Annotated in this window: 106 protein-coding genes, 2 tRNA genes, 1 other RNA gene and 1 riboswitch (2 of these 110 cut by a window edge); of the genes, 52 read left to right on the forward strand and 57 right to left on the reverse strand. The window is 63.7% G+C overall.

What is annotated here, in order from left to right; all coding sequences use genetic code 11:
- Positions 1-819, forward strand: partial view of a sensor histidine kinase KdpD gene (locus KQ296_RS02640; RefSeq protein ID WP_011932218.1) — the 3' portion only. The gene continues 327 nt to the left of window position 1, outside the view; only the last 819 of its 1146 coding nucleotides appear in the window; its start codon lies beyond the left edge, outside the window; the stop codon is at positions 817-819.
- On the opposite strand, the gene KQ296_RS02645 is transcribed toward KQ296_RS02640, so the two are convergent.
- Positions 767-1546, reverse strand: a complete 780-nt coding sequence (locus KQ296_RS02645; protein WP_041428335.1) for an adenosylcobinamide-GDP ribazoletransferase — start codon at positions 1544-1546, stop codon at positions 767-769. The two genes, KQ296_RS02640 and KQ296_RS02645, sit on opposite strands and share 53 nt — an antisense overlap.
- A 63-nt stretch (positions 1547-1609) precedes the next feature.
- On the opposite strand from KQ296_RS02645, the gene tgt reads away from it, so the two are divergent.
- Together tgt and KQ296_RS02655 are read left to right on the forward strand one after the other, a co-directional pair.
- Positions 1610-2728, forward strand: a complete 1119-nt coding sequence (gene tgt / locus KQ296_RS02650; RefSeq protein WP_041428742.1) for a tRNA guanosine(34) transglycosylase Tgt — start codon at positions 1610-1612, stop codon at positions 2726-2728.
- Positions 2729-2759: 31 nt separating this feature from the next.
- The gene (locus tag KQ296_RS02655) at positions 2760-2903 is read left to right on the forward strand and encodes a photosystem II reaction center protein K (protein ID WP_006042358.1); all 144 of its coding nucleotides are present in this window, start codon (positions 2760-2762) and stop codon (positions 2901-2903) included.
- Positions 2904-2908: 5 nt separating this feature from the next.
- Here the strand turns inward: KQ296_RS02655 and KQ296_RS02660 are convergent, their stop codons facing one another.
- Positions 2909-3655 (reverse strand): WecB/TagA/CpsF family glycosyltransferase, encoded by a 747-nt coding sequence (locus KQ296_RS02660; RefSeq protein WP_011932215.1) that lies wholly within the window; start codon positions 3653-3655, stop codon positions 2909-2911.
- A gap of 49 nt (positions 3656-3704) precedes the next feature.
- Here KQ296_RS02660 and KQ296_RS02665 point away from each other — a divergent pair, with 49 nt between their 5' ends.
- A complete protein-coding gene (locus tag KQ296_RS02665; RefSeq protein WP_011932214.1) occupies positions 3705-6893 on the forward strand; it encodes a glycoside hydrolase family 15 protein in 3189 nt (1062 codons plus the stop codon).
- Between the two features lie 25 nt (positions 6894-6918).
- Here KQ296_RS02665 and KQ296_RS02670 read toward each other — a convergent pair whose 3' ends face one another.
- The 4 genes from KQ296_RS02670 to KQ296_RS02685 form a co-directional block, all read right to left on the reverse strand.
- A complete protein-coding gene (locus KQ296_RS02670) occupies positions 6919-7923 on the reverse strand; it encodes a Gfo/Idh/MocA family protein (RefSeq protein ID WP_011932213.1) in 1005 nt (334 codons plus the stop codon).
- Positions 7924-7983: 60 nt separating this feature from the next.
- Positions 7984-9291: a hemolysin family protein gene (locus tag KQ296_RS02675; RefSeq protein ID WP_011932212.1), complete on the reverse strand. Its 1308-nt coding sequence runs from the start codon at positions 9289-9291 to the stop codon at positions 7984-7986.
- Positions 9292-9304: 13 nt separating this feature from the next.
- Positions 9305-9377, reverse strand: a tRNA-Ile gene (locus tag KQ296_RS02680).
- Between the two features lie 12 nt (positions 9378-9389).
- A complete protein-coding gene (locus KQ296_RS02685) occupies positions 9390-9971 on the reverse strand; it encodes a hypothetical protein (protein ID WP_011932211.1) in 582 nt (193 codons plus the stop codon).
- On the opposite strand from KQ296_RS02685, the gene pyrE reads away from it, so the two are divergent.
- Both pyrE and KQ296_RS02695 read left to right on the forward strand, forming a co-directional pair.
- Positions 9970-10551, forward strand: coding sequence for an orotate phosphoribosyltransferase (pyrE, locus tag KQ296_RS02690; RefSeq protein WP_011932210.1), 582 nt, complete (start codon positions 9970-9972; stop codon positions 10549-10551). The two genes, KQ296_RS02685 and pyrE, sit on opposite strands and share 2 nt — an antisense overlap.
- Positions 10548-11420 (forward strand): folate-binding protein YgfZ, encoded by an 873-nt coding sequence (locus tag KQ296_RS02695; protein ID WP_011932209.1) that lies wholly within the window; start codon positions 10548-10550, stop codon positions 11418-11420. The genes pyrE and KQ296_RS02695 overlap by 4 nt, the downstream gene beginning before the upstream one ends.
- Here the strand turns inward: KQ296_RS02695 and KQ296_RS02700 are convergent.
- Positions 11417-12895 carry a TM0106 family RecB-like putative nuclease gene (locus tag KQ296_RS02700; protein ID WP_011932208.1) on the reverse strand — a complete coding sequence of 493 codons (1479 nt, stop codon included), beginning with the start codon at positions 12893-12895 and terminating at the stop codon, positions 11417-11419. The two genes, KQ296_RS02695 and KQ296_RS02700, sit on opposite strands and share 4 nt — an antisense overlap.
- Positions 12896-12947: 52 nt before the next feature.
- Here KQ296_RS02700 and KQ296_RS02705 point away from each other — a divergent pair, with 52 nt between their 5' ends.
- From KQ296_RS02705 to KQ296_RS02730, 6 genes are all read left to right on the forward strand, one after another.
- Positions 12948-14411, forward strand: coding sequence for a phosphoglucomutase/phosphomannomutase family protein (locus KQ296_RS02705; protein ID WP_011932207.1), 1464 nt, complete (start codon positions 12948-12950; stop codon positions 14409-14411).
- Positions 14408-15001, forward strand: coding sequence for an RdgB/HAM1 family non-canonical purine NTP pyrophosphatase (rdgB, locus tag KQ296_RS02710; protein ID WP_011932206.1), 594 nt, complete (start codon positions 14408-14410; stop codon positions 14999-15001). Before KQ296_RS02705 ends, rdgB begins: the two co-directional genes overlap by 4 nt.
- Before the next feature lie 76 nt (positions 15002-15077).
- Positions 15078-16115 (forward strand): SAM dependent carboxyl methyltransferase, encoded by a 1038-nt coding sequence (locus KQ296_RS02715; protein WP_011932205.1) that lies wholly within the window; start codon positions 15078-15080, stop codon positions 16113-16115.
- Positions 16115-17170, forward strand: coding sequence for a Glu/Leu/Phe/Val dehydrogenase dimerization domain-containing protein (locus KQ296_RS02720; RefSeq protein ID WP_011932204.1), 1056 nt, complete (start codon positions 16115-16117; stop codon positions 17168-17170). Before KQ296_RS02715 ends, KQ296_RS02720 begins: the two co-directional genes overlap by 1 nt.
- Positions 17167-18354 (forward strand): FAD-dependent oxidoreductase, encoded by a 1188-nt coding sequence (locus KQ296_RS02725; RefSeq protein WP_041428334.1) that lies wholly within the window; start codon positions 17167-17169, stop codon positions 18352-18354. The genes KQ296_RS02720 and KQ296_RS02725 overlap by 4 nt, the downstream gene beginning before the upstream one ends.
- 35 nt (positions 18355-18389) lie before the next feature.
- The gene (locus KQ296_RS02730) at positions 18390-19970 is read left to right on the forward strand and encodes a BCCT family transporter (RefSeq protein WP_011932202.1); all 1581 of its coding nucleotides are present in this window, start codon (positions 18390-18392) and stop codon (positions 19968-19970) included.
- Here the strand turns inward: KQ296_RS02730 and KQ296_RS02735 are convergent.
- The 5 genes from KQ296_RS02735 to fabI all read right to left on the reverse strand — a co-directional run bounded on the left by KQ296_RS02735 (position 19897) and on the right by fabI (position 24972).
- Complete coding sequence (locus KQ296_RS02735) at positions 19897-21129, reverse strand: MFS transporter (protein ID WP_011932201.1); 1233 nt, start codon at positions 21127-21129, stop codon at positions 19897-19899. The genes KQ296_RS02730 and KQ296_RS02735 overlap by 74 nt on opposite strands.
- 57 nt (positions 21130-21186) lie before the next feature.
- On the reverse strand, positions 21187-21909 hold the full coding sequence (locus tag KQ296_RS02740) for an SIMPL domain-containing protein (RefSeq protein WP_259726325.1): 723 nt from the start codon (positions 21907-21909) through the stop codon (positions 21187-21189).
- Positions 21910-21997: 88 nt separating this feature from the next.
- Positions 21998-23485, reverse strand: coding sequence for a carotenoid oxygenase family protein (locus KQ296_RS02745; RefSeq protein ID WP_011932199.1), 1488 nt, complete (start codon positions 23483-23485; stop codon positions 21998-22000).
- A 55-nt stretch (positions 23486-23540) separates the two neighbouring features.
- Positions 23541-24149: an imidazoleglycerol-phosphate dehydratase HisB gene (gene hisB, locus KQ296_RS02750; protein WP_011932198.1), complete on the reverse strand. Its 609-nt coding sequence runs from the start codon at positions 24147-24149 to the stop codon at positions 23541-23543.
- A 40-nt stretch (positions 24150-24189) separates the two neighbouring features.
- Positions 24190-24972 carry an enoyl-ACP reductase FabI gene (fabI, locus tag KQ296_RS02755; RefSeq protein WP_011932197.1) on the reverse strand — a complete coding sequence of 261 codons (783 nt, stop codon included), beginning with the start codon at positions 24970-24972 and terminating at the stop codon, positions 24190-24192.
- A 119-nt stretch (positions 24973-25091) separates the two neighbouring features.
- Between fabI and KQ296_RS02760 the strand changes: the two genes are divergently transcribed.
- The gene (locus KQ296_RS02760) at positions 25092-26018 is read left to right on the forward strand and encodes an FAD-binding domain-containing protein (RefSeq protein WP_399240198.1); all 927 of its coding nucleotides are present in this window, start codon (positions 25092-25094) and stop codon (positions 26016-26018) included.
- 27 nt (positions 26019-26045) lie between these two features.
- On the forward strand, positions 26046-26474 hold the full coding sequence (locus KQ296_RS02765) for a hypothetical protein (protein ID WP_011932195.1): 429 nt from the start codon (positions 26046-26048) through the stop codon (positions 26472-26474).
- On the opposite strand, the gene KQ296_RS02770 is transcribed toward KQ296_RS02765, so the two are convergent.
- Complete coding sequence (locus tag KQ296_RS02770; RefSeq protein WP_011932194.1) at positions 26471-27001, reverse strand: hypothetical protein; 531 nt, start codon at positions 26999-27001, stop codon at positions 26471-26473. The two genes, KQ296_RS02765 and KQ296_RS02770, sit on opposite strands and share 4 nt — an antisense overlap.
- A gap of 66 nt (positions 27002-27067) precedes the next feature.
- Here KQ296_RS02770 and KQ296_RS02775 point away from each other — a divergent pair, with 66 nt between their 5' ends.
- Both KQ296_RS02775 and KQ296_RS02780 read left to right on the forward strand, forming a co-directional pair.
- On the forward strand, positions 27068-27700 hold the full coding sequence (locus KQ296_RS02775; RefSeq protein ID WP_011932193.1) for a thioredoxin family protein: 633 nt from the start codon (positions 27068-27070) through the stop codon (positions 27698-27700).
- 10 nt (positions 27701-27710) lie between these two features.
- Positions 27711-28934 carry a DegT/DnrJ/EryC1/StrS aminotransferase family protein gene (locus KQ296_RS02780; RefSeq protein ID WP_011932192.1) on the forward strand — a complete coding sequence of 408 codons (1224 nt, stop codon included), beginning with the start codon at positions 27711-27713 and terminating at the stop codon, positions 28932-28934.
- 15 nt (positions 28935-28949) lie between these two features.
- On the opposite strand, the gene KQ296_RS02785 is transcribed toward KQ296_RS02780, so the two are convergent.
- Together KQ296_RS02785 and KQ296_RS02790 are read right to left on the reverse strand one after the other, a co-directional pair.
- Complete coding sequence (locus KQ296_RS02785; RefSeq protein WP_011932191.1) at positions 28950-30428, reverse strand: FAD-binding domain-containing protein; 1479 nt, start codon at positions 30426-30428, stop codon at positions 28950-28952.
- Between the two features lie 14 nt (positions 30429-30442).
- On the reverse strand, positions 30443-31003 hold the full coding sequence (locus KQ296_RS02790; protein ID WP_011932190.1) for an NUDIX hydrolase: 561 nt from the start codon (positions 31001-31003) through the stop codon (positions 30443-30445).
- A gap of 66 nt (positions 31004-31069) precedes the next feature.
- Between KQ296_RS02790 and KQ296_RS02795 the strand changes: the two genes are divergently transcribed.
- A complete protein-coding gene (locus KQ296_RS02795) occupies positions 31070-32818 on the forward strand; it encodes an ABC transporter ATP-binding protein (RefSeq protein ID WP_011932189.1) in 1749 nt (582 codons plus the stop codon).
- Between the two features lies 1 nt (position 32819).
- Here KQ296_RS02795 and folK read toward each other — a convergent pair whose 3' ends face one another.
- On the reverse strand, positions 32820-33329 hold the full coding sequence (gene folK / locus KQ296_RS02800; RefSeq protein WP_011932188.1) for a 2-amino-4-hydroxy-6-hydroxymethyldihydropteridine diphosphokinase: 510 nt from the start codon (positions 33327-33329) through the stop codon (positions 32820-32822).
- 3 nt (positions 33330-33332) lie between these two features.
- Between folK and KQ296_RS02805 the strand changes: the two genes are divergently transcribed.
- The gene (locus KQ296_RS02805; protein ID WP_011932187.1) at positions 33333-35519 is read left to right on the forward strand and encodes a magnesium chelatase subunit D family protein; all 2187 of its coding nucleotides are present in this window, start codon (positions 33333-33335) and stop codon (positions 35517-35519) included.
- A gap of 7 nt (positions 35520-35526) precedes the next feature.
- On the opposite strand, the gene KQ296_RS02810 is transcribed toward KQ296_RS02805, so the two are convergent.
- Together KQ296_RS02810 and KQ296_RS02815 are read right to left on the reverse strand one after the other, a co-directional pair.
- A complete protein-coding gene (locus tag KQ296_RS02810; RefSeq protein ID WP_011932186.1) occupies positions 35527-36459 on the reverse strand; it encodes an MlaD family protein in 933 nt (310 codons plus the stop codon).
- A 3-nt stretch (positions 36460-36462) separates the two neighbouring features.
- Positions 36463-37272 carry an ABC transporter ATP-binding protein gene (locus KQ296_RS02815; protein WP_011932185.1) on the reverse strand — a complete coding sequence of 270 codons (810 nt, stop codon included), beginning with the start codon at positions 37270-37272 and terminating at the stop codon, positions 36463-36465.
- A gap of 167 nt (positions 37273-37439) precedes the next feature.
- Between KQ296_RS02815 and yvcK the strand changes: the two genes are divergently transcribed.
- Positions 37440-38819, forward strand: a complete 1380-nt coding sequence (gene yvcK / locus KQ296_RS02820; protein WP_041428737.1) for a gluconeogenesis factor YvcK family protein — start codon at positions 37440-37442, stop codon at positions 38817-38819.
- On the opposite strand, the gene KQ296_RS02825 is transcribed toward yvcK, so the two are convergent.
- Genes KQ296_RS02825 through ndhC form a run of 3 tightly spaced genes read right to left on the reverse strand, consistent with a single transcriptional unit; the run spans position 38813 to position 40498 of the window.
- Complete coding sequence (locus KQ296_RS02825) at positions 38813-39361, reverse strand: NAD(P)H-quinone oxidoreductase subunit J (RefSeq protein WP_011932183.1); 549 nt, start codon at positions 39359-39361, stop codon at positions 38813-38815. The two genes, yvcK and KQ296_RS02825, sit on opposite strands and share 7 nt — an antisense overlap.
- Positions 39358-40104, reverse strand: a complete 747-nt coding sequence (gene nuoB, locus KQ296_RS02830) for an NADH-quinone oxidoreductase subunit NuoB (RefSeq protein ID WP_011932182.1) — start codon at positions 40102-40104, stop codon at positions 39358-39360. The genes KQ296_RS02825 and nuoB overlap by 4 nt, the downstream gene beginning before the upstream one ends.
- A gap of 31 nt (positions 40105-40135) precedes the next feature.
- Entirely contained in the window at positions 40136-40498 is a 363-nt protein-coding gene (gene ndhC, locus KQ296_RS02835) for a photosynthetic/respiratory NAD(P)H-quinone oxidoreductase subunit C (protein ID WP_011932181.1), read from the reverse strand.
- A 100-nt stretch (positions 40499-40598) separates the two neighbouring features.
- Between ndhC and KQ296_RS02840 the strand changes: the two genes are divergently transcribed.
- From KQ296_RS02840 to KQ296_RS02865, 6 genes are all read left to right on the forward strand, one after another.
- Positions 40599-41027 (forward strand): rubredoxin, encoded by a 429-nt coding sequence (locus KQ296_RS02840; RefSeq protein WP_011932180.1) that lies wholly within the window; start codon positions 40599-40601, stop codon positions 41025-41027.
- Positions 41028-41058: 31 nt separating this feature from the next.
- Positions 41059-42069: a photosynthesis system II assembly factor Ycf48 gene (locus tag KQ296_RS02845; protein WP_041428332.1), complete on the forward strand. Its 1011-nt coding sequence runs from the start codon at positions 41059-41061 to the stop codon at positions 42067-42069.
- 87 nt (positions 42070-42156) lie between these two features.
- A complete protein-coding gene (gene psbE / locus KQ296_RS02850; protein WP_011932178.1) occupies positions 42157-42405 on the forward strand; it encodes a cytochrome b559 subunit alpha in 249 nt (82 codons plus the stop codon).
- Between the two features lie 9 nt (positions 42406-42414).
- Complete coding sequence (gene psbF, locus KQ296_RS02855) at positions 42415-42552, forward strand: cytochrome b559 subunit beta (protein ID WP_011932177.1); 138 nt, start codon at positions 42415-42417, stop codon at positions 42550-42552.
- Between the two features lie 18 nt (positions 42553-42570).
- Positions 42571-42690 carry a photosystem II reaction center protein L gene (locus KQ296_RS02860; RefSeq protein ID WP_006042407.1) on the forward strand — a complete coding sequence of 40 codons (120 nt, stop codon included), beginning with the start codon at positions 42571-42573 and terminating at the stop codon, positions 42688-42690.
- Between the two features lie 11 nt (positions 42691-42701).
- The gene (locus KQ296_RS02865; protein WP_011932176.1) at positions 42702-42902 is read left to right on the forward strand and encodes a photosystem II reaction center protein J; all 201 of its coding nucleotides are present in this window, start codon (positions 42702-42704) and stop codon (positions 42900-42902) included.
- Positions 42903-42954: 52 nt separating this feature from the next.
- Here KQ296_RS02865 and KQ296_RS02870 read toward each other — a convergent pair whose 3' ends face one another.
- From KQ296_RS02870 to hisS, 3 genes are read right to left on the reverse strand one after another with little or no spacing between them, the layout of a single operon-like run.
- On the reverse strand, positions 42955-43986 hold the full coding sequence (locus tag KQ296_RS02870; protein WP_011932175.1) for an NAD-dependent epimerase: 1032 nt from the start codon (positions 43984-43986) through the stop codon (positions 42955-42957).
- Positions 43983-45425, reverse strand: coding sequence for a nucleotide sugar dehydrogenase (locus KQ296_RS02875; protein ID WP_011932174.1), 1443 nt, complete (start codon positions 45423-45425; stop codon positions 43983-43985). Before KQ296_RS02875 ends, KQ296_RS02870 begins: the two co-directional genes overlap by 4 nt.
- Before the next feature lie 35 nt (positions 45426-45460).
- Positions 45461-46786, reverse strand: coding sequence for a histidine--tRNA ligase (gene hisS / locus KQ296_RS02880; RefSeq protein WP_011932173.1), 1326 nt, complete (start codon positions 46784-46786; stop codon positions 45461-45463).
- 73 nt (positions 46787-46859) lie between these two features.
- Between hisS and galE the strand changes: the two genes are divergently transcribed.
- A complete protein-coding gene (gene galE, locus KQ296_RS02885; RefSeq protein WP_011932172.1) occupies positions 46860-47936 on the forward strand; it encodes a UDP-glucose 4-epimerase GalE in 1077 nt (358 codons plus the stop codon).
- On the forward strand, positions 47933-50086 hold the full coding sequence (selD, locus tag KQ296_RS02890; protein WP_011932171.1) for a selenide, water dikinase SelD: 2154 nt from the start codon (positions 47933-47935) through the stop codon (positions 50084-50086). The genes galE and selD overlap by 4 nt, the downstream gene beginning before the upstream one ends.
- A gap of 4 nt (positions 50087-50090) precedes the next feature.
- Here selD and KQ296_RS02895 read toward each other — a convergent pair whose 3' ends face one another.
- Together KQ296_RS02895 and KQ296_RS02900 are read right to left on the reverse strand one after the other, a co-directional pair.
- Positions 50091-52478, reverse strand: a complete 2388-nt coding sequence (locus tag KQ296_RS02895; RefSeq protein ID WP_011932170.1) for a UvrD-helicase domain-containing protein — start codon at positions 52476-52478, stop codon at positions 50091-50093.
- Positions 52475-53689, reverse strand: coding sequence for an O-antigen ligase (locus tag KQ296_RS02900; protein WP_041428331.1), 1215 nt, complete (start codon positions 53687-53689; stop codon positions 52475-52477). Before KQ296_RS02900 ends, KQ296_RS02895 begins: the two co-directional genes overlap by 4 nt.
- 35 nt (positions 53690-53724) lie before the next feature.
- Here KQ296_RS02900 and KQ296_RS02905 point away from each other — a divergent pair, with 35 nt between their 5' ends.
- Genes KQ296_RS02905 through KQ296_RS02915 form a run of 3 tightly spaced genes read left to right on the forward strand, consistent with a single transcriptional unit; the run spans position 53725 to position 56178 of the window.
- Positions 53725-54768 (forward strand): SIS domain-containing protein, encoded by a 1044-nt coding sequence (locus KQ296_RS02905; protein ID WP_259726326.1) that lies wholly within the window; start codon positions 53725-53727, stop codon positions 54766-54768.
- Entirely contained in the window at positions 54768-55331 is a 564-nt protein-coding gene (locus KQ296_RS02910; RefSeq protein ID WP_011932167.1) for an HAD family hydrolase, read from the forward strand. Before KQ296_RS02905 ends, KQ296_RS02910 begins: the two co-directional genes overlap by 1 nt.
- Entirely contained in the window at positions 55324-56178 is an 855-nt protein-coding gene (locus KQ296_RS02915) for a sulfotransferase family protein (RefSeq protein WP_011932166.1), read from the forward strand. The genes KQ296_RS02910 and KQ296_RS02915 overlap by 8 nt, the downstream gene beginning before the upstream one ends.
- Here the strand turns inward: KQ296_RS02915 and KQ296_RS02920 are convergent.
- The 4 genes from KQ296_RS02920 to KQ296_RS02935 are packed head-to-tail and all read right to left on the reverse strand — an operon-like array spanning position 56102 to position 60376.
- Entirely contained in the window at positions 56102-57595 is a 1494-nt protein-coding gene (locus KQ296_RS02920; protein ID WP_011932165.1) for a hypothetical protein, read from the reverse strand. The two genes, KQ296_RS02915 and KQ296_RS02920, sit on opposite strands and share 77 nt — an antisense overlap.
- On the reverse strand, positions 57592-58839 hold the full coding sequence (locus tag KQ296_RS02925; RefSeq protein ID WP_011932164.1) for a CCA tRNA nucleotidyltransferase: 1248 nt from the start codon (positions 58837-58839) through the stop codon (positions 57592-57594). Before KQ296_RS02925 ends, KQ296_RS02920 begins: the two co-directional genes overlap by 4 nt.
- A 2-nt stretch (positions 58840-58841) precedes the next feature.
- A complete protein-coding gene (kdsB, locus tag KQ296_RS02930) occupies positions 58842-59654 on the reverse strand; it encodes a 3-deoxy-manno-octulosonate cytidylyltransferase (RefSeq protein WP_011932163.1) in 813 nt (270 codons plus the stop codon).
- Between the two features lie 5 nt (positions 59655-59659).
- Positions 59660-60376 carry a hypothetical protein gene (locus tag KQ296_RS02935; RefSeq protein ID WP_011932162.1) on the reverse strand — a complete coding sequence of 239 codons (717 nt, stop codon included), beginning with the start codon at positions 60374-60376 and terminating at the stop codon, positions 59660-59662.
- 76 nt (positions 60377-60452) lie between these two features.
- On the opposite strand from KQ296_RS02935, the gene kdsA reads away from it, so the two are divergent.
- The 3 genes from kdsA to KQ296_RS02950 are packed head-to-tail and all read left to right on the forward strand — an operon-like array spanning position 60453 to position 64768.
- Complete coding sequence (gene kdsA, locus KQ296_RS02940) at positions 60453-61304, forward strand: 3-deoxy-8-phosphooctulonate synthase (protein ID WP_011932161.1); 852 nt, start codon at positions 60453-60455, stop codon at positions 61302-61304.
- Positions 61304-62914 carry a hypothetical protein gene (locus KQ296_RS02945; protein WP_011932160.1) on the forward strand — a complete coding sequence of 537 codons (1611 nt, stop codon included), beginning with the start codon at positions 61304-61306 and terminating at the stop codon, positions 62912-62914. Before kdsA ends, KQ296_RS02945 begins: the two co-directional genes overlap by 1 nt.
- Before the next feature lie 12 nt (positions 62915-62926).
- Positions 62927-64768 (forward strand): hypothetical protein, encoded by a 1842-nt coding sequence (locus KQ296_RS02950; protein WP_011932159.1) that lies wholly within the window; start codon positions 62927-62929, stop codon positions 64766-64768.
- Here the strand turns inward: KQ296_RS02950 and KQ296_RS02955 are convergent.
- The 9 genes from KQ296_RS02955 to KQ296_RS02995 form a co-directional block, all read right to left on the reverse strand.
- On the reverse strand, positions 64735-65601 hold the full coding sequence (locus tag KQ296_RS02955; RefSeq protein ID WP_011932158.1) for a sulfotransferase: 867 nt from the start codon (positions 65599-65601) through the stop codon (positions 64735-64737). The two genes, KQ296_RS02950 and KQ296_RS02955, sit on opposite strands and share 34 nt — an antisense overlap.
- Positions 65598-66746 (reverse strand): glycosyltransferase, encoded by a 1149-nt coding sequence (locus KQ296_RS02960; RefSeq protein WP_011932157.1) that lies wholly within the window; start codon positions 66744-66746, stop codon positions 65598-65600. Before KQ296_RS02960 ends, KQ296_RS02955 begins: the two co-directional genes overlap by 4 nt.
- Positions 66743-68026: a glycosyltransferase gene (locus tag KQ296_RS02965; RefSeq protein WP_011932156.1), complete on the reverse strand. Its 1284-nt coding sequence runs from the start codon at positions 68024-68026 to the stop codon at positions 66743-66745. Before KQ296_RS02965 ends, KQ296_RS02960 begins: the two co-directional genes overlap by 4 nt.
- Positions 68019-69167, reverse strand: coding sequence for a glycosyltransferase (locus tag KQ296_RS02970; protein WP_011932155.1), 1149 nt, complete (start codon positions 69165-69167; stop codon positions 68019-68021). The genes KQ296_RS02965 and KQ296_RS02970 overlap by 8 nt, the downstream gene beginning before the upstream one ends.
- Positions 69167-71380: a glycosyltransferase gene (locus KQ296_RS02975; RefSeq protein ID WP_259726327.1), complete on the reverse strand. Its 2214-nt coding sequence runs from the start codon at positions 71378-71380 to the stop codon at positions 69167-69169. The genes KQ296_RS02970 and KQ296_RS02975 overlap by 1 nt, the downstream gene beginning before the upstream one ends.
- A gap of 4 nt (positions 71381-71384) precedes the next feature.
- A complete protein-coding gene (locus KQ296_RS02980; RefSeq protein ID WP_011932153.1) occupies positions 71385-73208 on the reverse strand; it encodes an ABC transporter ATP-binding protein in 1824 nt (607 codons plus the stop codon).
- Between the two features lie 79 nt (positions 73209-73287).
- Positions 73288-74355 carry a glycosyltransferase gene (locus tag KQ296_RS02985; protein WP_011932152.1) on the reverse strand — a complete coding sequence of 356 codons (1068 nt, stop codon included), beginning with the start codon at positions 74353-74355 and terminating at the stop codon, positions 73288-73290.
- Positions 74352-75065 carry a heme oxygenase (biliverdin-producing) gene (locus tag KQ296_RS02990; protein ID WP_011932151.1) on the reverse strand — a complete coding sequence of 238 codons (714 nt, stop codon included), beginning with the start codon at positions 75063-75065 and terminating at the stop codon, positions 74352-74354. Before KQ296_RS02990 ends, KQ296_RS02985 begins: the two co-directional genes overlap by 4 nt.
- A 75-nt stretch (positions 75066-75140) precedes the next feature.
- On the reverse strand, positions 75141-75593 hold the full coding sequence (locus KQ296_RS02995) for a hypothetical protein (protein WP_041428330.1): 453 nt from the start codon (positions 75591-75593) through the stop codon (positions 75141-75143).
- 71 nt (positions 75594-75664) lie between these two features.
- On the opposite strand from KQ296_RS02995, the gene KQ296_RS03000 reads away from it, so the two are divergent.
- A complete protein-coding gene (locus tag KQ296_RS03000) occupies positions 75665-76969 on the forward strand; it encodes a ChbG/HpnK family deacetylase (RefSeq protein WP_011932149.1) in 1305 nt (434 codons plus the stop codon).
- Here the strand turns inward: KQ296_RS03000 and KQ296_RS03005 are convergent.
- Entirely contained in the window at positions 76938-77894 is a 957-nt protein-coding gene (locus tag KQ296_RS03005; RefSeq protein ID WP_011932148.1) for a glycosyltransferase family 2 protein, read from the reverse strand. The genes KQ296_RS03000 and KQ296_RS03005 overlap by 32 nt on opposite strands.
- A 91-nt stretch (positions 77895-77985) precedes the next feature.
- Between KQ296_RS03005 and KQ296_RS03010 the strand changes: the two genes are divergently transcribed.
- Together KQ296_RS03010 and KQ296_RS03015 are read left to right on the forward strand one after the other, a co-directional pair.
- Positions 77986-79410: an NADP-dependent isocitrate dehydrogenase gene (locus KQ296_RS03010; RefSeq protein ID WP_011932147.1), complete on the forward strand. Its 1425-nt coding sequence runs from the start codon at positions 77986-77988 to the stop codon at positions 79408-79410.
- A 33-nt stretch (positions 79411-79443) separates the two neighbouring features.
- The gene (locus KQ296_RS03015) at positions 79444-80784 is read left to right on the forward strand and encodes a (Fe-S)-binding protein (RefSeq protein WP_011932146.1); all 1341 of its coding nucleotides are present in this window, start codon (positions 79444-79446) and stop codon (positions 80782-80784) included.
- Here KQ296_RS03015 and KQ296_RS03020 read toward each other — a convergent pair.
- Positions 80767-82185 (reverse strand): four-carbon acid sugar kinase family protein, encoded by a 1419-nt coding sequence (locus KQ296_RS03020; protein ID WP_011932145.1) that lies wholly within the window; start codon positions 82183-82185, stop codon positions 80767-80769. The genes KQ296_RS03015 and KQ296_RS03020 overlap by 18 nt on opposite strands.
- Positions 82186-82234: 49 nt before the next feature.
- On the opposite strand from KQ296_RS03020, the gene KQ296_RS03025 reads away from it, so the two are divergent.
- The gene (locus tag KQ296_RS03025) at positions 82235-83440 is read left to right on the forward strand and encodes an FAD-binding oxidoreductase (RefSeq protein ID WP_011932144.1); all 1206 of its coding nucleotides are present in this window, start codon (positions 82235-82237) and stop codon (positions 83438-83440) included.
- Between the two features lie 7 nt (positions 83441-83447).
- On the opposite strand, the gene KQ296_RS03030 is transcribed toward KQ296_RS03025, so the two are convergent.
- Positions 83448-84305 carry a galactose mutarotase gene (locus KQ296_RS03030; protein WP_041428329.1) on the reverse strand — a complete coding sequence of 286 codons (858 nt, stop codon included), beginning with the start codon at positions 84303-84305 and terminating at the stop codon, positions 83448-83450.
- A 36-nt stretch (positions 84306-84341) separates the two neighbouring features.
- Positions 84342-85274, reverse strand: coding sequence for an alpha/beta fold hydrolase (locus tag KQ296_RS03035; protein ID WP_011932142.1), 933 nt, complete (start codon positions 85272-85274; stop codon positions 84342-84344).
- Between the two features lie 70 nt (positions 85275-85344).
- Between KQ296_RS03035 and KQ296_RS03040 the strand changes: the two genes are divergently transcribed.
- Positions 85345-85650: a hypothetical protein gene (locus KQ296_RS03040; protein ID WP_011932141.1), complete on the forward strand. Its 306-nt coding sequence runs from the start codon at positions 85345-85347 to the stop codon at positions 85648-85650.
- On the opposite strand, the gene KQ296_RS03045 is transcribed toward KQ296_RS03040, so the two are convergent.
- Positions 85647-87041 (reverse strand): cation:proton antiporter, encoded by a 1395-nt coding sequence (locus tag KQ296_RS03045; protein WP_011932140.1) that lies wholly within the window; start codon positions 87039-87041, stop codon positions 85647-85649. The two genes, KQ296_RS03040 and KQ296_RS03045, sit on opposite strands and share 4 nt — an antisense overlap.
- 174 nt (positions 87042-87215) lie before the next feature.
- On the opposite strand from KQ296_RS03045, the gene KQ296_RS03050 reads away from it, so the two are divergent.
- Genes KQ296_RS03050 through KQ296_RS03060 form a run of 3 tightly spaced genes read left to right on the forward strand, consistent with a single transcriptional unit; the run spans position 87216 to position 93299 of the window.
- Positions 87216-89651 (forward strand): phosphoketolase, encoded by a 2436-nt coding sequence (locus tag KQ296_RS03050; protein ID WP_011932139.1) that lies wholly within the window; start codon positions 87216-87218, stop codon positions 89649-89651.
- Positions 89652-89707: 56 nt separating this feature from the next.
- Entirely contained in the window at positions 89708-92230 is a 2523-nt protein-coding gene (locus tag KQ296_RS03055; protein WP_011932138.1) for a glycogen/starch/alpha-glucan phosphorylase, read from the forward strand.
- Positions 92231-92240: 10 nt separating this feature from the next.
- Positions 92241-93299: an acetate/propionate family kinase gene (locus KQ296_RS03060; RefSeq protein ID WP_011932137.1), complete on the forward strand. Its 1059-nt coding sequence runs from the start codon at positions 92241-92243 to the stop codon at positions 93297-93299.
- Here the strand turns inward: KQ296_RS03060 and KQ296_RS03065 are convergent.
- The 3 genes from KQ296_RS03065 to KQ296_RS03075 all read right to left on the reverse strand — a co-directional run bounded on the left by KQ296_RS03065 (position 93282) and on the right by KQ296_RS03075 (position 94297).
- On the reverse strand, positions 93282-93737 hold the full coding sequence (locus tag KQ296_RS03065; protein ID WP_011932136.1) for a hypothetical protein: 456 nt from the start codon (positions 93735-93737) through the stop codon (positions 93282-93284). The genes KQ296_RS03060 and KQ296_RS03065 overlap by 18 nt on opposite strands.
- Before the next feature lie 37 nt (positions 93738-93774).
- The gene (locus KQ296_RS03070) at positions 93775-94128 is read right to left on the reverse strand and encodes a hypothetical protein (RefSeq protein ID WP_011932135.1); all 354 of its coding nucleotides are present in this window, start codon (positions 94126-94128) and stop codon (positions 93775-93777) included.
- Positions 94129-94223: 95 nt separating this feature from the next.
- Positions 94224-94297: transfer RNA gene (locus tag KQ296_RS03075), tRNA-Arg, on the reverse strand.
- A 22-nt stretch (positions 94298-94319) separates the two neighbouring features.
- Here KQ296_RS03075 and rnpB point away from each other — a divergent pair.
- Positions 94320-94717: RNase P RNA component class A (gene rnpB, locus KQ296_RS03080), an RNA gene on the forward strand.
- A 27-nt stretch (positions 94718-94744) separates the two neighbouring features.
- The gene (locus KQ296_RS03085; RefSeq protein WP_011932134.1) at positions 94745-95467 is read left to right on the forward strand and encodes a ribonuclease III family protein; all 723 of its coding nucleotides are present in this window, start codon (positions 94745-94747) and stop codon (positions 95465-95467) included.
- On the opposite strand, the gene KQ296_RS03090 is transcribed toward KQ296_RS03085, so the two are convergent.
- On the reverse strand, positions 95464-96285 hold the full coding sequence (locus KQ296_RS03090; protein WP_011932133.1) for an ion transporter: 822 nt from the start codon (positions 96283-96285) through the stop codon (positions 95464-95466). The two genes, KQ296_RS03085 and KQ296_RS03090, sit on opposite strands and share 4 nt — an antisense overlap.
- Before the next feature lie 5 nt (positions 96286-96290).
- On the reverse strand, positions 96291-96473 hold the full coding sequence (locus tag KQ296_RS03095) for an NAD(P)H dehydrogenase subunit NdhS (protein WP_011932132.1): 183 nt from the start codon (positions 96471-96473) through the stop codon (positions 96291-96293).
- Positions 96474-96541: 68 nt separating this feature from the next.
- On the opposite strand from KQ296_RS03095, the gene rimM reads away from it, so the two are divergent.
- Entirely contained in the window at positions 96542-97069 is a 528-nt protein-coding gene (gene rimM / locus KQ296_RS03100) for a ribosome maturation factor RimM (RefSeq protein ID WP_011932131.1), read from the forward strand.
- Positions 97070-97147: 78 nt separating this feature from the next.
- Complete coding sequence (locus KQ296_RS03105; protein ID WP_011932130.1) at positions 97148-98614, forward strand: mannose-1-phosphate guanylyltransferase/mannose-6-phosphate isomerase; 1467 nt, start codon at positions 97148-97150, stop codon at positions 98612-98614.
- On the opposite strand, the gene glmS is transcribed toward KQ296_RS03105, so the two are convergent.
- Together glmS and psaC are read right to left on the reverse strand one after the other, a co-directional pair.
- Positions 98601-100487, reverse strand: a complete 1887-nt coding sequence (gene glmS / locus KQ296_RS03110; RefSeq protein ID WP_011932129.1) for a glutamine--fructose-6-phosphate transaminase (isomerizing) — start codon at positions 100485-100487, stop codon at positions 98601-98603. The genes KQ296_RS03105 and glmS overlap by 14 nt on opposite strands.
- 82 nt (positions 100488-100569) lie before the next feature.
- The gene (gene psaC / locus KQ296_RS03115) at positions 100570-100815 is read right to left on the reverse strand and encodes a photosystem I iron-sulfur center protein PsaC (protein ID WP_006042515.1); all 246 of its coding nucleotides are present in this window, start codon (positions 100813-100815) and stop codon (positions 100570-100572) included.
- 151 nt (positions 100816-100966) lie between these two features.
- Here psaC and acpP point away from each other — a divergent pair, with 151 nt between their 5' ends.
- From acpP to KQ296_RS03150, 7 genes are read left to right on the forward strand one after another with little or no spacing between them, the layout of a single operon-like run.
- On the forward strand, positions 100967-101209 hold the full coding sequence (gene acpP, locus KQ296_RS03120; RefSeq protein ID WP_007099572.1) for an acyl carrier protein: 243 nt from the start codon (positions 100967-100969) through the stop codon (positions 101207-101209).
- 11 nt (positions 101210-101220) lie between these two features.
- Positions 101221-102468 (forward strand): beta-ketoacyl-ACP synthase II, encoded by a 1248-nt coding sequence (gene fabF, locus KQ296_RS03125; RefSeq protein WP_011932128.1) that lies wholly within the window; start codon positions 101221-101223, stop codon positions 102466-102468.
- A gap of 50 nt (positions 102469-102518) precedes the next feature.
- Positions 102519-104528, forward strand: coding sequence for a transketolase (gene tkt, locus KQ296_RS03130; RefSeq protein ID WP_011932127.1), 2010 nt, complete (start codon positions 102519-102521; stop codon positions 104526-104528).
- A gap of 4 nt (positions 104529-104532) precedes the next feature.
- A complete protein-coding gene (locus tag KQ296_RS03135) occupies positions 104533-105030 on the forward strand; it encodes a GtrA family protein (RefSeq protein ID WP_259726328.1) in 498 nt (165 codons plus the stop codon).
- The gene (locus KQ296_RS03140) at positions 105030-105722 is read left to right on the forward strand and encodes a glycosyltransferase family 2 protein (RefSeq protein ID WP_011932125.1); all 693 of its coding nucleotides are present in this window, start codon (positions 105030-105032) and stop codon (positions 105720-105722) included. Before KQ296_RS03135 ends, KQ296_RS03140 begins: the two co-directional genes overlap by 1 nt.
- 6 nt (positions 105723-105728) lie before the next feature.
- A complete protein-coding gene (locus KQ296_RS03145) occupies positions 105729-106670 on the forward strand; it encodes a UDP-glucuronic acid decarboxylase family protein (protein WP_011932124.1) in 942 nt (313 codons plus the stop codon).
- Between the two features lie 4 nt (positions 106671-106674).
- The gene (locus KQ296_RS03150) at positions 106675-108666 is read left to right on the forward strand and encodes a hypothetical protein (RefSeq protein ID WP_011932123.1); all 1992 of its coding nucleotides are present in this window, start codon (positions 106675-106677) and stop codon (positions 108664-108666) included.
- A 26-nt stretch (positions 108667-108692) separates the two neighbouring features.
- On the opposite strand, the gene thiC is transcribed toward KQ296_RS03150, so the two are convergent.
- From thiC to ruvB, 6 genes are all read right to left on the reverse strand, one after another.
- The gene (gene thiC / locus KQ296_RS03155; RefSeq protein WP_011932122.1) at positions 108693-110096 is read right to left on the reverse strand and encodes a phosphomethylpyrimidine synthase ThiC; all 1404 of its coding nucleotides are present in this window, start codon (positions 110094-110096) and stop codon (positions 108693-108695) included.
- Between the two features lie 46 nt (positions 110097-110142).
- Positions 110143-110254: riboswitch (TPP riboswitch) on the reverse strand.
- A 31-nt stretch (positions 110255-110285) separates the two neighbouring features.
- A complete protein-coding gene (locus tag KQ296_RS03160; protein WP_011932121.1) occupies positions 110286-110912 on the reverse strand; it encodes a HEAT repeat domain-containing protein in 627 nt (208 codons plus the stop codon).
- 4 nt (positions 110913-110916) lie between these two features.
- Positions 110917-111147, reverse strand: a complete 231-nt coding sequence (locus KQ296_RS03165; RefSeq protein WP_011932120.1) for a DUF3188 domain-containing protein — start codon at positions 111145-111147, stop codon at positions 110917-110919.
- A complete protein-coding gene (locus KQ296_RS03170; protein ID WP_011932119.1) occupies positions 111144-112316 on the reverse strand; it encodes an amidohydrolase in 1173 nt (390 codons plus the stop codon). Before KQ296_RS03170 ends, KQ296_RS03165 begins: the two co-directional genes overlap by 4 nt.
- Positions 112313-113113: a tetratricopeptide repeat protein gene (locus KQ296_RS03175; protein ID WP_011932118.1), complete on the reverse strand. Its 801-nt coding sequence runs from the start codon at positions 113111-113113 to the stop codon at positions 112313-112315. The genes KQ296_RS03170 and KQ296_RS03175 overlap by 4 nt, the downstream gene beginning before the upstream one ends.
- Positions 113110-113368: the 3' end of a Holliday junction branch migration DNA helicase RuvB gene (gene ruvB / locus KQ296_RS03180; RefSeq protein ID WP_011932117.1), read on the reverse strand. 839 nt of this gene lie beyond the right edge of the window; 259 of the gene's 1098 nt are visible here — the last part of the coding sequence; its start codon lies off the right edge, out of view — the gene reads right to left on this strand; it ends in the stop codon at positions 113110-113112. The genes KQ296_RS03175 and ruvB overlap by 4 nt, the downstream gene beginning before the upstream one ends.

Genomic DNA, 113368 nt, shown 5'->3' on the forward strand with positions numbered 1-113368 from the left:
ACCCTCGCCTGCATTCGCGGACTGGAACTTGAGCAAAACCGCCTGAACGGTCAACTGGATGCCCAGCGTCAGCAGTTGTCGGTGATGGTGCACCAACTCCGTAATCCGCTGACAGCCCTGAGAACCTACGCCCAGCTGCTGCTCCGGCGCCTCGGTCCCGATGACCAGCAGCGGCCACTGGTGGAGAACCTGATCCGGGAACAGGTTGAGCTCGATCGTTATGTGACCTCTCTCGACAGGATCGGCAGGGAGGAGCTGCGGCTTGAGCCGGAGAACGCCACCCCACTGCTTCTGCCACCGGTGCCTGCCGATGCCCCCGATCTCACGATCGCCGATCTGTTGCGCCCTCTGATTGATCGCGCCGCTGCGACGGCCGCCCTGCAGGGACGGCTGTGGCGAGCACCGCAGCAATGGCCGCGCTGGACACAGACACCGCGTCCTGCCGCCGACGCAGTGACGGCGGAGATCGTGGCCAACCTGCTGGAGAATGCCTTCCGCTATAGCCCCAATGGCTGTGACCTGGGCCTGTACCTGCACGATCACGGAGTGTGCGTGTGGGATGCAGGGCCTCCCATTCCCGACAGCGAACGAGAACAGATTTTTTTGAAAGGGGTTCGCGGCAGCAGCAGCAGCGAGCGCGCAGGTTCAGGCCTCGGTCTCGCCCTGGCTCAAACGTTGGCCCGGCAACGGGGAGGGCAGCTCGAACTCTTGCGTACACCTGCAGACCTTGATCACAGCCTGCCGAATCAGGGCAATGCCTTTCTGCTCAGCCTGCCCCCAACACCGCAGGAAACACCAGCGCTGAACCCACCAGCGTGACGGTTTCCCCCCACACCAAACAGGCCCCGTAGGTGTCGCCGGTATGACCACCGAGGCGCCTCCCCAGACACCCCACGATCAACCAAGCCGCTCCCAGGCCCACCACCAGCACAAGGGACACGGATGGAGCCAAACCGCCCCCCATCAAGGCCGCGCCGATCAGGAGCAGTAGGAGCAGAGCAACAGATGGAACCCACTCCTGCGCGCCATGCCAATGCCGGCGATGAAACCCCGCCGTCCCCCCTTGGCGGAGATAAGGAAACCGTGCCATCGCGCTCAGAGGAGCAACCCTGCCGATCACCGCAGCCATCACCAGCGCCAGCGGCGCCCATGGGCCAAGCCTGATCAACGCCCCTGCCTGCAGCAGCAGCACCAGCAGCAAAGCCTGCACTCCACTGGCTCCAACCCGACTGTCGTCCATGGCTTCAAGACATCGCTCTTGCCCAGCAGCCAGACCATCAGCCGTGTCCATCAAGCCGTCGAGATGCAATCCACCTGTGAGCCAGGCCCCCAGAGCCATCGCCAAGAGAGCACAACTCTCAACCGACCAGTTCATGGCACTGAGCAGAAGCCAGAGCAACGCCTGAAGGCCACCGATCACCAGACCGATCCAAGGAGCAAAGCGGGCAATGCGCTCGAACCGTGGTGAAGGCCAGGGCCAGGCAGGCAGGACGGAGTAGAAAATCCAGGCACCGGCAAGATCCCGAAGCCAGGGCAGAGCAGCGATCCTCAGAGGGCAGCATCGGCGAACTCACCTCACCGTAGGGTCAAGACCTGGGCGGAGATGCGGGTGTTCGACTTCCAGATCAACGCAACATGCCGGCACACCGCTGCCCGCTGCGGTTGTTTTCAGACTCCCCATGGGCCGGTGACCACACCGCGCTTCATGCCCGTGGGAACGCTGGCCACCGTGAAGGGGGTCACGGCCGATCAACTCGCGACCACCGGAGCACAGATGGTGCTCTCGAACACTTATCACCTGCACCTCCAACCCGGTGAAGCCGTCGTGGAGGCCGCAGGTGGGCTCCATCGGTTCATGGGCTGGCAGGGCCCGATGCTCACCGATTCAGGGGGATTTCAGGTGTTCAGCCTGGGGGACCTCAATCGCATCGATGACCACGGCGTTGATTTCCGCAATCCGAGGGACGGCAGCCGCATCCTGCTGACGCCGGAACGGTCGATGGAGATTCAGATGGCGCTGGGTGCGGATGTGGCCATGGCCTTTGACCAATGCCCCCCTTACCCCGCCACTGAGAATGATGTGGAGGAAGCCAGTCGGCGCACCCATGCCTGGCTCGAGCGCTGCGTCACCGCCCACACCCGCACCGACCAGGCCCTGTTCGGGATCGTGCAAGGGGGGTGCTTCCCTCACCTACGCGAAGCCAGCGCGAAAGCCGTCGCCGGCTTCAACCTCCCGGGCATCGCCATTGGCGGCGTCAGCGTGGGAGAGCCGGTGGAGGAGATGCACCGCATCGTTCGGCAGGTCACGCCTCTCCTGCCGGAGGATCGTCCCCGCTACCTCATGGGCATCGGCACACTCCGGGAAATGGCTGTTGCTGTCGCCAACGGAATCGATCTGTTCGACTGCGTGCTCCCCACCCGTCTGGGGCGGCACGGCACGGCGATGGTGGCCGGGGAGCGCTGGAACCTGCGCAACGCCCGCTTCCGGCATGACCACACACCGCTTGACCCCACATGCCCGTGCATCGCCTGCAAGCAGCACACCCGGTCCTATCTGCACCATCTGATCCGCAGTGAAGAGTTGCTCGGATTAACTCTGCTGAGCCTGCACAACCTCACCCATCTGATCCGCTTCACCAGTGCGATGGAACGCGCCATTCGCGAAGGCTGTTTTGCAGAGGATTTCCGTCCCTGGGACGACGACTCACCCGCCCATCACACGTGGTAGCGTCCGCTCACTGACCGAACTGTTCGCCGGGATGGCTGCCTTCTCCCTTGACCTGCTGGCCCAACTTCCCGAGGCCTATCAGGCATTCGGCCCACTGATCGACATCCTGCCGATCATCCCAGTGTTTTTCCTGCTTCTGGCCTTCGTCTGGCAAGCCTCCGTCGGCTTCCGCTGAACGCCTTAACGCCGCCTTGCGCCCGCTCGGAGCACCGCCCAAGCGAATTGAGGCAGCACCAGATAACGCCGCCAGCGTGACGGGTCCTGGAGCAGCCTGAAAAGCCACTCCAGTTGCAGTCGGCTGGTCCATTCCGGTGCTCGCTGCTTGACACCGGACCAGACATCGAAACTGCCGCCGACGCCCATCCACACGCCGGGGAGGGAGTGGCGCATGCTCTGCGCCCAGAGTTCTTGACGGGGCACACCCAGAGCGACCAGCACAAGATCAGCCCGAAGACTGCGTAATCGGGCCTCCAAAGCCGGCCATGCCTCCGGCGCTTGAAATCCGTGCTCTGCCATCTGCAACCGCAGCTTGGGATGGCTGTGGGCCAGTTTGGTTTTCAGGCGCGCCATCACCTCGGGTGAACCACCCACCAGGGCGACAGACCAGTTGTGGGCCTCGGCGTAACGCAGCAGAGACCAGGCCAGCTCGATACCAGGACTGCGCCTCACCCTGACCCCCTGGCGACCGAGAGCCCACACCACACCTGCTCCATCCGGAACCACGAGGTCTGCGTGGGCAATCACGGCACCAAGATCCGCGTCCTGACGCGCTCGCATCGTCATTTCGGCATTGAGCGTCACGATCTGACCTCCGCCGTCACCATGCAAGCCGATTGCAGAAGCCACCACATCGCGGCAAGCGTCAACAGGAACCCCAAGAACGTGGCAGCGACGACGATCGCGCGGGCCAGTACTGATTGTTTCCATCTCCGAAACGGCTCCGAGGGAGAATCTAGGTCCGGTCGAACGCGAGGCCATGGTTCTGTCCCATCCGGTTGCCAGCAATGACCAGGAGAAGCTGGACCAGTTGCAGCAACTCGACAGCGCCATCGAAGCCGTGGTCTTGCAGCGGCAAAATCCGCTGAGCGGACTGCTTCCGGCGAGCACGGCCCATACCGTTCACGGCAACTACGGCGATGCCTGGGTTCGCGACTGCGTGTACTCGATTCAGTGCGTTTGGGGCTTGGCCATTGCCCACCGCAAACTCCTCGGCCCATGCCAACGCAGCTGGGAACTGGAGCAGCGGGTGGTCGACCTCATGCGCGGACTGCTCAGCGCCATGCTGCGTCAGTCGGAGAAGGTCGAACGCTTCAAGCACAGCCTGGATCCACTGGACGCGCTCCATGCCAAGTACAACAGCCGGACTGGGGAACCGGTGGTGCCTGACGACGGATGGGGGCACCTCCAGCTCGATGCCACATCACTGTTTCTGCTTCAACTGGCCCAGCTCAGTCGCAGCGGTCTGGCTGTGATCCACAACCGCCATGAGGCGGCCTTCATTCAGAACCTCGTGTACTACGTCGCCCGGGCTTACCAGACCCCGGACTACGGCATCTGGGAGAGGGGAGACAAAGGCAACCATGGACTGCCGGAACGCAATGCCAGCTCGATCGGCATGGCCAAGGCTGCCCTGGAGGCTCTCGACGGTGTGGATCTCTTCGCCGCCCATGGCGATGGCAGCGTGACCGTGCTGATCCCTCCCGGAGCCGTGGTGCGTTTAAGGCGAGCGCTGCAGGGGCTTCTCCCACGTGAATCCGCCAGCAAAGAGGTGGACAGCGCCTGTTTGTCGGTGATCGGCTATCCCGCCTGGGCGATCGAGGATCCTGAGCTTGTTGAACGCACCGCCCGACGCATCCGCCGGGAACTGGGCGGCCTCTACGGATACAAGCGCTTCAGGCGCGATGGCCACCAAACCGTGGTGGAAGACATCACGCGCCTGCACTACGAATGCGATGAACTCGCCACGTTTGAGGGAGTGGAATCGGAATGGCCCCTGTTCCTGGCTTATGAATTGATCACCGCCTGTTTTGAAGAGCGCTGGGACGACGCCAGACAGTGGCGCCATCGCCTGGAAGCCGTTCGGGTGGAACGCAACGGCCAGATGCTCTACCCAGAGCTTTACCTCGTTCCCGCAGAAGCCGTGGAACGCGAACGCCAGCGCCCCGGGAGCCAGAAACGCGTCGCCAATGACAATGTCCCCCTGCTCTGGACCCAGAGCCTGGCCTGGCTCGGGGAGATGCTGATGGACGGGCTGATCGAGGCCGCAGACCTCGATCCCTGTGGCCGGCGTCTGCCGTCTGTTCTAGGCGCGCAGTCAGTCCTGGTCTGCTTGGCGCCCGACGACCCCAGCGTGGCCTCGCGCCTGAAGGAGCTCGGGCTTCCGGTTAGCGATTTAGACACTGCAGGGATCGAAATCCTGAGCTCCGATGCCCTGCGTCAACACCTGAGCGCCGTCGGCGTTGACGAGGCGCTTGGCCTGAGCGGTTGTCCACCTTTAAGGCCTGAGACTGCCGCCAGTGCCAGGCTTTATCGGTTGGGTGAACGGCAGCTGGCCTTTCTTCCCGCCGTTCTTGAAGAGGGAACGTTTTATCTCAGCCACGACCCCAGACATCTGGTGGACAGCGTGGTGAACGAGCTGCATCTGCTGCAGAGGCACTGGCAAGGACCTGGTTCACCCCTGCTCTTGATTCCAGTGCAGGCCTCCTTGCTGGAGCGAGGAGACACCCATCTGCTCGCCCTCACAGAGCGTCTTTGCAGTGGTTGCGTGGAAGACGTGCATGTGGAGTTCGCAACCCTGGAAACGCTGGCAGCCCGAGCCCAGTGGCATGAACTGCCTCATCACGCACTGGCGACCTCTGAACTGCCCCCCACGGCCAATGCCAGGCAACTGCTCAAGGCTTCGACCGATCTGAGTGATCTCACCGCTGCTCAGGAACAGGAGCTGGACGACACATCGTTGGAGGAGCTGCGACGGCGTCTCTGGTCGAGCAACTCCCTGCGCGAGCAGGCCGAAGTGCTGGAACTGCTCACGCGCAAGCTGGGAAGCTCGGCGATCCTGAGCGGCCCTAACGGAGCTCCGGTAGAAATCAAAACGCTGCTGGAGGAGATCTACCGACGCGGGTTGCAGCAGGAGGACTGGAACGTGGCCCGTCGCTGCGCCGGCGCCATGGGACTCATTCACCCGCAGCTGGACGACGCACTGATCGACCTGCTCAGCCGGCAGAAGCAGGTGGTGGTTGGACGCAATTACACCAAGGCCTCACGACTGAGCACCCCCGTGTCCAGCCAGGCGATTGCAGCTCTGATCGAGCAAACCTGCGGCAGTGATGGTCGCGAGTGGATGCTGCAGCAGGAACTCCTGCTGGCCCTCGACGGGATCGCCAGGCGCGAACCCGACATGATCCGCGGTTCTCTGACCTTCCAGCTCGGACAGTTGATGCTTTTGCTCACGTCTGAGCTTGCTGCTGAACGACAACTCAGCCAGGACGAAGCCTTTGAGGCCGTGTGTGACGAGCCGCCGCACCGCCTTGGCCAACGGCTGCGCACGGTGCTGGCGGATGTCGATCATGCCCGCGACGCCTTGCAGCGAAGGGAGTTGCTGCACGTGCGCGGTCAGGTGCAATGGACGGTGCCCGAACCGCTTGAAACCGGTCCCGGTGGCAGCGACTGGCTCCAACATCGCATCCGTCTTGGCTCACTCCAGCAGGTGCCCAAGGAGTTCTACGCAGGCATCTGGTCGCTTCTGCACCACTGTCGGGGACTGGTGATTGGCGACAAACTCGAACGCCGCAATCGCCTGACCAGCGCCCTCCTGCTGGAGAAAACCCCCGGTGAGCGCAACTTTGCGATCCAGGTTGAACATCTCCTCAGCCGCATCACCGCACCCGAATACCGGCAACTGTGCACGGAAAGCCTGCTCTCACTGATGGCTTTTGCCACCGCCAACCCCCAGATCCAGATTGAGGACGACATCGCTCTGGATGTGGTGATCGGCCATGCCGTTCGCGTGGGCTGGCATGCCACGCATCCTGACCTGAAGGAGGCCGATTACGCCCAGCACAAAGCCAGTGCGTGGGATCAGTTCTACCGCTCATCCCCTGCCCTCTGCCGTCACTGGCAGATCGCAGCTCTGCGTCAGCTCGCCGATCGGGACACTCTGAACTGAATCACAGAAGGACGGGAGCGCCGACTCAGATCGGCGCCTCGAGCGGAATGCCAACGCCAGGTTGTTCCACCGCCTGCTCAATCAGATCCGCCAACCGCAACGCCCTGGAGGCCTGCTGCCCATCCACCGCTGGGGTCTCCTGGCCTCGCACACACTGCAAGAAGTGCTCGAGCTCGGCGTAGAGGGGCTCAATCGACGTGGTGCTCACCTCCTCAATGAACCCGTCGTTTCTGTAGAGCAGTTCTCCGTGATCAGCCGAATACCACTCATGGGCGCGGCGGTGGATGTGCAGGTTGTGATTGAGAAAGTCTGTCTCCACCAGGCTCGAGCGGCAGTGAGCGCTGAGACTTCTGATCTTGCGATGACTCATCTTGCTGGCCGTGAGACTGGCCACCACACCATTCTCAAACCCGAGCGTGGCATTCACGTAATCGATCGGGCCCGACGAACTGCGGCCACCGGCCGCAGCCAGATGCACCACCGATGAGCCGGCGAGCTCAAGCACAAGATCGAGATCGTGAATCATCAGATCCAGAACCACCGACACATCGTTGGCGCGGTCGGCATGGGGGCTGTGACGACGGGCTTCGAGCACCACAACCTCCTCGTTGGCCACCACTTTGGTGAGCTCCCTGAAGGCGGGGTTGAAGCGCTCGATGTGGCCGACCTGAAGCAAGCGGCCGCCTCTGCTGGCGGCATCAATCAGGGCAGCGGCCTCCTCCTGGCTTGCCGCGATGGGCTTTTCAATCAAGACGTGCACACCGGCTTCCAGGCAAGCCAGACCCACGGGGTGGTGGAGCAGGGTCGGAACAGCAATACAAACGGCCTCGACCTCAGCGAGCATGTCGCGGTAATCAGCGAACCAGCGACATCCGAACTGCTCTTTGGCCAGAGCGCCTCGGGCGGAATCCGGATCGGCCACACCAATTAGATCAGCGTCTTTCAGCAGGCTGAGAACGCGGGCATGGTGCCAGCCCATGTTGCCGATGCCAATCACGCCGACCTTCACCGGAACCATGGTGTCGGTCATCAGCGGGCCTGCGCGAACGCGCTGATTATCGGTGATCGACGCGGCGGTTAGCGAAACGAACTAAGGCTCTTCTGGCTTGGACGAGTCCTGGGTTGAGACCTCCTGGTCGGGCAGCACCAGACGCACCCTCACGATGCGAGGTCCCGCCATGGCGAAGATCTCGAACTGAACACCGTCATGGCGAAGCGCTTCTCCTGGGGAGGGGATGTGCTGCAGTTTTTCCAGCAGGAAACCGGCCAGGGTGTGATGGTCGCTGGCCTCTGGCAGATCCAACCCGAGCTGGCGGTTGAGCTCGAAGATCTCCAGATCACCCGCAACGAGCCAGGCTCCCGGCTGGCCTTCCACCGCCTGGAGATCAGGCTCATCGCTCTCCTCGGCAGGTTCATCACCGACGATTTCGCCGTTGAGATCGGCAGCGGTGACCAGCCCCTCAGTCCCGCCGTGTTCATCCACCACCAGAAGCAGGGGATGCCCTGAACGGATGATCGCCAGGAGATCCGCAAGGTTGCTGGTTTCCAGAACGGTCTCAGCAGGCATCAGGTAAGGCTCGAGCGACGAGTCTTCCTTCAGTTCCCCCCGGGCGATCGGTTCGGCCAGGCGCCTGAGATCGAGCACACCACGCACGTCGTCAAGCGATTGCCCGATCACCGGAAAACGGGCATGGCGGGTGCGATGCACCGCCTCCATCAACCCAGCGAAGCGCACCTCAACTGGCAGGGTCACCATCCCGGAGCGGGGCACCATCACCTCGCGCACCTGGGTGTCGCGCAACGCGAACACACCCTCGAGGATGTTGCGTTCATCGGGCTTCAGACCGGTCACGCCACCGCTTTCGATCAGGGTCTCCAGCTCACTGGCCGACAGCACCGAGACGGTGGCACCCCAGCGTTGGCTGAGGCCGGCGACGCGCAGAAGAACAGCCGCCAGAGCATTGAGGACCGCGAGCAGGGGCTGGAGTGCCCGGATGGCACCCTCCAGCACCGGCCCCAGCTGCAGCGCCGCGCGCTCGGGGCCACTCAACACCCAGGCTCGCGGCAACAGCCCGGCAATCAGGGTGGCCAGCACCACCAGCACCAGGAACCAGGCCAGATCCCACCAACGACCGGAGGCCATGTCCAGCGGCCACCAGCGCTGACCAAAGCCGCGGCCCGTCCAGCCGAGCGCCACGAGCGAGAGCGACGTCCCGAACTGGGTCATGAGCAGCGCTGTCGGGAAACGCCGCTGCAACCTCAGCAACGCCTGGGCGCCAGGCCGGTCTTGCTCGTTGAACTCCTGCACCTGACTGGGTCTGAGCCTCAGCAGGGCCACCTCGGCGGCTGAAAACAGAGCCGGCAGAACCAGCAGCGCGATCAGCAGGAGTGGGCGCATTCGGGAGAGGGGATGGGGGTCGCGAGGATCGAACTCGCCTTAGGCGAATTATGAGTTCGCTGCATTCACCAGATTGCTAGACCCCCGCAACCGAGGTCTTACCACAAAGCACGAACAGCGGGAAAGGGGTCGGGCGATGGCTGCACCACGGGCTCGGGCTGCTGCATCTCCTCCGCCAGGCTGCTGCCGAATCCATTGGATAAATCAACCGTGCGCCAGGGAATGGGTGCACTCTGCTCTTCGAGCAGAACCCGGGTGGTGTTCTGAAGAGCGGATCCGTCCCAGATGATGGTTTGGTCGGGGAATCCCAGACCCATCAAGCGCTGACCATCGGGCCCAGCCAGCGCGATACCAAACAGATCAGTCACCTGGTGCAGAAGGTCGACCCCTCGGGCATAGGACGACGTCCAGGTGTAGAAGCGACGCTCCACCAAAGCCTCGGTGGTTTCCACCGGGGCACATCGGGTCACCTCCACAGGCTGGGCGACACCCTCAGCCAAAGCCGACACCTGTGCAGGTGCCTCCAGGGTGGTGGTGCAGACCATCGGCTTGGCCAGTCCTTGGGGGCACAGAGCCAAGGGCAAGAACAGAAGCAACGGGCTGAGGCGATGCCAGGCCACGGAACGAAACCACCACTGCGCGCAAACTAGGCAGAGGATTCGCCACGCACCAGCCCCCATGACCGATCGTTCCGACCCATCCATGGATCGCGATGTTCTTCTCGACCGCCTGGCGCGGGAGGCCTATCGGTTTGGACACTTCACCCTGGCCTCGGGCCGCAGCAGCGACCATTACGTGAATTGCAAGCCGGTCGCCCTCAGCGGAACCGGCCTGGCCCTGCTGAGTCCGGCGATGCTCGCGCTCGTGGAGGCCGACGCGGTGGCGGTGGGTGGACTCACCCTTGGTGCTGACCCTCTCGTGAGCGGTGTGGCCATGGCAGCCGCGCACCAGGGCCGGGCACTCGATGCCCTGATCGTGCGCAAACAGGCCAAGGGCCATGGCACTGGCGCCTGGCTCGAGGGGCCCCTACCCCAGCCAGGAGCCCGGGTCACAGTGCTGGAAGACGTCGTGACCACCGGTGGCTCATCGATCAAAGCGGTGCAGCAGCTCCGTGAAGCGGGGTACACCGTGAAGCGGGTGGTCACGATTGTGGACCGCGAGGAAGGGGGCAGCGCCGCCATGGCCGCGGCCGATCTCGAGCTGGTCAGCCTGTTCAAACTGAGTGACGTGGCAACCCGCGCGCAGGAGCTGTCGGCGTGACGGTGGACGGATCGAAACCCCAAGCCCTTCTCTGGGACGAGCACTTTGCTGTCGTCCGACTGGAAGGCTCGGGCTGCGCAGGATTCCTGAACGGCCAGACGAGCGCCAAGGTGGAAGGCGCACCCTCAGGGCCAATCATCCAAGCGTGCTGGCTCAATGCCACGGGCCGGTTGCAGGCCCTGCTGGAACTACGCCTCGACGACCAGGGCGCCGATGTGCTGGTGCTCAACGGTGACGCTGACCAGCTGGCCCAAGGCCTGGATCGGGTGATCTTCCCAGCAGACCGCGTCCGGCTTGGTGCACCGCGACAACAAAGGCGCCTGCAGCACTTGAGCAGCGACCAGGCACCAGGCGTGGAGACCGTGCTGTGGCTCGATGACGACGCCATCGTTCCTGCGCCATGGAATCAAACGCAAGCGTGCACAGCAGCCGATCTGGAGCGCTGGCGGCTTCAGCAGGGCTGGCCCCTCGGGGCCGAAGAGATCACGGGCGACACCAATCCCTTTGAACTGGGCCTGGCGGGGTGGGTGAACCTCGACAAGGGCTGTTACCTGGGCCAGGAGACCCTGGCCAAACTGGGCTCGCGCGGTGCGGTGAAGCAGCAGTTGCGATGCTGGCAATGCGCAGATCCAGGGGCCGCAGACCTCCAACCCGGCGATGCGCTGGTTCTGAACGGGGAACGGGCCGGACGCATCACCAGCGTTGCGGATCCCAACGGGACTGAACCTCGGCTTGGCTTAGCGCTGATCCGCCGCCAAGCGCTCGAGGCCACAACCCTGCAGAGCGAACCCACGGACTCCAGGCCCCATCCACTAACGGTGACTGTGAAGCGCCCAGGAGCCTTTCAAGATCCACCCAGCGGGCGTTAACCCTTTCCGAGCGTTTCGTCTTGCGCCAATAACCAGGCGGCCACCGCCCAGGTCGCCAGGCCGTCATCCCGGTTGTAAGCAAAAATCCAGCGCAGCGCCTGCACGTGGCCCCGGCCTCCCGGCCCGGTTCCCCGCCACTGCCGCCACCACAGCAGTGCCCGGGCACCATCCACCCCCGTCTGTCCCCAGCGAAAGCCGAGCCAGTCCGCCACGGTTTTGAGCCCATAGCTGTTCAGCGGCAGACGCCAATGACGGCGGAGTCGCTCATGCACATCCACCAGCCGACGTCGCAACGCCGCCAGATCCGCATCCCCCACCCCCTGACGCTGGGCCATGCGGCGCAGGGCCAGGGATTCCGTTTCTCCGTAATGGAGCACGGGCCAATCGGGGTACTGCCGCAACATCCGTTGGAGGCGGGTCCAACAAGCCCCCTCTCCATGCTCCTGCAGGGCCAGAAGAGGGTGATAGGTGGCGCGGGAGAGATCCCAGCGGCCCTCCAATCCTCTGGGCAAACGCACGAATCCATGCAGGAAATCGTCGCGGGCATCGGGATCGGATTCGATGTCGTACAACAACACCCCAGGTGCTTCAGCCAGTTCCGGCAGGGCCGGTGGTACAGCCAGGAGCTCCGCACATCCATCGCGCTGGGCCCGTGCCTGCGCCACCAGAGGTGCCGCCACTGCACCGTGCTGTTCACCGAAGCGCTCGAGCTGCAGCGCCAGCCGCTCTGGATCGGCATCAGCCAGAGCGGCCAAGCCATCGATGCCGATCTCGATCAGCATGTCTCTGCGCTTGGCACCGATGCCGCTCACTTCGCTGAGATGGCCTTCACGGGCGGCGTCGGCGTTGCATACACCACGCCATGAACACAACGTGCACTTGCGTCGGTCCGCCGCCAGAGCCGGCGGGGTGGGGCGCTTCAGATCCGCCGCCAGCTTGGTGAGCGACTCATCGAGTTGACGCTGAAGTGCCCCGCCGAGCGGCACTCTTTCGCGCTCGAGGCGCCGACCGGATCCAGCCAAAGCCAGGCCGTCGCGGACAGGGGCTTGCTGGAGCTGTTCGAGCAGGCGCCCGGCCAGGGCCAGCTGCAGCCTGTGTTCACGCGTCAGCCGTCGCCCCTGCCGGGCCAGCACAGGCCGGTAAACAAAGTCACCCCAACGACTGGAGCCCGCGCGACGCTGGAGAAGCGCAGGGTGAGCCTCCACCGCCAGCCCCTCGCGGGTGGTGGAGCGCAGCCGCAAGCCCACCACACCCTCCTCTCCCTGTGCGCAGGCCTGTAGTCCATGGCCAGGCTTCCTGGCCAGGAGCGCCACAAAACTGCGCTGCTGATCATCAAGCTGAAGCGTGCGATGGGCCGTGTAAAGCCTCAGCTGGTTGCTTCCATGGCGATCCAGCCAGGCCCGTCGGCGGCAGCGCGTCCAGCTGCGCAGCAGACGATCCGTGAGCGGCTTGTCAGCAGAGCGGGTGTCACCCATGGGCCGACGTTACGGCGGCCGGCTGCTAGATCCAGTGCATTGCAGGCTTCCTATGGCGTCGGCTCCTCTTCCCCTAACGGCAGCACCCATCCGTTTTGGAACCGATGGGTGGCGCGGAATTCTTGGGGTGGACATCACCGTGGAACGACTGCTTCCGGTGGCGGCCGCAGCAGCTCAGGAACTGGCTTACCAAGCGCCTGAAGGCCTCAAGAGCCGCACGGTGGTGATCGGTTACGACCGACGCTTTCTGGCCCCTGAGCTAGCCGAAGCGATCGCCGCGTCGGTGCGCGGGGCTGGGTTGGATCCATTGCTCACCAGCACGCCGGTGCCCACGCCCGCCTGCAGCTGGGCTGTGGTGCAGCGCCAGGCCCTCGGCGCCCTCGTGATCACCGCCAGTCACAACCCACCGGAGTGGTTGGGTTTGAAGATCAAAGGGCCCTTTGGCGGCTCCGTGGAAGGTGACTTCACGGCTGCGGTGGAACAACGACTGGCTGCCGGCGGACTCTCCATTCCTGTCGCTGGCGACCTTCCCCGGTTTGATGCGCGGGGCGAGCATCTCCAGGGCCTGCGCAACAAGCTCAATCTGAGCGCCATCACCCAGGGGCTGAGATCGATGGGCCTGAAGGTGATCGTGGATCCGATGCACGGTTCCGCCGCCGGCTGTGTGCAAGACCTCCTGGGTCCTGAGGCGGAAGGGATCGTCACCGAAATCCGCAGCAGCCGTGATCCCCTCTTCGGGGGATGCCCGCCGGAACCCCTGGCCCCCCATCTCGAGCAACTGATCGCCGCGGTACAGACCTCCACGCAAGCGGGACAGCCGGCCGTCGGGCTGGTGTTCGATGGCGATGGCGACAGGATCGCAGCGGTTGATGAGACCGGTTGTTTCTGTAGTACTCAGCAGTTAATGCCTCTGCTGATCGACCATCTGGCAGGGGCGAGAGCGCTGCCGGGCACGGTCGTGAAGACCGTGAGTGGCTCTGATCTGATGCGCCTCGTTGCCGAGGATCTTGGTCGAACCGTGCTTGAACTGCCCGTGGGCTTCAAGTACATCGCCGCTGAGATGCTGAGCGGAGAGGTCTTGATCGGTGGCGAGGAATCCGGCGGCGTGGGCTTCGGCATGCACCTGCCAGAGCGGGACGCCCTGTTCGCTGCGATGTTGGTGCTCGAGGCTCTTGTGGATGGCGGCAAGCCTCTGGGCAAACGGCTCGAAGCCTTGCGCAATCGCTGCGGGGGGGCCTGCCATTACGACCGCCTCGACCTGCGCCTGCCCGACATGGATGCGCGCCGCCGCCTTGAGGCCCTGCTCGGGGAGCAGCCACCGCAGTCCGTAGCCGGTGTGGCCGTTCAAGAGGTGATCACCACCGATGGGGTGAAGCTGCGACTCGGTCCAAGCCATTGGCTGATGCTGCGGTTCTCAGGAACCGAACCGCTGTTGCGCCTCTACTGCGAGGCGCCGGATGCTGAGCGGGTGGCTGAGGTGCTCGCCTGGGCCCGCAGCTTCGCGGAGGCCGCATGAGCCCGTCCCTGCGCACCCTGGTGATCGCCAGTGGCAATCTCGGCAAGATTCGTGAATTCGAACACCTACTGACCGGTCTTCCTCTGCAGATCACAGCCCAGCCGGACGGTCTGGACGTGGAGGAAACGGGGCAGACCTTCGCTGCCAATGCCCGTTTGAAAGCCGTGGCCGTCGCTGACGCCACAGCGTCCTGGGCTCTTGCCGACGACTCAGGCCTGAGCGTTGATGCTCTCAACGGAGCCCCTGGGGTGCAGTCCGCCCGCTATGCCCCAACCGACCCGGAACGGATCAGCCGACTGCTCGAGGCCCTGAAGGATCGCGACGACCGTAGTGCCCATTTCAGCGCGGCCTTGTGTCTGGCCGCTCCTGGTGGTCGCGTGTTGCTGGAAGTGGAGGGTCGCTGCGCTGGCCAGATCACGCGCAGCCCCCGAGGCGAGGGTGGTTTCGGCTACGACCCGATCTTCGAAGTGGATGGCACCGCACGCACCTTCGCCGAGATGACCACGCCAGAAAAGAAAGCGCAGGGTCATCGGGGGCGGGCCTTTGCCCTGCTGGAACCCAAGCTCCGGCAACTGCTCATGGAGGCCTGAGACCACCGTGGTGACCTATGTCACGAAGTCCTGACAGACGACTCCTGTACCGTGAACGCTGTCGCTGACGAGGTCTATGGCCATTGCCATGACCACGGGTTACAGCGCGCAGACCGAAGGCGCTCTCCTCTGCATTGAAGCCGCCTCGGACTGGGCCCTGACTTGTGTGGATCAACTTCCTGTATCTGACAGCCACGTGCTGATCGATTACGGAGCAGCCGATGGAGGGACCGCCGTAGGGCTCTGGAGCCAGATCCTCGATCGCCTGCATGCCAAGCAGCCGCAGGCTCACCTCACGTTGATCGGCAACGATCTGCCAAGCAACGACAACGTGGCCCTGGCCGAAAATCTGGCGCTGCAGATTCCCAGGGACCCCAAGCCCACCGTTCTGGTGAGTGCCCGGAGTTTTTACGAGCCCTCCGTCGGCCCCAACACCATTAGTTTCGGCTTCTCCGCAACAGCCATGCACTGGCTGAGCGAGTCACCCGGACCGCTCAATACCCATACCCACGTGTTGGCCTCGGGAGACGCCGATGCGCTGCAGCGCTTCACGGCCCAGGCCCTCAAGGACTGGACCTATGTGCTGGAACTGCGCAGCCGCGAGCTGATTGTGGGTGGCCGGCTGCTGACCGTGAACCTGTCACGGGACCATGAAGGCCGCTATCTCGGACACAACGGCGGCGAGACACGCAATGTGCACGACCAGTTGCATCAGATCTGGCGTGAATTGGCCGACGAAGGGGTGATCAGTGAGGAGCAGTACCGCAACGGCACGGTGCTGAACTTCTACAAGTCCCCCGATGAATTCATGGCGCCGCTGAAGGACGAATCATCAGCGCCTTACCGCAACGGCCTGCGTCTGGTGGATGAACGCACGGTGTACGTGAAGTGCCCATACCGCAGGCGCTGGAACGAGGATGGCGATACGGCCACCTTTGCGGCAGGCCTGATGGCCACAATCCGCAGCTGGAGTCGCCATAGCTTCGCCAGTGCTGCCGGTGACAAGGCCGCTGACCTCGTTTATGAGCGCCTCCAGCAACGCATTGCCGATGCACCGAGCGAGTGGAGCCTCGATTACGTCGAACACCACCAAATGATGGAGAAAGTGGCCTGATGACAACGATCACCCGTCCCAAGCCGACCGTGTCGGTGCTGGCTGAGCACGTCTCAGATCATCTCTCGGTGTTTGTCGTCGCGGAGAACACCGACTCCGCCCGCCCCGCCAATGGCGGTCTGCGCTTGCTCAACTATCCAAGCGACGCAGCGTGCATCGCCGACGGAGAACGCCTGGCAGGGCTGATGACGCACAAGCATGACCTCTATGGAACGGGGTTCGCCGGAGGCAAGATCGTGGCGCGCGCTGCTGAACCAGCGGCGGTGAAGGACGAGCTGATCCAGGTCACGGCTGGCCTGCTCGAATCCCTCGATGGCGCCATGATCACCGGCTGTGATCTGAACACCAGCCTGGAAGACATGGAGCGCCTGACGGCGCTTACCCCCCATGTGCTGGCTGCTGTCGGAAGCCCGGTGGATGCCAGTGCCGCTACGGCCCACGGCACGTTGGGCGCCGTTGAAGCTGTCCTCGAAGCCGAACTCAGCCAGGCCACCCCTGGCCGTGCTCTTGTGCATGGCTGCGGCGCCGTGGGAGGCACTGTGGCTCGCGTGCTGGTCGAGCACGGTTGGACTGTGTTCACGGCCGATCTCGACCGATCACGCGCGAGTTTTCCTGGAGCCACCCCCCTGCCCAGCGACTGTCCTTGGTGGGAGATCAAGGTGGATCTCCTGATCCCCTGCTCCATTTCCGGGCTGATCAATGCGGAGATGGCCTCCGCACTGAAGGTTGCTGCGGTGGTACCAGCGGCCAATGCCCCCTTCCAGCAGCCCCAACTTGCTGACGATCTACGCCGCCGCAACATCCGCGTGCTGCCCGACCCACTGGTGAATGCCGGTGCCGTGATTGCCGATTCGATCGAACGCTTTTCACCGGATGCCTGGGAAGGTGCTGGTGCCAACGATGTGTACGCCTTCGTTCGCCAGGAAGTGCGTCAACGCGCAACCAACTATCTCAATCAGCGTGACCAGGGGCTGTCGGTGGGTGATGCTCTGGTGGAAGTGGCCGCAGAACGGGAGCATGATCCCATCGGCCTCAGTTTTGGAGACGCTGCATGAGCCAATCACCAATGCCTGTCAAGGCCGAGGTCGTGATAGTCGGTGGCGGCATGGCTGGCCTGAGCTGTGCAGCAGCTCTCGGCCGACGGGGAGTGCGTGATGTCGTGCTGTTGGAAGCGAAGACGCTGGCCCATGCACGGGCCAGCAGCTTCGGTGAAACCCGGATGTTCCGGGAGATGTATTCCGACCCGGTGCTCTGCCGACTGGCCCAGGAGGCCAATCGCCTCTGGCGGCAGGAAGAGCAGCACGCCGGAGAGCCCCTGAGGGAAACCCACGGGTTGTTGTTCTACGGCGAAAGTTGGGACGAAGAAACCATCGAAGGGTCCATTCCCGGTGCCCGGCGGGTAATGGATGAACAGAACATTCCCTACGAGGCTCTGAGCGCAAAGGAGATCGCCGAACGTTTTCCCCTCAAACCCAAGGCCGACTTCACAGGTTTATTCGAACCCACCGCAGGAGCAGTCCGCAGTGACAAGGTGATCGCCCACTGGCGGCGCACAGCGGAACAGGCGGGTCATCGCCTTCTGGAGGGCACTCCAGTGAAAGGAATTGATGCCGACGGCGGCGGCGTGACCCTGGCTGACGGTCATCACATCGCTGCCGATCAGGTGGTGGTGGCTTGCGGCATCTGGAGCGATCTGTTGCTGGCCCCGCTGGGTCTGTCTCCAAAGCTCGAGATCTGGCCGATGTTGTGGGCGCATTACACCGTTGACCCCGCCTTGGCAGATCGCTATCCGCAATGGTTCTGCTTCCAACGGGAACGCGGCGACGATGGCGGCCTGTACTACGGATTCCCTGTCCTCAGCCACACGGCAGATGGACGGCCGCGCATCAAGGCCGGTATCGACTGGGCTCCCAAGGAGCTGCGGGTTGCTGAACCGAATGCCATGTGCAGTGAAGCCCCGGCGCGACTGCTCGAACTTCTCGACACCTTCCTGTTCAACGAACTCAACGGAGTGCAGGAGCGGGTGGAGACGGTGATGAGCCCCTACTCCATGACGAGCGATGTGAACTTCGTTCTCGATCGCCTCACGCCAAAGCTCAGCCTGTTTGCAGGCGGCTCGGGCCAGGCGTTCAAATTCGCTCCTCTCGTTGGCGATTCCCTCGCCCGACTGGCCTGCGGTGAATCACCGGCCGTGGATCTCTCCTGCTGGAGTCATCAACGTGAGGCCGTGCGCGCCTGAAGCGCGACCCGTCAGTTCTTCGTTAAGGCGTTTTCGTGAGCGATCCAACCAACCTCGGCGACGGTCCTGTTTCGGCAGGGCCCTGGTGGCGTCGTCCTCCCCTCTGGATCGGCGCAGGGCCTCTGCTGGCCTTCCTGGTGCTGGCGGCCGTTGACCTCACACTCGCCCAGCAATTCACCAGCTCCGGCAAAGCCATCGTCAGTGGATCCCTGGGCGGCTTGTGGCAGTGGATGGTGCTGTTGCTGTTCGTAATTGCCGTGGTGATGGCGATCAGTCCCGTGGGACGCCTGCGCTTGGGAGGCGTCGATGCCAAGCCAAGCCTGAAATTCTTTGACTGGTGCGCCGTGCTGATCTGCACGCTGCTGGCGGGTGGCGGTGTGTTCTGGTCAGCGGCCGAGCCCCTGTTCCACTTCCGCACGCCCGCGCCCTATTTCAGCGCTGTCAAAGGTTCCACAGCGGCAGCTGTCGATCCCTCTTTGGCCGTGAGCTTCCTGCACTGGGGATTCCTGGCTTGGGCACTGGTGGCCACCACGGTCACAATCACCCTGTCGATCCAGGAGCAGCGCGGAGAACCCCTGCGGCCTCGCACTCTTCTGGTGGGACTGCTTCCCCATCGATGGGTCGAAGGCCCGCTTGGGGACTTGGCCGACGGACTGTCTGTGGTGGCAGCCATTGCTGGCACGGTGGGCCCCCTCGGCTTCCTGTCACTGCAGCTGAGCAACGCCGCCGGCATGCTGCCTGGCCTCAGCGACAGCGCAGGGCTGCAGTCGTTGGTGGTGGTCCTGCTCACCGCCGTGTTCGCCACATCCACGGTGAGCGGCATTCAACGGGGCATCAAATGGCTGTCGGAAGTGAACGTTTGGCTGACGCTTGGCCTCGCAGCGGCCTTGCTTCTGCTGGGGCCCGGTGTTTGGCTGATTCAACACTTCGCCAGTTCCTTCACGCTCTACGTGAGCAACTTGGTGCCGATGGCCCTGGCTCCCAACCGTGGGCCCGATAACTGGGTCAATGCCTGGACGGTGTTCTACTGGGGCTGGTTTCTTGGATACGCCCCCTTGATGGGGCTGTTCACCGCAGGCGTGAGCCGGGGCCGAACCCTGCGCGAACTGGTGCTCGCCGTGGCGATCCTCTGCCCAATCGTGACCAATCTTTGGTTCACCCTGCTGGGGGGCACTGGCATGCAACTGGAGCTGAGCAATCCAGGAGCCATCAGTGGCCCTCTGGCTGCCAGTGGCGAAGCAGGCGCTCTGCTCGCCATCCTTGGCCAGCTCCCACTCCCCTGGCTGCTGATTCCTGTTGGTCTGATTCTGGTGGTGCTGTTCATGGCCACCAGCGCCGACTCGATGAGCTACGCGGCTGCCATGGTGGTGAGTGCCCAGCGCAAGCCACCCGCCCTTCTGCGTCTGTTCTGGGCCCTGATGATTGGCAGCCTCACCCTGGTGTTGCTGCGCATCGGAACCAGCCTGGGAGACAGCACATCGATCAATGCTCTGCAGGCCTTCATTGTGATTTCAGCCGTTCCGGTCACCCCCCTGGTGCTGATCACTCTCTGGACGGCACCGCGTCTGGCCTGGAAGGAATGGCAGCAGCGTCAACAGGCTCCGGGTTCAAGCTGATCCAGCCCGCCATCGCGACCCCAAACAGGGCGAGTGCGCCATAGATCACCAGCACCAGCGAGAGATCACCGCTTGGCGAAGCCTGCAGGATCAAGCCTGACACCACGGTCATCACTCCGCCCATCAGGGTTCCGCAGGTGTTGACGATCGAAACGGTCATCGCCGTCTGTCCGGCAGGAGCCGAGGCCTCCGCAATCGGGAAGGCCAAAACGGCCGAACCCATGCCGATGCCGAAGGTGAGCGCCGGCAGCTGCAACAGCGGTTGGGGAATCCAGGATGCCAGCAGAAGAAGCAGGGACAACAGCGTGAGGAGGGTTCCCAGCAGCAGCACACGGCCCCGTCGCTGAGGCCGACCACCCAGCGCCCCACTGCCGACCATGCCCACCATCAAACCGATGGACATGGTGAGGGTGAGTCCTTCCATCAAGGGGCTGGACCATCCCTTCAGGGTGGAGAGAAGGCCGTACTGGGCCATCCCGAACACAAATCCCAGCCCCCAGGCATAGAGCAGGCAGCACTGAATCAGTCGCAGCACGCCCCCCCGGCTCCAGCGCGGCACGTTCACCACAGACGCGCTGATCGGCAGCGATTCCACCCGGGCCCGCCCGTTGCTGCACACACCCAGGAGCAACACCGGCAAGGCCACCACCAGCAGCAGCGAAAGGCCCTGGAGCAGCACCAAACCCCGCCAGGCTGAGCGACCCAGAAGCAGGGGAACCAGCGCAGCGAGCGCAGCCCCCAAACCCACCAGAGCATCGGTGCATCCCATCGCCAACGCAAAGCGATGGGTCGGCAGGGTGCGCCGCGCCAGAACCGCCGAAGCCGGGAATGCAACGGCACAAGCCATCCCCGTGCCGATCCGGGAGAGCAACAACCCCATGAGGGTTTCACTGCGGGCAAACACCACGCTGCAACTCGCAGCGACCAACGCAGCCAGAAGCAGCCAGAGCTCAACCCGGCCGCGATCGATCAGTCGCCCCACGGGAACCTGCACAAGCCCGTAGGGCACCAGAAAGCTGCCTGCAATCAGGGCCAGACCCGCTGGCCGAACAAGCAACTCCGAACCGAGCGCCCTTTCGTAGTACTGAAAGCCGGTCTCCACCCAGACCAACCAGAGAACAAAGAGAAGGCTGAACAGCCAAAGCAGGCGATCACGCACAGCAAGCGTGCAACAACGAGCTCAGTGTGAAGGGATCATCGGGTTGTGCTTGGCGGCTTAGGACAGGCAGTAATCCAGGGTGAGGCTCAGACTCCCGGTGGGAAGCGGAGCCTCCCCGGGTCTGAAGCGGGGAGCGGCCGTTGCCGCCATCGCCAGCCCACGGGTCGCGGGCTGGCTGCGCTGATCAATGCGCAACAACTTCACCTTGGATAGCCCCAGGGCGGAAGCCGTGCGCGCCGCCTGCGACTGACCACGCTCCAAGGCCCGCTTGAGCAAGCGCTCCTCCAGCTCCGTCTGGCCCTGCACTGAAGCCAGGGAGGTCATGCCCTGGAGGCGAACCCCGGGCAGGCGGCCGGCCCGCTGAATCAGCGTGTCGTACTTGCTGCGACTGACCGAGCCTCGGATGGTTGTGGACGCCCGGTAGCGATCAGGAGACTGCGATTGACCGATGGGGAATGTGTTCGGCGCCGGCACTTCCAGATCGCCTTGCACCAAGGGCCTGAGCTCTGTGCGCACCCGGGCGAGACGACCATTGAGCTGCTCCAGAGCAGCAGCGGCCTTGGACCCTTCAGCCTCCAAACGAAGCAGGAAGCGAAAACGGTCGGTGCGCGTATCGCCTCGCTCCTGCACAGTCAGGTGCAGCACGGTGCCGTTGCATCGAGGTCCCTGAACCTGCGCCCGCAGCGGCGTTGAAAGTGCAGGAAGCGCCACGACCGCCATCGGAACGGCGAAGAGGCGAAGAGCGGATGTCCAAGGGCGCATGGCGGACGGCGACGACACAACCTGAAGGCAGTCTCAATCCCTCGGACGATGCGCGGGTGACTGAACGGTGACGCGTTAGCCGCCAGTTCTCTCAGAATCCATCCGATCAGCGGGCTTCCACCCAGCTGCCATGCAGCCCGTGGGGAATCGCTAGAGGCAGCTCAATCACGGCAACCTCCTTGAGATCAGCTGCATCAAGAATCACCAGGTCGGATCCTTCCCGAGCCCCATTCCAGACCAGTTCCAGGATCCAGCCATCGTCCTCAGCGCTGGCACCGGGGCGGGGAACCATCAGCGGTTCGCTGACGAAACCATGGGGTGCGGCACTCCAGATCTGGCGATCCCCAGTGCTGAGATCCAGCTTCTTGATCACCTGCAGGGGGTCATTGCCCTGCTCCCGAGCGGCGGCGGCCATCCAGGCATAGCGACAAGGGAGACCTTCCTTGTCAGGATTCACCATGGCGAATTCGCAGCAGCGTTCGCTCAGGCGCGTGGTCTTCACCTCACCACTCTCCAGGGTGATGCGGCATTGCTCCAGCAGGCCCTCTGGAATCAGATCGAAATCCACTGCGGTGAAGTCCATCTCCGGGCCAACCGAGGGGAAATCGCTGTAATAGATGCTTTCCACCACCACATCGCCGTCGTCTTCCCAAGCGTTGAGGTGGTGGAACACAAAGCCATCCGGGGCATCAACGATGCGTGGCGGCTGCCCGGCGAAGGCACCGCTTTCCCGGGGAATCAACCAGAACTTGGCCTGACCATCCGGCTTCGACTCCAGGCACTGCGCCGCCCCCTTCTGGCCGAGGACAAACGGCAGAGGATTGAAGGCGATGGCGTTCTGAAGAAACACCGCCCAGTTGGGTGTGATCGCAAAATCGTGGAGAAAAGCAAAGCCGTTGAAACTGTCTTTGCGTTCACAGAGAAGATCGCCGGCCTTGATGCCTGCAGCAGCGTCGGTTTCGGTGGCGAACTCCATCAAGCGGATGGTGCTGCGCGGTCCGGTTTTGACCCCGAAGGTGACCATGCGTGGACGGTCGTGATGGCCGGGATCGAAGCGCGGGTGCGCACTGAAGGCCTCACCTTTCTTGAGCACGCCGCCCAGAAGGCTGATGCCATGGGTTTCCAGGGTGCGGGGATCCAGCGCATGCGGTTCCGCCGCTTCCCAGAGCGCCAGTAATTGGTCACCCAACTGCACCACCCCGGTGTTGGCGATGTTCTTTAAGCGCAGATCAAAGGCATTCGCCAAGCGCCCGCCGGGCTTCTGGCTGCCGAACACACCGCGATACAGCACCTTTCCCGCTGCTTCCTCTTCCTGCCAACCGGCGGTTCGCACAAAGCGATTGCTGAGGGCAAGCGCGCCCTCTTCAAAGCGCAGGGCCGTGATCATCCCATCGCCATCGAAGGGGTGATGCACGCGCTGGCCATTGCGCTCAAGCCGACCGGGACCGTTGCGGTACAGGGTTCCGACCAAGTCGGAAGGGATGGTGCCGCGCGCCGGGGTCAGGGGCACATCGGTGAGCTCCTGCTCCACATTGCGAAAGGCACTGGCCCATTCCGAGCGCGCAAAGCGGTCAACAGCGGGAGCAACAGTCACAGAAGACGGAGCAATGCCCCACCATCCTCTCGTAACGGACTGTGAAGCGCGCGCTTTAGTTCATGCCCGCCTGCTCCAGCACTCCCTTGCTGCTTGGCACCGCATCGGCCCGGCGTGGGTCGATTTCCGTGGCTTGGCGCAACGCCCGGGCGAAGGCCTTGAAACAAGCCTCCACGATGTGGTGGGAATTGGCACCGTCGAGCTGGCGAATGTGCAGGGTGAGCCCGCTGTTGTTCACCACCGCCACGAAGAACTCCTTCACCAACTCAGTGTCATATGTGCCGATTTTCTGGCTGGGAATGCTGAGGCTGTAACTCAGATGCGGCCGGCCGGAACAATCCAGGGCCACCTGCACCAGCGCTTCATCAAGCGGCGCGAGGAAGTGGCCAAAGCGATGAATGCCGCGGCGGTCCCCGAGGGCCTGAGCCAGGGCCTGACCCACGGCGATGCCCACATCTTCATTGGTGTGGTGATCATCAATGTGCGTGTCCCCGCGCGCGCTGATCTCAAGATCGATCAGGCCATGGCTGCTGATCTGTTGGAGCATGTGATCAAGAAAAGCCACACCGGTGCTGGCCTGGCACTGGCCGCTGCCATCGAGGTTCAGGCGCACCTGCACATCGGTTTCTCCGGTGACCCGGTGGATTTCACCTGTCCGCATCATCAGCCTCAGGAACGAAGACGCCTGGGTTGATCATGCCGGCTCACATGCCGTTGATGCAGTAACCGGCATCCACGTAAAGCGTTTGCCCGGAAATGCCGCTTGAGAGCTCACTGAGGAGAAACGCCGCGGTGTTGCCCACCTCGGTTTGCGTGACCGTGCGGCGCAGGGGAGCCTTCTCCTCCACGTTGTGGATCATGTCGAGAATGCCGCCGATGGCCGAGCTGGCCAGGGTGCGGATCGGACCGGCACTGATCGCATTCACGCGCACTTGCTTCTCAGGGCCGAGTTCGGCGGAGAGGTAGCGCACAGAGGCTTCGAGGGCCGCCTTGGCCACACCCATCACGTTGTAGTTGGGAATCGCCCGCTCAGCGCCGAGATAGGTGAGGGTGACGACTCCAGCCTTTTCGCTGAACAGGGGCTTGGCATGGCGGCAGAGCGGGGCCAAGGAGTAAGCGCTGATCTCAAGCGCCCGGGCGAAGCCTTCGGCTGTCGTGGCGCTGTAATCGCCCACGAGCTCCTCCTTCCCGGCGAAGGCCAGACAGTGCACCAGGCCATCGAGCACCCCCCACTGGCTCTTGATCTCACTGAACACAGCCTCCATTTGGGCTGCGTCCTGCACGTTTAAGGGGAGGAACAGGGACGGCTCCAGGGGTGCGGTGAGCTCACGAACCTTCGCCTCGAAACGGCCCTTGTCATCGGGGAGGTAGGTGATGCCCAGCTCAGCGCCTGCAGCTTTGAGCTGCTGGGCGATCCCCCAGGCGATCGATCGGTTGTTGGCAATGCCGGTAACGAGAATCTTCTTGCCCGTGAGATCGAGAAGCATCGGACCGGCTGACGTTGAACAGTGTGGGGATTCTCTCCCATCCCGCACCCCTGCCCTGCGATGGCTGTCGCAGTTGTCTCCGGCGATCGACAGGATGGCGGCGTTCCCGTGATCCCGTGGTGCTGCCCTTACCCCCTGTCACCCCCCTGCCATGGCCTGAACAGCCAGGGGATCTACCGAGAGACCTTGCGGATCGCGACGCACTCGATCAACTCCTGGCCAGCGAATTCCCCAGCGCCCAGGGGCCACTCAGCCGAATCCAAGGCGGCCGACAGGCGGCCGAAAGCCAGTTGCAACGGATGGATGCGAAGCGCTATGGACGCAGCCGCAACCATCTCAAGGGTGCCGTCACCCGCTTGTCCCCCTGGATTCGCCATGGCGTTCTCACCCTGGCGGAGATCCGAGAGGTGGTGTTTGCCCAACTGCGGGATCGCGGCCAAGGCAGGGACGACGGCGGCAAGCTGATTAATGAACTGGGTTGGCGCGACTTCTGGCAGCGGATGTGGAGCGATCTCGGCGATTCCATCCATGAGAGCCAAGAAGAGCTGAAGACCGGCCACGATCCAGCCAGTTACAGCCGGGAGCTTCCCGACGACGTACGCGAAGGCCGCACGGGACTGGCCTGCATGGATGGATTCAGAGACGATCTGGTGAGCAGCGGCTGGCTCCACAACCACGCGCGGATGTGGATGGCGGCCTATCTGGTGCACTGGCGCCGGGTGCATTGGAAAGCTGGCGCCGACTGGTTCCTGGAGCACCTGCTCGACGGGGATCCCGCCAGCAACCACCTCAGCTGGCAATGGGTTGCCAGCAGCTTCAGTCACAAGCCTTACTTCTTCAATCGCGGCAACCTGGAGCGCTACAGCGACGGCAAATACTGCAAGAGCTGCCCGAGCGCCGACACCTGCCCGTTCGAGGGAAGTTACGACCAGCTGGAATCGCAGCTGTTCGCGCCCCAGCCTGCAATCCGGGATGTCCCCAGCCGGCGCCGCAACAACAACTCCCGAGGCAGTGCCAGCGCCGCCTTCGCCCGGCCGAAGCGCTGAGTGACCGATCCGACAGCCCCGCACCCCATGCCGTTCCAAAACCCGATCCTCTGGATCCACGAGGAAGCCCTCGGCTCCCGCAACCCTGCCCGGCTCGCCTGGTCGAACGCCCCAGCTCTGTTTGTGTTCGACACGCAGTGGATCGAAGACGCCGGCATCAGCCGCAAACGCCTGGGCTTTCTCTACGAGTGCGCCCTCGACTGTTCCGTGACCCTGCGCAAAGGCGATGTGGCGGCCGAGGTGATCCGCTTCGCCGAGCGTCATCAGGCCGATGGAATCGTGACCAGCCGTCCCGTCGACCCTCGTCTGGAAAGAATCGCAGCCCAGATTGAGAGCCAATGCCCCCTGGAACGACTGGAACCCGAGCCCTTTGTGAGACTGCCGCGGCCACCGCGCCTTGGACGCTTCAGCCGTTACTGGCGTGAGGCCGAGCCGGTGGTTTGGGAGGGCTTTTAGGGGTTTGATTGCTCATCTTTGAGCAACGCCTCTTCCCGCTTGAGCTCCTCAGCGGGATCGATGAGCAAATCCTGCTCCTCCAGAGCCGGAAGCGCGACGGGGACCACCTCCGAAGCCGTCGTCGGTGGTTGAACCCACTGCCAGCGCGCCTTCGGGGCCCGATCTGCACACAGGGCCTGCAACTCGCGTTGCAGCGCTTTCAGAACGGAATCACGCTGGACAACGGCAAAAAACTCCGAACGGGGAGCCAGGCCAGCGCTGAACGGAGCGGTGCCATTGCCATTGAAGAGTCGCGCAGCGTCCGCAAACCAGCGGGGTTTGCAGACTGCCGGATCACGGGTGTCCGTCTCGAGGAAGAGGTGCAGACCAAATCCATCGGGCTGACTGACCACCGCCAGCCCGTCATGGGGAACCCTGCGCTGCAGGGGGAACACAGCCCAGGTGGCCTGCGGAGATCCTCCACAACCCGTCATCAGGACTGTCAGGGCCGCAAGACCTGCAGGAGCCTTTTGAACCCAGCGCACCAACGCCTCACCTCGAGAGGCCGGATTCTGATCCAAGATCAAGGCAATTGCAGACGTCGGGCCGGACGCATGGTGCTCACTCCATCCACGATGCTGCCCCTCGGGCACCCACTCCCCGCCTTCCGTCTGCCCATCGTGAGCGGCCAGCTGGCGCAGCCAGTCCCTGGCACCCCCACGCCAATGAGCGACCTGGGCCACGACGATCTACCCAACCAACCGGTGCTGGTGATGCTGATCTGCGCCCACTGCCCATTCGTGAAGCACGTGGAACCGGAACTCAGCCGCCTGGAGAGCGACTACGGCCATCGCGTCTCGCTGCTCGCCGTCTCGAGCAACAGCGTGATCAGCCATCCGCAGGACGGACCGCCAGGCCTGCGCCAGCAGGCCGAACACCTGGGCTGGACGTTTCCGTACCTCTTCGACGAGCAGCAGAGCTTGGCGAAGGATCTTCGCGGCGCTTGCACACCGGAGTTTTATCTGTTTGCACCAGACTCCGGCGCACAACAAACCCTGCGATACAGAGGGCAGCTGGATGGCAGCCGGCCGGGAAGCGCAGCCGCCCTTGATGGTCATGATCTGAGAGAAGCCATGGATTCTGTCCTGGCTGGTCAGCCAGTTCGCGACCAGCAGACCCCCTCGATCGGTTGCAACATCAAATGGCATCCCGGACAAGAACCGCCGTGGTTCGGGAGCCCGGCTTAAGGTGCCCCCCATGCAGGTGCCACCCTTCAGTCTCAGCCAACAGCTCGCGGATCTCGGGCCAGAACTCGATGCCGCAGTGCTGCGGGTGCTGCACAGCGGCCAATACATCGGCGGTTCCGAGATCCAGGCCTTCGAGTGCTCTTTCGCAGAGGCTGTTGGCACACCCCATGCCGTCGGTTGCAACAGCGGGACGGATGCCCTGATCTTGGCCTTGCGTGGCCTGGGGATTGGCCGCGGCGATGAAGTGATCACCGCCTCCTTCAGTTTTTTTGCCACGGCTGAAGCGATCAGTGCCGTGGGTGCCACGCCGGTGTTCGTGGACGTGGACCCGTCGACCTACCTGATCGACCTGAACCGCATGGAAGCGGCGATCACCTCCAGAACCCGTGCGCTCATGCCGGTGCACCTGTTCGGCAGGCCGGTGGACATGACCCGACTGATGACCATCGCTGAACGTCACGGCTTGCGCGTGGTGGAAGACTGCGCCCAGGCCACCGGTGCCCAGTGGAACGGACGGAGTGTGGGCAGTTGGGGGGACGTGGGTTGCTTCAGTTTCTTCCCCACCAAGAACCTCGGCGCCGCGGGCGACGGTGGCGCCGTGTGCTGCCACAGCCCGGAATTGGCTCAGCGCATGCGCGAACTGGCCGTGCATGGCATGCCACGCCGCTACCTGCACACCGATCTCGGTTACAACAGCCGACTCGATGCCCTCCAGGCAGCCGTTCTCAATGTGAAGCTGCCCCATCTCAATCGCTGGGTGGAGCGCCGTGCGGCCATTGCCGCCCGCTACAGCGCAGCCCTTCAGGATCTTCCTGGCGTGCAGCTTCCCGAATCAGATGCCCATGGGGGCCATGGTTGGAATCAGTTCGTGATCCGCATTCAGCGCTGCGCAAACGGGCAAGAACTCTGCGGCGGCAGCTGTCCGGCGGTCTGCAATGACCATGGACTTCCCGATAGCCGTTGCCGCGACTGGCTCAAACAGAGCCTCCAGCAACAGGGCGTGAACACGATCATCTATTACCCGATCCCCATTCATCGCCAACCGGCTTACAGCGATCTGAACCTGGCCCCGGGGTCTCTGCCGATCACCGAACAACTTTGCAGTGAGGTGCTCAGCTTGCCGATTTTCCCTGAACTCAGCGTCGACCAACAGAGCCGCGTGATCACGGTGATCAAATCCCTGCTGCTCGAGCGCCCCGTCAAGGCCAACCAAACCTGCGACGTTGCCGCCTGATCGCCGACCGTTGTCTCAGCCTTTGATGGTGGCGTAGAGCGCTTTGAAGCGTGCCTGCTGAATCTTGTGATTCACCAGGGGCTCCGGATACCCCCTGCGTTCGAGAGCACCGATGTCGCCGCTGAGCAGATCCTTGGTGCACACATGGCGCAGCTCCGGGACCCAGCGGCGGATGTAGTCCCCATCGGCATCGAATTTGGACGCCTGGGTGGCGGGATTAAAGATGCGCAGAGGCTTGGGATCCATGCCGCTGCTGGCACTCCACTGCCAGCCGCCGTTGTTGGCGGCCAGGTCGCCATCCACCTCCAGCTCCATGAAGGCCCGCTCACCCCAGCGCCAGTCGCAGATCAGGTCTTTCACCAGGAATGAAGCCACGATCATGCGGCAGCGGTTGTGCATCCAACCGGTTTCATTGAGCTGCCGCATCGCCGCATCAATGATCGGCATGCCGGTCTGGCCGTCTTTCCAGAAGTCGAACCAGTCTTCGTTGTTCTCCCAAGGGAAACGACGCCACTGTTCCCTGTAAGGACCATCCGCCAGCTCCGGAAAGTGGAACAGGGCCTGCTGGTAGAACTCGCGCCAGCACAACTCTTGTTCCCACACAGCAATGGCCTGACGCTGTTCATCACTACGGGCCAGATCCTTCGCGGCCTGAGCCGCGCACCAGGCCTGCCTCGGACTAACGGTGCCCACACTGAGTGCAGCACTGAGGCCGGAGGTGCCAGCGGTGCCTGGGAAATTGCGATCCGGCTCATAACCCAGCAGCGGACCATCCGCGAAGACCGCCAACTGACCGGCAGCCGCCGCTTCGCCGGGACGGCAAGGGCAGAGATCCATGCCTTTGAAGCCATGGCCGGAGCGGAGCTGCTCCAGGTCGCGCTGCCCCTCGGCACAGAGGCGACCGAGCTCACCCGCAGCCGTCTGCAGCGCATCCAAGCAGGCAGCATCCAGATCGATCAGCCCCGTCGGAGCCTCAACCGTGCCGGGTTCGCTGAGTTCCACCTGACCGCGCCAGTTGCGCAGAAAGGGGCCATACACGCGATAGGGGTCACCGCCGCCGGTTTTGAGCAGCTCTGGAGCCACCAGCAACTGATCCCAATCGACGAGCACCTTGCGGCCAGAGGCCTGCAAAGCCCGCGCCACCTGACGGTCGCGCTCGCGGGCATAGGGCTCCACATCACGGCTCCAAACCACTGCCGCGGCCTCCAGAAGCGATGCCAGCTGCGGCAGTCGCTGCACCGGATCCCCGGCTACCACCAGCAGACGACTGCCAGCGTCCCGCCAACGCTGCTGCAGTTCCACCAGGCTTTCCACCAGGAACCACAACCGCGCCGGAGCCATGGGCGGCAACTCGGGAGGTGGCGCGATGATGGCTGGGTCGAGCACGTACACCCCGGTGACCGCAGGCCCGAGCGCCGCAGCCGCGTGAAGACCAGTGTTGTCCGCCAGGCGAAGATCGCGGCGGTGCCAGAACAGCGTGCGGGAAGCGGTCATCGGAACGGTCTTGATCAGAGATTGAGCAGTTGTTTGGCGCGATACCAGGCGGTGACGCTCTTGCCATCCAGCCACTCCTCACCTGACGCCAATCGGGCATCCAGCTCCGCTGGATCCATCAGCACCACCTCCAGGTCTTCATCGTCATCGCCTGCAGGCGGGTTCTCCAGCGCCGTGAGATCCCTAGCAAGAAAGCAGTGGATCACCTCATCGGAATACCCGGGGCAGGGCAGCATCGGACCCAGTGCATCCCAGCGGGCCGCGCTGTACCCCGCCTCTTCCCCGAGTTCCCGCTGCATCGACTCCAGTGGATCTTCCCCGTCCTCCAGCGTTCCGGCAGGAAATTCCAACAAACGGGCTTGAACGGCGAAGCGGTACTGACGCAGCACCACCACCTGTCCGTCGTTGGTGATCGGCACGGCGAGGGATGCGCCGGGATGGCGAATGAGTCCGAACGTGCCCTCCACACCCATGGGCAACTTGATGCGATTGCGCTCGAAGCGAATCTTGCGCGCGTCCATCGCCTCGATGGTTTCAAGCAGCTCGTAAGGCTCGGAGGCTGGCAGAGGTGCCATGAAGGAGAGCAAAGCGGGCACCAGCATGGCGGTTGCACGGCAGGATCGTCAGCGGCACGTCACTGGTTGGGCTTCCCGTTTTTGCACGATCACACGCTGACCACCGCTGACCCCACAGCTGCTGCAACCGTGCTGCCCCGCTGGAGACAGCTTCAGCTCTTCAAGGCACTGGCTCAAGAAGCTGGTTGGGGGCACCTCGGCCAACTGGCTGGCTTGAGCGCCGTCAGCAGTGTGCTGGACATCGCAGGGCTGGGCCTGGCTATCACGTTGCTGCTCAGCAAAGGATCAGCCCAAAACGCGATGCCTGGGCTGAGCGTCAACCTGCCGCTGACCACAAGTCTTGCCCTGCTGGTGGGTTTGATCCTTCTGCGTGGATTGATCCAGGGACGCGTGGCGGTGAGCCGGGAGCAACTGCGCTCCGGTTTCACGGATCGTTTGCGCCAGCAACTCCTGCAACAGGTGTTTTCAGCGTCATCGACCCAACTGGAGCAACTCGGCCGCGGAGATTTGCTGGCGTTGCTCATGGCCGACATCAATCGCACCGCCCTGGGGCTGGACCAGGCGGTGCGCATGCTGCAAGCCCTGCTGGCGATGCTGATCTACTTGGCCAGCGTGCTGCTGGTGGGACGCACGGCTGCCTGGCCGCTGCTGCTGGCCCTGATGGCCACCGCCATCGCCGCCCTCTTGCAGCGTTCAGGAAGTTGGGGTCTGGGTCGGATCCAGAGCCGCCTGAATGCGGCACTGCAGCGCACCGTGGGCGATGGCCTGCATGGCCTCAAGGCCGTTCGCGCGGCAGCCGCCGAACGCTGGCTCCTCGATCGATTCGCCCAGGAAACCGCCAAAGGGCGCTGGCTGCTGCGGGAGCGGGTACGCCGCCGCGCGGGCTACAACGCCTGGCGCGACACGCTGGTGGTGGCGATCGCCAGTCTCTGGCTGCTCCTGCAAGGTGACGCCCTGACCACCGACGTGCTCACCACCACGCTGGTGCTGGCTTACCGGGCCGGATCCTCCCTCAGTGGTGTGGTCCAGGCCCGGCGCCTGTGCCTGGGCAACCTTCCCGGCTATGAAGCCCTCTGTCTGCGCCGCGAGCAACTGCGCCCAGGCCCGGAGCAGGCCACCGGAACTGTGCTGAACGCTCTTGCACTGGCGACGCTGGAGCGCGATCGCTGGACGCAGCTGGACTGGTGCAGCGCATCACGGCGGAACGGCCGAATCCACAGCCTGCGCCTGCTCCCCAACCAGCTGGTCGCGGTGACGGGGCCCTCGGGCTGGGGCAAGACCACCCTGCTCGATCAGATCAGCGGTTTACAGGGGGAGGAACACAGTGCCTGGACCATCAGCTGCGGGGCTGAATGCTGGCAGCTCTCGGGACCGGCAGGCGCCAGGCAACTGCATGCATTGATGGCCTGCGCGCCCCAGCATGCGGCACTGTTTGAGGCCAGCCTGCGCGACAACCTGGTGCTTGGCCGCGAGATCCCGGACGCCACGATCGCAACCTGGCTGCAGCGCCTGGGACTGGCGCATCTGCTCGATCGACCAGACGGTCTGGATGCTCCGATGGCTCTGGCCCAGAACCCCTTTTCCGGCGGTGAGATTCACCGACTCGGCCTGTTGCGCGCCTGGCTCCGGGACCGGCCGGTGGACGTGCTGGATGAACCCACAGCATTCCTGGATGCCGTTGCGGCAGCCCAGGTGCGCACGGTGATTCAGGAACGATCCAGGCAGCGACTGGTGCTGGTGAGCAGCCACGACCCGGCGTTGTTGAACCTGGCCGATGTCGTGATCGACCTTGCAACCGTCGCGGTTTCGACCTGACTCAGGAGCGCCAGTGCGTGGAACGCTGCATGGCCGCGAGCAAAGGTTCCATCACGAAAGAGCGGAGATGCAGGCGTGGATGCGGCAACACCAGCCGGGGATGCTCCAGCCGCCAGTCACCCCAGAAGAGCAGATCCAGATCCAGCGACCTGGGCCCCCAACGCACTTCGCGATCGCGATCGCGGCCGTACTGCGCCTCCAGCGCTTGGAGACGATCCAGCAACGCCAGCGCCGCCTCCGCATCTGGAGCACCAGGCACACCGCGGATCAGGAGCACGGCATTGCAGTACATCGGCTGACCGGGCGGCCCTCCCACCGGAGCCGTCTCCAGCAAGGGCGACCATGAGCAGCTGATGCGGGACAGGCTGATCTGAGCCCAGTCGCACAACAATTGTTCGAGCTGTGGGCGCACATCGATCAGGGTCTGTTGGGGGCTGCCCGCAGCACTGGGACGATTGGCCCCCAACGCCACTGCCAGAGAACAAGCCTGATCAGCGAGACTGGCGCTCACGCGATGGGCCGGCAAACGTTCATGGTTTCAGGTGGAGGGGTCGCCAGCGGCGTGGCCAAGACAGCAGCGATGGATCAAGCCAACCGCGCCTTTCCGTTGGCGGCGATCACCGGCCATGGAACCCTGAAGCTCGCCCTGATGCTGGCTGCTGTGGATCCAGGGCTGGGCGGCGTGATCATCGCCGGCGGCCGAGGCACCGGCAAGTCAGTGCTGGCACGGGGTCTGCATGCCTTGCTCCCACCGATTGAAATCCTCGACCCAGCCAACGCACCGGTGCCGATTGGGCCGGGCCGCAATCTGGATCCGCAACGACCGGAGGAATGGGGCAGCAGCCTCCGCGACACCCTCGGCGCTGAACCAGCGTCCACGGTGATTCCCGCTCCTTTCGTTCAGGTCCCCCTGGGCATCACGGAAGACCGCCTCGTGGGGGCTGTGGACGTGACCGCCTCCCTGAGCAGTGGCAGCCCCGTGTTTCAGCCCGGCCTGCTGGCGGAAGCCCACCGTGGGGTGCTGTATGTGGACGAGCTCAACCTGTTGGATGACGGCATCGTCAATCTCCTTCTGGCCGCCGTGGGAGCGGGCGAGAACCAGGTGGAACGGGAGGGGTTGAGCCTCAGCCACCCCTGCAGGCCGCTGTTGATCGCCACGTATAACCCAGAGGAAGGGAACGTTCGCGATCACCTGCTCGACCGCTTTGCCATCGCGCTCTCAGCTGATCAGCTGGTGAGCACCGAACAGCGGGTGGAGATCACCAATGCGGTGCTCAGCCACGGACAGTGCAGCCGCAGCTTCGCGGAGCGCTGGAAGGAAGACACCGATGCCCTGGCCACCCAGCTGCTGCTGGCCCGGCAATGGCTCCCGGATGTGCAGATCAGTCGCGAGCAGATCGAATATCTGGTCACCGAAGCCATCCGCGGCGGCGTGGAAGGGCATCGCTCTGAGTTGTATGCCGTGCGCGTGGCCAAAGCCCATGCGGCCCTCAGTGGTCGCGATCAGGTGGAGGCCGATGACCTGCAGGTGGCTGTGGCTCTGGTGATTGCACCCCGCGCCTCCCAGTTGCCGCCACCGGATCAGCAGATGGAGCCACCGCCGCCGCCCGAGCAGCCCGACGATCAGACCCCGCCACCACCGCCGGACCCCGGTGAGCAGAACAGCGACGACACGCCTCCCCCACCGGAGGGATCCGCTGACGACGACAACGATCCACCGGAAGACAGCAGCGACGACAACGACAGCGAAGACGACGACAGCAACGATGACGAGGACTCGGAGCAGGACGAGGCACCACCCTCGGTGCCCGAAGAGTTCATGCTGGATCCCGAGGCGGTAGCGATCGATCCCGACCTGCTGCTGTTCAATGCCGCCAAGAGCAAAAGCGGCAACAGTGGCAGCCGTTCGGTGGTGCTCAGTGACAGCCGGGGCCGTTACGTGAAACCGATGCTCCCCCGCGGGCCGGTGAGGCGCATCGCCGTTGATGCCACGCTGCGAGCGGCTGCGCCTTACCAAAAAGCACGCCGAGCACGCCAACCGGAGCGCACCGTGATCGTGGAGGAATCAGACCTGCGCGCCAAGCTGCTGCAGCGACAAGCTGGAGCGTTGGTGATCTTCCTGGTGGATGCCAGTGGATCGATGGCCCTGAACCGAATGCAGAGCGCCAAGGGAGCGGTGATCAGGCTGCTCACTGAGGCCTATGAAAACCGCGATGAAGTGGCTCTGATTCCCTTCCGCGGCGATCAGGCCGAAGTGTTGCTGCCGCCCACCCGCTCGATCACGGCCGCCCGCCGGCGGCTGGAATCGATGCCCTGCGGCGGCGGCTCCCCCCTCGCCCATGGGCTCACCCAGGCGGCTCGCGTTGGTGCCAATGCTTTGGCCACGGGCGATCTTGGGCAAGTGGTGGTGGTGGCGATCACGGATGGACGCGGCAACGTCCCTCTCAGCACGTCCCTGGGCCAGCCGGAGCTTGAAGGAGAGGAGAAGCCCGATCTCAAGCAGGAGGTTCTCGATGTGGCGGGTCGCTACCGCATGCTTGAAATCAAGCTGCTGGTGATCGACACCGAGCGCAAGTTCATTGGCAGCGGCATGGGCAAAGACCTTGCCGAAGCCGCGGGTGGCAAATACGTGCAGCTGCCCAAGGCCAGCGATCAGGCCATTGCCGCTGTGGCCATGGAGGCGATCAATTCGGTGACCTGAACCGGCGTCATTCGTTCGAGGTCCCCGTCCTGGCCGGGTAGACCTCGTCGAAGAAGGCACCAAGGCCAATCATCACGCTGCGGAGACCTTGCATGAACTGACGGTCGTCGGTGAGCTGTTCGATGTCTCCGCCCACGGCATCAATCCGGGCCGTGAGCTGCTTGGCGTTGGTGACGGTCTGCTTGAGATCACTCACCGTTTCTGGATTATCAAACGCCTTGGCCAGGTTGTTGATGCTGGCCGCAGCCGCAGCCGCTTCCGCTGTCGCGCGGTTGAGGTTGTCGATCGTGGGCTGGGCTCGGGACACCTCAGCGCGCAGTTGCTGCACGAGCGCATCCACGTTTTGTGCCGCGACGTCAGCTGTGTCGAGGAATTTGGACGCATCCTCGCTGGTCGTTCCGAACTGCTTGGTGGACTCCACCAACTGGGGGATCAAGTTCGATTTCTGAGCCTGATCGAGAAGTTGCTCAAGGCTTGCGGTCACCGACGTCAGGCTGGCACCTGACTGGCCTGGAATCGTGGCCCCCTCGCACAGAACACCGCTGTTTTTGCAGTTCCGCGCTTTCGGCGATGGCGCGTTCTTCGGCACCGGCGTGCCTGTGGTGAGGAGCTCCACCTGGGAATCCCCTCCCAACAGGGATGCAGAGGAGACCACGGCCTTCACGGGCAGGGGGAGCTGGAGGTCGTCCTGATTGATCTCCAATGTGGCTCTAACGGCCATGGGAGTGACATCGATCGCTCGCACCGTTCCCACGGTGATTCCCCTAAACGTGACGGGCGAGCGGTTAGCAAGACCACCGGCATTCTGGAAATCCGCCTGAACCGTCCAGGTTTCCGATCCCAGACGTACGCCCCTCAGCCAGAGCATGGTGCCTGCAAATCCGGCGATCGCTCCAACAAGCGAAAAACCGACCAGGGCTTCGCGGACACTACGGCGCATGAATTACTGGTCGGAGGGTTGCATCGGTCCGCGCAGGTTACCCGTCCTGAACTGAACCACATAAGGATTGTCTGAATTGCGGTAGTCCTCCACGCTTCCATCCCACTGAAAGCGCCCGCCATACAACATCACGATCCGTTCAGCAGACCGTTCAATCGTGCTGTGAACGTGACTCACGACCACCGAACAACCCCGCGCCACCGTGGTGGTTTTCACAATCAAATCTTCAATTCGCGTGGATGCCACCGGATCCAAGCCAGCCGTGGGCTCGTCGTAGAGCAGCAAGGGCATCGCCCCCTCCTCCCGGTCGGGGTCATCGATCAGGGCCCGGGCAAAGCTCACCCGTTTCTGCATGCCACCACTCAACTGACCTGGATACTTCTCGGCCACCTCATGAAGGCCAACAGCTTCGAGGCACTGCTGCACCCGCTCGCGAATCTGGGCAGGCTTCAGGCGTCCCAGACGGGTGAGCAGAAAACCAACGTTTTCCTCCACCGTGAGGGAAGCCAGCAGAGCTGGGTTCTGAAACACCAATCGCACATCCGGAGGCCGGCGCTGATCGAGGCGCAGGTAGGTCTGCGGTTCCCCGAAAAGGCGCAGCTCACCACCTGTTGGCAGCTGCAGACCAGCAAGCAGCCGCAACACCGTGGATTTACCGGCACCGGAAGGACCAACAACGGCGATGCGCTCACCGGGGTTCATGGTGAGCGACACCCGATCGAGCACAGGCCTGGGGCCCCATTGCATGGTGAGATCGCGCATCTCCACCACGGGCGTCTGGGTTGTTGCTGGGGTGGCGCTCGGCCGGCTCATTGGAGGCCGCATTGCATCTCAAGCCATCCTGCCGGGTTTGGCTCGGGGGGATGGCCATTGGGGCCAGCTTCCGTACAGTTTGGTGATTGCAAGGGATGCGAACCCCTCGCTTCGGATCGCAGTTGACCAGACTTCCACGCCGCGGAAACCGTGAACGCATCCGCGCGATGCAGGCGGAGCGGCAGCGCGATCTGATGCTGCGCTCCCGGCGAGCGATGCGCTGGCTGCAGCCAGGGTTGGTGGTGAAGCGCTGGCTGCTCACCTCCGGCATCGGACTGGTGCTGGCCCTGCTCGGTGCAGCCGTTTGGGCCGACCTTCAACCGATTTACTGGACGCTCTGGGCCATCCAAGAATCCCTGAGCTGGATCACGCGCGTGATGCCCCGCGGAATCACCGGTCCTCTCGTGTTGCTGGTGGGGATCGGCCTGCTTCTCTGGGGCCAGAGCCGCAGTTTCGGCTCGATCCAACAGGCTCTTGCTCCTGAAAAAGACACCGTGCTGGTGGATGCTCTGCGTGCCAAGAGCCGACTGAATCGCGGGCCGAACATCGTGGCCATCGGCGGTGGCACCGGCTTGTCCACCCTGCTGAGTGGCTTGAAGCGCTACAGCAGTCACATCACCGCGATCGTCACAGTGGCCGACGACGGCGGCAGCAGCGGTGTGCTGCGCCGCGAGCTCGGAGTGCAGCCGCCGGGCGACATCCGCAATTGTCTGGCCGCCCTCTCCACCGAGGAGCCTCTGCTGACGCGCCTGTTTCAATACCGCTTCTCCTCGGGAACCGGACTGGAAGGCCACAGCTTCGGCAACCTCTTTCTCTCGGCCTTAACAGCGATTACCGGCAATCTGGAGACGGCCATCACCGCCTCGAGCCGCGTCCTGGCCGTGCAGGGTCAGGTGGTGCCGGCCACCAACGCCGATGTAAGGCTGTGGGCGGAACTGGAGGACGGGCGACGCATCGAAGGGGAATCGGTGATCGGCAAGGCGCCAAGCCCGATCGTGCGTCTGGGCTGTTTGCCGGAGCGACCGCCAGCGCTTCCGCGCGCGCTGGAGGCCATTGCCCATGCGGATCTGATTCTTCTGGGGCCAGGAAGCCTTTACACCTCATTGCTTCCGAATCTGCTGGTGCCCGAACTAGTCACAGCGATTCAACGCAGCCGTGCTCCACGGCTCTACATCTGCAATCTGATGACCCAGCCCGGCGAAACCGATGGGCTCGATGTGAGCGGGCATCTGCGTGCGATCGAAGCACAACTGGCCTCGCTCGGCATCAATCAACGGCTGTTCGATGCGGTGCTAGCCCAGGAAGCGATCGCTGACTCCCCTTTGATCGCCTACTACAAATCAAGAGGAGCTGAACCGGTTGTTTGCAACAGGCGGCAGTTGCTCTCCGAGGGCTACGACGTGATGGAAGCGCCGCTGCAGGGAAGCAGACCCACGGCCACCCTGCGTCACGATCCACGCTCACTAGCTTTGGCGGTGATGCGCTTCTACCGCAAACACAAAAAAGATCTACAGGGTTCAGCCGGCCAGCAAAGCGCGCATCAATAGGCGTCCTGCATTTCGTAGAAATCAGGTTGCACGTAGTCCTTGCGCAGGGGCCAGCCCGTCCAGTCTTCCGGCATGAGCAGGCGCTTGGGATGGGGATGCCCTTCGAACTGAATGCCGAACATGTCGAAGGTCTCGCGCTCCTGCCAGTCGGCACCGCGGAACAGGCCATAAAGGCTGGGAACACTGGGCTGCCCTTCACGGGACAGGAACACCTTCAGGCGCACCTCACGCACCTGGTCGGCACTGCCTTCGGCAACCTCCGCCATCGCCAGCAGGTGGTAGAAGCACACCAGCCGCTCTCCGGGGCCTTCGTCATAGCCACCCTGGCACTGCAGGTAGTCGAAGCCGTGGCTTTTGAGTGCAGCGGCAATCACGGGCAAGAACAACGCTTCCACAGCGATCTGCTCCACACCCACGTGATCGGGCTCGAGCAGCTCATGCTCGAAACCTTGCTGGCTAAGCCATTGACTCACCGGGCCGGGCGCAGGGGCCACAGCCACGGGAGCATCAGCGTTCGCTTGCTTATCAGGAGTGGGGCTCATGAGGGCTCAGAAGGTTGAACAGCGTCTGCGGTTTCCAGGGCGGGCATGGGCAGGCCGGCGCCTGGTTGAAGCGCAGCTACTTGGGTTTCGGCGCGGAGATAGGCACCGGTGACGATGGGTTCGACTGCAGTCATCGCATGGGCAACGGTGCAATAGCGATGGGTCTGCTGCAGCTGACGACGATCGGCAACGGATTCATTCGCCACTTTCTTCCTGAGCTTGATGACTGCATCAAAAATGGCCTCAGGGCGCGGGGGGCAACCCGGCATGTAGAGATCCACGGGGATGAGCTTGTCGACGCCGCGCACCGCCGTTGTGGAATCAGCGCTGAACATGCCGCCGGTGATGGTGCACGCTCCCATGGCGATCACGTATTTGGGCTCGGGCATCTGTTCGTAGAGCCGCACCAGAGCCGGGGCCATTTTCATCGTCACCGTGCCGGCCACGATCAGCAGGTCGGCCTGGCGCGGTGAGCTGCGGGGCACAAGACCGAAGCGGTCGAAATCAAATCGCGAGCCGAGCAGCGCTGCAAATTCGATGAAACAGCAGGCCGTGCCATAAAGAAGCGGCCAGAGGCTGCTCAAACGGGCCCAGTTGTGCAGGTCATCAAGGCTGGTGAGAATCACGTTCTCACTCAGGTCTTGGGTCACCGTGGGGGCGCCGTCGGCGGCACCGGCCACAGGACCGCAGCTGGCCTCGCGCAGATCGCGCAGGGCCTGAATGGAAGGGGACTCTCCGGCCATTGCAGAACGGTCAGTGGATGGGGTCATGGGGTCAGCTCCACTCCAGGGCGCCCTTGCGCCAGGCGTAAGCAAGAGCCACCACGAGAATGGCGATGAAAATCAGCGCTTCGATGAAGGCCAGCAAGCCCAGGCGGTGGAAGGCCACAGCCCAGGGATAGAGGAACACGGTCTCCACATCGAAGATCACGAAGACCAACGCAAACATGTAATAGCGGATGTTGAACTGAATCCAGGCACCACCGATCGGCTCCATGCCCGATTCGTAGGTGAGCTGTCGTTCTCCATCCTGGCTTCGTGGAGCCAGCAGTTTGTTGGTGACCAACGCCAGCACCGGCACGGCTGCTGCGATCAGCAGAAAGCCGAGAAAGGCGTCGTATCCCGGAAGCACAAACATCAAAGGGGCTCCGATCTGCGGGCCAGTCTGGCATTTGCAGCCACCATCTGACGTTTGCCCTGATCACGCCGATAGAGTGATGCAGCCCGGATGAGCGACGGTGAGCGACGAATCACAGGCCCCAGAGAACGTTGTGGCTGCAGACGCTGAATCCGAAGCCCCTCAGGAAGCTCCTGAGACGCCCGCTGAGCAGACGCTCGCCGAGGCAAGTGATCCACGCACGCACCGTTTTGAATGCCGCAGTTGCGGCTATGTGTACGACCCCGAGGAAGGGGTGAAGAAGCTGGCGATCCCCACTGGCACTGCCTTTGAAGATCTGGATGCCGCCAGTTTCCGCTGCCCGGTTTGCCGCAGCAGGGTTGGTGCTTTCCGCGACATCGGCCCCCGTTCCAAGGCCAGCGGCTTCGAGGAGAACCTCAACTACGGCCTGGGGGTCAATCGCCTTACCCCCGGGCAGAAGAATGTTCTGATCTTCGGCGGCCTGCTCCTCGGCTTTGCCTTTTTCCTTTCGCTCTATTCCCTGCGCTGATCGCGTTGCCCCGTTGTATTCCGTGCCCGGTATGTCTTCCTTGCTCAAACCCCTGATCCAGCTCGTGCTGGTGGCCTGCATCGGCTTCGGTCTCGGAGGCTGTGTCACCACCCGGGTTCCCATGGCCACGAGCAGTCCCTGGCAAGTGGTGGACCTCAACACAGACGCCAATCCCTTGGATGTGGCGTTCACCAGCGCTGATCATGGCTTTCTGGTGGGCAGCAACCGCTTGATCCTGGAAACCAACGATGGTGGATCCAGCTGGAACGAACGCAGCCTTGATCTCCCCGACGAGGAGAACTTCCGCCTGCTCAGCATCGCTTTTGAGGGAGACGACGGCTGGATTGCCGGGCAGCCTGGCCTGCTAATGCACACCACCGACGGCGGCCAGAACTGGACTCGCTTGTTCCTGGATACCAAACTTCCAGGCGAGCCTTACCTGATCACCGCTCTGGGTCCTGACAGTGCCGAGTTGGCCACCAACGTGGGCGCGGTCTACCGCACCCGCGACGGCGGCGGCAGCTGGGAAGCGAAGGTGAGCGACGCCGCCGGAGCAGTCCGCGATCTGCGCCGTGGTGCCGATGGCAGTTACGTGAGTGTGAGCAGTCTGGGCAATTTCTATGCCACCTGGACGCCTGGCCAAGACGTGTGGCAAGTGCACCAGCGTGTGAGCAGCCAGAGGCTGCAGAGCATTGGCTACCAGCCCGATGGAAACCTCTGGATGGTGGCTCGGGGGGCACAGATCCGTCTCAATGACACTGCTGAGGACTTCGAGAGCTGGAGCAAGCCGATCATCCCCATCACCAACGGTTATGGGTATATGGACATGGCCTGGTCCAAGGACGGTGCCATCTGGGCCGGAGGCGGCAACGGCACCCTGCTGGTGAGCCGTGATGGAGGCGACAGCTGGGAGCGCGATCCCGAAAGTCGGCAAGCACCGACCAATTTCAACCGCTTTGTGTTCAACGACAGCCAGGGGCAGGAGCACGCCTTCCTCCTCGGCGAGCGTGGCTTGATGCTGCACTGGACGGCGGTGAGCTAAGGGCAACGCTTCGTAACCATGGGTAGGTCCCGGCCGCGATGGCCGGAGCCCTACCCCTAGGATCACCGAGCTGATACGCCCGAAGTCATGGCCGCCGGCTCCACCGGGGAACGCCCGTTTTTTGAGATCATCACCAGCATCCGCTACTGGGTGATCCACGCCATCACACTGCCCTCCATCTTCCTGGCGGGATTCCTGTTTGTGTCCACCGGCCTGGCCTACGACGCTTTCGGAACTCCCCGTCCTGACGCCTACTTCCAGGCCACCGAAAGCAAAGCTCCGGTCGTGAGCCAGCGCTACGAGGGCAAGTCCCAACTCGACGACCGTTTGCAATAAAGCTGAACCATGACCCAATCCCCCGCCACCTCCACGCCGCGCAACTATCCGATCTTCACGGTGCGCTGGCTTGCCGTTCACACACTCGGCGTTCCCACCGTGTTTTTCCTGGGCGCGCTGGCCGCCATGCAGTTCATCCGACGCTGATCCCCTTCCTGACATCCCATGGAGCGCAATCCCAACCCCAACAACCTGCCGGTTGAGCTGAACCGCACAAGCCTCTACCTCGGCTTGTTGGTGGTGTTCACCACGGGCATCCTCTTCTCCAGCTACTTCTTCAACTGAGGACTCCAATCATGAGTGGTAAGAAATCAGGTCTTCCTGACGGACGTATTCCCGATCGTCTTCCCGACGGTCGCCCCGCTGTCGCTTGGCGTTCCCGTTGGACCGAAGGCACCCTGCCCCTCTGGCTGGTAGCCACAGCTGGTGGTATGGCTGTGCTGTTCGTGGTGGGACTGTTCTTCTACGGCTCCTACACCGGTGTTGGTTCCGCCTGATCTTGAAGGGCAAACTTTCTGAAGCCGGCTGTAATGCCGGCTTTTTTTATGCTCAGTGCCCGTAAAAGCTGCGGTACCAGTGTGCAAATTGGGCAATTCCCTCTTCAATCGGAGTGCTTGGCTTGAAGCCCACCCAGGACTCCAGAGCTGACGTGTCAGCAGCCGTCGCCACCACATCTCCTGGCTGCATCGGCTGAAAATCCTTGATCGCTTGACGCCCCAAGGCCTGTTCCATCACCTCGATGAAGCGCAACAGTTCTGTTGGTTGGCTGTTGCCGATGTTGAACACCCGGTGGGGCGCCGCCGCCGTTGACGGATCGGGTGCCAAGGCATCGAAGTTGGGGTTGGCGGTGGCGGGCTTGTCGCAGCAGCGCAGCACCCCTTCCACGATGTCGTCGATGTAGGTGAAATCGCGCTGCATCTTGCCGTGGTTGAACACCTTGATCGGCTCGCCCGCCAGGATTGCCTTGGCGAACAACATCGGCGCCATGTCCGGTCGGCCCCAAGGGCCATACACGGTGAAAAAACGCAGACCGGTGGCCGGCAGCCCATACAAATGGCTGTAGGTGTGGGCCATCAATTCATTGGCCTTCTTGCTGGCGGCATACAGGCTCACCGGATGGTTCACCGGCTGCTGCTCATGGAAGGGCAGATTGCGGTTACCGCCGTACACCGAACTGCTGGAGGCGTACACCAGGTTCTCCACCCCGTGATGCCGGCAACCTTCGAGGATGTTGCCGAAGCCCACCAGGTTGCTCTGGATGTAAGCCGCAGGGTTCTCCAGGGAGTAGCGCACCCCTGCCTGGGCAGCCAGATTCACCACCACCCGGGGCTTCTCCCGGGCAAACAGCTCCTGCAGGGCGTCCGCGGCTTCCAGCGCTTGGTGACAGAAGCTCCAGGCGCCAGGGGCCGCCACGGCTTCGATCTGCTGCAGGCGAGCCTGCTTGAGGGAGGGGTCGTAATAGCTGTTGAGACTGTCGATGCCCACCACGCGGTCGCCACGCTGGAGCAGGCGCTGCGCGAGAGCGGCGCCGATAAAACCGGCAGCCCCGGTGATCAGAATGGGCCTGGCATCCGTGGTCATGCGTCACCGTCTCCCACACGCCAGAGCTGCAAACCTGCCGCGTGGATCGCTTCCCGCGACACCACCGAGCGCGCGTCGAACACCCAGGCGGGCTGACGCATGCGCTGGGCCAGATCAGACCAATCGAGCTGCCGGTACTCGTTCCACTCCGTGAGAATCAAAACACCATCAGCCCCGTCCAGGGCATCGGCCACAGATGCGCTCGGCCACCAGGTGCCTTCGCCGCTGAGAGAGGCCCGGGTGGGGCCGGACTCTGCATCCGGGGCTTCACTCGCGATCAAACCCAGATCGCGGGCAATCTGCTCAGACTCCACTTTGGGATCATGGATGGCCAACTGCGCTCCTTCTTCCAGTAGATCCCTGGCGATACGGATCGCCGGCGCTTCGCGGGTGTCGTTGGTGTCGGCCTTAAAGGCAAAGCCAAGAATCGCCAGGCGCTTGCCGGTCACAGTGCCGAACAGCTTTTGCACCACCGTGCGGGCGATGCGGTGCTGTTGCCAACTGTTCAGATTCACCACGGATTCCCAGTAGTCGGCCACCTCGGGCAAGCCGAAATGGCGACAGAGGTACACCAGGTTGAGGATGTCCTTCTGAAAGCAGCTCCCCCCAAAGCCTGGGCCGGCATTCAGGAACTTGGGACCGATACGACTGTCGGTACCGATCGCCCGGGCCACCTCACGCACATCGGCGCCAGTGGCTTCGCAGAGAGCTGCGACGGAGTTAATCGAGCTGATCCGCTGAGCAAGGAACGCATTGGCCGTGAGCTTGGAGAGCTCACTGCTCCACAGATTGGTGCGCAGGATGCGCTCCTGGGGAACCCAATGGCCGTAGACGGACGCCAACGCATCAATCGCTTCCGGATGCTCACCACCGATCAACACGCGGTCGGGTGATTCGAGATCCCGAACTGCGGTGCCTTCGGCCAGGAATTCGGGATTGGACAGCACCGCAAAACTGCGGGGCTCCCCGTGATCGGATTGCTGCGCTGCCGAAAGGATGGCTTTCACGGCCTCGGCGGTGCGCACCGGCAAGGTGCTTTTCTCCACCACGATGGTGTGCCCCTGGGCGGACTTGGCAACCTGGCGAGCGCAGGCCTCAACCCAGCGCAGATCGCTGGCCTGGCCTGCGCCCAGGCCTTTGGTTTTGGTGGGGGTGTTCACGGAAATGAACACCATGTCGGCAGCGGCGATCGCTTCATCCACCGCCGTGGAAAAGCGCAGATTTCGGCTGCGGGCGCGGCCCACCACGGCATCGAGGCCGGGCTCATACACCGGCAGCTTGCTGAGATCCGGGTCATTCCAGGCGTCGATGCGCGCCTGGTTGATGTCCACCACGGTGACTTGAATGTCGGCGCAGCGATCAGCAATCACCGCCATGGTGGGGCCGCCCACATAGCCGGCACCGATGCAGCAGATGGAGCGGATGGGAGCAGCAGGCATCGGTGAGGGCAGTCGGCGCCAAGAATCGCTGAAGGTTATCGCTCTTCCTCACTTTCCAGACTGGATTTTGGGGCGCTGTGCAGGATGGTCACGATTGCAGCTGGATCGGAGAGAGGCAGGCGCTGGTCGCCGCCTTCACGCAAGAGAGGTTTGAGGCACACCACCCCGCTGGCCGCTTCTTCATCACCGATCACGGCGGCCCAGGGAGCGCCGCTGCGATCAGCACGCTTGAACTGCTTGCCGAACGCGGCACCGGAGCCATCCAGCTCCACCGCCACACCGGCCAGGCGCAGGCTGCGGGTGAGACTGAGAGCCACGGCTTCAGCGGCTTCGCCGCGATTGACCACATACACCTCCGGCGGCGCTGACATGGTGAGCTGGGCAGCGGCTCCGGCAGGATCCGCCTTGGCCGCAGCCTCAAGCACCAGCAGCAAGCGCTCCATGCCCAGAGCCCAGCCGATCGCGGGGGTGGCCGGGCCTCCAAGCTGCTCCACCAGGCCGTCGTAGCGGCCACCGCCGCAGACCGTGGCCTGAGCTCCGAGCTGATCGCTGGTGATCTCAAAGGCGGTGTGGCCGTAGTAATCCAGACCCCGCACCAGCCGAGTATTGAGCTTGAAGGGAATCCCCAGCTGATGCAGCAGAGCCTGCACCTGCGCAAAGCGCTGGGCACTTTCGGGGCTCAACGCCTCCAACAAGGTGGGGGCGTCCGCCAACAGAGCCTGGGTGGCCTTGTTCTTGCTGTCGAGGATGCGCAGGGGATTGGTGGTGAGGCGTTGCTGAGAATCAGCATCAAGCTGGTCCCGGCGAGCCTCGAGCCAGGCCACAAGCTCAGCGCGATAGCACTGGCGATCCTCAGGGGTGCCGAGGCTGTTGATTTCCAGCTCCAGGCCCTGCACACCGAGAGCCGCCAGCAGATCCCAGGCAAGAGCGATCGCCTCCACGTCGCTGCGAGCACTGCTGACGCCCAGGCACTCCACACCGATCTGATGGAACTGGCGCTGGCGGCCGGCCTGGGGGCGCTCGTAGCGGAACATCGGTCCGGCATACCAGAGCTTCTGGGCACCCTGGTTCAGAAGACCGTGCTGCATCGCCGCCCGCACCACGGACGCCGTGCCCTCCGGCCGCAGGGTGCAGGAGCGCTCCCCACGATCCAAAAAGCTGTACATCTCTTTGCCCACCACATCGGTGCCCTCACCGATACCGCGGGCGAACAATTCAGTGACCTCCAGCAGAGGCGTGCGGATCTCCTCGACCCCAGCCCGGCGAAAGTGGTCACGGGCGACGGCTTCGACCGCCTGCCAGCGGCGGGTCTGCTCCGGCAGCAGATCGACCATGCCGCGCAGGCTCTGCAGCTGACTCACACAACACCTGAGATCGCAGATCAGTCTGCCCTTCGATGGCCACAGAGTTTGTTTTCTGCCATAAGGTCAATCCATGGCGCAGCTTCTGGTCACTGGGGGTGCCGGATTCATCGGCAGCCACACCTGCGTGGTTCTGCTCGAAGCAGGGCACGACTTAATCGTGCTGGATGATTTCAGCAACAGCTCGCCGATCGCCTTGACGCGCGTGGCAGAGCTGGCTGGGCTGACTTCCTCTGAGCGATCCAGCCAACGCCTCCGACCGGTGCGTGGGGACATCAGAGACGCCCGTTGTCTTGAGCAGGTCTTCAGCGACGCAGCTGCACACTTACGCCCGATTGAGGCCGTCGTGCATTTCGCAGGCCTCAAAGCCGTGGGGGAGTCCGTACAGAACCCTCTGCACTACTGGGATGTGAACGTGGGTGGCACGGTGAGCCTGCTGAAGGCGATGCAGGAGTTCGGATGCCGCACCCTGGTGTTCAGCAGCAGCGCCACCCTCTACGGCTATCCCGAGGCGGTACCGATCAAAGAAGGCGCACCGATCCAACCGATCAATCCCTACGGACACACCAAAGCCGCGGTTGAACGCCTGCTGAATGATCTGGCAGCCAGCGCCCCGGAACAGTGGCGGATCGGCTGCCTGCGTTACTTCAACCCCGTCGGCGCCCATCCCTCCGGTCGCATCGGCGAAGACCCCCTCGGGCGCCCCAACAATCTCTTCCCCTTTGTGAGCCAGGTGGCCGTGGGCCGTCGGCCCGAGATCGCCGTGTTCGGAGGCGACTGGCCCACAACCGATGGCACCTGCATTCGCGATTACATCCACGTGATGGATCTGGCGGAGGGACATCGCGCCGCCTTAGACACCCTGTTGCAGGAGTCCCCCCAGGTGCTCACCCTCAACCTCGGCAGCGGCCATGGAGCCTCGGTGCTGGAGGTCATCCAGGCGTTCGAGACGGCCTGCGGACGGCCCATCCCCCACAGCATCCAGCAACGTCGTGCGGGCGATGCGGCGATCACGGTGGCCGATCCAGCAGCAGCCAAGGAGCGGCTGGGATGGAGCACGCGGCGCAATCTCCACGACATCTGCCGCGACGGCTGGGCCTGGCAGTCAGCCAATCCTTCGGGATACGGGCCGGATCCAGCGAACGCATGAGCAGCCTTGTGCTGGCTGGCGGTGGCCACAGCCACGCCTTGCTGCTGCGCCGCTGGGCGATGCAACCCCACCAGCGCCCTCCCGGCTTGATCACCCTGGTGAGCCGAAGCAGCACAGCGCTTTACTCAGGCATGGTGCCAGGGCTGATTGCCGGTCTGTACGAGCTGGAGTCGGTTGCGATCGATCTGCGTGCCCTGGCGGACCAGGCCGGGGTGGCCCTGGTGGTGGCCGAGATCACTGGCCTGGATCCAGTGGCGCGGCGCCTGCAGCTCAAGCAACGCCCTGATCTCAGCTACGAATGGCTCAGCCTCAACCTCGGGGCCATCACCCGTCAGGCTGCCGGAGCAGAGAGCGCTCTGATGCCGATCAAACCTCTGGAGCCGGCCTTGGCTTACCTCGGCGCTCAGGATCGGCACACCCTGGATGCAAGCGCTGCAGACGCACCTTTCCGCGTTGTCGGCAGTGGACTGGCCGCCGTGGAAACGGTGCTGGCGCTGCGGCAACGCTGGCCCCACCGTGCACTGGAACTGCAGGTGCGCGCCGGGCACCTGCACCCATCGCTGCATGAGGCCTTGCAACGCGCTGGTGTGCATCAGCTCAGCGGCGAGGCCCCATCCAGCGCCAGCACAGGACTGTTGTGCACCGGCAGCAGCGCCCCTCCCTGGCTGGCCTGCAGCGGTCTACCCTGCGATCCCGCCAGCGGCAGGGTGCTCACCGACTCCACGCTGCAGGTGACAGGGCACCCGCAACTGTTCGCTGCCGGCGACTGTGCCGAGATCACGTCAGACCCCAGACCCGCCTCTGGCGTTTGGGCTGTGCGTGCCGCCAGTCCCCTGGCGCGCAATCTGGAGGCGGCAATCCGGGGCCAACGGCTGCAACCCTGGCGCCCCCAGCGCAGAGCCCTGCAGCTGCTCGGCGGCTTCCGCAACGGTCAACCAACGGCCTGGGCCTTGCGCGGCAGCCAGCTGATCGGTCCCCACCCCCTGCTCTGGCGCTGGAAGCGCCGCATCGATGCCCGCTTCATGGCCCTGTTCCGCCGCCCATCGGCCATGCAGAGCAACGCAGCGATGGCCTGTCGGGGCTGCGCAGCCAAACTTCCGGCCGCGCCGCTGGAGCAGGCGCTGCGAGACGCCGGTCTGGCCGGCGATCAAGTGCAGCCCGAGGATGCCGCGCTTCTCCCCATCCAGACTGATGCACCAGACAACGCTTTGATTCAGAGCGTGGATGGGTTCCCGGCCCTGGTCAGCGATCCCTGGCTCAACGGCCGACTCACCGCCCTGCATGCCTGCTCCGATCTCTGGGCCTGCGGCGCACGGGTGCTGGCCGCCCAAACGGTGGTGACCCTCCCCCAGGCGGTGCCTGCAGAGCAGGCCTCCCTCCTGAGTCAGACCCTGGCCGGCATCCGTTCAGCCCTCGACCCCCAAGGCACACCGCTGATCGGCGGCCACACCCTGGAGAGCCGGGAGGGCATGGCCGCAGCTCCCCTGAGCCGATCCCTCCAGGTCAGCCTGAGCGTGACCGGCCAGTGTGCGCACGGGTTCTGGCAGAAAACGACCCTGCAGGCTGGCGATCATCTGCTGATCAGCCGGCCGCTTGGCACCGGCGTACTCTTCGCCGCGGCCATGGCCGGAGCAGCCCGGCCCACAGCCCTCGACACCGCGCTGGAGCAGATGGCCACGAGCCAGCACCCCTTGCTGGATGCGCTTCTCAAGCTCACGCAAGAGCAGCCTGGGGCCATCCACGCCGCCACTGACATCACCGGCTTCGGCTTGCTTGGCCATCTCGGCGAAATGCTGAGCAATCCAAGCCTGCGGGTGACCCTGACAGCGAACGCGATTCCTGCTCTGCCCCAGGCCCTGGAGCTTCTGGAGGCGGGTCACGCCAGCAGCCTGGCCCCTGCAAACCGCAACGCCTGGAGCCTGCTCGACCCAACGAAACAAGGCGAGCCGCCTGTGGCCCTGATCCTCGGCGACACCCCCAGCGTGAGCGCACGGTCTCGCGCGTTGCTGGAGCTGCTCGTGGACCCGCAAACCTGCGGCCCACTGCTGATCAGTGTGGCGCCAGAGGTGAGTCAGCGTCTCGAGAACGATCCAATGCAGCCCTGGCGCCGGATCGGCGTTGTGCATTCAGCAAAGGCGCCATCGCCCTGACGGATCAGCGATCGATGGGCTCGATCGGTGCCAGGCGTGGATCGAGGATTTTGGGGCCCATGCCGGCGAACTTCACCGCGATCGACACCTTTTCGCCACTGCCGAAGGTGTGCGTGACCTCGCCTTCCCCGAAGCTGCTGTGCAGCACCCGGTCACCCACGCTCCAACGCTTGCCTGGAGCCGGGCCGGCCTGACGACGGCGCACCGCGTTGGCAGGGGCGCTGCTGGGTTGGTCTCGATCCACTCGGGTAAGGCGGTCTAACCGTTGTTCCCGACGGATCGCTGCTCCGCCTGAGCGGGGAATCTCCCCCTGCACCAACGCTTCCGGCAACTCAGAGAGAAACACGCTCGGCACCGCCGGTTCGCGCATGCCGCCCCAGAGGCGCCGCTCGCTGGCATGGGAGAGGAACAGACGCTCTTTGGCCCGGGTGATGCCCACATAACAGAGTCGCCGCTCTTCCTCCAGCGAAGCGGGATCGTCGAGGGAGCGATAACTGGGGAACAGCCCCTGCTCCAGGCCCACCAGGCACACCACAGGAAATTCCAGCCCCTTGCTGCTGTGCAGGGTCATCAGGGTGACGCGATCAGCGGCGGTGTCCTTGCTGTCCGCATCGCTGGCCAGAGCTGCGGAGGCCAGAAAACCCTCGAGATCCCCCTCGTCGTTCTCCTCCTGGTACTGCAGTCCTGCGTTCACCAACTCCTGCAGGTTGCGCCGGCGTTCCTCCGCCTCATCGGTGCCTTCAGTGATCAGTTCGCTCACGTAGCCGCTGCGCTCCATCACCTGCTGAATCAGGTCGGAGGGAGTCGTGTTGTGAAGCTGTTCACGCAAGCCGTTGATCAGTTCACAGAACTGCAGCAATCCCTTGGCGGAGCGACCACCGAGGGAGCGCACCGCTTCGGGATCACTCACCACATCCCAGAGGGGAATGCCCAGTTGATTGGCCGCATCGGTGAGCCGCTGAATCGTGGTTTTGCCGATCCCCCGTTTGGGCACATTGATCACCCGCAACAGACTCACGGTGTCGGCCGGGTTGATCAGCAGGCGCAGGTAGCCGAGCACGTCCTTGATTTCACGACGGTCGTAGAAGCGCAGACCACCTACCACCACGTAAGGGATCCGCCAGCGCACCAGGGATTCCTCCAGCGCACGCGACTGGGCATTGGTGCGATAAAGGCAAGCCATGTCCCCCCAGGTGAGTTCGGGGTTGGCCGCCTCCATCATCCGCAGTCGATGCACCACGGCTTCGGCCTCAGCGATCTCATCGTCACAGCGGGTGAGCGAAATCAGCTCCCCCTCGCCGCGGGTTGGACGCAGCACCTTGTCGATGCGCTCGCTGTTGTTGGCGATCAAGGCATTGGCGGCCTCGAGGATGGTGGCTGTGGAGCGATAGTTCTCCTCAAGCTTCACCATGGTGCGGGTGGCCTCGTCGGACTGCTGATCACCAAAGTCGTCCTGAAAGCCCATCAGGATCGTGAAGTCCGCCGCCCGGAAGCTGTAGATGCTCTGATCGGCATCGCCCACCACAAACACCGAACGTCCAGCCCAGTTGTTGTAAACCTGGGGATCCTTGCCATCGGTCACCAGCAGCTTGATCAGCTCGTACTGGGTGCGGTTGGTGTCTTGGTATTCATCCACCAACACGTGGGCGAAGCGTCGGTGCCAGTAACTGCGCACCTGTTCGTTCTGCTGCAGAAGCTGCACGGGCAGCAACAGCAGATCATCGAAATCAAGGGCATTGTTCGCCGCCAGGGCCTTGCGGTAGCGCCGGTACACATCGGCGGTGAGCTTGCCCCGCTGACCCTCGGCATTGGCCTCGAGTTGATCGGGCAGCCACCCCTGATTCTTGGCGTTGCTAATCGCCCAACGGGTTTTTTTGGGTTCGAAGCGCTTGGGGTCAAGCTGAAGCTCCTGGGTCACGATCTCCTTCACCAGGCTCTGGGCATCGGCCTCGTCGTAGATGGAGAACTGCTTGGTCCAGGTCAGACCCTCGCTGTCTTTGAACTTATCGATGTCGTAACGCAGCATCCGCGCGAAGAGGGCGTGGAACGTGCCGATCCACAACTCCTTGGTGACCTCCCGGTAAATCCGTGAACGCAGCTGACGTTGCTCCACCGGCGGCAGGGTGCTCCAAGGTTGGCCGTACTGGCTCTGCGCCAGACGCTGGGCCAAGAGGAGCTCCAAACGCTCCTTCATCTCCCGTGCGGCCTTGTTGGTGAAGGTCACCGCCAGGATCTGGGCGGGATCGGCACCATGCTCACCAATCAGATGGGCAATCCTGTGCGTGAGTGCCCGGGTCTTGCCACTGCCGGCACCGGCCACCACCAGCAAAGGACCCTCATGGTGATCCACCGCCCGGCGCTGGGCGTCGTTGAGTCCGGCAAGAAAGCTCATGGGGCGATGGTACGGGCATTGTCTTTGGGACGTGCCACACCCGGCATCCAGGCCAGAGCCAGGAGGTAACCGGTGATCACCTGCTGCAAGGAGGTTTTCAACAGGGTGGACTCCACCAGAGACGACATCAGGATGAACACAGCACAGGCCAGAGCGAGCCTGCACAGCGGCCCCTGATCCCCGGCCAATCCCTGAAACAGGCGTTGAAACGTGAACCCCAAGGCGATCAGCAGCAGCACCAGGCTCACAAGCCCGTGATCAGCGAGCACCTGCAGAAACACATTGTGCGCGTGGGGAATCCCCGTGGTGTACCCGGGAAGAAACACCTTGCTGGCGCAATACTCCGACACCCGGTCATACCCCTGGCCGGTGAACAGATCAGGGCCCGAGCGCAGGGAGCGCAGCACGAAGCACTGAGCCACGCGGGCACGCCCGGCATCGCTGGGATTCAGGTTCGCCAACGGGCTGGAGGGGGCATACAGCAGCAGGTTGAACACCAGGCTCAGGCTGAGAACGGCAGCCGCCAGGGCCCGGCCATGGCGAGCCACCCACTGGCGACGCTGCCAACACAGTTCAGCCCCGACCACAGCGAGAATCGGAAAGAGCAGCGCAGCCCGCGAGCCCGTGCCAAAGGCCAACACAAAGCTGAGCGCAGCGATCAGCGCCGCCCCACGGGACCACCAGACCCGCATCTCCCAGCGGGACAGCCCGTAACCCACGAGGGCCAGCAGGCCATACAGGTATCCGCTGCGGTTGATGGTGATTTTCTGGATGCGAAGGGCTTCCTGCGGCAGACGATCACGCAGAACAGACCAGGGAATGACATCAAGATTGCCGTTCAGTCGATCGAATTCCACAAACGGAAGCGACACCACAACGGTGCCCAGCACCATCCAGAGAGCCAGGGGCCATTGCGCCGGTGACTGGCGCAGGCCTGCGGCGAACGCCAGCAACACGAGGATGAGATCGGTGGGCGCCGCCACGCTCACCGGATGAATCACAGCGCCCACGCTCACCGCCAGAACACCGAGCAGTACGGCATAGGCCGGTTGCCCCGGCACGTTCCCCAGCAGCTTGAAGCCGCACCAGAGCGCCAGGATCCAGATCATCCCCGCTGGATCACCGCTGCGCTGCCACGCCAGCCCGAGGAGGGAAAGCGGCAGCAACAGATCCAGCCAAGGGGAGGCCAGGCGTTGGGGCAATCCTGTCAATCGTTATCGCTCTTGTGCTTCCAAGCCTGCCAGAGATGAACCACAGCATTCCTGTCGTGGCCGAGAATGCCGACCAACTTGATCCTGCGATCGTGTCCGCACTCACCCGCTGCCTGCAAGAGGAGGCTGCCGCCATCGCGGCGGCAGCGGCACGGCTCCATGCGGACCAAGTGGAGGGAGCGTTGACCCTGCTGGAGCGCTGTGCAGACCGCAAGGCCAAATTGGTGATCACGGGCGTGGGCAAAAGCGGCATCGTGGCCCGCAAGATCGCCGCCACCTTCTCCTCCATCGGCCTGATGGCCCTCTACCTCAACCCCCTCGATGCCCTGCACGGCGATCTCGGGGTGGTGGCGGCCGACGATGTCTGCCTGCTGCTGTCCAACAGTGGCGAAACCGCCGAGCTGCTCGATCTGCTGCCCCACCTCAAACGGCGTGGCACAGCCCGGATCGCATTGGTGGGACGCGCCGATTCCTCCCTCGCCCGCGGCAGCGATGTGGCCCTCGACGCCTCCGTGGATCGGGAGGTCTGCCCCCTGAACCTCGCCCCCACGGCCAGCACCGCCGTGGCCATGGCCATCGGCGATGCCCTGGCCGCGGTGTGGATGGAACGGCGCGGCATCTCGCAGGCAGACTTTGCCTTGAACCACCCAGCTGGTGCCCTCGGCAAGCAGCTCACGATGACCGTGGCCGACCTGATGGTTCCTGTTGCCCAACTGCCATCGATCACTCCTGCCACACCGCTGGCCGAGGTGATCAGCGGCCTCACCCAAGGGGCAATCGGCAGTGGCTGGGTGGAAGATTCCAGCCAACCGGGTCGCCTGCAGGGACTGATCACCGACGGCGATCTGCGCCGAGCCCTGCGTGATCACGGTCCGGAACGCTGGCCGACGCTCACCGCTGGTGAACTGATGACAGCAGACCCGATCACCGTGTCGGCCGACCTTCTGGCGGTGGAAGCGATCCAGCGCATGGAGCACAACCGACGCAAGCCGATCTCCGTACTGCCAGTGGTGGACGAGAAGGATGGGCTGCTCGGCCTGTTGCGTCTGCACGATCTCGTTCAGGCCGGATTGGCCTGATGCGACACCTGCAGCGCGAATGGCGGTGGCGCAAACGGCGCCAACAACTGGCCGACATCCAGCTGTTGGTGCTGGATGTGGATGGAGTGCTCACCGATGGCGGCCTCTGGTTCAGTGCCGACGGGCAGCTGCAGAAACGCTTCGATGTGCGTGATGGCCTTGGCATCCGTTTGCTGCAACAGGCCGGCCTGCAGCTGGCTTTTCTCAGCGGCGGCCAGGGAGGTGCCACGGAAGTGCGGGCCCGCCAACTGGGCATCAGGCACTGCCTGGTGGGGATCAAGGACAAGCCACCCGCCCTGGCCGCACTCCAGCAGGAGCTGGGCATCGCGCCCCGGCAAACGGCCTTTCTCGGCGATGACCTCAACGACCTGGCCGTCAAGGGGCACGTGGGGCTGCTGCTGGCCCCAAGCGACGCCTGCCGCCCTTTGCGGCATCAGGCCGATGCCGTGCTGCAGAACCGTGGCGGGCACGGCGCGGTGAGGGAACTGGCCGAGCGCATCCTGCAGGCGCGAGGTAACTGGGAGATCCTGCGCCGCCAGGGATGGCGAGACCGCAATGACTGAATCATCCCCAGTCCTCGGCCACTTCCTGCTGGGCGTCGGCGCCCAGAAAGCCGGCACCTCATGGCTGCATCAGCAGCTGCAGGCCAGGGGCGATACCGACTTCGGCGTGTTGAAGGAATACCACGTGCACGATGCCCGCACCCTGCCGGCTCTGGCCCGATTCCGGCGCATTGAGATGTCCCTGAGCCGGCCGCGCAGCTGGATCCAGCCGCGCAGCTGGATGCGTCAGCTGTTCATCCGCCAGCCGGGCCTTTACTACGACTATTTCGCCTGGTTGCTGCGCCGCAACGGCGGCAAGGCCAGGCTCACCGGCGACATCACGCCGTCGTATGCCGCCCTCTCGGCTGACACCCTCCAGAGCATTCAGGCCAGCTTCCAGCAACGGGGCATTGCGGTGAAGCCCGTGTTCCTGATGCGGGATCCGATCGAACGGCTGATCTCCAGCCAACGCATGAAGCAGCGCAAACTCGGCCAGCGGGATGCTGCAAGCGAAATCGCCGCCCTGCGCCGGCGGGTGCGTAAGGCTCCCGGACTGCGCAGTGGATACGGCCGCACGCTGCACAATCTCAATGAGAGTTTCGGGCTCGAGCACTGCTATCTCGGCCTCTACGAAACCCTCTTCCAACGCGAGTCCTACGCCGAACTCTGTGGATTCCTGAACCTTCCCTACGCCGAACCGGCCTGGCACCAGCGGGTGAACGTGAGTGCCACCGGCAACGTGATACCTGACGACCTTCTGGCTGCGATGGGCAGCCTGCTGGCCGACGACCTCAGGGCTGTGGAGCAGCTGTTTCCATACGTGGATCTGGAGCGGCACTGGCCGACGGCAAGCCGCTGGTGCCGCTGACCCCAACCGGCGCACAGCGCCGAAGCTGGGCATAGGGCGCTTCCAGATCCACGGCTTCACAGCGGTAACCGGCAGCTTCTGCCTGTTGCTGCAGGCGGTTGAGACGGGGACGGGAAGCACGGGCACTGCCGCTGTCGGCCAGCCAGAGCTGGGAAGGTGCTGGACGGCTGATCAAAGCCCGTTGCAGCGCATCGCCATCGCCCCAGGGAACGGGCGGCGGATCCATCCGCCCGGCCGCCGTCTCCATGCGATCACTGAGATTGAACAAACGGGCCCGTCGCGAGTAGCGATGCGGTTCAGCCTGCAGCTGGCGACTGAGCAACTGGAATTGGTTGGATTCCCGTGCCACCTGCCCGCTCAGGGCAGGATCCAGATCGGCAAAGCTGTGCCACCACCAGCTCAGCAGCAGCAAAACCAGGGCCGAGCCTCCAAGCCATTGGCCGAGCCGATTGAGGGGAAGAGCCGCGGCCCGCAGCGCCAACCAGGGGATCAACGCCGGCAGCAGCACCACGAAATAACGGCTGAAGGCCAGGGGCTTAAAGAACGACACCGCCACCACGGCCAGCACCATCAAGAGCGAAGGGATCAAACCACTGCGGTCGGCCGCAGGCCAGTCGCCCGCTGCGACTCTGCTGGTGGGGTGACATCCCCAGCGCTGAATCGCCGCCAAAACGAGCAGCAATACGACCAACTTGGGCAGCGGCCACAATCCCAACCCCCTCGCCAGGGTGTCTTCCAGCAGGGCGAAATCCGGGGTACCGATCCAGGCCCCCGTGCCACTGCGCAGCAGGTAGGCCGAGGCCACCACGATCCAGAGCAGCGAGGGCACAAGCGCCCCAGCCCCAACCCCGGCCAGAGGCCAGCGCCGCCTGCTGGCGTCCCAGAGGCTCGTCAGCGCGAACAGAAACAGTCCATAGAAATGGGTGCAGGCCGCCAGGGCCACGGCAAGGCCGTAGAGCAGCGGCCGCTGACGCTGGCGCCACCACCAGGCCAACGCCACCAGCAACACCAACAGGGCATAGCCCTTGCCTTCGATTGCAAAGCGCACGGGGTAAGGCGAGCAGAAAGCGAACAAGGCCGCTAGCGCCATCGCCAGGCGCGGGCGGACCGAAGTCAGACGTCCGGCCTGGGCGGTGATCACCAAACCTCCGGCGAGATACGTCACCCAGGAGAACAGGCGCAGCGTGACCGCTGAAGGGGTCAGCAGCTGCCCCCAGATCCAGAGCAACGAGTAATAAAAGGGCGGATGGGTGTCCCGACTGAGCATCTGGAGCAGGGCGGGGTAGCTGGGCTGAAAGCTTTTGCCGGTGGTGTAAAGCTCGTCGGTCCAGAGGCCCGTGGCGTCGATCAACCCGAGCGCTCTGAACGCAAAGGCAGCACACACCAGCAGCACCAGAAGCGGCAGCCAGCGCTTCATCGCAGTCCCTCCAGCACCTGGTCCCGGGAGCGACGCAGGGCCTCCCCCAGCAGCGGTCCGGGTTGGAGGCCCTCGGCGATCAAGTCGTTGGCGCTGACCGCGGCGGTGGCATGCCGCCAGCGCCCCCACCAACGCAGCAACGGACGCCAGCAGAGTGGGGCTTCCACGGCAGCCAGCGCCACCACCGGCGCCGGCCAGTTGGCCTGTTCAAGGCGCGCCGTCCACTCCCGCGCACCCCACTGCCGCCACGGCTGGGGCAACACCTCCTGCTCCAACCACTGCCGCAGCTCTTGCAGCTGCTCCAGCCAGCGCAGTTGCTGGATGGGAATCTGCAGGCGCTGGGCCAGAGCGACGGGTTCCCCAGCCGCGGCGATCAAGGCACTCAGCAACGGCAGTTGCAGGCGGGCGGCCCGCCGCAGTCTGCGGCTGAGCTTGACCTTGCTCTGCAACAACGGATCCAGCAGGGGCAGCGCCGACCAGTGCTGGAGCAAGGCCAGAGCCTGCGGCCAGGGTTCCCGCTCCAGCAGCAGATCAAGCTCCATGCGCAGGCGCGTGCCCAAGGCCGGAGGCACCCGATCGAGAGCATCGCCTTGCCGCCAGGCCCAGGGCCAGCGCTCCAGCGTGGTCTGAAGCTGCTGCAGAGATCCCGAGTCCAGCTCGAATCCAAGCCGGGCGCCGTAACGGGCAGCCCGGATCACACGGGTTGGATCATCGGCAACGCTGGCTGCATGCAGAAGCACCAACTGGCGTGCAGCCAGGTGGGCGAGGCCGCCGTGGGGATCGAGCAGCTGCTGGCTGCCATCAGCCTGCAACACCAACGCCATGGCATTCACCGTGAAGTCCCGGCGCCAGAGATCGTCTTCGAGGGGTCCTGGCTGCACCACAGGGTTCTCCCCAGGAGCGGGATAGCACTCCTGGCGGGCAGCAGCCAGATCGATCAGCACGCCATCCAGCCTCAGCTCCGCCGTGCCGTAGCGCTCATGCAGCTGCAACCACGACACCCGTTCAGTGCCGAGCCGTTGCTGCAAACCAAGGGCCACGGCGGAGCAGGATCCCTCCAGCACCAGATCGAGGTCCGGCAGCCCCTGCCAGGAGGCACCGTGGAGTTGATGCCGGAGGGCATCGCGAACGGCACCTCCCACCAACGCCAAGCGACCGTGGCCCTGAAGCCGCACCTGCTCAGCAAGGGCCGGCGTCAGGTCCGGGGGAATGCCCGGAAGCGCAAGGCGAGGGATCGCGCCCATGGCTAGGTCCGAGCCATGCGGCGCGCCTCCTCCAGCTGCTCCGGTGTATCTACCGACAACGACGTTCCCTCCACGCTGAAGGTGGCGATCGTGTGACCGGCTTCGATCAGGCGCAGCTGCTCCAGGCGCTCAAGATCCTCAAGGGGAGAGGCCGGCAGCTGATCCCATTGAGCCAGCACATCGGCGCGGAAGCCGTACATGCCCACATGGCCCCAGTACGGCGCATGGCGATGCCAGTCAGCGGGATCGACATCGCGAACGTGGGGGATCGCGGAACGGGAGAAATACAACGCCCGGCCGTCGTGGGCCACCAGGGTCTTCACCACAGCCGGGTTGTGGATGGTGTCCGCGCTCAAGCGGTAGATCGGTGTGACCACGGCCGGCACCGGCTCACGCCGCCCGAATTCCTCAACCATCGCCGTGACCACGGCGGGATCGAGAAAGGGCTGGTCTCCCTGCACATTGATCACCGCCGTGCACAACAACCTGTGCGCCCTCTGAACCGAGTCGTATGCATCAGCCTGCTCACCCCAGGCCAGCGCCACCAGCTGGTCGGCCACCGAGGCGATGCGCTCGCTGCCGGAACTGCAAGACTCCGCCGTCATCAGCACCGGGAAGCCCCACCCCTGCGCCAGCTGCTGCAGCCGAGAGCTGTCCGTGCAGAGCACCACGGCTGCAGGCCCAGCGGCCTGGGCGCAGCGTTCCAGCACCCGCTGAATCATCGGCTTACCGCCGATGTCAGCCAACACCTTGTCGGGCAGGCGGGAGGAGGCCAGCCGGGCTGGCACCGCCACCACTGAACGCTGAATCGCCATGGCCATCAGTCCCAGAGCTTCATGGCGTCATCGCGGGCCGCAAACCATTCCGCCGCAAGCGGCCCACCCATCGTGCGCTGCTCCCGGAACCAGGGACCGCCGAGGGTCCAGTGCAGCAGGCGCGGTCCACCCTCCTGGGCCGCCGCCGTTGGTGGCGCCTGCACATCCACCAGATGGTTCCAACCGCCATCCAGAGCGCCAATCTCGTGGTCGCCCTCCAGCCAGTGGAAGCGGTGCAGCTCCAAGCCGCTGGCCGTGTTCACATAATCCACGCTGAGCTTGGTGCAACGGCTGCAGTTGAGCAGCATCAACGAACTCCAGTTTTTCTTGGGGTAAGCGCTTTGCACTTCACCCAGAAATTTCACCGTTTCACCGGGCACGTGCTCGTGCTGCACACACATCGCCCCGTAGCGGTCATCCCGCTGATCCCAGAGCTGCTTGATATCTCCACGGCAGAGCATGTCGCAGTCCATGAACACCGCCCAGCCCTCGTATCCCATCAGATAGGGCACCAGGAAGCGGGTGAAGGAAAAGGCTGTGCTCTGTTTCGGGTCCCGCTGGCGCCGGTACAGCCCCTGCGCCTCCAGCTGGGGGGTCACCAGGGGCGTGATCGCCAGCGGCGATGAGCTGTGCTGGTAGAGGCTGTCGATCAGCACATTGGTGGCAGCCCGCTCGCGCGGGTCGTAACCGATGAAAATCGGAATCGGAGCGAGGGTGGTCACCGGCTGGCCAGATCTGGGCGCAGATTACGGCCCGCTCCAGCATGAGGCCTAGGCTTTCGGCCCTGGAAGCACAACCATGGCAGCGCGGCAGGTCAGTCTTGGATCGATCACCTTCGCCAACGACGCGCCCTTCGTGCTGATCGGCGGCGTGAACGTGCTGGAGTCGCAGCAGTTCGCCCTCGATGCAGCGGCGGTGTACGCCGATGTCTGCCGCCGGCTCTCCATCCCCCTCGTCTTCAAAGCGTCCTTCGACAAGGCCAATCGGTCTTCAATTCATTCCTTCCGTGGCCCCGGGCTGAGCGATGGTCTGGCGATGCTGCAGGCCGTCAAGGACACCCACGGCATCCCCGTAATCACCGACGTGCACACCCCGGAGCAGGCCGCCCCGGCCGCGGAGGTGTGCGACATCATCCAACTGCCCGCCTTTCTGGCCCGCCAGACGGATCTGGTGCAGGCGATGGCAGGAACCGGCGCCGTGATCAACATCAAGAAACCGCAGTTTCTGAGCCCATCTCAGATGGCGAATGTGGTGGAGAAGTTCCGCGAATGCGGCAATGAGCAGCTGCTGATCTGCGAGCGCGGCAGCAACTTCGGCTACGACAACCTGGTGGTGGACATGCTCGGTTTCGGCGTGATGAAGCGCTGCTGCGATGACCTGCCCTTGATCTTTGATGTCACCCACGCGTTGCAGTGCCGTGATCCCGGTGGCGCCGCCTCGGGAGGTCGCCGCAGTCAGGTGCTGGATCTCGCCCGCGCCGGGATGGCCGTAGGCCTGGCAGGCCTGTTCCTCGAGGCCCATCCCGATCCGAGCCAGGCGCGCTGCGATGGACCGAGCGCCCTGCCGCTCCATCAGCTCGAGCCCTTCCTCAGCCAGCTCAAGGCTGTGGACGACCTGGTGAAATCCCTGCCAGCCCTCACCATCCAATGATGCTGGCCGCCAGTCAGCCATGGCTGCTGGCCTACAACCGGATCAGCCACGGGGTGGTGCTGTCGCTGGTGGGCATCACCGTGTTGGCCCTGCTGGTGATCGCGATCCGCGACACGCACCCCCCAACGCGCAGCGAGCCTCCTCTTCAGCGGAGGCTCGTGCAGTGGATGCGCCAGCACCCGCTGGTGAGTGTGCTGTTTGCGGCTTACACCGCAGCGATGGTGCATGGCACGAACTGGTTCTATCCAGAACTGCCCGATCTGATGCAAGGGATCGTGCACAGCCCCTTGATCGACAACTTCCAACTGCAAGAGCGTTTCATCGCCGAAACGATGCAGCGCAACAGCTTCCGGTTTTTCCCCCTCGCCCATCAGGATCTGCACGCCCTCAGCTGGTTCACGCCCTACGTGACGGTGTGGATGCTGGCGAGTGCCGCTGAGCTGATCTCCATCGTGGTGGTGAGTGCAACGATCGTGCAGGAGTTGGCAGGGCCACCACGGCGGCAGGAACTGCTGCTCGTGATGGCCCTGCTGTTTCTGTTCGCCCCAGCAACGGGATGGGGGTTTTTCCAGCTGATCTACTGCGAACGCCTGCTCACGTGTCTGCTGGCCTGGTTCGCCTTCTTTTATCTGCGCTTTCAACGCCATGGCCAGCGACGTGATGGCGCTCTCACCCTGGCCTTGGCCCTGGTGGCCGTGTTCGTGAAAGACATCGCCGTGCTGTTGATCGTGACACCCGCCCTGGTGCGATGGATCACCAAACCCCAGGCCCGGCAGTGGCGCTCGCTGGAGATGGGGCTGATCGCCCTGCTGCCCGTCGTCGCTGTGTCTTACGGCGTTTTAAGCCTGTTGCCCAGCCTGATGGCACAGGCCGGTGCGTTCAGCAGTGACGGGCGCTGGAGCCTCGATGCGGACTGGCGCCTGCTCACGCTTGCAGGCTTCAGTGGGCTGCGGCTGCAGGCGGTGGTGCGGGAGCGCCTGCAGGCCAATCTTCTCGATGGACTCAATCTCGCAGCCCTCATTTACGCCTCGGCGCTCTGGGCGAGTGTGGGCTACCCCTACGCCAGCTTCTGGACCCTGCCCGTGCAGCTGATCACGGTGATGGATCTGGGCATGATCTGGTGCTGGGTGACAGCGCGCCTGCGCCAACATCTGGGAGCGACCGCGGTCAGCGCCGTCGGCCTGAGCGCAAGCCTGCTGATCCTGGGACTGGAGCATCGCGCCTCCGACACCTTTATCAAGCGCGTGTCGCGAATCAAGACCACCCAGTGGCGCTGGCACAAGACCTACAGCGCCATGAAGGCGCTCAGCCGTGCCACCCGGGAGCAGGGGGATGCGGTGAACGTGATTTTCATGCGCTCTTATTTCAACCAGCACACGTTGCAAGGCATCAAGGCAGACCGCCTGATCGAATACCACCGCAAGCGCAAGACCTACACCGTGGTGGACGGCCGCGACCGGGGGCAGATCTACCAACCCAGCCGCGGGGACTACTTGCTGATCATCGACAAACGCCAACGCAGCGACCTCGGGCAGGATGGTGAGGCTTTTGAAGAAATCGCCCGCCATGGCGAGAGCAGGCGCGGCGGACAGATCTTTCGCCATCGCTGAAGAGCGCACATCATGTTTCAGAGCCTCGTTCAACGGCGTCGTCAGCGGTGGGCCTGGATGGTTGGTCTCTGCAGTGCCCTGGGCGCCGCAGCCCTGGTGGCCTGGTTGTGGCTGCTGCGGTCGTTGAACTCCCTGCCTTCCCCGCGCAGCAGCGAAGGCCGAGACCTCCTTTACCACTACAACCGCACATCCCACGATCTGTGGCTCATCCTGCTGGGCTTGGCGGTTGTGGGGTTGCTCTGGTTCAGCCGCCGTGACCCCCAGCAGCAACCCACAGGCAAACCGTGGCATCGGCAACTGCTGAGCTTCGCTCGCGAGCACCCGATCGTGCTGCTGCTGTTCATCGCCTACACCGTGGCGATGGTCAACGGCACCCACTGGTTGTTTCCCGAGCTGGTGGGCTGGTACGACGGCATCATCGACCACAAACTGCTCGACAACTTCAGCGTCCGCTACGAGTTCATCTCGGAAACGATGCTGCGCAACGACTACCGCTTCTTCCCCCTGGCCCACCAGGATCTGCATGTTCTGAGCTGGTTCACGGCCTACGTGAAGGTCTGGATGCTGGTGAGCGCCGCTGAACTGCTCGCCATCGTGGTCTTGGCCCATCGCCTGATCCGGCGCCTGAGCCCGGGGCCTCCAGCCAAGGCTCTGCTGCTGCTGATCAGCCTGCTGCTGCTCTCGGCACCATCCACCGGCTTTGCCTTCTTTCAGCTGATCTACGCCGAGCGCATGCTCACCCTGTGCCTGATGGCCTTCAGCGTTTGTTACTTCGATGCGCTGCAAAGCGGCGATCGGCGCAGCCAGGCACTCACCTTGATCTGGGCCCTGATCGGGCTCTTTTTCAAGGAGATCGCCGTGCTGCTGTTTGTCACACCAGCGCTGGTCACGCTGATCGCTGGAGCAGCTGGACGGATTGAGGGACGACCAGCCCTAACGCTGGCCGCGCTGCAGCGGCCGACGCGGATGGCCTGGATCGGTCGCTGGTTGCGCTCGTATCAGCTCGAACTCTGGATCAGCAGCTTGCTCGTCGTGGTCGTTCTGGCGTACGTCTACCTCAGTTACCTGCCAAGCCTGTACCACGGCAAAACGGCTTACAGCTCCAACGACATCTACCAGCTCTCCTCGGATCCTCGCCTGTGGATTCCCCTCGCCTACCTAGGAATCCGCATCAGCACCCTGCTACGGCATGGAGGATCCATCCAGCTCCTGGATGGACTCAGCAGCGGCGCTGTGCTGTACGCAGGCGCGCTTTACGTGCTGGTGGGATACGAGGGCAGCAGTTACATGGCGCTTCCGGTGCAGCTGGTGGCCGTGCTGGACCTGGCCTTTGCCTGGACCGCCTGGATCGCACCCAGGCTCTCTCGCCGCCTGGGAAGCGCTGGTGCCACAGCCTTGGTAGGGGTCGTTGGTTGCGCAGGATTCATTGCCGTAGAACACCAGGTTGACGACAACTTTCTCGAGCGCGTCGTCAACCTGAAAACCAAACAGGCGTCCTGGCTGCAAACGGTGGAGCGCATTGAAACCATCACCCGAGACACCAGACGCAGCGGCCGCGATGTGAATGTGATCTTCACCAAATCGTGGTTTCGCCGCAATCGCCATCTCGACCGCTTCCATTACGACCGCCTGGTGTACTTAGATCCCGACACACGCCGCTACAGCGTTGTGGATGGGATCAACAAAGGCTCCGACTACCAGCCCAAAGCCGGAGATCTGTTGATCAACATCGACAAGGGCGGGCTGGGATTCCTCGGCGACACCCTCAACGACTACGAGGAGGTGTATCGCTACAGCGACCGCGTCCGCAACGGACGGATTTATCGCTTTCGGGCGTCGCCGGCTGCGGAATAAACAAGCCGGCGATTGAGCTCAGCCACCCAGGGCACAGCAAGCGCCAGCTCAGCAGCCCCTGAGGGCCTTGCCATCCAGGCGTTGTCGTAGCGAATGGCAGCACTGCGCTCAGGGTCAAAGCGCATGCGATTGCCTGACAGCACATGGCTTTGGCTGTATGAGCCTGGCTGCAGCATCTGCTCCGAGAAGTCGAGATCCAGCCAACGGCACAAACGCTTGAGGGTGGCTTCAGGCTCGAGCGCCAGCTCTTCGTATCCCACCCGCAGCACTGGATGGGGACCGCGCTGCAACAGACGATCATGGTGGGCATTCGTGCGGCACCAGCGCAGTGCCGGGCGTAGACCCGGCAGCCAACGGCCCTGCTCTCGCCCGCGGCGCGCCCGGGAATGCACCCAGGAGCGCACGTCGCGGGTGAGATGCACGATGCGGATTTCAAGCTTGGGATCCTGCACAAACGGGAGGACGAAATCGTCCTGGTAGGAATCCACAACCCAGGCCGGAGGCGCCTGCTGCGGGTCGCGCACCCGCTCGAGCCCCTCGAGAAGACGGTGCATCTTGGCCGCCAAAGACCAGTGGTCATGGGCAGGCAGCCACTCCAGGAGCGGCCCCCAGACGGGACACTGAGCAGCCACCGCCCCACAGGTGCAGCGACGTTCGAAGCGCAACTCCCCGCGCAAGCGAGCCGGGCCGCGATCACCATCGGCCGGGGCAGGTCGCTCCAGGATGCGCGCCGCTTCACCCAGGCCAACCATCTGCGGGTGAGCGCCAAGGGCCAGATCGAGGATGGTGGTGCCGCTGTGGCCAAGGCCACGGATGAGCAGAAGCTTTGTCATCGCCGGGAGGCCTCAATCACCTTGCGCAACAGCTCCGACACCTGGCGGAGGTGATGGTCCACGGTGAAACCCGCCAGCACACGCCGTCGCCCGCAGTCTCCCAGACGGGCCGCCAACTCCCGGTCGTTCACAACCCGGGCCATGGCCGCAGCCATCGCCGTCTCATCGCCTTCATCAACAAGAAACCCGCTCTCCCCATCGAGCACCACATCGGGAATACCGGCATGGCGGGTAGCCACCACGGGCAGACCACTGAGCTGGGCTTCCATCACGGCCACCGGGCTGCCCTCGCTGTCGCCATCTGCAGCCACAAGGGAGTGCTGCACAAACGCTCGCACCTCACGCATCAGCGCGGCAACCTCAACCTGTGAGCGCACGCCCAACAGCCGCACCTGCTGGGTGAGCGCCAGAGACTGCACCAGCGCCTGGGCTTCTGCCAACAGAGGCCCCTCACCCACCATCCACAACTGCAGCCTCGGTGTGGAAGCTGTGGACTGATGGCACAGCTGCGCAAAGGAACGGATCGTGTGCAGCGGTCCTTTCTTTTCCACGAACCGCCCCACAGCCAGCAACACCGGATCGGCAGCGGCTGGCCGGCTTCCCTCAAACAGCGCAGTGTTCGCGCCGGACGGACTGATCAGCAACCAATCGGCTGAAGCACCCAGGTCCAGCAAGGTGTCAGCCATGGGCCTGGACTTCACGATCACAGCCGAGGCAATGCGCATCAGCCGCCGGTAACGCTCCTCCAACATCCCCAGCCGATTCCTTGCGGACGCATCGGAACCGCGGAAGTGCACAACCAAGGGCACCCCGGTCCAGGCACAGGCCTCCATCACCCGCACCGCTTCAAAGCCGAACTCCACCAGCACGGCGTCGGGCCGACAGCGGTGAATGAGGGCCCAGGTGACCCAGGAGGCTGGCCAGGTCGCCAGCCACGGACAGCGCAGGCGCGTGAGCAGCTTGCTGAGCAGGATGGCGGTGCCATACACCAGCCGCCAAGGGCTGCGCAGAGGGCGCTCATCACCAAAGAACGCCGTTGTGGCAAAAGGAAGCCCTTCCAGATTGGCGCGAATGAAGGTTTCACTGGCAGCCCGGCGTGTCGGGGCCAGCACCAACAGTCGATCAGGCCTGGATGGCGCCGTCATGGGTCCTGATCGGGCAAGGCCAGCACCGAGCGCCAGTGGGGCTCCACAACAGCCCAATCGAGGGAGCACAAGGTGTCCCGAGCCGCTGCACCCAGGCGGTCCCGCAGCGCCGCATCGGACATCAACCGCTCCAGCGCCTGCGCGAAGGCACGCCAATCCTCATTGGGCACGACGCATCCATGCACCCCATCGCTCACCATTTCCAATGGGCCGGGTGAGGCATCACTCACCACGGAGGGCAGCCCCGCGGCCATGGCCTCGAGCAACGCGTTGGGCATGCCCTCAAAGCGGGAGGGCAGGGCAAAAATCGCAGCTCGTTGCATGAAGCTCACCGGGTCGGACCGGAAGCCCGCAAAGGTGACCGCCTCGGCGATCCCCAGCTGGCGCGCCTGATCTGTGAGCGCTTGCCGCTCTGGGCCATCCCCCACCAACACCACGCCCCAGCCCGAACGGCAGGCCTCAGGCAGCGAGGCAAAGGCCTGCAACAGCAGATCCAGTCCCTTCTGCGGGACCAAGCGGGCCACAGCCAGCACCATGGGCTCGCGCACCAATGAGCGATCAACATCCCGCCTGGCCAGCCCAGCGGGGAGGGGGTTGGGCAGCAATTCGAGCCGTTGCCAGGCCCCCATCTCCTGCAACGCATCAATCACCCCTTGGGTGTTGGCTGTGACCACATCGGCCCGGCGGTAAAACAACGAGCGCAGCCGACGCCAAAGCGGCTCCAGCTGTTGACGGCGCGGGTCATTGCGCTCAGACACCACCAGATGCAGGGGAAGATCCCAGGCAGCCGCGCAGCAGAGAACGTTGGTTTTGGTCAGCAAGGACAGGATGCGCCTGGGCTGGCGCTGCTGAACCAGCTGGCGCAGGCGGGCATAGCGATACCCGGCCAGGCGGGGCATCCCCCGCATCAGCAGACGCGTCGCCCAGGTGCTGCGCTGGGGATGCATCTGGCGTTCGATCAACGGCCAGCACACCATGATCGCCAGGCGCAAGGCGGCACGCTGCACTTTGAGCACCTGCGCCAGGCTGAAGCGCCGCATCCGAGCCGGCAGAGAACGATCGGCGACATCGCGCAGCCAGGGATGCAGGACCGCTTCATCCGGCCCAAGATCGAACACCTCAACCCCCGCGGGGAGGGCGTGCTTGATCGGGTGTCCATGACGCAGGGACAACACCCGCACCCGCAGGCCCTGGGAGGCGAAGTGTTCGGCCGCCAGCAGACCGACCTTCTGAGCGCCGCCGGCCCCGAGGTGGGGCAATACGACCCAGAGATCATCCATCGCTCAGTGGCCGCAGAGCTTCCAGAAAATCATGGCGGAGGCGTTCGGGCGCGAATCGCTCACGTACGCGCATCGCGGCAGCGGCCAGGCGTCTGCGGCGCGCGGCGTCACCGAGCAACTGATCGATCGCCAAAACCCAGTCGGAGGTGGACGCTTCGCAGGGCATGAGCACGCCGTTCACGCCCTGCTCGATCAACTCCGCAGGGCCGGTGAGACAGTCGCTGGCCACGCAGGCACATCCGGCCGCCATCGCTTCCAACAACACATTGGGGAACCCCTCGAAGCGCGAGGGGAGCACGAACACCGTGGCCCGCGCATACCAGGAGGCCATCGACCCCACCATTCCCGGCAGAAGCAGGCGCTGCTGCAAGGTTGGATCAGGCCCGAGGATGGTGCGCAGCCAGCTCTGCTGATCGAGCCCCTGGTAGGGCGCTTCGGGCACACCCGGCAGGGCGAGATGCAGCTGGGGATGGGTGGCGGACAGGGCTGCGAACACCGGCATCAAACGATCAAAACCCTTCTGGTGCGCTTTGGTGCCTGCTCCGAGCAACAGCGCTGCATCGGGCGGCAGCCAAGCCTCCGGCAGCACTTGGGGCGCACGATCGGGGAGCGGCCACTGCACGGGATTGGGCATCAGCAGTTGGCGACGCACCCCGCAGTGACGCTGCAGCCAGGCACCGGTGCGCCGGGTCTGCACCAGATGCAGATCGGCCCATGGGTAGGTGAGGCGACGCAGACAGCGCCAGGGCAGAAGCGGTGGTTTGGCCGGGGGATAGTTGCGTTCCGACACCACGCAGCGAACCGGTGAACCGACACAGGCGAGCAAGAGCTTCACCGCCGGCAGCGTTGTGATCCCAACAGCCAAGTGGCAGTGCTGCTGCCGCAGAAGCGCCCGCAAACCCAGCACCCGCCAAGGGAAGGCCAACCAGCCCAAACGGTCGAGATGGAGTGGCAAGGGAGGTTCTTGAAGGCGTTGCACCCCAGCGGGCACGGGGTACACATCACGCTGCGGTGACTGCCGGGTGATCACCAGCACAGACCAACCCGCTTGTTGACACCAACCAGCCCAACGCAGCAACACCCGCTCAGCACCACCGAGCTTGAGGGAATCAATGCAGAAGGCGATCCTCGGGGCTGCCATCACCCCATCACCCGGGGGCCGAGCGACTGCAGAAACTGACGGGCCTTTTCGGCCCGTTCACGGCGGAGATCTGGGAAGTACACCAACAACACAGGATCAACCAACTGCTCGAGATCCGGGCGCTGGTCGGGACACTCCCGTGGCCAGCGCCCGGCATTCAGCATTGTCAGCAGAGCATCCGAAACGGCACGGTGATCTTCCTGCGTGCTGTGAATGATCGGCTCGAAACGGGCATGGAAGCAGGCATCCCGCAGGCGGGACACCTCGTTCACAACCTGGTCGTAGCGATCTGCATCGGCTGCATGCCAAGCCATCACCGCCGCCACCGTGAGGCTGCGCAGGATGTTGCGGGTCATCCGCACCGCCGTCTTGCGATCAATCGCAAATGGGTCGTAGCGACGCACACTCTCCATCAGCTCCAAAGAGGCCTGCTCCAGACCAGGGGTGTCCTTGAGGGCCATCAAGGCCCGCAAGCGCGTGAGCTGAGCGGAAATCAACAGCTTGGCTCTGTTCTCACGATTGGGTTTCAAGCAGCAATAGGTGTTGGGATCCTGCTCAAGCCAAGCCACGATCTCCGAGAGGCCCACAACTCCATGGCGGAGAGCGAGGTCGTCCTTGGCATCGATCGCCCGGTAAGTACGCACAACCCTGCAGTACCCGGAGTAATGAAGCGGCAGGCGTGTGCTGGAGGCCAGCGCCTCAAACAGAGCCAGCTGGTCCAAGCGGGTGCCAGGTCGCGAACCGCGCCGGAACAGAAGCTGGCGGAGGATCTCAGCTTCGCCATCTTCGTCCCAGATGCGTTCGATCAGGCGACAGGCTTCGTCGTAGTTCCCGCCCTGAAGGCAGCGTTCCGTCAAACCGGCGAGCAGGCCAATGTTGTGCGGCCTTCGCTGGAGCGAGCCGCGCAACCAGGCATCAGCCCAGCGTCGTCCCCCCAGCCGCTCTAGGGCGTGCACACCCAGCAGAGTGAGCTGGGCGCCAAGCCAAGACCAACGCCATTGCGATCGCACGTGGTGATAAGGCGGAGCCTGGGGTGGCAACGGCTGCTTGGGCAGCAGGCCGTGGCGATCCAGCACCGCAAGCATCGCCTGCGTGCGCGTTCGGTAGGTGTTGTGTTGCGCCCGCTCCAGACGCAGGGCCTTCGCGGGGCCATTCCCTGCCAGAACGGCGTTGATCGCCGCAGCAAACGCCTGCGGATCAGGAGGACACAGCAGCGCCACATCCCCCTGATCCAGCAGCGAGGGAATCGCCGTGGCCACCACCGGACAGCCAGCAGCGAGGTATTCGAAGAATTTCATCGGATACATGTGGCGTGTGTAGGCGTTGATCTGAAGCGGCAACAGCGCCACATGCGCTTGGGCCAGATAGGCAGGGAGGGAGGCGTAAGGCTTCGGCCCCAGCAGATGCACATTGGGGAGTCGGTTTAAGCCACGCACATCCGTGCTGGGGTCGGTTTCTCCAACGGGCCCGATGAACACAAACGACCACTGCGGATGCTCCGAGGCCAGGGTTTCCAGCAACGCCAGATCGAGTTTGTAGGCATCAATGGCTCCCACGAACATCAGCACAGGGCCGTCGCCAAAGCCGTCCCGCCAGTCCGGCGGCGATGCCAGAGAAGGATCGAGAGCCCGCCCGAAATGATCGGCATCGGCCACGTTGCCGAAGTAATGCGTGCCGGCATTGCGAGGGGCGATGGAGGCCTGAAGCTCCGGCGAGGTGGTGAACACCGCATTGGCTGCGCCACAGAGATCCACTTCGGCTTCGTCCAGGGCAGCCACCGGCATCCCTGGCTGGGCCTGAATGCGATCAACGCAGTGATACACCGTGGCGTGGAATTTGCGCAGACGCAGATAGCGGCGCGTCTGGGGGTTGAAGGTCCAGAGCAAGGGACTGCGGAAATCGAGAAGCCAGTCGGCCACAAACAGGGAGACGGCCAAGCTCCAACGGTTCAGCGCACCCCAAACGCCAGCACTGCGTCCAGGCAGAACCAGCGGTGATATCACCCAGAGGTTGGGTCTGACTTGCCTGGGACCTCTCAGCCCCCGGCGCAGACGACGCCAGATTCGGCGGGAGTCTGAGCGGTCGACCCGGGGGGCACGCACACCCAGTGAATCGACGTAGAGCACCCGATGCCCAAGGGCTGCAAGGGACAGCGCCTGGTGCTGTTTGTTGGTCCAAAGCGGATGATCCCAGTCCGCAGTAGACAACAGCACCACATCAGTCATTGGCAATATCAAGCATGGTCATATCCCGGAAACTGGGCGACACCTGCTTGAGTGTTTCGAAGTCACCGGAAGCCAAAATATGGCCCTGGTCGATTTCATAAATCCGATCGCATTTCCGCACCGTCGACAAGCGATGGGCAATCACCACGATCGTGCAGCGACGACCGATGAGGTCTAGCGCTTGCATCACATCGTGTTCTGTTTTGTTATCGAGTGCACTGGTGGCCTCATCGAGAACGAGGAACTGAGCCTGTCTGTAAAACGCACGGGCCAGAGCCAAGCGCTGACGCTGCCCCCCCGACAACTTGACGCCATCCTCTCCGCAAAGGGTGTAAAGGCCGTAGGGCATCTGCGCAACAAAATCGGAGAACTGCGCTGCCTCCAGCGCAGCCCACACTTGGTTGTCATCAACCTCATCCGGATATTCGCAGAAGGCAACGTTCTCGCGGATACTGGCATCGAGGAGTTTGATGTTCTGAGGAACAAAAGCACAGCTTGCCTGCCAGGCAGGTATTTCCTCCTGAGATACAGGAAGACCATCAAGAAGAAGATCCCCGCAAGTGGGGGAATACAAGCCCAGCAGGAGATGGGCCAGGGTGGTCTTACCACTGCCCGTGCGCCCAACCAGCGCAATTCTCGATCCCACGGGAATGGACAGGTTGATGTTGTCGAGCACAGACGATTTAGCGTCGGTATAAGCGAACGACACATCACACAGATCAATCGAGCGGCGCGGCAAGATGCCATCTGGGGAGGGCACACCCGGATCCCCCAACACAAAACGATCCGGACGCATCTTGAGAAGCTGAATGGCGTCGGTGACCTCAGGCAAACCGCCGCGAAGCTTGTTGATCGATTTGAAGACGGATTGCATTGGGCCTGAAATCCTCAGCAATGCCACAAGAACCGTGGCGATCTCCGGCAGTGATTCGCGCAACCCTTCGCTGGATCCAGAAAACAGTGCGGGGGCAAGACCAACAGCAAAGAGAATTGTGATACCCGCAGGTTCAATCACAAAGCGTGGGACGTTCGGCAACAAACTGGCCAGGCGATCATTACGCTTTGCAATCGCACCTTCCCTCGAAAATCTCTCAACAAAATAAGAATGAGAGGAATACAGCTGGATATCACGCATGGAGCGCAAAGACTCCGAGAAAATCACATGTAGGCGACGCGAATAGCGCGTTTTCTGCCTCAGCGCCAGACGCAGGTAGGGGGTGATCAGCTTCGAAGACAGGGCATAAGCCAACACAAGCAACGAGAAGATCAAGAGCGCCTTGGCACCCAGCACAAATGCAACTCCAAGCAGCAAGGCCATCACGGAGATCAGGCTGCTGGCAATGGCGATCAACGGCGTAATCACGGCACCAGTGACACGACTGAGAATGCGGTTGAACTTCTCTGAAAGCACTGATGTGCGTTTGCGCATGAAAAACTCATAACGCTGCAGCATCAGATTGCGGTAAACCTTATTCACCAGGTCGGCCCAGATATCAGCCGTTAACAACGATTCCAGCAACGCCACCCCAAAACGGATGCCCGATGCCAACCAATAAGCCGCGATCAGCAACACAACAATCCAACCGGCCTGGTCAAACAGACCGCCACCGAAAAATCGAATCCCTGGAATCTGATCGCCGAGCCTGGCCCCAGCCAACAAGCCAACGAGTCGGGCCAGCAAACCGATCAGCAGGATGTCGATAATGCCCTGAAAAAGGGATGCTGCCAGCACGAAACAGAGAAAGCGAAGGCGCTGTGGTGACAGCTCTTCAAGCAGAAGCTTGAGTTCGTTCCAGGTCTTGCTCTTCAGGGGCATCGACAAATGGCTACGACCACGATCCGTGGAGTGACTTGGCCCTGAACACCCCTTTATTAAAGGGTGTAGCCGATGCCCTTCATCGCCCTGGCAGCCAGCCAGGCAACCGATTGACCACCCTTCGGGCCGCAGCAAGCCAGCGACGGCGACGCAAAGCAGCCAGAGGCACCGATCGCAGGGGGGGCTCAGCCTGAAGGCGGGGCATCAGAGCATCCAGTTCGTTGAGCACCCGCCGCCAACCGTTTACCAGTGCGTCCTCGCTGTAAGGAGACAACAATCGCTCCATCTCCGAAGGGGTGGGTCGCCAGTCCGCAGGTCGGGCGACAGCAGCACTGATGCGGGCCACATCATGCTGCAGGGAACCACAGCCCAATTGATGTCCCATCACCCCAGGGGTGAGGATGTCGGCGAGTGCGTGGTTCACACTGCTGAACACCACACATCCGCAAGCGCTGGCCTCAAGCGGTGGCAAGCCGAACCCCTCACTGACACCTGCACAACGCCAGTGGTCGGCGGAATCGTAGAGATACACGCTGGCGTTGTTAAACAACGCCACAAGATCATCGACCCAGCCATCCTGAACCTCAACCTTCAGTCCCTGTGCCCGCAGAGCCGGCACGAGCTGATGGAGCACGTAGGCGCTGCTTTTGCGCCGCTGCACCAATACATCGATGGGCCGCGCCCTTTGCTGGAGGGACGCGCGCGCCCCGCGTTCAAACCATTGCGGCTCCAGGGCATTGGGAAGCAGAAACAGGGGATTGCGTGGAGCACGATCTCCCCAGTACCCAAGAGTGTTTCGGCTCACAGCCGCCACAGGAACTCCAGGGGGAAGGTCAAAGCCGTACCCCGTGCTGTGCGCTTGGTAAAGCACAGCACGGCCTCGCAGACGGCGCAGCAGAGCCGGCACATCAAAGCCCCAGCTCACAATCCATAGACCCTGACCAGGAGCTGGCTCTGCCCGCAGCACGTCCGCAAGGAACGGCTCGGAGCCACTGCGCTCTCGGTAGGTCACCACCTGCGTTGGCCTGAGATCAGACAGCAAGCGAGCGGTCTGCAAGGCAACGCTCAATCCGCCACAACGAAAACGGGTCCCGGTGCCTGGCACCAGAACCCGAATGCGTTGGGCGTCGGCTCCCGATGGAATCAAGCAGCCACAGCCTCGGTGCTACCAGCACGCTGACGGCGAGTGAGGAAGCCGAAGAGCACCTTGCCGATCGCGGCCACCAGGTTGCCCTCCAGTTCCTGGAACATCTTCATGTTCAGGTGGAAGGCATGGTTGGCCTCTTCCACCATGCGATCGGCCATCGCCTGATCAATCGGCAGCTGATCCATCGCAGCGCGATAGGTGGTCTTAAAGGCTTTCTCGTCGGCGATCTCAGGAAAGGAATAGAAGTGCAGCCCGTCGTTCCCGCCGAGGTTCATCGCTTTTTGGGCAATGTTCTTGAGGATTTGCCCACCGGACAGGTCGCCCAGGTAGCGGGTGTAGTGATGGCCCACCAGCAGCTCCGGAGACTCTTTGGCCACCTGGCGGATACGGTCCACATACACCTCAGCCGCAGGGGTTGCCTTGATCTGCTGAAGCCAATCAGCCCCGTAGTAATAGGCCAGATCCTGCTCGAGGGCCTCACGGCGGTTCAGTTCGCTGAAGGCGATGGGGGCGATCACGGGGTGATCGGCCAACCGTGCCATCTCCTCTTCCATCGCGGCGTACACGAAATAGAGATCAGCCACCAGCGTGCGGTAGCTGCCCTTGTCCACCACACCTTTCAGGAAGCAGCTCACGAATCCGGTGTTTTCAGCCATGGTGTGCGACTTCTTCGTTCCTTCACGGAGCTGGGAAGCGAGAGCGACGGACATCGGACAGATCTCGTGGACAGTGAGAGCAACCTTAAAAGCGATTTCAGTGATGACGGTGCAAAGGGTTGCGAAGGGTTACGCCGCCGTATCCGACGCTGCCGATTCCTCAAAAAGAATGAAGAGCTCGCGGCAGATCTCACGCAACTGGTGAACCTGCTCTTGCCGAGGGAGATGGGAGCCCTCTGGCTGCCAATCGCCCATGGTCGCCAGACGCCAGCGCTCACCATCAAAAGTCATGCCTCGCATCAACACGCCGAGGAGCTCAGGAGGCGACTGGGAATCGCCCTTGGCAACACCCTTCAGCCGCAGTTGCAGGAGCAGACTGCGGCACTCCAGGCGTGGACTCCAGCCAGGAAAATGAAAGGAGAGATCAAGGGTTTCCTCCTCCAGCCAGTGACGGGTCTGGGGATCATCCCTCCAGGGGCTGAGATTGGCGCGGGCGGCAGGAAAACGCTGCTTAACAAGCGTCACCGCCGAGGCCAGAGCCTGCACCAGTCCCACGCTGTTCACGGCATCGGCTGCGTTCACCCGCCTCACATCAGTGTTCTCAGGTTGAATGCTGATGACCTCCCGCGCCAGCAGCCGTTACGGTTGCAACCATGATCCCGAGGTCTCTCAGCACCCGACTCAGCCTGTACGGACTGGTTGGGGTCGGTGCCGCGGCCGTGCATGCGCTGGCACTGCTGGTTCTCGGAGGCCTGATGCCGTTATGGCTGGCCAACCCTCTGGCCTTCCTTGCCGCATCCCTGGCGAGCTATCTCGGCCACTCCCGCTTTACGTTCCAACCCGAAACCGGCGGCCAGCGTTTCGCCCGCCGTTGGTTGATCCTTCAGTACGTCGTCAACCTCACCGTCAGCGGTGTGCTTCCCCTGGCTCTGCCTGGATGGCTCCCCTCTGGCGCTGAAGTGGCTGTGCTGGTGTTCACGCCAACGGCGCTGAATGCGCTGATCTGGTCGAAAGCTGCCCGCTTCAGCTTGCAGCGCCGCCAGGGGGAACGCGTGATTCCGCTCCGCCATGCCGATGATCTCGGCCTCAGCCAGGCCGCGAACACGGCAATTTTGGCTCTGGCGAAGGCCGGACAGCTGGATGGGACCAGTCTTCTGGTGAACGGTCCGGCCGCTGCAGAGGGCGCCGAAGCCTGGCGTTCCCTGACGGAACACAGGCCAACCCTGCAGCTCTGTCTCCATCTCTGCCTCACCGAAGGACCATCGAGTGCTGTCCCCGAATTGATTCCCGATCTGGTGAATCGCCAAGGCCATCTGCACCGGTCTTTTGGATCCTGGCTGCTCCTCTCACTGCTGCCGCGCCGCCATCCAGAGCGCGTGAGGGTTGTTGCCCAACTGAGACGCGAAATCGACGCGCAAATCAAACAGTTTCAAGCCTTGGGCGGGCACGGGTCCATCGCGCTGGATGGCCACCAACACATCCACCTTGTGCCTGTGGTGCTCGAGGCTGTTCTGGACCGTGCTCATTCAGCAGGCATCACCTGGGTGCGCAGCACCGATGAACCCTTGCCCACCGGGCTTCCCTTGCGCTGCTGGTGGCAAGCCTGCCGCGATGCAGGGCTGCTCAAGTGGTTGATTTTGCAGCTGCTCAGCTGGCGTGCGCGAGCCCACCTTCAGCGCTGCGGACTGAGCACCAACGCGGGGTTCGCTGGCGTGCTGTTCACCGGGCACATGGCGGGTGCACCGCTTCTGGCTGCCTGGAGGGAACTCAGCAGCCTGGGCGCCAAGGCCCAGCACACAGCACCACTGTTGCTGGCCCATCCCGGTGCTCCCCTGGATCAAAACCTTGCTGATGCTGGATTTACGGTCTCCCAAGCTTTCGCCGCTTCCCCTTGGCGGCAAAGAGAGTGGCGCGCCCTCGCAACGCTTACGCCCCTCCCTGATCAATCGAGCGGATGAAGTAGTGCGGCCGGGCCTTCGACTCCACATAAATGCGGCCGATGTAGTCGCCGAGCACGCCGATACCGATCAACTGAATGCCGCCTAGAAACAGCACGGCAACCATCAAGGAGGCGTAACCGGGGACATCGCGGCCCACAAGAGCCGTACGCAGAGCGATTAACAACGCATACAACAGGCTGATCCCGGAGACCAGAACCCCGAGGCCTGTCCACACCTTGAGAGGCAGCACGGAAAAGGAAAAAATCCCATCGAAGGCATAGCCAATCAGCTTGAGCGGGCTCCAGGAGGTCGTGCCTCCCACCCTGCTGACGCGCTGATAAGGCAACTCCACACTGCGATAGCCCGTCCAGGGCAGCAGGCCTTTGGAGAAGCGGCTTGACTCGCGCAAGCGGGTGAACGCGTCCACGACCGCAACATCCAGCAAGCGGTAATCACCAGCCCCTTCCTGCAGCTGGATGGAATCCACCACCTTGTTGAACACCCGGTAAAACCAGGAAGCGCTCAGCACCTTCAAACGCGACTCCTGATCGCGGTCATCGCGCACCGCCGTCACCACCTCGGCCCCAGCGCGCCATTCCGACACCATGGCCTCGATCAACTCGGGCGGGTGCTGAAGGTCGGAGTCGATCAGCACCGCCGCCTCACAGCGCTCGCGCACATGGTCCAAGCCCGCGAGCATGGCGGCTTCCTTGCCGAAATTGCGGGTGAGTTCGAGCAGGGTGACCGGAACCGGCACGCCCAGGCTGCGGCGCTGCGCCAAGAACGTGCGGATCTGATCGCGAGTGGCATCCCTGGAGCCATCGTCGATCAGCACCAGATGGTCCACACCGGGAACAGCCAGCACCCGCTCGATGAAGCGGACGATCACAGCCTCTTCGTTGAAACAGGCTGCCACCACCCACACACCATTACGGGTCGTCATCAGACGGGCGGCAGGGACCCTTGAACTGTAGGGATTGCACCTCGAGTCATAGGCTCGCCACCAAGTGATGCCGCGAGGCGGCGAATCAAGCATGGCCCAGTTCGAGAAGCTCACCGCCCCCAGCCAGGGCACACCGATCCGCTTCGAGAACGGCCAACCCGTGGTGGCCGACAACCCGATCATTCCCTTCATCCGCGGTGATGGCACCGGCGTTGACATCTGGCCTGCCACCCAGAAAGTGCTGGATGCGGCCGTGGCCAAGGCCTACGGCGGAGCCAAAACGATTGAATGGTTCAAGGTGTATGCCGGCGATGAGGCCTGCGACCTCTACGGCACCTATCAGTATCTGCCCGAAGACACCCTCGAAGCGATCCGCACCTACGGCGTGGCCATCAAGGGCCCCCTCACCACCCCCGTGGGTGGCGGCATCCGCTCGCTGAACGTGGCCCTGCGCCAGATCTTCGATCTGTATTCCTGCGTACGTCCTTGCCGGTATTACGAGGGCACCCCCAGCCCCCACAAGCGTCCCCAGGATCTGGACGTGATTGTGTACCGGGAGAACACCGAAGACATCTACATGGGTGTGGAGTGGGAGGCCGATGACGCCGTTGGTCAGGAGCTGCGCAAGCACCTCAACGAGGTGGTGATCCCCGCCAACGGCAAGCTGGGCAAACGCCAGATCCCCGAAGGCTCCGGCATCGGCATCAAGCCGGTGAGCAAGCACGGCAGCCAGCGCCACATCCGCAAAGCGATTCAGCACGCCCTGCGCCTGGAAGGCGACAAGCGCCACGTCACCCTGGTGCACAAGGGCAACATCATGAAATTCACGGAAGGAGCGTTCCGCGATTGGGGCTACGAGCTGGCCACCACCGAATTCCGCGACGTGTGCATCACCGAGCGGGAGAGCTGGATTCTCGGCAACCTCGAGAAGGATCCAGGCCTGAGCGTGCAGGCCAATGCCCGCATGATCGAGCCGGGCTACGACAGCCTCACCCCCGAGAAGAAGGCCGACATCGATGCCGAAGTGCAGGCCGTGATCGACGCCATCGGCAGCAGCCATGGGGGCGGCAAGTGGAAGCAGATGGTGCTGGTGGATGACCGCATCGCCGACAGCATTTTCCAGCAGATCCAGACCCGGCCTCAGGAGTATTCGATCCTGGCCACCCTCAACCTCAACGGCGACTACATCTCCGATGCCGCCGCGGCCATGGTGGGCGGTTTGGGCATGGCCCCCGGCGCCAACATCGGCGAAACCGCCGCCATCTTTGAAGCCACCCACGGCACCGCCCCGAAGCACGCCGGCCTCGATCGCATCAACCCCGGTTCCGTGATCCTCAGCGGCGTGATGATGCTGGAATTCCTGGGTTGGCAGGAGGCTGCCGACCTGGTGACCAAGGGCCTGAGCGCCGCCATCGCCGACAAGCAGGTCACCTACGACCTGGCCCGGCTGATGGAACCCAAAGTGGATCCGGTGAGCTGCAGCGGTTTCGCTGAAGCGATCATCGAGAGGTTCTGAACCGCACGGCGCGAAAGCCGTCAGACTGCCCGCATGAGCGCCCGTTCCAGCTCCGAGACGTCCCCGCCCTCACGGCTCCCCGGATTGCCAGACGGTGTCACCGACCCCTGCGTGCACTGCGGCTTCTGTCTGCCCACCTGCGCGAGCTACCGGGTGCTCGGCACGGAGATGGATTCCCCCCGCGGCCGCATCCACACCCTTAAAGCGATTGAAGCGGGTGAGCTCGCGCTCGATGCCACCGTGGCGTCCCACTTCGACAGTTGCCTGGGGTGCTTCGCCTGTGTGAGCGCCTGCCCCTCCGGCGTGCGCTACGACCAGCTGATCGAAGCCACCCGGCCGAAACTGAACAGCGCGGAGCTGCGCAGCCCCTGGCAACAGACCTTCCGGCAGCTGCTGCTGGCAGTGCTGCCTTACCCCAGCCGCCTGCACGCTTTGCTCACCCCCTTGCGGGCCTATGCAGGAGGGCCGCTGCAGACCCTGATCCGGCGCAGCGGCCTCACCCGCCTGCTCGGGCCCCAACTGGAAGCCATGGAAGCGCTGCTGCCGCCCCTGGCAGCGGAAGGCTTCGCCGATCGCTTCCCGCTGGTGACAGCGGCCCAAGGCGAACGCCGCGGCCGCGTGGGCCTGGTGTTGGGCTGCGTGCAGCGCTGCTTTGACCCTCAGGTGAATGCAGCCACCCTGGCTGTTTTGCAAGCCAATGGCTTCGAGGTGGTGGTCCCTGCCGACCAGGGCTGCTGCGGTGCGGTGAGCCATCACCAGGGACAGATGGAGCAGACCCGCTCCCTCGCCAGTGATCTGGTGCGCAGCTTCGCGGCGGCCGCAGGACCCGAGGGGCTCGAAGCCGTGCTGGTGGCCGCATCGGGCTGCGGCCACACGCTGAAGGCCTATGGCGAACTCCTCGGTGACGAGCAAAACAGCTTCTCCTGCCCCGTGCTCGACGTGCATGAATTTCTTGCAGCACGGGGCCTGTCGGCGTCGTTCCGCGCTGCTTTGCAGCCTCTGCCGATCACCGTGGCTTATCACGACGCCTGCCACATGATCCATGGGCAGGGCATCAGCAGCGAGCCGCGGTCGTTGCTGCGCAGCATTCCCGACCTGCAGCTGCGGGAGGCTACGGAAGCGGGGGTGTGCTGCGGCAGTGCCGGGATCTACAACCTGGTGCAACCCCAGGAAGCGGCCGAACTGGGACAGCTCAAGGTGGAGGATCTCAGCCGCACCGGCGCCAGCGTGATCGCCAGCGCCAACATCGGCTGCAGCCTGCAACTGCGCCGCCACCTGCAACAGGACGGGCCGGAGGTGCAGCATCCGATGGAGTTACTGGCCCGCGCCGCTGGGCTGAGCCTGGAGTCAACGACCTCAGCCGACGCCGCCTGAACCCGCCTCCATCAAGCGCCAAGCCTGCGCCAGGGTGTTGCGGTCCCCCAGATTTCCCGGGAAGGTCACGATCGGCAGGTCATGCCAGGGCAACCCTGCAGGCACCCAAGGCCGCACCAACGACAACCCAGGCAGCAACTGGCCTTCGAGCTGGACGGCATCCAACGCCAGCCCCTCCGCCAGCAGGGTGCCGGTGGTGATGCCGCCCTTGCTGATCACATAACCCAACTGCGGTGCGCATGCCGCCACCAGCCTGGCGGTGAGCTGGGCCAGGGACAGACCAAACTGAAGGCGCCGGCGCTGAGCGGAAGCGCCCTCGCCGAACGTGAGTTCACCACGGCTGGTGTAAAGCACCGGTGTGCGTCCCTGGGCCAGACAGCCCTGGAGGTGCTCCCCCCACTCCTGCTCAAGATCAGCCAGCAGCAGATCCGGCGTGCCCCCCTCCAGCACCCGAGCAATCCGAGCCACGGGAAGCTCCAGGCCGGCGCATCGGCCATCCTTGAGCAGCTCGGCCACCTGCGCATCGGCCAGGGGCACATGGGACCCCACCAGCACCAGACCGGGCAAGGCCACGCCCCTTGAATCCCGGCAACGCAGATTGGCCAGCGCAGGCGCAGACAGGGGCTGGGGCCCCAGGGGCTCCTCGCCAGCATTCACCAGCCCATTGATCAGGCTGGCAGCGGCGCGGAACAACAAACGCTTGCGCCCCTGCAACCGGCGCACCGCAGCGCCGAGGGCATCCAGCTGCTCGGGGCGCTCCGCATCTACCACCACCGACACGTTGCCCTGCAGCGCCTGCAACCAAGCCAGCAACTCCTCAGCCCCTGCGGAGGGTGCATCAGCGGCCCGATCGAGCAGGTCTCCCCCCAGCCGCCGCACCGCTTGCGCCGGAATCGTTCCCCCGCTCTTTTCTTCCAGCCAGGCATCGAGAGCACTGGTGCTGAAGCCGAAGCTTCGGTCTTGGGCGAAGGCCGTGGTGTGCACCGGTTCGCCATGCAGCAGATGCACCCCATCCACGGTGGTGCGCCCCCCGGGCAGGAAGGCCGGCACATGCAAGGTGGCATCCACGGGCCCGAAACGGGCTGCCAACGCGTCGGCGAGCACGGTTGGTTCGAGCACGCCATGCCCGCGCAGGGTGGAATCGCCCCGACTCACCAGCAGCAGCTGGGACTCGGGGATGCCCTCGGCCTCCAGAGCCTGGTGCAGAGCGCTCAAGATCTCCCGGTTGCGCTCAGCTGCCGCCTCTGGGCCGAGGGCACGGGTGTTGGCCAGCACAAACAGCAGCGGCGAGCGATGGCGCAGCCCCCGGCGCAGGCTGTCCACATCCCAACGCAGCAACAACGGACAGCTGTGCACCGTTTGCGACCCGGTGGGATCGTCGTCGATCACAACGATGGTCATGGCACGATCATGGCGCGCAACGGATCCGACCATCACTGATTCAGCACCAGTGGCCCACTCCGACACGCTGCTGCAACCGCAGAGCGAAGCCGAGCTGAGCGCCCTGGTGCGCGACCTGCATGCCAGTGGCCGTCCCTGGACGCCGGCGGGGCTGGGAACCCGCCTGCACTGGGGAGCGCCACTGCAGCAGGCCGGACCGGCCATCAGCACCCGCCGCTTGAACGGAATCGTTGACCACGCCGTGGATGACCTCACGATCTCCGTGGAGGCCGGGCTGCCCCTGGCCGATCTTCAGCACGCCCTGGCCGAGCGCGGGCAGTGGCTGCCGGTGGACTGGCCCTGGGGCACGGCAGCGGACCTGGGGAGCAGCGCCGGAACGGTGGGCGGCCTGGTGGCCCGAGGACTCTCGGGCAGTTTGCGCCAGCGCCATCTGGGAGTGCGCGATCAACTGATCGGCATCAGCCTGATGCGCAGCGATGGCGTTGCCGCCAAGGCTGGCGGGCGGGTTGTGAAAAACGTGGCCGGCTACGACCTGATGCGGCTGCTCTGCGGCAGCTGGGGCAGCCTGGCGCTGATCACCGGGGTGACCTTGCGGGTGCAGCCGATCCGCAGAGCGCGAGGCCAGTTGCTGGTGCGAGGAGAGCCCTCCGCCCTCGAGCCACTGCGGCAGGCGGTAGTGGCGGGAGGCTTCACACCCGACTGGATCGACTGGGACCAGAACGAGGCTGAGGGCTGCTGCCTGCGCTTGGGAGTGGCCAGCATCAGTGATGCCGCTGTGCACGACCAGCTCCATCAGATCGAAGCCTTGGCTGGTGCGCTGCACCTCGCCAGCGAGCGCCAGAGCTGGAGCGATCCGCTGCCTGATCCGATCGCTCCCGGATGCGATCCAGCCTGGTTGCTGCGCCTCAACCTGCCGCCAGCCCGTTGCGCCGAACTGCTGGCCAGTGCCAGCTGCCAACAACTCCCAGGCTGGTGTTGGCGCCTCAGTGCCGGACGGGGCAGCGGTGATGCCTGGCAGGTGCAAGGTCAAGCCACCCCCGCCTACGCGATCGCAGCCTTGCGCCGGCACGTGAGCGACCTTGGAGGCGAGCTCACGGTGCTGATTCAACCGTCAGGGGCGGAGCACCAGCCAGAGCTCGAGGCCTGGTTGGATGCTCCCTCCCGCCCCCTGATCGAGGCCGTGAAAAGACAGTTCGACCCCAGACTGCAACTGGCGCGAGGCCGCCTGCCAGGGGTGGCCACACCCCTTAGCTGAGACGTTCTCAGCTCAGCGCGTAGCGGCAGGTGAGAGTGGTGCTCTGGCCGGCGTTGAGCTCCAGCTTGCGATCGCCACTGATCAGGGATTGGCGCGGCCCCGTCCAGGGTTCAAGGCACACCATCGGGCGGGGGGGTTCGGTCCACACCACTGTGAGGTCCATCGGTTCGTGGTGCTGGAGCTGCAGTCGGGTGGCAGCCGCGGTGTCCACCAGGGTCACCGGCCCGGCAGGACGGGTGAGGAAGTCCACGCCGTCCGGCAGACGGCTGAGCTGGGAGGCCGTCTCGGCATCGGCCATCTCCAGGTGATTGAGGCAGCGAGGCGCCAGTCCCTCGAGTGTGGTGCGGGCCAGATCGGTCACGTTGAAATACGGGTGCAGACCGAAGCTGAAGGGCATGGCTTCGCCGCCTTCCGCCGACGTGTTCGTGACCGTGGTCACGATCTCCAGCGCTGAGGCCACAGGGCGCACGTCCATTTGCACCCGGAAGGCGAAGGGATAGGCCGCGCGGGTGTCAGCCGTATCGACAAGGCTGAGCCGCACACCACTTTGATCGTCGAGCAGCTCGATCGTCCAGGGAAGGTTGCGGGCAAAACCGTGCTGCTTGAGGGTGTAAGTGCCGCTGGCCAGAGGAAGGCTGTCGTCGGGCAGGTTGCCGCAGATGGGGAACAACACGGGAATGCCGCCGCGGATGCTCTTGGCAGGGTCGGCGTAGCGCTCCTGATCGAAATAGAGCACTTCGCGGCCGTTGCAGAGCCACTCACTCACCAAACCGCCGCGCTCCGGCACGATGCGCAAACGATCGCCACTGCTGGGATGCACATACTCCCAGTGGGCGTAGGGAGCGGACTGCTGGCGAAAGGTCATGGCCACAGGACTTGCACACCCAAGATTGGCCGGAAATTACCGGGCTGGCTGCGGATCCAAGGTGTTCTCGCCAACACGGGCTGCCAGCCAGTCCAGCAAGGCCCGGTTCACCTGATCGGGAACCTCATCGTGGGGGCAATGGCCGGCGTCGAGCACCACTTCGGTGGTGTTCTCCGGAGCATGGCGCTGGAAGCTCGAGCGCCGTCCGGCGGCATTGATCCAGGGATCGCGGATCCCCCACAGCAGCAGCAACGGCGCCTGCAGGTGGGCAAACAGCTCATCGAGGGGCTGGCCGCGAGGGATGTCGAACACGGTGCGGAACACCCCGAAGGCTCCCGGATCCAGCGACGGGCGGCGGATCGACTCCACGAGCCAATCATCCACATTGGTCTTGTCGATGTACACCTGCCTCAGGGTGCGGCGGATGGTGGCGGGCCGACGCAGATTTTCAAACAACAACCGCTGCAGCACCGGACTCTTCAGCAAGGCAGAACCGATGGTGCGCCGGGCGATCGCCCCCCACCCCCCCGGGCTGGCGGTCTGTTCGTCGCTGAAGGGACCTGCGGCATTGAGCAGCACCACCCCAGCGGCCTGGTCTCCAAGCGCGGCACCGGCCGCCAAGGCGGCAAAGCCCCCCAGGGAATTGCCGGCGATCACCGTGGGGCGGCCAATGCGCTCCTGCACATACGCCACCAGCTGATCGCGCCAGAGCGCACCGCCATAGCTGAGTGCTGCGGGTTTGGCGCTGCGTCCGAACCCGAGCAGATCCACGGCATGCACTTCATGGGTCTGAGCCAGCACAGGAATGTTGTGCCGCCAGTGATCCGTGGAGGCACCGAAACCATGCACCAAGAGCAGGGCAGGGCGCTCCTTCACCTGGGGGTTCTGGGCCGGGTCGTCACCCGCGCACAGACCGTGCACGGCATGGCCCCGGAACTGCCACCACGCTGCCTGGTCGTTGCTCACCACACCTACCGCTTCGGGCCGCGATGCTAGGCATCCCGTTCTTGCGGTGGTCCACCGGGCCGCCAGACCTGCGATGTACGACGACAGCGTCAGCCCATTGCTTCAGGGAGCCACCCTCAGCGGTGGATTGTTCTGGGCGTTGGCCCTCTACCTTCCGCTCAGCGGACCCTTGAGCCGGTTTGAAGCGAGCCTGGAAGGGGGCCCGCTGAATGAATCGTGGCGTCAGGCCGCCCTCGTGATCAGCAGCCTGCTCCTGGCCTTGGCCGTGGGAGTGGTAACGCAGCTGATCCTGGCCTGGGCCCTCGGACCAGGCTGGGCCTCCAGCCTGGCGTTGATCAGCATCGGTTGGGGGTTGTTTATCAGCCTGGCCCGGCGTTAGAGCAGGCCCACCGGCTCGGCAGCCACGTCATCGCTGACGCTGTCGTCGTCATCGGGCTTATTGCCCCCGAGCACGAGGCGCAGCAGCACCGGCGCCAGGAAGGTGGTGCCGATCACCATTAAGAGGATGGCGGCCTCCAGCGAGGGGGACAGCAGCTTGGCGCTAGTGCCCAGACCCAGGAAGATCAGGCCCACTTCGCCGCGGGGCATCATCCCCAGACCCACCACCAAGCGGCGGGTGGGCTGCTTGCTGAGGAAGGCCCAGCCGGCGGCAATCTTGCCGATCACAGCAACCACAAACAGGAAGCCAGCGACCACCAGCGCCGTGCGGCTGGAGGGGTCAGACGGATTGATCACCGAAAGATCCATACCGGCGCCCACCAGCACAAAGAAGATGGTGGCGAACAGGGTCACGATCGGCAGCACCGCCTGCTGAATGGCGTGATTGTGTTTGGAGCTGCTGAGAATCAGACCTGCCGCGAACGCGCCGAGAGCAGCTTCAAGGCCGATGGCCGTGGCGGTGAAGCAGCTCAGGGCCAGGATCACAAACGACGCAACCAGCACCTCACCGGGTGCCTTGAGCTTGTCGATCATCCAATCGAAGGCCGGAGCGGCGGTGCGGCTGAGGCCAATGGCAGCCACCACGAACACTGCCGCCGCAGCCACGAGCTTCACGATCGGGCCGATTTCCAGGTTGCCGCCGGAGGCCAGAGCCACCACCACGGCCAGGATCACGATGCCGAGGATGTCGTCGAGCACGGCCGCACCGATCACAATCTGCCCCTCCCGGGTTTTGAGGAAGCCCAGTTCACCGAACACGCTGGCCGTGATGCCGATGCTCGTGGCCGTCATCGAGGCGCCGGCAAAGATCGCCGGAATGGCATCCACATGGAAGATGGCCATCAGTCCCCAGGTGCCAAAGGCAAAGGGGAGCACCACACCCGCCACAGCCACGGTGAACGCCTGGGCGCCAACGGCGATCAGCTCCTCCAGTTCACTCTCCAGGCCGGTGAGAAAGAGCAGGGCGTAAAGCCCGAGCTCGGCCACCGCTTCCAGCGAGGGGAAGCTCTCGTTGTAGATCTCCGGCACAGCATCCGGGGGGACATTCACCAGGCCGCTCACCAGGCTGATCACCCCATTGCTGAGCTCCACTTGCGTTTCTGGCGGCACCAACAGGTGCAAACCAGAGGCACCGATCAACACCCCGGCGAGCAGTTCCCCAAGGATCGTGGGCAGCTGAAGGCGCACCAGCACCTCCGCCAGCACGCGCGCGGCCACGAAGATCAGGGCGAAACGGGCCACCCCGATCAGGGTTTCGGCCATTTCAAGATCGTGGGCAGAAATTTCCCCAAGCAAGGGCATCAGCAGGGGCGGCATCGCAGCAGCGAGCATCGGACTTGTACGGGCCTCTCCCGCGGACCTTATCCGTAAACGGGGTTTTGCACCGCATGCACCCCTGCCGAACCGACGTGCGATGGGCCACGGTGCGGATGTGCGGTTCTTAACGAACGCCCTTGATTGCGCTGGCTACCTTCCGCGTACCACCAAGTTGCTCTACGGGCGCGCATGACGGTCACCCCCCTCCTGCATCTCTCAGGCTCTGAACACCTTCAGGCGCCAGCGGACGACGAACTGCAGCGCCTTGATGCCTACTGGCGGGCCGCCAACTACCTGGCGGTGGGAATGATCTATCTGCAGGACAATCCGCTGCTGCGGGAGCCGCTGCGGCCTGAGCACATCAAGAATCGGCTTCTGGGCCACTGGGGCTCCAGCCCAGGCCAGGCCTTCATCTGGACCCACGCCAACCGCCTGATCAAGGCCTACGACCTGGACATGATCTACATGTCTGGTCCAGGCCATGGCGCCCCCGGCGCCCGCGGGCCGGTGTACATCGACGGCAGCTACAGCGAGCGCTATCCCGACAAGTCGCTGGACGAAACCGGCCTGAAGAAGTTCTTCAAGATGTTCTCCTTCCCGGGACACATCGGCAGCCACTGCACCGCGGAGATGCCCGGCTCGATTCACGAGGGTGGTGAACTCGGCTACGTGCTCTCCCATGCGGCTGGATCGGTGTTCGACAACCCGGAGCTAATCACTGTCGCTTGCGTCGGTGACGGCGAGGCGGAAACCGGCCCTTTGGCCACCAGCTGGCACATCAACAAATTCCTCAACCCGATCAAAGACGGTGCCGTGCTGCCGGTGCTGCACCTCAACGGCTACAAGATCGCCAACCCCACCATCCTCAGCCGCATCGACCACGAAGAGCTGGACAGCCTCTTCCGCGGGCTGGGCTGGACGCCGATCTTCGTGGAAGGCTGCGATCCAATGGAGATGCACCGCAAGATGGCGGTGGCCATGGAGCAGGCCGTGCTCGAGATCCGGGCCATCCAGGAGCAGGCCCGCAGCAGCGGTGAGGCCTTCCGCCCCCGCTGGCCGATGATCGTGCTCCGCTCCCCCAAGGGCTGGACCGGCCCGCAGGAACTCGACGGCAAGAAGATCGAAAACTTCTGGCGCTCCCACCAGGTGCCGATCGGCGATGTGAAAACCAACCCCGATCACCTGCAGCTGCTGGAGGACTGGATGAAGAGCTACCGCCCCTGGGAGCTCTTTGATGACAGCGGTGCCGTGCGCGAAGAGATCCGGGCGTTATCCCCCAAAGGAGACCGGCGCATGGGTTCCAACCCCCACACCAACGGTGGGGTGTTGCGCAAGGATCTGCGCTTCCCGGAGCTGCGCAACTACGAAGTGCCCGTGGAGATCCCCGGCACAACGGAGAAGGAGAACACCTACCCCCTGGGTGAACTGATCCGCGATCTGATCAGCAACAACCCCGGCGGTTATCGCCTCTTCGGCCCGGACGAAACGGCCTCCAACCGCCTTCAGGCCGTGTACGAAACCACCAAGAAAGCGTGGATGGCGAACTTCCTGCCTGAAGACCTCAACGGCAGCGAGCTGTCCCGCGACGGCGCCGTGGTGGAGATGCTCTCCGAACACACCCTGGTGGGAATGATGGATGGCTACCTGCTCACCGGCCGCTACGGCTTCTTCCACACCTACGAGGCCTTCGCCCACGTGGTGGCCTCGATGTACAACCAGCACTGCAAATGGCTGGAGCACTGCGAGGAGATTCCCTGGAGAGCGCCGATCGCTCCCTGGAATTGCCTGATCTCTTCCACCGTGTGGCGTCAGGACCACAACGGCTTCACCCACCAGGATCCCGGCTTCATGGATCTGGCCGGCAACAAGAAGGGCAGCATCACCCGCGTGTATCTGCCGGCCGATGCCAACAGCCTGCTGGCCGTGGCCGAAAAGGCGCTCACCGAAACTGATGTGGCCAACATCATCGTGTCGGACAAGCAGAAGCATCTGCAGTACCTCACGCTCGATGAGGCCCGCCGCCATGTGGCCAAAGGCGCCGGCATCTGGGAGTGGGCCTGCAACGACAACTGCGGCATCGATCCGGACGAGCCCGACGTGGTGCTCGCCTCCGCCGGCGACATCCCCACCAAGGAATGCCTGGCGGCGATCGAGATTCTGCGTTCAGAAATCCCCCATCTCAAGGTTCGCTACGTGAACGTGGTGAAGCTGTTCGCCATGGCCAACCCGAAGGACCACCCCCACGGCCTCAGTGACCGGGACTTCGAAAGCCTGTTCACACCCGACAAACCGGTGATCTTCAACTTCCACGGCTATCCCTGGCTGATCCACCGCCTCACCTACAACCGCCCGAACCACAACAACTTCCACGTGCGTGGTTACAAGGAGCAGGGCAACATCAACACCCCGCTGGAGCTCGCCATCTGCAACCAGATCGACCGCTTCAACCTGGTGATCGATGTGATCGACCGGGTGGAATCGCTCGGATCCCGGGCCGCCCACGTGAAAGAGCAAATGAAAGACGAGATCCATAAGCACCGCGCCTATGCCCATGAGCACGGCACCGATGCGCCCGAGATCAACAACTGGCGCTGGAGCCTGGGCCGCAGCTCCTGCAACGTCTGAACCGCAGCGCTGATCCAGACCTCAATTCCACGTTTTCACCCTTTTCCCCACCTGCCATGAGCACCTCCCAGCCCCTCGACCTGCGCCTGCCCACCCCCGGCTGTTATGCCGATCCCGAACGGGCCGGCCTGGATGCCGAATCCGTCTTCGACGGCATGACCGAGCACCTGTTCTTCACCCTGGGCAAGCTCGCGCCCTCCGCCAGCCGTCATGACCTCTACATGGCCCTGAGCTATGCGGTGCGCGACCGTCTGATGACCCGCTTCCTCGCCAGCAAGGAGGCGATCCGCGCCAGACCGCAACGCACGGTGGCCTACCTCTCCGCCGAGTTCCTGATCGGCCCTCAGCTGGCCAACAACCTGCTGAACCTGGGCATCCAGAAGGAAGCGGAAGAAGCGCTCAAGCGCTTCGGCATCGAATCCCTGCAGCAGATCCTGGAGGTGGAGGAAGAGCCCGGATTGGGCAATGGCGGCCTGGGCCGTCTGGCCGCCTGCTACATGGAGTCGCTGGCCAGCCTGGAGATCCCAGCCACCGGCTACGGCATCCGCTATGAGTTCGGCATCTTCGACCAGCTGATCCGCGATGGCTGGCAGGTGGAAGTCACCGACAAGTGGCTCAAGGGCGGCTGGCCCTGGGAACTGCCCCAGCCCGACCAGGCCTGCTTCGTGGGCTTCGGCGGCCGCACGGAGAGCTACATCGACGACAAGGGCAGCTACCGCTCCCGCTGGATTCCGTCGGAGCACGCCATCGGCGTTCCCCACGACGTGCCCGTGCTGGGCTACCGCGTGAACACCTGCGACCGCCTGCGCCTGTGGCGGGCCGATGCCACCGAAAGCTTCGATTTCTACGCCTTCAACATCGGCGATTACTACGGCGCCGTGGAAGAGAAGGTGGGCAGTGAAACCCTCTCCAAGGTGCTGTATCCCAACGACGGCACCGATGAAGGTCGCCGCCTGCGCCTCAAGCAGCAGCACTTCTTCGTGAGCTGCTCCCTGCAGGACATGCTGCGCAGCCTCGACAGCCGCGGCCTGTCGGTGGAGAACTTCCCCGAGTACTGGACCGTTCAGCTCAACGACACCCACCCCGCCATCGCCGTGGCGGAGCTGATGCGCCTGCTGATCGACGACCGCCACCTGGAGTGGGAGAAGGCCTGGGACATCACCACCCGCTCGGTGGCCTACACCAACCACACCCTGCTGCCGGAAGCCCTCGAGAAGTGGGACCTGAACCTGTTCAGCAGCCTGCTGCCCCGCCACCTGGAGCTGATCTACGAGATCAACCGCCGCTTCCTGCAACAGGTGCGCTTGCGCTACCCAGGCAATGACGCCATCCAGCGCAAGCTCTCGATCATCGATGAAGACGGCGGCAAGGCCGTGCGCATGGCCCACCTGGCCACCATCGGCGCCCACCATGTGAATGGCGTGGCCGCGCTGCACTCCGATCTGGTGCGTGAACAGCTGATGCCGGAGTTCGCCGAACTCTGGCCGGAGAAGTTCACCAACGTGACCAATGGCGTGACGCCGCGCCGCTGGGTGGCTCTCTCCAACCCCGAGCTCTCAACCCTGCTCGATGAGCATGTGGGCCAAGGTTGGATCACCGACATGGAGCAGCTGCGCCGCCTCGAGGAGCGTCAGCATGACCACGGCTTCCTGGAGCACTGGGGCAACACCAAGCTCTCGGTGAAGCGCAAGCTTTCGGGCTACATCCACCGCAACACCGGCGTGCTGGTGGATCCCTCCAGCCTGTTCGACGTGCAGGTGAAGCGCATCCACGAGTACAAGCGCCAGCACCTCAATGCCCTGCAGGTGATCACCCAGTACCTGCGCATCAAGAACGGCCAGGCCGAGGGCATGGCCCCGCGCACGGTGATCTTCGGCGGCAAGGCGGCTCCCGGCTACTACATGGCCAAGCTGATCATCCGCTTCATCAACGGCATCGCCGAAACGATCAATGCCGACCCCGACATGGACGGCCGCCTGCGGGTGGTGTTCCTGCCCGATTACAACGTGAAACTCGGCGAACAGGTGTATCCTGCCTCGGATCTATCCGAGCAGATCTCCACGGCGGGCAAGGAAGCCTCGGGCACCGGCAACATGAAGTTCGCCATGAACGGCGCCCTCACCATCGGCACCCTCGATGGCGCCAATGTGGAGATCCGGGAGCTTGTGGGTGGTGAGAACTTCTTCCTGTTCGGCAAAACGGTGGAGGAGATCGCGGCCCTCAAGCAGGGCGGCTATCGCCCCTGGGAGGTGATCCAATCGCTCCCCGAGCTGGCGGAAGCCATCCGCCTGGTGGAGATCGGTCACTTCAGCAACGGCGACGGCGAGCTGTTCCGCCCGCTGCTCGACAACCTCACCGGCAATGACCCCTTCTTCGTGATGGCCGACTTCGCCGACTACCTGCGGGCGCAGGACGCCGTGAGCCGTGCCTGGACGGACCGCATGCACTGGAACCGCATGAGCCTGCTGAACACGGCCCGCAGCGGCTTCTTCTCCTCCGACCGCTCGATCCGCGACTACTGCCGCGACATCTGGAAGGTGGAGGCGATGCCGGTGGAGATCACCTGCGACGTGCGCTGAGGCCCCACGGATGCAAGACCTGGCGCTGGTCATCAATCTCGGCAGCTCCAGCCTGAAGGCGGCCCTGGTGGACTCCACCGGGGCCTTTCCTTGGCACAGCGGGCGCAGCCTGCAGCCAGAGGAGAGCCTGGATGGAGTGCTGAGCCGCTGGCTGGAGCCCGAACTGGCGCCCTATCGCGAGGGAATCACCCTGGTAGGCCACCGGGTGGTGCATGGCGGCGAGCGTTTCACCGCTCCCACCCGCATCGATGCGGCGCTGGAAGCCACCCTGGAGGAGCTGGTGCCCCTGGCTCCGCTGCACAATCCCCCGGCCCTGAAGGGTCTGGCCTGGGCGCGCGGCTGGGCGCCAGATCTGCCCCAATGGGCCTGTTTTGATACCGCCTTCCACAGCACCCTGCCGGCGGCGGCCAGTACCTATGCCTTGCCAGCCGAGCTGCGCCAGCGGGGCTTCCGGCGCTTCGGCTTCCATGGCATCAACCACCAGCATGTGGCTGACACCGTGGCAGCCCAGTGGCAGCAACAGGGCCGGGATGCCAACAAGCTGCGCCTGATCAGCGCCCACCTCGGAGCCGGAGCCTCGTTGGCCGCGATCCGGGGCGGACGCTGCATCGACACCACCATGGGCTACACACCATTGGAGGGGCTGGTGATGGCCAGCCGCAGCGGCAGCGTGGATCCGGGGCTGCTGCTGGAACTCCTGCGCGACGGCATGGGCGAAGCCGAGCTGTCACACCTGCTGCAGAAGCAGGCAGGCCTGAAGGGGCTCTCCGGCCTGAGCGGCGACATGCGTGAGATCCGCGAGCAGGCGGCGGCAGGCCACCAGGGAGCGCAGCTGGCGCTGGATGTGTTCCGGCAGCGTTTACTGCAGCTGATCGGCGCCATGGCCGCCAGCCTGCGGGGCGTGGATGTGCTGGCACTCACCGGAGGAATCGGCGAACACGATCAAGCCCTGCGAGCGGAACTTACAGACGCCCTGAGCTGGTTGCCCAACCTGGAGATGGTGATCGTGCCAGCCGATGAGGAAGGGATGATCGCCCTGCTCTGCCGGCGCTCAGCCGCGGTCGGGTAGATCCGGGGTTTGGTGCAGCAGGCGGTTGAGACGCAGCCGATCGGCATTGAGAGGATCGGGGGCCAGCTCGCCGGCCAGTTCACGGAATTTCTGCTCGATGTCCTCGGGCACGCGCACATCAAAGATGCGCTCCATCAAGGCCTCAATCGAAAACAAGTGAGCGTTGATGTTCTCCAGATCGGCCATGGCCTGCTGAAGGGCGTCGGTGGGTTCATCGCCGCCACCAACGGGGGTGGCATGCACCTGGCCGTCGCTGGGGCGAGGTCCGTGCTGCTTCTGGAGATCTTCGAGCACCCGGCCTGAGAGGGTGCGGAACGACTGGAGGGCCGCCCAGCTCAGCTCCTGTTGCTGACGCAAGGTTGGATTCTCCCGGATCAGCCGGTCATGCTCCCGGTAGAAGCGTTGACAATCCGGGCATTGACAGGGCTCTTCTGGCACCGACGACCCACAGCTCAAACTTCATCATGACACCTGATCAGGCCGCCAGCGGTGGCTCCGAGGAAAATCCGCCGTCGTCGCCACCATGACCGTCGCGGCGATCGTCATCGCCATCGACAACGCCTGGCAGGGGAATCTCAATGGAGGTGACGACCTGGATCACATCGCGCAAGCGCATGGAGTCGGCAAACCAACCCATGGCCTGTTCCGTATCACCGCGGCGCTCAGCATCACTGGCCTGATCCTCATGGGCTTCAGCCAGCAGAGCCAGCCAGCAGAGGCAACGGGCTTGAACCACCGACAGATCAAGGTCAGCAGGCTGGGAGTCGGCGATGCGCTCGCTCTCCTGCTGAACAAGAAGCCTTAACCGCAGATCGTGAAGCTGGGTCATGGTTCCGGATTCGTTGCTGCAACGCTAGCGGGAGCGTGCCGTCTGGCCACCCCACTAAATGTAGTAGTGACTACCGGCGCCGCTGTTCAATCTCACGGGGCTGGCGGGACTCGAACCCACGACCTACGGTTTAGGAAACCGTCGCTCTATCCGGCTGAGCTACAGCCCCATCACGCTTCATTATGGGGTTTGAAAGCAGGCGAGGTGATCGCGACCAACCCTGGGCTTCGTGCACAGGCGAGGTTGAGGAAAGTCCGGGCTCCCCGATGGCCAGGCTTGCTGGGTAACGCCCAGTGCGGGTGACCGTGAGGAGAGTGCCACAGAAACACACCGCCGATGGCCCCATGGGAGCAATCCCTTTGGCACAGGCAAGGGTGCAAAGGTGCGGTAAGAGCGCACCAGCAGCATCGAGAGGTGCTGGCTCGGTAAACCCCGGCCGGGAGCAAGGCCCAGGAACAACGGGTGGCCATCATCCCCGTTCCGCCTTTGTGAGCCGCTCGAGGTCGTCGGTAACGGCGATCCCAGATAGATGATCACCCCCCTTCCGCGGAAGGGAGAACAGAACCCGGCTTATGTCCTGCTTTCACCCCTTTCAAGGCGCAGGAACAGCACTGTGATGCAGGAAGCCAACCGCGATCAACAACTGCGTTTGCTCTGGATCGAACTTGGGAACAATCCTGAGCGGCTGCAACGCGCAGAGTTCGACTGCCTGAATGAAGCCCTCACCCACACCTCCAGCGGTCTGAATCCCCACCACGAGCAGCTGGAGTTTCTCGGTGATGCGGTGTTGCGCCTGGCAGCCAGTGAATTCATTGCAACGGCCTATCCCCAGATGCCGGTGGGGGAGCGCTCCAGCCTGCGGGCCCAGCTGGTGAGTGATCGCTGGCTGGCCCAGCTGGGGGAAGCGATCGCCATCGCCCAGTGGTGGCGCATCGGCCCCAAGGCCAGCGGTGATCCCAGCGCAGCCGCCACCATCCGCGCTGAGCTCAGTGAGGCGCTGATCGGCGCGGTGTACCGGATTGCCGGGCTGCAAACGGTGCAGGCCTGGCTGACGCCCCATTGGCAGACCAGCGCCGAAGCGGTGCTCGCCGATCCCTACCGCGGCAACAGCAAATCAGCCCTACAGGAATGGAGCCAGGGCCAGGGGCTGGGTCTGCCCCGATACAGCTGCAGCGAAGTGAGCCAGAGCCACGGCGACCCGAAGCGCTTTCAGGCTTCTGTGACCCTGCCGCCGGATCTCTCTGCCGCAGGCTGGGGTGGGTCGCGGCGCGAGGCCGAACAGCAAGCAGCAGAAGCCTTGATGGCGCAGCTCAAAGCATCCAGCACAGATCGTGCCTAGGCCTCGCCAGCACGCGCGGGCAACAGCGCCCCGCAGCGATCGCAATGGGAGGCCTCGCGACGGTGATCGGCATGGCTGCAATTGGTGCAAACGCGCTGGTCGTGGCGCACCTGCTGCATCGTTTCCACGGTGACGATGCCGGTGGGGATGGCAATGATCCCGAAACCCAGCAGCATCACCACCGCCGCCAGCACCTGACCGAGCACGGTCTGGGGCACGAAATCGCCGTAGCCCACGGTGGTCATGGTCACGATCGCCCAGTACACCCCCTGGCCCACGGTCTGGAACTGGGTGTTGGGATGGTTGCTTTCAATCACCACCATCAGGTAGCCGAGCACCACCTGGGCGAGCACCACGAAAAACAGGAACACGCCGATGCGACGGGCACTGGCCTTGAGCGCCCGGCCCAGCAGCTGGGCCTCATCCATGAAGCGCAGCAGCTTGAACACCCGCAACACCCGACCGAACTTGAACACCCAGAGGATCAGGCCGCTGTTGATCTGGGGCACAAAGAAGAACAGCACCGCCGAGAGGTCGATCAGCCCAAAGAAACTGCGGGCATACACCAGCGGCTTCGGCGACACCCACAGGTGCAGCAGGTAATCGGCCATGAACACCAGCAGGCAGCCCCGCTCGAGTTCATCCACCCAGACCGGGATTTCACCGGGCGCAGCCGCCCGCATCGGATGGGGCTCGACCAACAAACCGGCGACGCTGAGCAGGATCGTCCCGAAGATCACCAGGTTGTAGATCCGGCCCGCACGGGTGTCGGAGTCGAGCACAACCCGCCGTAGCCGCTGACGCAGGGCGAGCTCCATGGCTGTCAGTCGGCGCTGAGGTCGCGCAGGCGCAGGGTCACGAGCTTGTCCCAGTTGCCGCCTTCAAACAGCACAGCCGCCCGGTCGCCACTGATGCGCTGCACAAAGCCGGTGTAGCCGTTATAGATCGAACGCTGATCCACCACCGTCACCGTGGCGCCGGGAAGAATCGGAGCAGCAGATGCCATAGCAAGGGAACGATCAGGCCCTAAGTATTGCGCGCAAGGATGATGACGTGTCGACTGCTTCTGCTCCCATGACTGCTGACGACTGGCTGCCGGTGGGCAAGGTGGTGGCCGTTCAGGGGCTGAAAGGCGAGCTGCGCGTGAACCCAGCGAGCGACTTCCCTGAGCGGTTCACCGAGCCCGGCAGCCGCTGGCTCAAAGCGCGCGGCCAGGCACCGCGAGAAATTGAATTAACCAGCGGCCGGCAGCTGCCCGGCAAGAGTGTGTTTGTGGTGCGCTTTGCCGGAGTGGAGAGCCGCGACGCGGCCGAAGCCTTGGTGGGCCAAACCCTGATGGTGCCCGCCGATGACCGCCCCGAGCTGGCGGAGGGGGAATTTCACCTGCTGGATCTGGTGGGTCTGGAAGCCCGGTTGAGCGCCGATGGGGACGCCATCGGCACCGTGAAGGATCTGATCAGCGGCGGCAACGACCTGCTGGTGCTGGAACGCCCCGACGGCCGCACCCTGATGATCCCCTTCGTGGAGGCGATCGTGCCCGACGTGCATCTGGAGCAGGGCTGGTTGCGGCTCACCCCACCGCCAGGCCTGCTCGAGCTCTGAGTCCAGTCCGGTGACAACACAGGTGACAGCCACAGAGCACCTGCGCGACAATCACCGGCACTTCGTCACGCGCCCCCAGTGACCACCCCTCTGATTCCGGTGATCCTCTGCGGCGGCACCGGCACACGCCTCTGGCCCCTCTCCCGCGCCAGCTATCCCAAGCAGTACTGGCCCCTTGGCGGCAGCGGCGATGAAACCCTGTTGCAGCAGACCCAGCAGCGCCTGGATGGGCTGGAAGGCCTGGCGCCGCCGCTGTTGATCTGCAACGACGACCACCGCTTCATCGTGGCCGAGCAGATGCGCCAGATCGAGGTGGAACCTGGCGCGATCCTGCTGGAGCCCATGGGCCGCAACACCGCCCCGGCTGTAGCGGTGGCCGCTCTCCAGGCCACGGCCCGCGGTGAGGATCCCCTGCTGCTGGTGCTGGCCGCCGACCATGTGATCCGAGATGGAGAGCATTTCCGCGCGGCCATCGCTGCCGGACGCAGCGCCGCCGAGGCAGGGCGCCTGGTGACCTTCGGCATCGTGCCCACCGCACCGGAAACGGGCTACGGCTACATCGAAGCCGCCGAACCGCTGCAGCCTGGGGCCCTCACCCCCGTGCCCATTGCCCGCTTTGTGGAGAAGCCCGACCGCGCCACAGCCGAGCAGTTCCTCGCCAGTGGCCGCTTCACCTGGAACAGCGGCATGTTCCTGTTCAAAGCCAGCGCCATGCTGGCCGAACTCGAGCGTCTGGCACCGGAGGTGGTGAGCTGCTGCCGCGCCGCCTTGGAACAGGACGTGGCCGATCTGGATTTCCTGCGCTTGGAGCGGGAAGCCTTCGCCAAGTGCCCGAGTGTGGCCATCGACGTGGCCGTGATGGAGAAAACCGAGCTGGGCAGCGTGCTTCCCCTGGCCGCCGGCTGGAGTGATGTGGGCAGCTGGAGTGCCCTGTGGGATACCGCCGATCGCGATGACGACGGCAACGTTCTGCGCGGCCGCGTGATCAGCGAGGGCAGCCGCAACTGCTATCTGCGCAGCGAACACCGCCTGGTGGTGGGCCTGGGCGTGGAGAACCTGGTGGTGGTGGAAACCGACGACGCCGTGCTGATTGCCGATCGCAGCCAGGCCCAGAACGTGAAGACGATCGTGAAGCAGCTGGAGGCCGACGGCAGCCCAGAAGGCAAGGCCCATCGCAAGATCTACCGTCCCTGGGGCCATTACACCGGTGTGGTGGAAGACAGCCGCTGGCAGGTGAAGCGCATCTCCGTGAAACCCGGCGCCAGCCTCTCGCTGCAGATGCACCACCACCGCGCCGAACATTGGATCGTGGTGAAGGGCACAGCCTTGGTGGAACGCGATGGTGACCAGCAGCTAATCGGCGAAAACCAGAGCACCTACATCCCCCTCGGTTGCCGGCACCGGCTCACCAACCCCGGCCGCATCCCGGTGGAACTGATCGAAGTGCAGAGCGGCGCTTATCTGGGTGAAGACGACATCGTGCGCTTCGACGATGTGTACGGCCGCAGCGATGCGGCCGCACGAGCCGCCCTCACTCCACAGTGACGCTCTTGGCCAGGTTGCGGGGCTGATCCACATCCAGGCCCCGATGGGCCGCGATGTGATAACTCAGCATCTGCATGGGCACCACGGTGAGCAGGGGGCTGATCCACTCGCTCACCGCCGGCACGGGCAGTAGCTCATCAAACAGATCCGTGTCCGGACCTTCGGGGGCCACCCCGATCAGCTGGGCATCGCGAGCCTTGGCTTCCTGGGCATTGCTGAGCACTTTCTCGAACACCACCCCGGGCACAGCGATCGACACCACCGGCACCCGGGCGTCGAGCAACGCGATCGGCCCATGCTTCATCTCGCCGGCCGGATAGCCCTCGGCGTGGATGTAGCTGATCTCCTTGAGCTTGAGCGCCCCTTCCAGGGCGATCGGGTAGTTGATGCCGCGCCCCAGGAAAATCACATCCTGGGTGTCGGCAAACCGGTGCGCCATCGCTTCTGAGCGCTGATCGTGCTGCTCCACCAAGGCACTGAGCTGCTCGGGCAGGCCGCGGAGTTCGCTGATCAAGCCGGCAAGTTCCGCCTCACTGCGGCTGTGGCGGCGGGCGGCAAAGGCCAGGGCCAGGGCATAAAAGGCGAGCAGCTGGCCCAGGAAGGTCTTGGTGGCCGCCACGCCCACCTCGATGCCGGCACCGATGTCGAGGATGTGGGGCACCTGCCGAGCCAGGGAACTCTCCGGCCGGTTGGTCACCCCCAGCTGCCGGGGGGCAAAGGCGGGATCGCCATGGCCCTGGCGGCGCTGCACATCCATGGCCAGGGCCGCGAGCGTGTCGGCCGTTTCACCCGACTGGGTGACACCGATGGTGAGGGTGTTGGGCGCCAGCGGCGGCGGCGCATAACGGAATTCACTGGCGTAATCCACGCTGGTGGGGACACCGGCGAACTGCTCCAGCAGGTAGGCCCCCACCAGAGCGGCATGGCGACTGGTGCCGCAGGCCAGGATCTGAATGCGTTCGATGCCGCTGTAAAAGGCGTCGTCGAAGGGCAAGGCCACCGGTTGCTGCGCCGGTAACCCCTTCGGCAGATGGCGCTCCACCCAGAGCCGGGCAGTCTCGGGCTGCTCGTGGATTTCCTTGAGCATGAAGTGGCGGAAATGCCGCTTGTCGGCCACATGCTCCTGGCCGCTGAGCAGGGAGGGGCTGCGCTGTTGGCGTGCCCCGCTGGCGTCGTAGAGCTCGATCCCCAAGGGACCGAGCAGGGCCACCTCCCCATCCTCCATGGGCAGAATCGTGCGCGTGAAACCGGCCAGAGCGGGCGTATCGCTGGCGCAGAGAAACTCCCCCTCGCCCAAACCGATCAGCAGGGGAGCCGCCTTGCGGGCCACCACCAGCGCTCCGGGCACCTCCGCCCAGAGCACGGCCAGGGCATAGGCCCCCTGCAGGCGGGGCAGCACCGCTTGCACGGCTTCCAGCAGCAGCGCGCCATCGGCAGCGCGGCCAGCGGCCTGCAAGCGTGCCAATTCAGCAGCCACCAGGTGGGGGATCACCTCGGTGTCGGTGTCCGAGAGGAAGGTCACACCGTTGGCGCTGAGCTCTTCGCGCAGCGCTCGGTGGTTTTCGATGATGCCGTTCTGCACCACGGCCACGGCACCGCTGCCATCGCGATGGGGATGGGCGTTGTGCTCCTCAGGCTTGCCATGGGTGGCCCAGCGGGTGTGGCCGATGCCCACCAAGCCCGGGGCACCGTCGCGCTCCACCCGGGCCGACAGATTCACCAGCTTGCCCTTGGCGCGGATGCAATGCAGCTGCCCCGACTCCACCGTGGCCACGCCGGCGGAGTCGTAGCCGCGATATTCCAGTTGGCGAAGACCCTCGAGCAGCAGGGGTGCCGCATCCCGGGAACCGATCACCGCAACGATTCCGCACATACAAAAAAGCCCGGCACTGCCGGGCTGAGCTTATGGGTTGTGGAGCAGAAAAAACTGTGAAACGCACCAAGCGTTGAAACGATCAGTACGACAGGCCCATGCTGCGGCTGGTTTCATCACCGAGGTACACGCGGATGCTGAGGAAGTCGGTGGGGCAGGCGGTTTCGCAGCGCTTGCAGCCCACGCAATCCTCGGTGCGGGGAGAGGACGCGATCTGACCGGCCTTGCAGCCATCCCAGGGCACCATCTCGAGCACATCGAGAGGGCAGGCACGCACGCACTGGGTGCAGCCGATGCAGGTGTCGTAGATCTTGACGGCGTGGGACATGAGCCCGTCTCGGTGCAATTGACTTGGCGTCAACGTACCCGCCACAACCGCCTCTGAGATCGTGCTCGCGCTTCGCCGTCACTGTTGTTAACGCCCGTGACTGGTGCGGCCGGCGTCAGCCCGTAAGATGCGGCGTCCCGTCTTCACGGCCATGTCTCAGGAAGCAATCCTCGAAAAAGTCCGTTCGATCGTGGCGGAGCAGCTCAGCGTCGACGCCGGTGAAGTCAAGCCGGAGTCCAATTTTCAGAACGATCTGGGCGCCGACTCTCTCGACACCGTCGAGCTGGTGATGGCCCTGGAAGAAGCGTTCGACATCGAAATTCCCGACGAAGCCGCCGAAGGCATCACCACCGTCGGTGACGCCGTTAAGTACATCGAAGACAAGCAGGCCTGAGGTTCCGCAGCATGGTGGAGGGTCTCCAACGCGTCGTGGTCACCGGCCTTGGCGCGGTGACACCGATCGGCAACAGCGTTGCCGACTACTGGGACGGGCTCACGTCCGGCCGCAACGGCGTCGCAGGCATCACCCTGTTCGACGCGTCTGCACACGCTTGCCGCTTTGCCGCGGAAGTGAAGGCATTCGATCCAACGGGGTTCATTGAGCCCAAAGACGCCAAGCGCTGGGATCGCTTCAGCAAATTCGGTGTGGTGGCAGCCCAACAGGCTCTGGCTGATTCCGGCCTGGAGATCACTCCAGATAACGCTGAGCGCATCGGCATCATCATCGGGTCGGGCGTGGGCGGTTTGCTCACGATGGAAACCCAGGCCCACGTGCTCGACGGCAAAGGGCCCGGCCGCGTGAGCCCCTTCACCGTGCCGATGATGATTCCGAACATGGCCACAGGTCTGGCGGCGATCGCCGTGGGTGCCAAGGGTCCAAGCTCGGCGGTGGCCACCGCCTGTGCCGCGGGATCCAATGCCATCGGTGATGCGTTCCGCCTGCTCCAGCTGGGCAAGGCCGACGCCATGCTCTGCGGCGGGGCGGAATCGGCGATCACCCCCCTGGGGGTGGCTGGATTCGCCAGTGCCAAAGCGCTGTCGTTCCGCAACGATGACCCGGCCACGGCCAGCCGCCCCTTCGACCGCGATCGGGACGGCTTCGTGATCGGCGAAGGAGCCGGCATGCTGGTGCTCGAAACCCTCAGCCACGCCGAAGCTCGCGGTGCCACCATCCTTGCCGAGGTGGTCGGCTACGGCACCACCTGCGATGCCCATCACATCACCTCGCCCACACCGGGGGGTGTGGGTGGTGCAGCCGCCATGCGCCTCGCCCTGGACGACGGTGGTGTGTCAGCGGCGAGTGTGGATTACGTGAATGCCCACGGCACCAGCACCCCCGCCAACGACAGCAACGAAACCGCTGCCATCAAGAGCGCTCTCGGTGATCGTGCCCTGCAGATCCCGGTGAGCTCCACCAAGTCGATGACCGGCCATCTGCTGGGTGGCTCCGGCGGGATTGAAGCCGTGGCCTGCGTGCTGGCACTGCAGCACAACGTGGTTCCTCCCACGATCAACCACGCCAATCCCGATCCCGACTGTGATCTGGATGTCGTTCCCAACACAGCTCGAGACCACAAACTGGAGACGGTGCTTTCCAACTCCTTTGGCTTCGGCGGTCATAACGTCTGCCTGGCTTTCCGCTCGATGGGGTGAGCGGCGACACCGCACCCCTGCTTCAAACTGTCCGCAACGCACTTTTCACCATGGTCGCAGCGCCCGCCTCTCTCGACACGCTCTGCATCAACAGCATCCGGATGCTGGCCGTCGATGCCATCAACAAATCCAAGAGCGGCCATCCCGGCCTGCCGATGGGCTGCGCACCCTTGGGTTATGCGCTGTGGGACAAGTTTCTCAAGCACAACCCCAAGAACCCCAAGTGGTTCAACCGCGACCGCTTTGTGCTCTCGGCGGGTCACGGCTGCATGCTCCTGTACGCGCTGCTGCACCTCACCGGCTACGACTCAGTGTCGATCGACGACATCAAGCAGTTCCGCCAGTGGGGCTCCAAGACGCCCGGCCACCCCGAAACCTTTGAAACTCCTGGTGTTGAAGTAACCACCGGCCCCCTGGGCGCCGGCATCTCCAACGCCGTGGGTCTGGCGATCGCTGAATCCCACCTGGCCGCCAAGTTCAACAAGCCCGGCGCCACCCTCGTGGATCACTACACCTATGTGGTGATGGGGGATGGCTGCAACCAGGAAGGCATCGCTTCGGAAGCCTGCTCCCTGGCCGGCCACCTGAAGCTGGGCAAGCTGATCGCCCTCTACGACGACAACCACATCACCATCGACGGCCGCACGGACGTGTCCTTCACCGAGGACGTGCTCAAGCGCTACGAGGCCTACGGCTGGCATGTGCAGCACGTGGCCGACGGCAACACCGATGTGGACGCCATCGCCAAGGCGATCGAAGCCGCCAAGGCCGTGACCGACAAGCCGTCGATCATCAAGGTGACCACCACCATCGGCTACGGCTCCCCCAACAAGGGCGACACCGCCGGCGTGCACGGTGCACCCCTGGGTGAAGACGAAACCGTCCTGACCCGTCAGCAGCTGGGCTGGGAGTACGGCCCCTTCGAAGTGCCCCAGGAGGCTTACGACCAGTTCCGCCAGGCGATCGAGCGTGGCGCCAGCCTCGAAGCCGAGTGGAACCAGACCCTGGCCACCTACCGCACCCAGTTCCCCGCTGAAGCGGCTGAGTTCGAGCGCATGCTGCGCGGTGAACTGCCCGAGGGTTGGGACAAGGATCTGCCCACCGCTGGCCCCGACGAGAAGGGTCTGGCCACCCGCAAGCACTCCCAGATCTGCCTGGGCGCCCTCGGCCCCAACCTGCCTGAGCTGATCGGTGGCTCCGCCGACCTCACCCACTCCAACTACACCGACATCAAGGGCGAAACCGGTTCCTACCAGCCGGAAACCCCTGAGAAGCGCTACCTGCACTTCGGTGTGCGTGAGCACGCCATGGCGGCCATCCTCAACGGCATCGCCTATCACGACAGCGGCCTGATCCCCTACGGCGGCACCTTCCTGGTGTTCGCCGACTACATGCGCGGCTCCATGCGCCTGTCGGCCCTAAGTGAACTGGGTGTGATCTACGTGCTCACCCACGACTCCATCGGCGTCGGCGAAGACGGTCCCACCCACCAGCCGATCGAGACCATTCCCTCCCTGCGCGCCATGCCCGGGATGCTGGTGTTCCGTCCTGGCGATGCCAACGAAACCAGTGGTGCCTACAAGCTGGCGATTCAAAACCGCAAGCGCCCCAGCGCCCTGTGCCTCAGCCGTCAGGGCATGGCCAACCAGGCCAATTCCTCGATCGACAAGGTGGCTCTGGGCGGCTATGTGCTCGAAGACTGCGAAGGCACCCCCGATCTGATCCTGATCGGCACCGGCACCGAGCTCGACCTCTGCGTGCAGGCCGCCAAGCAGCTCAGCGCCGAAGGCAAGAAGGTGCGCGTGGTGTCCATGCCCTGCGTGGAACTGTTCGATGAGCAAAGCGACGCCTACAAGGAAGAAGTGCTCCCCAACGCTGTGCGCAAGCGCATGGTGGTGGAAGCTGCTGAATCCTTCGGCTGGCACCGTTTCATCGGCCTCGATGGTGACAGCGTCACCATGAACCGCTTCGGTGCATCCGCCCCCGGTGGAACCTGCCTCAAGGAGTTCGGCTTCACGGTTGAGAACGTTGTGGCAAAATCCAAAGCCCTGCTTGGATGACGTCATGCCCTCGAACCGTCAGCCTCAGCCGACTGGTTCCACAGAGCATGACCAACAACTGGCCCCTTCTGCCGCGGTGCAGGAGGGGTTTTTTCATGATTCAGGCTCACAACAGAGTGAGCAATCAGCAAGAAAACGGGGACAAAAACGGCGCTTCGGCGCCGCTGGCCTGCTGAATGTGCTGATCACCAATGCTGTGCTGCAGATTCTGCTGGCCAGCAACCTAGTGGCCGTCACCATGGCCACTTTGATCAGCCAGGCGATCAACACCGGCCTCGGATATGCCATTTACGGAAAACTTGTTTTCAAAGCCAAAGGGCTGCGTCATCACAGACCGCTGCTTCGCTATTTGTTATTGATGACGGTGATGTGGCTTCTGAATGCTGCAGGGATTGAGGCAGGTGCAGGCGTCGGCATTCAGAAAAATCTTGCCGCTGCCGCACTGATCCCCTGCCTCGCCGTGATATCCTTCGGCGCACAGAAGTATTGGGTGTTCAAGTAGTGAAACTGAGCATCATCATCCCTTGTTACAACGAATCAGCAACCATCCTCTCGTTGATCGACGCCGTCAAACAGTCACCTGTTGCCAACAAAGAAATCATCATCGTGGATGATGGCTCGAGAGACGGGACACGCGACATCCTGAGCACACTGAAGGATCCCGATGTGCGGGTGATCTTTCACAAGATGAACCAAGGCAAGGGCGCTGCACTGCGCACGGGCTTCCAGGAGGCCAGCGGCGATATCTGCATCGTTCAAGACGCAGATCTGGAATACGATCCCCAGGAATTCCCGATCGTGATTCAACCGATTGTGGATGGCAAAGCCGATGTGGTGTTCGGCAGCCGTTTCCAGAGTGGCAGGCCCCATCGCGTGGTGTACTTCTGGCACCGCGTGGGCAATGGCGTGCTCACATTGATGAGCAACTTCTTCACCGATTTGAATTTGTCGGACATGGAGACCTGCTACAAGGCGTTTCGCCGTGAAGTGATTCAAGCGATCAACATTCGCGAAAACCGTTTTGGTTTTGAGCCAGAAGTCACGGCCAAAATCGCAAAGATGAATCTGCGCATCTACGAAGTGGGGATTTCTTATTACGGCCGCACCTACGACGAAGGCAAGAAAATCGGCTGGAAAGATGGCGTGAGAGCGATCTACTGCATTCTCAAATACAATCTTTGGGCTCAACGCTGAAGCACCATGCGCATCACCCGTAACCTGATCACTGGTGGCGCTGGTTTTCTCGGCTCCCACCTCACCGACAGGCTGATGAACGCCGGGGAAGAGGTGATCTGTCTTGACAATTACTTCACGGGTCGCAAAAGCAACATTGCCCAATGGATTGGCCATCCTCGCTTTGAACTGATCCGTCACGATGTGACCGAGCCGATCCGCCTGGAGGTGGACCGCATCTGGCACCTGGCCTGTCCGGCCTCGCCGGTGCACTACCAGTTCAATCCGATCAAAACGGCCAAGACAAGCTTTCTTGGCACTTACAACATGCTCGGCCTTGCGCGCCGGGTGGGCGCACGTTTACTTCTGGCCAGCACCAGCGAGGTGTACGGGGATCCAGAAGTGCATCCCCAACCGGAAAGTTACCGCGGATGTGTGAACACCATCGGCATCCGCAGCTGTTACGACGAAGGCAAACGCATCGCCGAAACCCTCTGCTTCGACTACCAACGCATGCATGGCACGGAAATCCGCGTGATGCGCATTTTCAACACCTACGGGCCGCGCATGCTGCCCGACGACGGACGGGTGGTGAGCAACTTCATCGTTCAAGCGCTGCAAGGACAACCCCTCACTCTCTATGGCGATGGCAGCCAGACCCGCTCCTTCTGCTATGTGGATGATCTGATTGAAGGCATGATCCGCCTGATGAACGGCAACCACACAGGCCCCATCAATATCGGCAATCCGGGTGAGTTCACCATCCGCCAGCTGGCTGAACTGGTGCGCGATCGCATCAATCCCAAGCTCGAACTGATCACAAAACCTCTCCCCCAGGACGATCCACTCCAACGCCAGCCGATCATTGATCTCGCCAGGAAGGAACTTGGCTGGGAGCCGAAGATTGCCCTTCAAGACGGACTGCAACCCACGATCGATTGGTTCAAGCAAAGCCTGAGCAAAGGCTGAACCAATGAACAACAAACAAGTCACGCAAGCAGCTTGCTTTGGGCTGCACTGGCTGCTGATCCCTGCCATCGCAGTAACAATGACATTGTGGCCCACAGTCTCGAGTGGCCTGGAACAACTCCAAACAGATGCAGGAGATACGCTTTTAAACCTTTATTTCCTAGAGCACGCTTACCAACATTTCACGGGATCAACGATTCTCAACCCGGATCAATACTGGTCACCTAACTTTTTCTGGCCAATCAAAAATACTCTGGCCTGGAGCGATCACCTACTGGGACCAAGTGTTCTTTACGGAGCATTCAGGTTTTTACTCGACCCTTACCAAAGCTATGTGGCCTGGCTGAGCCTCACGCTCACCCTCAACTATCTCTCCATCCGGATGGCGGCACAGCGGATTGCACCGACAGCAGCTGCCACTTGGATAAGCATGATTGCCCTGGTAACAGCTTTCAGTCCCGCCATCATCCAACAACTGGGACATCCACAACTTCTCAGCCTCTTCCTCATAGGGCCCATTCTTTGTCTCTGCCACCGCTTGATTCACGAGCCAACAGAGGATTTTGCGATCTCATCATGGTTAAGCCTGGCTTCCTGGTTGCTTGCGATCGGCTTCTTTAATATCTACATCTGCGTCTACGCGTGTTATGGCACATTGATATGCGCTTTGACCCATCTCGGCAGGCGACTCAAAATCAAAAATTTGATCATCAAAAACGGTAAAAACTTAACCCGAAATGCATTCGCTCTTGCCTCAATTATCGGAACAAATTTAGTCATTTATTGGCCCTACCTGCAAACGCTCAAAACGTTCGGAAAACGGCCTGGCGAGGAAATTCTCACGAATCTGCCAAAACCATTGAGCTACTTCTACAGCAGCAATTTCTGGTTGTTGCAAGCACCCTGGAGTCCTGACAATCCACCCCCAGCCATGGTTTACGGAGCTGAGCAGGAGCTGTTTCCTGGCTGGATCGTCCTCATTTTGCTGGCAGCAGCAATTATCACATCGTTCCGCAAGAGCCAAACTGCAAAGAATGGTTTGCGGCCATGGCTTTGGGTGATCGCAGCCATGGTTCTGTTCAGCCTCTCGTGGGGTGGGTTCAGCGCCTGGCCTCTGATCAGCAAGCTCCTGCCCGGGGCAAGTTCACTGAGGGCATCCAGCAGGGTTGCCATGATGATCATTCTTTTTGCATCTCCTGCGCTGGCGCTGGCATCGCAACACTGGCATCACAAACTCAATCAAACCAAAGCAACATTGGCTGGGATTCTGGCCATGACCGGAAGCTTTGCGGGGATCTGGGCCATTGGTCAACCATCCTTCTCGCTACAGCAGTGGAAGAAAGAACTGAATGCTCTCTCTTCATCGCTGAACAACAGCGAGTGCTCTGTGTTCTGGTACCAATGGAGCGATCAACCGCCATGGCGCGCACAAGTGTTGGCGATGCATGCCCAACGACGCACAGGCATCCCCACAGCCAATGGGTACAGCGGACACTTTCCACGAGAGCAATGGCCCTTCACCAATCCATCTGGGCACAACGCATTCCAATGGATTGAGCGCGCCGGTTATCGAGACCACCACGAAACACGAGAGCTCACCAATCCCAAGAGCTGGTGTGTCGCAACGCGAACAGCAGACGGCGACATCTCACTCAGGGATCCTGCAGACATCGTTGCGATCACAATTAAAGACGTGACGAACATTCTCTACACCAACAACGAGTTCTCGCTTGGCTCCAAGCATCGCAATCTCTATTTAAAGGCAGACGACCAAACCAACAAATCACGCTGGCTTCTCCTCACTCGAGACAACAACGCCATAGCGTCGGACCGGGGTGACTACAAAATCACCCAGATCAGTCAGCCAGACCCCCTCGAGTCCACCGTTTTAATCACCGATCGCAATGTCAAACAAGGAATTCAATACGTCTGGGTGGTTAACAGCAAAACAGGTGAATTCCTAAGTCAAACAATGGAGGCCTACCCGAAGCCATAGTCTTCGCTTTCAGCACTCCAAAACCATCAAGACTCCTTCTCCATCTTCACCCCAGCCAGATCAGCAGCTCCGCTCTTGGTCTCAAGAACCTTTTCGAGACCCTCGAGATCCTCATCGGTGATTTTGGTCTGCATCGGGCAGTGCTTCGGTCCGCACATCGAGCAGAACTCGGCCTGCTTGTAAATGTCGGCCGGCAGGGTTTCGTCGTGATACTCCTTGGCGCGCTCGGGATCGAGTGACAACTCAAACTGCTTGTTCCAGTCGAAGTTGTACCGGGCACGGCTGAGTTCATCGTCGCGGTCACGGGCACCGGGACGATGGCGGGCAATATCAGCCGCATGGGCCGCGATCTTGTAGGCGATCAGGCCTTCGCGCACGTCTTCTGCGTTGGGCAGACCGAGGTGCTCCTTGGGAGTCACATAGCAGAGCATCGCCGTGCCGTGCCAACCGGCCATCGCCGCACCGATCGCTGAGGTGATGTGGTCGTAACCGGGGGCGATATCGGTGACCAGGGGACCCAGCACGTAGAAGGGCGCCTCGCTGCACTCCTCCATCTGCTTCTTCACGTTGAATTCGATCTGGTCCAAGGGCACGTGGCCCGGACCCTCCACCATCACCTGCACGTCGTGGGCCCAGGCCCGGCGGGTCAGCTCACCCAGGGTCTTGAGCTCAGCCAGCTGGGCCGCATCCGAAGCGTCGTGCTGGCAGCCAGGGCGCAGGGAATCACCGAGGGAGAAGGTGCAGTCGTAGCGCTTGAAGATCTCGCAGATGTCGTCAAAGCGCGTGAACAGGGGGTTCTGGCGGTGGTGATAGAGCATCCATTGGGCCAGGATGCCGCCGCCTCGGCTCACGATGCCGGTGAGACGCCCCTTCACCTTAGGCAGGTGCTCAATCAGCAAACCGGCGTGGATGGTCTGGTAATCAACGCCCTGCTGACAGTGCTTCTCGATGATGTGCAGGAAATCGTCCTCATCGAGCTTCTCGATCGAGCCGTGCACGCTCTCGAGGGCCTGATACACGGGCACCGTGCCGATCGGCACCGGTGAGGCGTCAATGATCGCTGTGCGCACCTCATCGAGGTTCACACCGCCGGTGGAGAGGTCCATCACCGTGTCGGCGCCGTACTTCACCGCCAACTTCAGTTTGTTCACCTCTTCGGCCGCATCGGAGGCATTGGGGGAGGCGCCGATGTTGGCGTTCACCTTGCACTTGCTGGCGATGCCGATCGCCATCGGCTCCAAACCGGTGTGGTTGATGTTGGCCGGGATGATCATGCGGCCCCGGGCCACCTCCTCCATCACCAACGATTCGGGCAGATTCTCACGCTTGGCCACGTAGGCCATCTCTTCCGTCACCACGCCCTGGCGGGCGAAGTGCATCTGAGACACGTTGGCCTGTCCGCGGCGGGACTCAACCCAGGAAGCGCGCATGATTCGTTCAGCGAGAGAACTGCCAGGAGCCGGCCAACAAACCGCAGATCACGCGCTTTCACTTCCCTGGCGCCGGCATGATCCGGATCAGGTTCGGAGGGTGTGATCTCAGCCCAGGCCGCTCAAGAAAACAGCCGCGGGCACCCCTAGTGGTCTCCAAAAGGTAGCAAGCGCTTGGCAGAGCGGGGGTCACCCCCCCTGCAGACCATTCAATGCCGCTGCCACCACCCGGTGGTCCTGGTCTTGTTGCAAGGGCTGGAGCAAGGCGCGGGCCCGCTCACCAATGGGACCACCCTGCGACTCGCGCACGATCCGCCCGAGAATTTCAGCCCCGCTCACCCGCACCGTGCCATCGCCATCGGCAACGGCGATCTCGGCCAGTTCCAACAGCCAGGCCAGGTTGATCTGCGCTTGCTCCGCCAGGCCGGAGAGGATGCTGCAGCGCACCAGCCAGGCGTCGTCGGCTGCAAACGCAGCACGCAGCAACGGCCAGGACCGCTCCACGCCGTAGCTCACCAGGGCATTGGCGGCCTCGGCTCTCACGTTGGCGTCCTCATCGCTGCCGAGCAGCGTCTCCAGCACCGCCCAGCCCTGCTCGGTGCGTTTGTAGCCCAAACCACTGCAACTGAGAGAGCGCACCAGAAACGCCTGCTGCTGGGTTCCCAGCACCAGCAGGGGCACCGCCTGCTCATCGCTGCAGAAGCGCAGCTGGGTGAGAGCAGGCATCGCCCGGGTGGGATCCCCGGAGCCAATCGCCTCCCTGAGCACATCGAGGTCGGGCGCGTCCCCTGGGGGGGTCTGGGGGCTGGATGCCATCGGCTCAGGACTCCTCGAAACGACTGCGACGCAAGGCCAGCAACAGCCGATGACGCCGCCGCCGCCGGCCCACCACGGCATGGACCATCAGGCCTGCACCCACAAGGATGGCAGGGAGAGACTGCAACCTGTCGGCACCCTCCCGTTGCAACAGGGCCACCACACCCAGCAACACCAGCAGAGGAGCGGCCAGGGACAGCAGCACATGCAGGCGGGTGCGGGGTGGCCGGTTCATGCCGGAGGCTCCCAGGCCAGAAGCGCCGCCGTCAGCACCCGAATGCCCACCGCCAAACAGGCCTCATCAGGAAGAAAGTGGCCGTTGTGCAGCGGTGCGCAGCCCTCAGGCCCGGCCACCCCCAAACGGAACATCGTGCCGGGCACACCCTTGAGCAGCTCAGCAAAATCCTCAGCCCCCAGGGAGGGCTGCTCCAGCCGCATCACCTGGGTCGCCCCCAGCTGCTCGATGGCGCAGCGCTCCAGCAGAGCCGTGAGCTCCGCGTCGTTGTGCACCGGAGGGGAGATGCAGCGGTAGTGCACCCGGGCTGTGGCACCGAAACCCGCGCACAGGGCCTGCACGGTGTCTTCGATCCAGGCGGGCAAACGGTCGTGCACATCCGTGCAGAGACAGCGCACCGTGCCCAGCAGACGCACCCGATCAGCGATCACATTGAAGGCCTTCCCCCCTTCGATACGCCCGAAACTCACCACCACCGGATGCAGGGCATCGAGCCGGCGGCTGATCGCTTCCTGCAAGCCGGTCACCACCCGCGACGCGATCCAGATCGCATCCACCGATTGATGCGGACGGGCGCCATGCCCGCCCTCGCCAATCACTTCGATCTCCAATTCACCCGCCGCGGCCGTCAGGCTGCCGCTGCGCACGCCAATGCTCCCCGCCGGCAGGGACGGAAACACGTGCACACCGAACAAGCCGTTGAGGCCGTCGGTGGCACCGGCATCCCGCATCCAGCGGGCACCTTGGGCCAGCTCTTCGGCGGGCTGGAACAGCAGGCGCAGGCCCACGGGCCGCTCGGGCTCAGCGGCCAGCAGCCGGGCGACGCCCAGACCGATGGTGCTGTGCAGGTCGTGGCCGCAGGCGTGCATCACCCCCTGGCGCAAGGAGGCGTACGGCAGGCCCGTGCGCTCCTCCACCGGCAGGGCGTCCATGTCCACCCGCAACCCCAGCTTGGGCCCCTGCTCCGGCCCGAGATCCGCCACCACACCAGTGCGACCGACACCCTCACGCACCCGCCAGCCGGCCTCCCGCAAGGCACCGGCCAACAAAGCGGCGGTGTGATGTTCTTCGCCGCTGAGCTCAGGGTGGGCATGCAGATGGCGGCGGAACGCGATCAACTCCGGCAGCATCGCCTCGAGGCGCTCGGTCCAGGGCTGGGTAGGGGTCATGACACCTCCAGGGCAAGAAAACGCTCGAGATCGGCAATCGGTGTGGGCGGCCAGCGCCGCACCTGGGCCAGCCAGGCCGAATCGCGGTAGCTGGGATCCAATCCGGCCGCTGCCGCCCAATGGCTTTCGGCTTCACCGCGGGAGCCCTGCCGCCAGAGCAAAGCACTGAGGGCGGCGCGGGCATCAGCAAACAGGGGATAGCGGCGGATCAGATTGCGCAGCTGACGCTCAGCTTCGGCAAGATCCTCGAGCTGATAAAGGGCCAAGGCGTCACTGGAGCGGGCCATGGCAAACCCCGGGCGGGCATCGGCGGCCTGGCGATACAAACGCTGGGCTTCGGCCCAGTCGCCTTCAGACCCCCGCACATTGCCCAGGTTGTAAAGCGCCGAAGCATCAAGGGGATCGCGCTGGAGGATCCAGTCGTAATCCGCCGCGGCCTCAGGCCAACGCTGCAAGGCTTCCTCAGCGGTGCCCCGATTGAGATGGGGATCGGCATCGTCCGGTGCCAGGTCGATCGAGCGGGTCTGATCGGCGATCGCCCCCTCGGGGTCCCCCAACATCAAGCGGATGTTGCCGCGGTTGCTCCAGGCGGCAGCATCGCGAGGCGCCAGCTCCAGCACCTGATCCCAGAGAGGCAGCGCTGCCTGCGGGTCGCCCTGGCGGCTCAGGCTCAAGGCCTGCTCAAACAAGCGCGGCAGGTCGTTCGCCTGCGGGTCGCCTGCTGCCATCACTGGCCAAGGGAGTATCAACAGGGTGAGCAGCACCAGCACAGTCAAGCCGTGGCGTAATCCCGTCATGCCGCCTGCTCCTGGGGGTATGGCCAACCGAGATGACCCCGCCCCGCGGCGGTCACCACCCGGCCTCGGGGGGTGCGCTGCAGAAACCCGAGCTGCAGCAGATAGGGCTCCACCACCGACTCCAGGGTGGCCGGATCCTCACCCAGGGCAGCCGCCAGTGTGTCGAGGCCGGCAGGACCACCGCCATGGGACTGCAGCAACAGCTCCATCAGGCGGCGATCACTGGCATCCAAGCCGCGACCATCGACGCGATGC

The sequence above is a fragment of the Synechococcus sp. CS-197 genome, assembly GCF_025128215.1.
GTDB lineage: Bacteria > Cyanobacteriota > Cyanobacteriia > PCC-6307 > Cyanobiaceae > Synechococcus_C.

Bases quoted from the DNA above. Each gene is read 5' to 3' on its own strand.
- KQ296_RS03010 (WP_011932147.1), top strand. From the start codon at position 77,986: ATGGCCCAGTTCGAGAAGCTCACCGCCCCCAGCCAGGGCACACCGATC.
- KQ296_RS02825 (WP_011932183.1), bottom strand. From the start codon at position 39,361: ATGAGCCCCACTCCTGATAAGCAAGCGAACGCTGATGCTCCCGTGGCT.
- fabF (WP_011932128.1), top strand. From the start codon at position 101,221: ATGGTGGAGGGTCTCCAACGCGTCGTGGTCACCGGCCTTGGCGCGGTG.
- KQ296_RS02990 (WP_011932151.1), bottom strand. From the start codon at position 75,065: ATGTCCGTCGCTCTCGCTTCCCAGCTCCGTGAAGGAACGAAGAAGTCG.
- KQ296_RS03095 (WP_011932132.1), bottom strand. From the start codon at position 96,473: ATGGCATCTGCTGCTCCGATTCTTCCCGGCGCCACGGTGACGGTGGTG.
- pyrE (WP_011932210.1), top strand. From the start codon at position 9,970: ATGACCGATCGTTCCGACCCATCCATGGATCGCGATGTTCTTCTCGAC.
- KQ296_RS02765 (WP_011932195.1), top strand. From the start codon at position 26,046: ATGCCGTTCCAAAACCCGATCCTCTGGATCCACGAGGAAGCCCTCGGC.
- KQ296_RS02925 (WP_011932164.1), bottom strand. From the start codon at position 58,839: ATGGGCGCGATCCCTCGCCTTGCGCTTCCGGGCATTCCCCCGGACCTG.
- KQ296_RS02725 (WP_041428334.1), top strand. From the start codon at position 17,167: ATGAGCCAATCACCAATGCCTGTCAAGGCCGAGGTCGTGATAGTCGGT.
- fabI (WP_011932197.1), bottom strand. From the start codon at position 24,972: ATGCTTCTCGATCTCACGGGCAAGAAGATTCTCGTTACCGGCATTGCC.
- KQ296_RS02980 (WP_011932153.1), bottom strand. From the start codon at position 73,208: ATGCCCCTGAAGAGCAAGACCTGGAACGAACTCAAGCTTCTGCTTGAA.
- KQ296_RS02920 (WP_011932165.1), bottom strand. From the start codon at position 57,595: ATGAAGCGCTGGCTGCCGCTTCTGGTGCTGCTGGTGTGTGCTGCCTTT.
- KQ296_RS03135 (WP_259726328.1), top strand. From the start codon at position 104,533: ATGCCCTCGAACCGTCAGCCTCAGCCGACTGGTTCCACAGAGCATGAC.
- KQ296_RS02875 (WP_011932174.1), bottom strand. From the start codon at position 45,425: ATGCCTGCTGCTCCCATCCGCTCCATCTGCTGCATCGGTGCCGGCTAT.
- KQ296_RS03005 (WP_011932148.1), bottom strand. From the start codon at position 77,894: ATGACGACCCGTAATGGTGTGTGGGTGGTGGCAGCCTGTTTCAACGAA.
- galE (WP_011932172.1), top strand. From the start codon at position 46,860: ATGGCGCAGCTTCTGGTCACTGGGGGTGCCGGATTCATCGGCAGCCAC.
- ndhC (WP_011932181.1), bottom strand. From the start codon at position 40,498: ATGTTTGTGCTTCCGGGATACGACGCCTTTCTCGGCTTTCTGCTGATC.
- kdsA (WP_011932161.1), top strand. From the start codon at position 60,453: ATGGCAGCGCGGCAGGTCAGTCTTGGATCGATCACCTTCGCCAACGAC.
- KQ296_RS03000 (WP_011932149.1), top strand. From the start codon at position 75,665: ATGATCCCGAGGTCTCTCAGCACCCGACTCAGCCTGTACGGACTGGTT.
- hisB (WP_011932198.1), bottom strand. From the start codon at position 24,149: ATGATGCGGACAGGTGAAATCCACCGGGTCACCGGAGAAACCGATGTG.
- KQ296_RS02810 (WP_011932186.1), bottom strand. From the start codon at position 36,459: ATGCGCCGTAGTGTCCGCGAAGCCCTGGTCGGTTTTTCGCTTGTTGGA.
- KQ296_RS02970 (WP_011932155.1), bottom strand. From the start codon at position 69,167: ATGGCAGCCCCGAGGATCGCCTTCTGCATTGATTCCCTCAAGCTCGGT.
- kdsB (WP_011932163.1), bottom strand. From the start codon at position 59,654: ATGGCGATTCAGCGTTCAGTGGTGGCGGTGCCAGCCCGGCTGGCCTCC.
- tkt (WP_011932127.1), top strand. From the start codon at position 102,519: ATGGTCGCAGCGCCCGCCTCTCTCGACACGCTCTGCATCAACAGCATC.
- glmS (WP_011932129.1), bottom strand. From the start codon at position 100,487: ATGTGCGGAATCGTTGCGGTGATCGGTTCCCGGGATGCGGCACCCCTG.
- KQ296_RS03160 (WP_011932121.1), bottom strand. From the start codon at position 110,912: ATGGCATCCAGCCCCCAGACCCCCCCAGGGGACGCGCCCGACCTCGAT.
- KQ296_RS03055 (WP_011932138.1), top strand. From the start codon at position 89,708: ATGAGCACCTCCCAGCCCCTCGACCTGCGCCTGCCCACCCCCGGCTGT.
- KQ296_RS02685 (WP_011932211.1), bottom strand. From the start codon at position 9,971: ATGGGGGCTGGTGCGTGGCGAATCCTCTGCCTAGTTTGCGCGCAGTGG.
- KQ296_RS02785 (WP_011932191.1), bottom strand. From the start codon at position 30,428: ATGACCGCTTCCCGCACGCTGTTCTGGCACCGCCGCGATCTTCGCCTG.
- KQ296_RS02895 (WP_011932170.1), bottom strand. From the start codon at position 52,478: ATGAGCTTTCTTGCCGGACTCAACGACGCCCAGCGCCGGGCGGTGGAT.
- KQ296_RS03070 (WP_011932135.1), bottom strand. From the start codon at position 94,128: ATGACCCAGCTTCACGATCTGCGGTTAAGGCTTCTTGTTCAGCAGGAG.
- KQ296_RS03170 (WP_011932119.1), bottom strand. From the start codon at position 112,316: ATGACCCCTACCCAGCCCTGGACCGAGCGCCTCGAGGCGATGCTGCCG.
- KQ296_RS03045 (WP_011932140.1), bottom strand. From the start codon at position 87,041: ATGCTCGCTGCTGCGATGCCGCCCCTGCTGATGCCCTTGCTTGGGGAA.
- KQ296_RS02950 (WP_011932159.1), top strand. From the start codon at position 62,927: ATGTTTCAGAGCCTCGTTCAACGGCGTCGTCAGCGGTGGGCCTGGATG.
- KQ296_RS02655 (WP_006042358.1), top strand. From the start codon at position 2,760: ATGGCTGCCTTCTCCCTTGACCTGCTGGCCCAACTTCCCGAGGCCTAT.
- KQ296_RS03050 (WP_011932139.1), top strand. From the start codon at position 87,216: ATGACGGTCACCCCCCTCCTGCATCTCTCAGGCTCTGAACACCTTCAG.
- KQ296_RS02870 (WP_011932175.1), bottom strand. From the start codon at position 43,986: ATGACCACGGATGCCAGGCCCATTCTGATCACCGGGGCTGCCGGTTTT.
- KQ296_RS02865 (WP_011932176.1), top strand. From the start codon at position 42,702: ATGAGTGGTAAGAAATCAGGTCTTCCTGACGGACGTATTCCCGATCGT.
- thiC (WP_011932122.1), bottom strand. From the start codon at position 110,096: ATGCGCGCTTCCTGGGTTGAGTCCCGCCGCGGACAGGCCAACGTGTCT.
- acpP (WP_007099572.1), top strand. From the start codon at position 100,967: ATGTCTCAGGAAGCAATCCTCGAAAAAGTCCGTTCGATCGTGGCGGAG.
- KQ296_RS03040 (WP_011932141.1), top strand. From the start codon at position 85,345: ATGTACGACGACAGCGTCAGCCCATTGCTTCAGGGAGCCACCCTCAGC.
- KQ296_RS03085 (WP_011932134.1), top strand. From the start codon at position 94,745: ATGCAGGAAGCCAACCGCGATCAACAACTGCGTTTGCTCTGGATCGAA.
- KQ296_RS02670 (WP_011932213.1), bottom strand. From the start codon at position 7,923: ATGACCGACACCATGGTTCCGGTGAAGGTCGGCGTGATTGGCATCGGC.
- KQ296_RS03015 (WP_011932146.1), top strand. From the start codon at position 79,444: ATGAGCGCCCGTTCCAGCTCCGAGACGTCCCCGCCCTCACGGCTCCCC.
- KQ296_RS02910 (WP_011932167.1), top strand. From the start codon at position 54,768: ATGCGACACCTGCAGCGCGAATGGCGGTGGCGCAAACGGCGCCAACAA.
- KQ296_RS02945 (WP_011932160.1), top strand. From the start codon at position 61,304: ATGCTGGCCGCCAGTCAGCCATGGCTGCTGGCCTACAACCGGATCAGC.
- KQ296_RS02805 (WP_011932187.1), top strand. From the start codon at position 33,333: ATGGGCCGGCAAACGTTCATGGTTTCAGGTGGAGGGGTCGCCAGCGGC.
- selD (WP_011932171.1), top strand. From the start codon at position 47,933: ATGAGCAGCCTTGTGCTGGCTGGCGGTGGCCACAGCCACGCCTTGCTG.
- KQ296_RS02965 (WP_011932156.1), bottom strand. From the start codon at position 68,026: ATGGATGATCTCTGGGTCGTATTGCCCCACCTCGGGGCCGGCGGCGCT.
- KQ296_RS03150 (WP_011932123.1), top strand. From the start codon at position 106,675: ATGAACAACAAACAAGTCACGCAAGCAGCTTGCTTTGGGCTGCACTGG.
- KQ296_RS02780 (WP_011932192.1), top strand. From the start codon at position 27,711: ATGCAGGTGCCACCCTTCAGTCTCAGCCAACAGCTCGCGGATCTCGGG.
- KQ296_RS02720 (WP_011932204.1), top strand. From the start codon at position 16,115: ATGACAACGATCACCCGTCCCAAGCCGACCGTGTCGGTGCTGGCTGAG.
- KQ296_RS02860 (WP_006042407.1), top strand. From the start codon at position 42,571: ATGGAGCGCAATCCCAACCCCAACAACCTGCCGGTTGAGCTGAACCGC.
- nuoB (WP_011932182.1), bottom strand. From the start codon at position 40,104: ATGGCCGGAGAGTCCCCTTCCATTCAGGCCCTGCGCGATCTGCGCGAG.
- KQ296_RS02960 (WP_011932157.1), bottom strand. From the start codon at position 66,746: ATGACGGCGCCATCCAGGCCTGATCGACTGTTGGTGCTGGCCCCGACA.
- KQ296_RS02955 (WP_011932158.1), bottom strand. From the start codon at position 65,601: ATGACAAAGCTTCTGCTCATCCGTGGCCTTGGCCACAGCGGCACCACC.
- KQ296_RS03060 (WP_011932137.1), top strand. From the start codon at position 92,241: ATGCAAGACCTGGCGCTGGTCATCAATCTCGGCAGCTCCAGCCTGAAG.
- KQ296_RS02915 (WP_011932166.1), top strand. From the start codon at position 55,324: ATGACTGAATCATCCCCAGTCCTCGGCCACTTCCTGCTGGGCGTCGGC.
- KQ296_RS03020 (WP_011932145.1), bottom strand. From the start codon at position 82,185: ATGACCATCGTTGTGATCGACGACGATCCCACCGGGTCGCAAACGGTG.
- KQ296_RS02715 (WP_011932205.1), top strand. From the start codon at position 15,078: ATGGCCATTGCCATGACCACGGGTTACAGCGCGCAGACCGAAGGCGCT.
- psaC (WP_006042515.1), bottom strand. From the start codon at position 100,815: ATGTCCCACGCCGTCAAGATCTACGACACCTGCATCGGCTGCACCCAG.
- KQ296_RS03090 (WP_011932133.1), bottom strand. From the start codon at position 96,285: ATGGAGCTCGCCCTGCGTCAGCGGCTACGGCGGGTTGTGCTCGACTCC.
- KQ296_RS03030 (WP_041428329.1), bottom strand. From the start codon at position 84,305: ATGACCTTTCGCCAGCAGTCCGCTCCCTACGCCCACTGGGAGTATGTG.
- KQ296_RS03175 (WP_011932118.1), bottom strand. From the start codon at position 113,113: ATGACGGGATTACGCCACGGCTTGACTGTGCTGGTGCTGCTCACCCTG.
- rdgB (WP_011932206.1), top strand. From the start codon at position 14,408: ATGAGCCCGTCCCTGCGCACCCTGGTGATCGCCAGTGGCAATCTCGGC.
- psbE (WP_011932178.1), top strand. From the start codon at position 42,157: ATGGCCGCCGGCTCCACCGGGGAACGCCCGTTTTTTGAGATCATCACC.
- psbF (WP_011932177.1), top strand. From the start codon at position 42,415: ATGACCCAATCCCCCGCCACCTCCACGCCGCGCAACTATCCGATCTTC.
- KQ296_RS02675 (WP_011932212.1), bottom strand. From the start codon at position 9,291: ATGCGCCCACTCCTGCTGATCGCGCTGCTGGTTCTGCCGGCTCTGTTT.
- KQ296_RS02905 (WP_259726326.1), top strand. From the start codon at position 53,725: ATGAACCACAGCATTCCTGTCGTGGCCGAGAATGCCGACCAACTTGAT.
- KQ296_RS02705 (WP_011932207.1), top strand. From the start codon at position 12,948: ATGGCGTCGGCTCCTCTTCCCCTAACGGCAGCACCCATCCGTTTTGGA.
- KQ296_RS03165 (WP_011932120.1), bottom strand. From the start codon at position 111,147: ATGAACCGGCCACCCCGCACCCGCCTGCATGTGCTGCTGTCCCTGGCC.
- KQ296_RS02845 (WP_041428332.1), top strand. From the start codon at position 41,059: ATGTCTTCCTTGCTCAAACCCCTGATCCAGCTCGTGCTGGTGGCCTGC.
- KQ296_RS03145 (WP_011932124.1), top strand. From the start codon at position 105,729: ATGCGCATCACCCGTAACCTGATCACTGGTGGCGCTGGTTTTCTCGGC.
- KQ296_RS02700 (WP_011932208.1), bottom strand. From the start codon at position 12,895: ATGGGTGACACCCGCTCTGCTGACAAGCCGCTCACGGATCGTCTGCTG.
- KQ296_RS02665 (WP_011932214.1), top strand. From the start codon at position 3,705: ATGGTTCTGTCCCATCCGGTTGCCAGCAATGACCAGGAGAAGCTGGAC.
- KQ296_RS02775 (WP_011932193.1), top strand. From the start codon at position 27,068: ATGGTGCTCACTCCATCCACGATGCTGCCCCTCGGGCACCCACTCCCC.
- yvcK (WP_041428737.1), top strand. From the start codon at position 37,440: ATGCAGGCGGAGCGGCAGCGCGATCTGATGCTGCGCTCCCGGCGAGCG.
- rimM (WP_011932131.1), top strand. From the start codon at position 96,542: ATGACTGCTGACGACTGGCTGCCGGTGGGCAAGGTGGTGGCCGTTCAG.
- KQ296_RS02660 (WP_011932215.1), bottom strand. From the start codon at position 3,655: ATGGAAACAATCAGTACTGGCCCGCGCGATCGTCGTCGCTGCCACGTT.
- KQ296_RS02790 (WP_011932190.1), bottom strand. From the start codon at position 31,003: ATGGCACCTCTGCCAGCCTCCGAGCCTTACGAGCTGCTTGAAACCATC.
- KQ296_RS02815 (WP_011932185.1), bottom strand. From the start codon at position 37,272: ATGAGCCGGCCGAGCGCCACCCCAGCAACAACCCAGACGCCCGTGGTG.